The sequence below is a fragment of the Streptomyces sp. NPDC058579 genome (genome assembly GCF_042718575.1).
GTDB lineage: Bacteria > Actinomycetota > Actinomycetes > Streptomycetales > Streptomycetaceae > Streptomyces.
Genome location: NZ_JBHXPI010000018.1, coordinates 1 through 114,114, shown reverse-complemented (window position 1 = coordinate 114,114; position 114,114 = coordinate 1). Strand labels below are relative to the sequence as shown.

Here is a 114,114-nt window from a genome sequence, read left to right as displayed (position 1 = left end):
GGCGAGAACGCGTCGGAGTCGAGCCGCTCGGCGCCCGCCGGATACGTACCGGCGCGGGAGAACAGCATGCGCAGCGAGTTGGAGAGCGTCGTGACCGTGCCGACCGAGGAGCGGGCGCCCGGTGAGGAGCGGCGCTGTTCGAGCGAGACCGCCGGCGGCAGCCCGCTGATCTCGCCGACCTTCGGCGCCCCCACCTGGTGGATGAGCCGCCGGGCGTACGGCGCGACCGACTCGAAGTAGCGGCGCTGCGCCTCCGCGTAGATCGTCCCGAACGCGAGTGAGGACTTGCCGGAGCCCGACACCCCCGTGAAGACGGCGATCGCGTCGCGCGGAATGTCCACGTCGACACCGGCGAGATTGTGCTCGCGCGCGCCGCGCACACGGACGTACGGATCGGAGGTGCCGGGGGAGCTGTGGGGCATGGCTCGATTCTAGGTGTTTGCCCTGGTCAGGCCGGTCCGAGGCCCGCCGTACGGGCGAGTCGGCGATACGAGTCGAGCAGCGCCGCGCGGTCGTACGTACTGGTCGTCACCAGCACCTCCCGCGCCCCGCTCTCCTTCACCACCCGCTCCAGTGCGTCACCGACCTGCTCCTCCGTGCCGTGCAGATGCCCCTGGAGGCCCGAGGCGAAGAACTCGCGCTGCTTGTCGGTCATGGCAAGGCGTCGGATCTCCTCGGCGGGCAGGAGCGGCGGGAAGGCGCCCCGCGTACGGGAGTGCGCGAGCGACCACGCCTCCGGGACCAGCAGCTCCCGCGCCTCCTCCTCGGTCGCGGCGACCGCGATCGTGCCCGCGATCACCACGTACGGCTCCGTGGACCAGGGGGAGGGCCGGAAGGCGGAGCGGTAGTCGTCGATCGCGCGCAGCATCCGCTCACGGCCGCGCAGATCGCCGATCACCAGCGGCAGCCCGGCCCGGGCCGCGATCGACGCGCCCTCGCCGGTCGCCAGGACGTACGGCGGGACCCGCAGGCCCTCCGCCGGGCGGGCGTGCACCTGGGGGTGGGCGGTCTGGGTCCCCGTGAACCAGCCGAGCAGCTCGTCCAGCTGCTCCGCGAACCGGTCGGCGTCGTCCTTGTCCCGGCCGAGCGCCCGCCGGATGCCGTCGGTGAAGCCGACGGAACGGCCGAGGCCCATGTCGATCCGGCCGGGGAACAGCGACTCCAGGACGCCGAACTGCTCCGCGACGACCATCGGCTGGTGGTTCGGGAGCATCACCCCGCCGGTCCCGACCCGGATGGCGGAGGTGGCCGCGGCCACGGCGGCGGCCAGGACGGTCGGCGCGGAGCCGGCCACACCCGGCACGCTGTGGTGCTCCGAGACCCAGAACCGGTGGTAACCGAGCGCCTCCACCTCCCGCGCCAAGTCCACGGTCGCGCGCAGCGCCACGGAGCCGTCCTCGCCCTCCCGGGTCCGGGAGCGGTCGAGGACGGAGAGACGGATGCCGTCGGCAGAAAGGGTCACATGGGGTTCAACGCCCCAGGTCGCCGAGGATTCCCGGCTCTGCCGGACAGGCACGCTCCAGGGCGCCGCGGCCGGACAGGGCATGCTCCGGGGCGCCGCGGCCTGGGCGCGGTACGGAGTTGCCTAGGCTGTCCGGGTGACCCGTACCAGCAGTGCCGACAGGCCTCTCGCCGTCTTCGACCTCGACAACACCCTCGCCTCCACGGCGCACCGGCAGCGCTTCCTGGAGCGCAAGCCGCGCGACTGGGCGGCGTTCTTCGCGGCGGCGCCCCAGGACCCGCCGCTCGCCGAGGGCGTCGCCCTGTGCCGGGAGGCCGCCGAGGAGTGCGAGACCGTGTACCTCACGGGGCGGCCCGAGCGCTGCCGCCGGGACACCGTCGCGTGGCTCGCCGCGCACGGGCTTCCGGAGGGCGCCCTCCACATGCGACGGGACCGGGACTTCCGCCCCGCGCGCGTGACGAAGCTGGAGATCCTGCGCCGACTGGGCCGCGACCGTGAGATCCGGATGCTCGTGGACGACGACGAGCTGGTCTGCGACGCGGCCGAGCAGGCGGGCTTCACGGTCGTACGGGCCCGCTGGGCGACGGCGTCGGAGGCGCTCAGGGACGCCCAGGAGAAGGAGGGCCGGACCTGACCGGCCCGTCCCGACGTCTCAGTCGTCCTCCCTCAGTCGTCCCCCTCCAGGCGGAAGCCGACCTTCAGGCCGACCTGGAAGTGCGCGATCGCGCCGTCGACCAGGTGGCCGCGGACCTGCGTCACCTCGAACCAGTCGAGACCGCGGAGCTTCTGCGAGGCCCGCTCGATGCCGTTGCGAACGGCCTGGTCCACGCTCTCCGTGGACGTGCCGACGATCTCGGTGACGCGGTAGGTGTGGTTCGACATGGGGGCCGGATTCCTCTCCGTGGGGGTCCCTCCACGGTGCCCCACCCCGCCCCGGTCCGCGACACGTCGTCGGCGGCTCGTAGGTGTCGCCCTAGTACGCGTCCCCCTCCGTCGAGGACGTCACGACGCCGTCCTGGGTGAAGTCGAGGCGCGAGACGATCCGGTACCGGTCCCCCCGGTACACCGAGTGGACGTACTCGACGGGCCGGCCCGAGGTGTCCAGGGTGAGGCGCTCGATCAGCAGGGCCGGGGAGAGCACGGGGATGTCGAGCAGCTCCGCCTCGTCCTCGCTGACGACGGTGGGTTCGATGGACTGCGTCGCCTCCCGGACATGGATCCGGTGGTGGTCGCGCAGGTGCTCGTAGAGATCGCCCGCCTCCAGTTCCTCCGTGGTGAGCGTCGACGACAGCAGGTCCGCCGGGATGTGCAGGTGCTCGATGGCCATGGGGGAGCCGTCGACCAGGCGGAGCCGGGCGATGTAGAGCAGCTCGGCGGCCGGGGAGATCCGGAGCTTCCGGCCGATCCGCGCCCCGGCCGTCGTCCTGACGCACTCGAGGACCCGGCTCGACCACGTGCCCGACGCCCGGGGCACCGTGAACGCGCTGTCCAGCGGCATGAGTTGCTGGGTGATCTTGGCCGGGGCGACGAACGTGCCGCGCCCCTGCTCCCGTACGAGCGCACCCGTCGCGACGAGTTCGTCGACCGCGGCGCGCAGCGTGGGGCGCGAGACGCCGAGGTCGGCGCAGAGCGTGCGTTCGGACGGGATCGGAACGCCGGGTCCGCGCGCCTCGATCAGGCCGAGGAGATGCTCCCGTACCCGCTCCCGCTTCAGCACCCCGCCCGAGGGGCTGTCGTTCATGTGCTCTCCCTGGCTCCCCTGACTGGTCAACTGGTAAAGCCCCAATCAACTGGTTAGGTCCCATCCTAGCCACGGTCGGCGTCCGGTGATTCCGTGAACAGCGCATATTTTTCTTGGGGTTGACGGCCCGATTGGTCCATGCCACCTTCTGGGCACGCAGCTGACCACCTGACCAATTGGTCAATCCTTCTTCTCCGAGGTGCCCGTGAAGATCAGCTCCCTGGCCGTCCCCGTCGCCCTCGCGACCACCCTCGCCCTCTCCGTCACCGCCTGCGGCTGGACGGACGACCCGAAGGCCGGCGGATCCGGCAAGGTGACCGTCTGGATCATGAAGGACAGCGTCACCGACGACTTCCTCACCCGCTTCCGCACCGACTTCGAGGCGACGCACCGGGGCACCACGCTCGACATCCAGATCCAGGAGTGGGACGGCATCGGGGAGAAGGTCACGGCGGCCCTGGCCAGCAAGGACGCCCCCGATGTCATCGAGGTCGGCAACACCCAGATCGCCCAGTACGCGGCGAGCGGCGGCGTCCGCGACCTCAGCGACAAGGTCGCCGATCTGAACGGCGCCGACTGGCTGCCCGGACTCGCCGAGCCCGGCAAGGTCGACGGCAAGCAGTACGGCATCCCCTGGTACGCCGCCAACCGGGTTGTGATCTACCACAAGGACCTCTTCGCCCAGGCCGGCGTCACCGCCCCGCCGAAGACCCGCGCCGAGTGGCTCACCGTCACCGCCAAGCTCAACAAGGGCTCGAAGCAAGGCATTTACCTGCCCGGACAGAACTGGTACGCCCTCGCCGGCTTCATCTGGGAGGACGGCGGCGACCTCGCCGTACGCGAAGGCGAGGAGTGGAAGGGCGCGCTCGACACCCCGCAGGCGCTCGCGGGCATGGACTTCTACCGGCAGCTCCAGGCCCTCGGCAAGGGGCCGAAGGACTCCGACGAGGCCAAGCCCCCGCAGGCCGACGTCTTCGCCAAGGGCGACGTCGCCCAGATCATCGCCGTACCCGGCGGCGCGAAGATCGTCGAGGAAGCCAACCCGGCGCTCAAGGGCAAGCTGGGCTTCTTCCCCATCCCCGGCACGACGGCGGACAAGCCGGGCGCCGTCTTCACCGGCGGATCCGACCTCATCGTCCCCGAGGCCTCCGCCCACCCCGAAGCCGCGTACGAGGTCGTCAAGGCCCTCGCGGGCGAGAAGTGGCAGACGGAGATGGCGAAGACGATGAGCTACGTCCCCAACCGCACCTCGCTCGCCCGCGTCATCCAGGACGACGCGGGCACCGCCGCCATGGCCGCGGGGGCGGTGCAGGGCCGCGCGACGCCCAACTCCCCGCAGTGGGCGGCCGTCGAGGCCACCAACCCGATCAAGCAGTACATGACCGCCGTGCTCACCGGCACCGACCCGGCGCGGGCGGCCAAGGACGCGTCGGAGAGCATCACCAAGACCCTCGGCTCGTGAGCGGGCGGCGCCGGGCCGCGCTCTGGCCCTACCTCCTCGTCGCGCCGACCGTCCTCGGCGGCGCCCTGCTCCTTGGCTACCCCCTCGTCCGCAATCTGCTGATCTCCTTCCAGCGCTACGGCATGGGCGAACTCATCAGGGGCGGCGCTCCGTTCGTCGGACTCGCCAACTACCGGACCGTGCTCGCGGACCCGGAGTTCTGGGAGGTCGTCCGGCGCACCTTCTGGTGGACGCTGATCAACGTCGTCCTGATCATGGTGATCGGCACCCTCGTCGCGCTGCTGATGCGCGGGCTCGGCCGGCGGATGCGGATCGTGGTGACGAGCGGGCTAGTCCTCGCCTGGGCCAGCCCGGTCATCGCCACCACCACCGTCTTCCAGTGGCTCTTCGCCTCCCGCCTCGGCGTCGTCAACTGGGTGCTCGTGCGCCTCGGGTTCACCTCCTACGAGGGCTACTCCTGGCTCGCCGACGGCACCGCCGCCTTCACCGTGCTCGTCCTGCTCGTGGTGTGGCAGTCGGTGCCGTTCGCCGCGATCACCCTGCACGCGGCGCTGATGACCGTGCCCGAGGAGATCTACGAGTCGGCCCGGCTCGACGGCGCCGGGGCAGGGCGGATCTTCCGCTCGATCACGCTGCCCCTGCTCCGCCCGATCTTCGGCCTGGTCCTCTGCCTCGAAGTCATCTGGGTCTTCCGCTGCTTCGCCCAGATCTGGGCCGTCACCCGCGGCGGCCCCGGCGACGCGACGACCACGCTCCCCGTCTACGCGTACCGAGTGGCCCAGTCCCTGCACCGCTACGACCTCGGCTCGGCCGTCTCGACCCTGACCGTGCTCCTCCTGGTCGCCGTCCTGATCGCCTACTTCCGTCAGCTGTTCCGTCAGGAGGCCGACCGGTGACACCCCGCGCCCTGCGCCGCGTTCCCCTGAACACGGTCGCGTCGATCGTCTTCGTCCTCGCCGTCTTCCCCGTGTACTGGATGGTCCTGACCGCCTTCAAGCCCACCCCCGACATCCAGGCGGAGACCCCCGTCTTCCTGCCCACCTCGCTCACCCTGGAGCACTTCGCGCACGCCGTCGAGGCGGACGGCTTCTGGCTCTTCTGGCGCAACAGCCTGCTCGTCACCGCCGGTTGCGTCCTGCTCGCGCTTGTCGTGGCGCTCGGCGCGGCCTTCGCGGTCGCCCGGATGCGCTGGCGCGGCCGGCGCGGCTTCGTCCTGATGGTCTTCGTCGCCCAAGTGGCGCCGTGGGAGGCGCTGTTGATCCCGATGTACGTCATCGCCAGGGACGCCGACCTGCTGGACCGCCTTGCCACTCTGACCCTGATCTACTTCATGGTCACCCTGCCCTTCACCATCGTGACCCTGCGCTCCTTCCTCGCCGCCGTCCCCGCCGAACTCGAAGAGGCCGCGCAGGTCGACGGCTGCACACGCGCCGAGGCGTTCCGCCGGGTGACGCTGCCCCTGCTCGCCCCCGGGCTCATGGCCACCTCGCTCTTCGGATTCATCACCGCCTGGAACGAGTTCGCCTTCGCCAACATGCTGATCATCAAGAACCAGGACGACAGGACCCTGCCGGTCTGGCTCTCCTCCTTCTCCAACGTCTTCGGTACCGACTGGGGCGCCACCATGGCCGCCTCCACCCTCTTCGCCCTGCCCGTCCTCGTCCTTTTCCTGGTCCTGCAGGGCCGGGTCGCCGCCGGTATGACCGGCGGAGCCGTGAAGGGATAGCGAGCCCCACCATGCGTACACTCCGCGCCCTCCGCACACCCGCGCTCGTGCCCGAGCCCACCCAACTCACCGCACTGCCCGGCCGATTCACCTTCGACGAGACCACCACGCTCAGGATCGCCCCCGGCGCCCACGGCGCCGCCGAGCTGCTCCGCACTCTCCTCGGCCCGGCCACCGGGCTGCGGCTGCCCGAGCGCCCCGACGGGCCCGTCGTCCTCGCCGTCGACCCCGCCCTCACCGGCCTCGGCGAGGAGGGGTACGGCCTGACCGTCGGCGAGCGCGGGGTGCTCTTACGGGCCGCCACCCCGCGCGGCCTGCTCGCCGGGGTCCAGACGCTCCGTCAACTCCTGCCCGTCGAAGCTCTGTCGGAACACCCGGTCGCCGGGGTCGAGTGGAGCGTGCCCTGCGTCCAGATCACCGACGTCCCCCGCTTCTCCTGGCGCGGCACCATGCTCGACGTCTCCCGCACGTTCCGGTCCGTCGACTTCCTCCGGAGATACGTCGACCTGCTCGCCCTCCACAAGCTCAACGTCCTCCACCTCCACCTCACCGACGACCAGGGCTGGCGCATGCCGGTCGCGGCCCGTCCCCGGCTCACCGAGATCGGCGGCCATCCGCACGGCGGCGCCTACACCCGCGCCGAACTGGCAGCCCTGGTACGGCACGCGGCCGAGCGCGGGATCACCGTCGTTCCCGAGATCGAGATGCCCGGCCATGTCAGGGCCGCGCTCGCCGCCTACCCCTCGCTCGGCAACCGCCCGGACCGCAGGCTCCCCGTCTGGGACCGCTGGGGCGTCTGCGACACCGTCCTCGGTGTCCACGACGAGGCCCTGGACTTCTGCCGGGACGTCCTCGACGAGGTGATGGACGTCTTCCCCTCGCCGTACGTCCACATCGGCGGCGAGGAGTGCCCCACCACCGAGTGGCATGCCTCGCCCGCCGCCCGCCGGCGCGTCGCCGACGAGGGGCTCGACGGGCCGGACGCCCTGCACGGCTGGTTCATGGAGCGGATCGGCCGCCATCTCCTCGACGCCGGACGTCACCCGCTCGGCTGGACCGAGACCGGCACCGACCTCCCTCCGTACTTCACCGTGATGCCCTGGCGGGACTCCGCCCACGGCCGCACCGCCGCCCGCCGGGGCCACGAGGTCGTCATGGCGCCGCACAGGTCCACCTACCTCGACTACCCCCAGTCGGCGAGCCCCGACGAGCCGCCCGGCCAGCCCGGGGCCGTCGTGGACCTGCGCACCGTGCTCCGCACCGACCCCGCGCCCGCGCACTGGAGCCCGGAGGAGAGCGCGCGGGTGCTCGGCACCCAGGCCCAGTTGTGGACGGAGTACGTCCCCACCGGAGCCCACGCCGAGTACCTGGCCTTCCCCCGGCTCTGCGCCCTCGCCGAGACCGCCTGGACCGGGCGCCGGGACTGGCCCGGCTTCCAGGCGCGGCTGCGCCACCACCGGACCCGGCTCGACACCCTCGGGGTGCCGCGCCGCCTTTCCCCCACCTCAGTCCAAGGAGAGGAATCCTCATGAGTGCCCGAACGAGCGCCCGAACAAGTACCCGGCAGACGAAGCTTCGGATACGCGCCGCGCTCGCCGTCGCCGGCGTGACCGGCCTCGGCGCCACCGCCCTGACAGCGCTCCCGGCCGCCGCGGCCGGCGAGGCCGTCACCGTCCAGTACCGGCAGAGCGCCACCGGTAGCGACCAGGTCGAGCCCTGGTTCAAGGTGGTCAACTCCGGTTCGTCGAGCGTCCCGTTGAGCCAGGTGAAGCTGCGGTACTACTTCAAGGCCGACGCGGGAGCCTCGTACACCTACGCCTGCTCCTGGGCCGTGAAGGGCTGCGCGAACCTCACCGGCACCTTCGGCACCCTCGCCAACCCGACCGCGACCGCCGACCGCTATCTGGAGGTCGGCTTCACGGCCGGCGCCGGGAGTCTCGCCCCCGGCGCCGACACGGGCGACATGCAGCTGCGCTTCCACCGCTCAAACTGGCAGCCGCTGAACCAGAGCGACGACTACTCCTTCGGCCCGGCGCAGACGACGTACGCGAACTGGAGCAAGGTCACCGCCACCGTCGGCGGCGTCCCGGTCTGGGGCACGGCGCCCGCGGGCAACGAGCCGACCCCGACGCCCACCGACCCGACCACCCCGCCGCCCACCGGAGGGCCCGCGCTCTTCGACGACTTCGACTACACGGGCCACACCGATCCCGCGATCTCCACCCACGGCTGGAGCGTGCGGTCCAACTCCGGAGGCCCGGGCGTGCCCGGAGCCGGCTGGGCGCCCGAGAACGTGACCTTCGCCAAGGAGGGCACCAACTCGATCATGAACCTGCGGACCTCGACGGCCGGCACCGCCGAGTCGACCCGGCAGACCGAGATCCTCACCCGGTCCACGAAGTTCAAGAACGGCACGTACGCCGCCCGGGTCCGCTTCTCCGACGCGCCGCTCTCCGGACCGGACGGCGACCGGCTCGTCCAGACCTTCTTCACCATCAACGACCTCAAGGCGCCGATGGCGGACGACTACGCCGAGTACGACTTCGAGTACCTGCCCAACGGCGGCTGGGGCGAGCCCGCGAACATCCTCTACACCACCTCGTGGGAGACCTACCGGCCCGACCCGTGGGAGGCGGTCAACCAGCACTCCGAGGTCCGCGCGAGCTACGCCGGCTGGCACGACCTCGTCCTGACCATCGACGACAGCACGATCGTGTACTACGTCGACGGCCAGGAGTTCGGCCGGCACGACGCCCGCTATCTGCCCGAACGCCCGATGTCCATCAACTTCAACCAGTGGCTCATCGACCTCCAGGGCCAGACCTCGACCACCCCGCGGTCCTACGACCAGAAGGTCGACTACGTCCTGCACGTGAAGGACCAGGTCCTGACCCCGGCGCAGGTGGCCGCCAAGGTGGCGGCGTACCGCACGGCGGGCACGGCCTTCGAGGACTCCGTACCGGCCGTCTGACGTCACGGCCCGCTCGACCCTACCCGCGGTAACGGGCGGGCGCGTGTCGCGCGCCCGTCCGGAACCGGAACGTCCGGGGCTTGACCGCTCCGTTGGTCCAGACCAGAATCCAACCCACACACCCGCACGAACACGCCGTTCGGTCCCCCCACGACGGGTCAGCTCCCCAACCGCAGTCCCTTCATGGGACGCAGAAGGTGACCTACGTGAAGAACCGACACCTGGTATGTCCGCTGGCGGCCGCCACCGCCCTCGCCCTCGCTGGCTGCGGACTCCTCCCCGGCTCCGGCGACGCGACCCGCACGGTCAACGTCTGGCTGATGCGCGACAGCGTCAGCGAGGACTTCCTGAAGCGCTTCACCGCCGACTACGAAGCCCAGCACAAGGGCGTCGAGCTGAAGTTCACCTTCCAGGAGTGGACGGGCATCGGCAAGAAGGTCACCGAGGCCATCAGGGGAGAGGGCGGCCCCGACGTCATCGAGGTCGGCAACACCCAGGTCGCCCAGTACGCCGACACCGACAAGCTCTACGACCTGACCCTGGAGTCCCTGCGCGACCTCGGCAGCGCGGACTGGCTGCCCGGCCTCGCCGAGCCCGGCCGCATCGGCGGGTCCCAGTACGGCATCCCCTGGTACGCCGCCAACCGCGTGGTGATCTACCACAAGGACCTCTTCGCGCAGGCCGGCGTCACCAAGCCGCCCGCCACCCGGGCCCAGTGGCTCGACGACACCGAGAAGCTCAACCGCGACGGCTCCCAGGGCATCTACCTCGCCGGCCAGGACTGGTACACGCTCGCCGGGTTCATCTGGGACGAGGGCGGCGAGCTCGCCGAGGACAAGGGCGGCGACTGGACCGGCGCCCTGGACACCCCCGCCGCGCTGCGCGGCATGGACTTCTACAAGGACCTGCAGTCGCTCGGCTCGGGACCCAAGAACGCGGACGAGCAGACACCGCCCCAGGCCGAGATCTTCGCCAAGGGCGACGTCGCCCAGATCATCGCCACCCCGAGCGCCGTCGCCGCGATCACCAAGGCCAACCCGGAGCTCGAGGACAAGCTCGGCTTCTTCCCGATACCCGGCAAGAAGGCCGGGCAGCCCTGCGCGGTCTTCACCGGCGGCTCCGACCTGATCGTCCCGGAGAACGCGCCGGAGCGGAACGCCGCGATCGAGGTCGTCAAGGCCCTGGCCGGCGAGAAGTGGCAGACGGAACTGGCCCGCGCCATGAACTACGTGCCCAACAAGACCTCCCTGGCTTCGGTCGTCGAGGGCCAGGAGGCCACCGCCGTCATGGCCGTCGGCGCCGCCCGCGGCAAGGCCACGCCCAACTCGCCCCAGTGGGCCGACGTCGAGGCGGCCAACCCGATCAAGCCCTACATGACCGCCGTGCTCCAGGGCGAGGACCCGAAGAAGGCCGCCGAGACGGCCTCGACAGAGATCACGGAGGCCCTTGCGGAGTAGCGGGGGAGGGGTCTAAGCGGCAGGCCGCGCGGGGTCCGCAGACCAGCATTCAGCGCCTACACACCCGCGATCCCCCGAACGGTCATGTCGAATCCAATCGGCCACGGAAGAAGTAAGGAGCCGGACCACCGCTCACCCGGTCCGGCCCTCACCGTCCCCCTTCCGTACGCCGGAGGAGCCCGACATGCCCGCACCGTCACCCGCAGCCACTGTCGCACCCGCTGTCCCCGTCCCCGCCGGTCTCCCCCTCATCGCCCCCCTGACGAGCGCCCCGCTCACCGGGGTCCCGGCGCAGCCGCAGCCCCTGGCCGGGGACCGGCCCACCGAGGAGCAGCCCCGCTACATCGTCTGCCTCGCCCGCGACCAGGACGACGTCCGCGCCGCCCAGCGCCTGCGCCACCAGGTCTTCGCCGGAGAGATGGGCGCCCACCTCGACGGACCCGAGCCGGGCCTCGACATCGACGCCTTCGACGCGTACTGCGACCACCTGCTCGTCCGCGAGGAGACCACCGGCGAGGTCGTCGGCACCTACCGCGTGCTGCCGCCCGACCGCGCCCGGATCGCCGGCCGCCTCTACTCCGAGAGCGAGTTCGACCTCGGCCGCCTCGGCCCCATCCGCGACGACCTCGTCGAGGTCGGCCGCTCCTGCGTCCACCCCGCGCACCGCAACGGCGCCGTCATCGCCCTCATCTGGGCCGGGCTCGCCCGCTACATGGCCCGCACCGGCCACAACTGGCTCGCCGGGTGCTGCTCGATACCGCTGAACGACGGGGGCTCGCTCGCCGCCGCCACCTGGGACCGGGTCAAGGCCAAGCACCTCGCCCCCGAGGAGTACTGGGTCACCCCGCACAAGCTCTGGACCCCCGACGGGATCGCCCGCCCCGAGGGCCGCGTGGAGCTCCCGCCGCTGCTGCGCGGCTACATCCGGCTCGGGGCCTGGGTCTGCGGCGCGCCCGCCCACGACGTGGACTTCGGGGTCGCCGACCTCTACGTCCTGCTGTCGCTGCGCAACACCAACCCCCGCTACCTGAACCACTTCCTCTCCCTCGCCCCGGCGCAGTGACCACCGCCGGCCCCGTCTCCCCCTGGCTGCCGACGTCGCCGTGCGCACCCGACCCCTGCGCACGGCACTCCGGCCCGGCCGCCGGGTCCTTCCTGGCGGCGGTCCGGCTGGTCGCGGGCATCGCCGCCGTCCTCGCCGGGGTGCTGCTCGCGCCGCTCACGGCGCTGCTGCCGGCGGCGGACCGGCGGGCGCTCGTCCGGGTGTGGTGCCGGCTGGTCCTGCGGTCCTTCGGCGTCCGGATCGAGGTCACCGGGGTCCCCGCCCCGGCCGACGGGCCGTTCCTGATCGTCGCCAACCACATCTCCTGGCTGGACATCCCGCTCGTCGCCGCCGTCCTCCCCGGGCGCATGCTCGCCAAGCGGGAGGTCCGGCAGTGGCCGGTGCTCGGCCCGCTCGCGGCGCGCGGCGGCACCCTCTTCATCGACCGCGACCGGCTGCGCGCCCTGCCCGGCACCGTCCGCGCGATGGCCGGGGCCATGGCCGGCGGCGGCCGGGTCATCGTCTTCCCCGAGGGCTCGACCTGGTGCGGCCGCGGCGGTGGCGCCTTCCGGCACGCCGCGTTCCAGGCGGCTCTCGACGCCTCCGTACCGGTGCTTCCGGTACGGCTCCAGTACCGGCCGGTCGGGCCCGCGGCCTTCGTGGGGGAGGATCCCCTGGGGGCCTCGCTCTGGCGGGTCGTCGCCGCCCGCGGACTCACCGCCGAAATTCGGATACTGGATCCAATATCCACGATCCAGTATCCGAACCGTCGTGCACTAGCTCAGGCGGCTCAGCGCGCCGTCGCCAGCGACAGCGCGAACCGCCCCTCCTTGTCCGTCCACCAGCGGGTCAGTTCAAGCCCGGCCTCGGCCAGCTCCGCCCGCACACCCGCCTGACGGAACTTCGCCGACACCTCCGTCCGCATCTCCTCGCCCGCCTCGAACGGCACCACGAGATCCAGCTGCGGGATCTTCACGGTCAGCGCGTGCCGCGCCCGCAGCCGCATCTCGATCCACTCCCGCTCCGGGTCCCAGCGCGCGACGTGCTCGAAGTCGTCCGGCTCGACGTCCGCCTCCAGCTCCCGGGCGATCACGGCAAGCACGTTCTTGTTGAAGGCCGCCGTCACCCCGGCCGCGTCGTCGTACGCGGCGACCAGCGTCGCCTCGTCCTTCACCAGGTCCGTGCCGAGCAGCAGCGCGTCGCCCGGCGCCAGCATCGCCCGTACCGAACGCAGGAACGTCTCCCGCTCGGCGGGCAGCAGATTGCCGATCGTGCCGCCGAGGAACGCCACCAGACGCGGCCCCGGCGTCCCGGGCAGGACGAGCCCCCGAGTGAAGTCGGCGACCAGGGCGTGGATGTGCAGCCCGGGCCGGTCCACGAGCAGCGCGTCCGCCGCCCCCTTCAGCGCCGACTCGCTCACGTCCACCGGCACGTAGCTGTCAAGCTCCGGCAGCAGGGCGTCGATCAGGAAACGGCTCTTCTCCGAGGAGCCCGAGCCCAGCTCGACCAGGGTCCGTGCCCTCGTCGCCGCCGCGATCTCCGGCGCCCGGTCGATCAGGATCTCCCGCTCGGCGCGGGTCGGGTAGTACTCGGGCAGCCGGGTGATCTCCTCGAACAGGTCACTGCCGCGCGCGTCGTAGAACCACTTCGGCGGCAGCTCCTTGGGCGTACGGGTCAGTCCGTGGAGCACGTCGGCGCGCAGATCGGCCTCCGTGGCGTCCTCGGGAAGGGTGCGGGTCAGCTGGAACGGACTCACGAGGAGGGCTCCTTGAGCGAGGTGAGGGTGACGTCGGTACGGGTGGCGGTCAGCAGAGTGCGGTCCGGCACCTCGTGCCAGCGCGGATCGTCGTCGTACGGTTCGGAGGCGACGACCACGCGGGCGGCGCCCGGCGGACCGGGCTCCGTCCGGTACCAGAGGGAGTCCCCCCAGGTGGTCGCCGCGATGGTGGCGCCATCGGTGAGCAGCAGGTTCAGGCGCGATCCGGGGGCGGCCTCGGCGACCTCCACCACGGTGTCCGCGAGCGCCCGGTCCAGGCCGTCGCCCGCCCGCAGCCGGTGCAGCACCAGCGCCCACACCAGGGCCGAGTCGGTACGCGACGCCAGGGACAGCAGCTCCTCGGCCGGCAGTGTCGCCGCCACGGGGGCGAGGGAGCCCGGCCAGCCCCGCACCGCCCCGTTGTGGCTGAACAGCCACGGCCCGGACGCGAACGGGGCCGCCGCGGCCTCCCCGTCCGCCCCCGGCACCGTCGCGTCCCGTACGGCCGCGAGGAACGCCCCGGCGCGCACCACGCGCGCGAGGTCCATAAACGGGGCGTCGGCCCAGATCGGCACGGCCCGCCGGTAGCGGGCCGGCACGGGATCGTCCTCGGCGTACCAGCCGACCCCGAAGCCGTCCGCGTTGACCGTGCCGTGCCGCTGGCGGCGCGGCTCCCAGGACTGCCGGTACAGCGCGTGCGGAGGCCGCGTCAGCACCTCGCCGAACGGCACCGGCGGCCCCAGATAAGCCAGGTGACGGCACATCAGGTGAGCTCCGCGTCGCGTGCGGTCCGGAAGCCGGAGAAGATCTGCCGGCGCACCGGCAGGTCCCAGTTGCGGAACGTGCCCCGGCAGGCCACCGCGTCCACAGCGAACGACCCACCGCGCAGCACCTTGTGCGCGGGACCGAAGAACACCTCCGAGTACTCCTTGTACGGGAAGGCCGTGAACCCCGGGTACGGCAGGAAGTCGCTGGCCGTCCACTCCCACACGTCGCCGATCAACTGCCGTACCCCGAGCGGCGAAGCGCCCTCCGGGTAGCTGCCGGCCGGGGCGGGCCGCAGGTGCCGCTGACCGAGATTGGCGTGCTCGGGCGCCGGGTCGGCGTCGCCCCAGGGATAGCGGTACGAACGTCCCGTCGACGGGTCGTGCCGGGCCGCCTTCTCCCACTCGGCCTCCGTCGGCAGCCTGCGCCCGGCCCAGCGGGCGTAGGCGTCCGCCTCGTACCAGCTGACGTGCACCACCGGCTCGTCCTCGGGCACCGGCTCCGTCACACCGAACCGCCGCCGCGTCCACTGCGCGCCGTCCCGCCGCCAGAACAGCGGCGCGCCGATCCCGTGCTTGCGGATCTGCTCCCAGCCCTCCGCCTGCCACCACCGCTCGTCCGCATAGCCCCCGTCGGCCAGGAACGCCATGTAGGCGCCGTTGGTGACCGGCACGGTGTCCATGAAGAACGACGGGACGACCCGGGTGTGCGCCGGACGCTCGTTGTCGAGCGCCCAGGCCTCGTCCGAGGTGCCCATCGTGAACGCGCCGCCGGGGACGAGGACTTCGGAGGGGAGCGTGCCGTTCTCCGCCGCGGGCGGCGGGGGAGCGGTCAGCGCCTGCGGGCCCTTCCGCAGCTGATGGGTGATCAGCATCGTCTCGTCGTGCTGCTGTTCGTGCTGGGCGACCATCCCGAAGGCGAACGCCGCCTCCACCAGCGGCCGGCCCTCCAACGGGGTCCGCTCCAGGACGTCCAGGACCCGGCCGCGTACGTCCGAGGCGTACGCGCGAGCCTCCGCCGGCGGCAGCAGCGGCAGCGTGGGGCGAGCGGCGCGCGGATGCTCGAAGGCGTCGTAGATCGAGTCGATCTCCGGGCGCAGCGCGTCACGTCCCGCGACCGCCCGCCACAGCCACTGCTCCTCCTGGTTGCCGATATGGGCCAGGTCCCACACCAGCGGCGACATCAACGGCGAGTGCTGCGCGGTGAGTTCGTCGTCCTCGACACAGGAGGTGAGCAGCGCGGTACGGGCCCGCGCGGTGGTGAGCGCGTCCAGCGCCCGCGCCCGCAGGGCCGTCGGGTCGTCGGTCACGGTCATGACGTCACCTCCAGGAGTTCGTCGGCGGGACTGCTGCCGGGCAGGACATAGCGCTCGTGGAAGGCGGCGACGGCGGCGACGACGGCCGGGCTCGCGCCGATCCGGGGCAGCGCGTCCAGCGCCGCCGGGAACGCGACGAGAGCAGCGGCGTGCAGTTCGGGATCCGTGAGCCCGTCCCGGGCCGCCGCGAGCCAGAGCGGATTACGGGGAGCGGCGAGCGAACCCGCGCGCTCCGCCAGGGGTTTGACCGTCCGGTAGACCGTCTCGGCCGCCTCCGGGTCCTCGAAGAGCGCCGTGGTCACGGCCACCGGCACGACCCAGCCGTCGGGACCTGGCTGAGCGTCGATCATCCGCAGCTCCAGATGCCCGCGCGGTCGCACCGGCGGGAAGAGAGTGGTCATGTGGTAGTGCAGGTCGTCCACGCCGGCCGGCCGCGGACGCCCGGTGCGCAGCCACTCCCGGAAGGTCAGCCCCTCCGGAACGGCCCACGGCGCGTCCTCGCCCCGTACGCACATCACCGGGGTGTCGAGGACGTGCGCCGCCCAGGCGTCGCGCGGCTCGCGGTCCGGGTCGGGGGCCAGCGCCCGCGCCGGGTCGAGGTCGGTCCACAGGGCCTGCCGGGTTGAGCGCCAGCCGGTCCGGCGGCCGCCGTGGAGAGGAGAATTGGCGAACGCGGCCACGAGCACCGCGCCCAGCAGATGGGCCAGCTGCCAGCGGCGGTGGTAGCCGAGCGGACCGGGTTCCTCGTGCCCGGCGTCCAGGCAGACCTGCACGGACGCCGAGTCGCGCATCATGGCCCGCCCCGCGGGGCCCGTACGGTCCAGGGCGGCCTCCATCGCGTCGTAGCGGGGCTCGCGCAGGAGCCGCTCGCGCGGCGCGTTCCAGGGGTCGACCCCGTAACCGCTGAGGGAGAGTCCGAGAGGGGAGAGCGCGTCACGCACCGTGCGCAGATCGGCCGAGAGAGTGTCGACGCAGCTCATGAGGGAGTCGGCGGGAGGCGAGCTGAGCTCCAGCTGTCCGCCGGGTTCGAGGGTGATCGACGAGGCGAGGGGCAGGGACCGTACGGTGTCCAAGGCCGGAGCCAGCCGTTCGGCCGGGACGGGGAGCCGCGGGTCGCGCAGCTCGTGGACGAGCCATTCCACCTCCACCCCGACGGTGCGGGGTGGGCCCGTCTTGAAGCAGATACATCGCAGCAGGTCCTCGGCCTCGTCCTCGTTGATGGCGGGACCGCTCCGCGGTATACCGCTCGGCGACATGTCGTTCCCTCCTGTTCCTGTTCCTTGTTCCGACAGGTGTTCCTGTGGGCGCCCTCTTGGGCGCTGATTCCACCTAAAGCCACCGCCGACGGGCGTGCAAGAGCGCCTCACCGGCCTCAGGGTGAATAACCCATTGCCCCCGGAGTGCGGAGTCGATCATGCTTCCGGGCATGAGCGCACGACTGCGGGGGATCGCGAAGCAGACCGAGGAGATCGTCGAGGCGGGCCGGTACCGGGCCCCCGGCGGCCGGTCCGTCTCCATCGAGGAGGAGCTGAGCGCCGCGGTGGCCGGTACCAGGCTGTACGGTCCCGATCCCGTGCCCGTGACCCCGGACACCGACCGCACCACCGCGATCGAGGTCACCGACGAGAGCAGCCTGGTCGCCGCCCGCCGGCTGACCCGGGCCGATCCGGCCGGCCCGGTCGCCGTCCTGAACTTCGCCTCCGCCCGCAACCCGGGCGGCGGCTATCTGAACGGCGCCCAGGCCCAGGAAGAGGCGGTCTGCCGGGCCTCCGCCCTCTACACCACCCTCCTGCGCGCCCCCGAGTTCTATGCGCACCACCGGGCCGAGAGGGATGCCTTCTACACGGATCGCGTGATCCTCTCGCCCGGCGTACCGGTCTTCCGTGACGACCGCGGCGGGCTCCTGGACGAGCCGTTCACGGTCGGCTTCCTCACCTCGCCCGCACCCAACGCGGGCGTCGTCCGGCGACAGACGCCGGACCTGGCCGACCGGATTCCGGCCGCCCTCGCCTCCCGTGCCGAGCGGGTCCTGGAGACCGCCGTCGCCGGCGGCTACCGGCGGCTCGTCCTCGGCGCCTGGGGCTGCGGTGTCTTCCAGAACGACCCGGCCGAGGTCGCCGAGGCGTTCCGGGCGCTGCTCACGGACGGTGGCCGGTTCGCCGGCCACTTCGACGGGATCGTCTTCGCGATCCTCGACCGCACGGCCGGTCGGGCGACACTCGGCGCGTTCCAGGACGTACTCGGGGAGTGACCGGCGGGCCCCCTGACCGGGGCCGTCCCTGACGTGCGGTGCTCGTACTCGCGTGCGAGGCTGAAAGCGGCCCCAGAGGCTGGAAACGGCCCAGCGTTCGAGTACCGCTGTCAGGAGGCACGATCGTGGGCAAGAAACAGACCCGGGTGAACAAGGGCGCCCGTACGGGCGGCCACGAACACCGGACCGAAGCGGCGGCGAAGGAATCGACACCGGTCGTGCGGGAGACGCCCCGGCCGATCATCGAGCAGGTCTCCCACAAGAAGGAACGGAAGTTCGGCCACAACTGACCTTCCGCTCACCACGACCGGGGCCCGGCGCCATCACGGCACCGGGCCCGGCCCTTTCCTGCTCCCGTACGTTCGTACCCGTACGCTCCGGTACGGCTACGCCTCGTCGTCGCCGACCGGGATCGCCTCCGCCCGGGGAGCCGGAGGTCCCGGAGGAGTCGACGCAGCCCCGCCGTTCAGCTTCAGCGCGGGCGCTTCCGTCGCTGCCGCCGCCGGGCTCATGTTCGCGAGCAGCTGCCGGGCGACACCCAGACCCGTCCCGCCCATGGTCAGGGCCTTGGCGAACATCTCGGCCATGCCGTCCGCGCCGTTCAGCAGGACCATCTGGTCCACGTTGCCGAAGGCCGACGCCCCGGCCTCGACGATTTCCGGCCACTTCTCGGCCAGTTGCTGAGCGACCACGGCCTCCTGGTTCTCGGCCAGGGCCGCCGCCCGCGCCTTGATCGACTCGGCCTCGGCGAGACCCTTCGCCCGGGCGGACTCGGCCACCGCGAGCCCCCGCGCCTGCTGGGCCGCCGCCTCCGCCTCACCGGTCAGCCGGGTCGCCGTGGCCCGCGCGGCGCTGGCGAGTTCGGTCTCCTTGGCCTCCGCCTGCGCGGCCGAGATCCGGGCGTCGCGCTCGGCATCGGCCCGGGTCCGGGTCTCGTACGCCTGCGCGTCAGCCGGCTTGCGGACGTCCGCCTGGAGCTGCTGCTCCTTGCGGTGCGCCTCCAACTCGGCGACCCGCGTCTCCTGGACGACGACCTCCTGACGCGCCCCCGCCTCGGCCAGCGGCCCGGCCTGCCGGGCCTTCGCGGACGCCTGGTCCCGCTCCGCCTGGTAACCGGCCTGCAGGATCTCGCTGTCCCTCGTGGCCTCCGACATCCGCGCCGCGGCCTGCTGCTCGGCCTCGGTGGCCCGCCGGTTGGCCTCGGCCTGCGCGATCCGGGCGTCCCGCTGGACCGCCGCCGCGTGCGGCGCGGCCAGGTTCTTGATGTACCCCGTCGGGTCCTCGATCTCGTGGATCTGCAGCGAGTCGACGATCAGACCGAGCTTCTCCATCTCCGTGCCACAGGCCGAACGCGCCTGCCCGGTCAGCTTCTCCCGGTCACGGATCATGTCCTCGACCGTCAACCCGCCGACGATGGCGCGGAGATGACCGGCGAAGACGATGTGCACCCGCTCCGACATCAGCTTCTGCTGATCGAGGAAACGGCGGGCCGCGTTGGCGATCGACACGAAGTCGTCACCCACCTTGAAGATCACCACACCACGGACCTTGAGCGGAATGCCCTGGTGGGTCACGCACTCCACCTGCAACTGCGTCTCGTTGAGGTCCAGCGACAGCTTCCGTACCGCCTGGACGCCCGGCATCACGAGCGTGCCGCGCCCGGTGACGATCCGGAAGCCCATGCCCTCGCCGAGCCCCTCCATCCTGTGGTTGGAACCGGAGATGATCAGCGCCTCGTTGGGCTCGGCGACGCGCCACATGAGTTTGAACAGTGCGATGAGGACGAGGACGGCGACGACCACGCCGCCCGCCACGATGCCGATGGCCATGGGCAGCTCCCCCTTCACCGGAGCCGTGCGGATCCGGTGAAGGGAGTGTGCGCCTCGACGGGCGGGCGCTCAACGCTTCGGTCAACTGTCGTACGCGGCTGTGACATACACGGTGCGTGGAGGGAGATGTTCCATGACCATCACGACCGTTCCGGGATGGATCCGCTCCTTGGCGTCGGCCGCGTACGCGAGGAAGTGCTCGGCACCGCCCCGGATCCGGACGATCACCTCGCCGACGAGGCCGGGCCCGACGGTGCCGGTCACCCGGCCGAGCAGGCCCACCATCGACACGTCGTCCATGACCACACGGTACGTCAGATCCAGCCCTCAAGGGCGGCCATGAACCCGTCGAAATCGTCACGGTGGATCGTGTGTCCGGCGCCGACGACCGTACGGACGTCGAAGCCGCGCTCCTCCAGCATCCGCGCGTTCTCCGCCGAGACCAGGAAGCTGGGGTCGGCCAGCGTGACCAGCGAGGGCACGACGGGCTTGGCGGGCCACAGATCACGGCCCACGCACTCCACGAGCCCGTGGGCGGAACGCTCGTCCCAGAGCCGCATGGTGGCCATCTCGATGTCGAGATCCTCCTCCTCCCAGCGGGGGTTGAACATCGCGATGTGCTCCCGCGCGAGCGACTTCGCCGCGGTGAACAGCTCCGCGCGGTAGCCCGTGTCCCCGGCCGGCAGGTGCCAGGCCGGGTCCACGTACACGGCGCGCCGCGGGGCGAGCCGGTCCACGGCCGCGGCCAGGGTCAGCCCGCCGAGCGAGTGTCCGAGGGCCAACTCGGCCCCGGCGGGCAGGGTTTCGACGAGATCGTCGGCGTAGTCCCCGGGACCGTACCCCTGGGGTCCGGCCGCCCGGCCGCTCGCGCCGTGCCCGCGCAGGTCCACCGCGATCACCCGGTAGCCGCGCTCGGCCAGGGCCGGTCCGACCCGGCGCCAGGTGCGGTGGTCGGACATGATCCCGTGGATCAGGAGCGCGATCCGGTCACCGGATCCCCAGGTACGGGTGTTCAGCAGCACGTCGAAGCCTCTCGCGGATCGGGCGTACGGGTCGTACGGGTGGCCCGACGAGCGTACGGGCGGGTGGGCGTACGGAACCGGCCCGACCCGGCCCGGGGCTCAGCGCACGCCGCGGATCGGACGCACGGCGAGTGCCCCGAGGACCGAAAGCACGGCCGCGATCAGGAACAGGGCCGTGTACCCGCCGCTCAGCGAGACGATGAGCGAGGCGATGAACGGCGCGACGATCTGCGGCCCCGCGTTCGCGACGTTGAGCACGCCCATGTCGCGCGCCGCGTCCTCAGCCTTCGGCAGCACCATGGTGACCAGGGCCGTGTCCACCGCCATGTAGCAGCCGAATCCGAGGCCGTTGACGGCGGCGAAGGCGAGCATCGCGGTCCAGCTCGACGAGGCGGCCGGGATGACCAGCGCGACGGCGGCCAGCGCGGCGGAGGCGCCGACGAACAGCTTGCGGCGGTCGTAGCGGTCGGAGAGCCAGCCGCCCAGGACGGTGGAGACCACCATGGCCACGGCGTTGAGCGGCATGAGGATCGCCACCGCCTCCTCGGGGGAGAGCCCGGCCGGGAGGTCGGTGTGGTCCTTGAGGATGTACAGCTGGAAGCCGGTGACCGCGAAGTACCCGAGGATGAGCAGCGCGCGGCCGATGAACGCCCAGCGGAAGTCGTGGTCCTTGAGCGCGCTGCCGAAGGCGGCGAGCTGCTGCTTCACGGGCAGCGGCGCCTTGGCGGGCATCCGCTCCTCACGGGCGAAGGTGGTGAACAGGACGGCGGTGGCCGCCACGATCACGCCGAAGACCAGGTATCCGGTGCGGTAGTTCTCCGAGAACGCGGCGCCGACCAGCGCGCCGATGGTGGAGCCGATCGGCAGACCGAGCCCGACGGCCGCCGAGGCCTTGCCGCGCGCGGCAAGGGGGACCCGGTCGGGCACGACGGAGGTGATCGCGGCCTGGTAGATGTTCATGACGGCCTGACCCAGACACCAGGCGATGAGCACGAGCAGGATCGTGTTCACGCTGCCGAGCAGGAACATCACCGGTATCGCGAGCAGACCGCCCGCCAGGATCCACGGGTTGCGGCGGCCCGAGCGGTCCGAGAGGGCGCCGGCGACCGGGTTGAAGATCGTCGCGAAGATCGCGGAAACGCCGGAGATCAGACCGAAGTTGGCCACCTTGTTCGCCGGGTCGATGTCCTCGATCTGCAGCGCGAGCAGCAGTCCGGGCACGCCGACGTAGAGCGCGTACATCGCCGCGTTCCCGGCGAGGAGCAGGGGCAGCAGGCCGCGGGTGGGTCGGGGGCCCGACGGGGACTCGACTCCGGTGGTGCCGACTCTTCCGGATGCGGAGGAGGAAAGGGCCACGTTGCCCTCCTGGTGAAGATCGCCCGGTGCGGGGGCGAGGAGCGGAAGTTTCGATAGAGTTACACGTGTCACTGACGCGTGTAAGCACTGTGTAGCACTCGAATCCGGCCATCCGCCAGACTCCGGGCCGGATTGTTCTGGAAAGATGCCGGAGCGATGAGCCAGTCACCCAAACAGTCCGCCGAACGTCCCGTCCCGACGAGCGCCGATGTGGCGCGGCTCGCGGGCGTCTCCAGAGCCACCGTCTCGTACGTCCTGAACAACACGGCGGCCGTACGGATCAGCGAGCCGACCAGGCAGCGGGTCCGCGACGCGGCCGAGGAGCTCGGGTACGTCCCGCACGCCGCCGCCCGCAGCCTGCGCGCCGGTCACAGCCGGATGGTCCTGCTGCCCACGGCGCACGTGCCGATCGGCCCGCTGTACAGCCAGTTCTTCAACGAGTTGCAGTGGGCCCTGCGCCGTCTCGACTACACCGTCGTGCAGTACGGCAGCCTCGGGCTCGAAGGGGACGAGGCCGCGCGCGCCTGGGCGGAGCTGCGCCCCGTCGCGGTGGTCTCGCTGGGCGAGGTCCAGCTCTCCCCGGGCGGCGTGGAGATCCTCAAGCGCTCCGGGGCCAAGGCCGTCATCACCGTCGGCCCGCACCGCGTCGAGGGCGCGCACGCCCTGGTCATGGACCAGGGGCGGGTGGGGCGGGTCGCCACCGAGCACCTGGTGGAGCGCGGGCGGCGCCGGATCGGCGTGGTGATCCCCGAGGAGCCCGGCCTGGAGATGTTCTCCGGACCCCGGCTCGACGGCGCCCGCCAGGCGGTGGCCGGGACCGACGCCACCGTCGTACCGCTGCCGCTGCGCTACGAGGAGGAGGCGGCGAACGCGCTCGCCGGGCGCTGGCGCGACCTGGGCCTCGACGCGGTGTTCGCGTACAACGACGAGTACGCGATGCTGCTGATGCGCGCGCTGCAGGACGCGGGGATCGACATCCCGGGGGAGACGGCCGTCGTCGGCTCGGACGATCTGCTGCTCGGGCGGCTCCTGCGGCCCCGGCTGACGACCGTGGAGATCGACATGGTCATCGGCCGGCACCTGGCCGAGCTGGTCGACAGCGCGGTCCGCGACCCGGACGCCACCCCGGGCGCGCAGGAGCTGATGGCCTCGCGGGTGATCCCCCGGGAGTCCAGCTGACGCAGGGCCTTTCGTCCGGATCAGGTGCAAGGCCCCGGTGCCGACGGCTGCCCGCCCTGTCGTGGCGGGCGCCCGGGGGCTAAGCGGCTTAGCGTCGAAGCATGAGCACTCTGCCGCGGCGTTACGAGATCCTGCTCGTTTCCGAGCACGTGGAGAACCGGGGCGGCGCGTCCGTGGAGGACAGCGCGGTCCGTTCGGCGGTCGTGGAGGCCACGGGCCGGACGGGCGCCTCGGGCTACCCGCGCTACGAGGGGCACGGCATCGCCGCCGACATCGACCCCGAGACGCGTACCGTCGAGGCGCTCCTGGTCGACGGCCACGAACTGGACTACGGCCTGACGGCGCTGGTCCGGCCGGCGCCGGCGGCATGACCAGGTTCGTTCAGCCACCACGTATCGCCCCTCCGCACCGTTGACAGGAATCCACACCGGGCGGAGACTCTGCGCGCACGTCAACGAAGGAAAATTCACCAGGCGAACGCACGGGTGGACGGTCGGCCGAGGAAAACCGTCCCAAGGGCACGTGGGAGAGAACCGATGAGCATCCGCGACGTCTACATCGTCGACGCCGTCCGCACCCCGATCGGCAGGTTCGGAGGCGCGCTCTCCGCCGTACGCCCCGACGACCTCGCCGCCCACGTGGTCAGGTCGCTCGTGGACCGCGTACCCGCGCTCGACCCGGCCCGGATCGACGACGTCTACTTCGGCGACGCCAACGGCGCCGGCGAGGACAACCGCGACGTGGCCCGCATGGCCGTCCTGCTCGCGGGCCTGCCCACCTCCGTCCCCGGCGTGACCCTCAACCGCCTGTGCGGCTCCGGCCTGGAGGCGGTGATCCAGGCCGCGCGCGCCATCGCGCTCGGCGACGCGTCCGTGGCGATCGCGGGCGGTGTCGAGTCGATGTCCCGCGCGCCCTGGGTCCTGCAGAAGCCCGAGCGCGCCTTCCCGGCCGGCCACCAGCAGCTGTACTCCACGACCCTGGGCTGGCGCATGACCAACCCGCGCATGCCCGCCGAGTGGACCGTCTCGCTCGGCGAGGGCGCGGAGCTCGTCGCCGACAAGCACACCCTCACCCGCGAGCAGCAGGACGCCTTCGCCCTGGCCAGCCACCGCAAGGCCGCCGAGGCGTGGGGCAAGGGGCTCTACGACGGTGAGGTCGTGCCGTACCCGGGGGTGGAGCTGACCCGCGACGAGTGCATCCGCGACACCACCTCCATGGAGGCCCTCGCCAAGCTGAAGCCCTCCTTCCGGAGCGAGGGAGGCACCGTGACGGCGGGCAACGCCTCGCCCCTCAACGACGGCGCCGCGGCCCTGCTCCTCGTCGACGAGGAGGGCCTGCGCGAGACCGGTCGCGAGCCGCTCGCCCGGATCCGCGCCTCCGCCGTCACCGGTATCGAGCCGCAGCTCTTCGGGCTCGGGCCCGTGGAGGCCGTCCGGCGCGCGCTGGACAAGGCGGGCCGCTCCTTCGCCGATCTGACGACCTTCGAGCTGAACGAGGCGTTCGCCGCCCAGTCCCTCGGCTGCCTCGCCGAGTGGCCGGAACTCGACCCGGAGATCGTCAACCCGCGCGGTGGCGCCATCGCCATCGGGCACCCGCTGGGCGCCTCCGGCGCGCGGCTCGCGGGCGCGGTGGCCCACCAGTTGGCGGCGGCCGGCTCGGGAACGGGACTCGCGGCCCTGTGCATCGGCGTCGGCCAGGGCCTGGCCCTCGTCCTGGAGCGCTGAACCGCCGGGGCGCTGAACGGACGGAGCGCGACGAAGCGGGGGCGGTACGGGAACTCCCGTACCGCCCCCGCCCGGTGCTGCTGCCGCAGCTCCTACTGCTCCTGCTGCTGCTTCGCGTCCTCGATGGACTTGCGCACCTCGTCCATGTCCAGCTTGCGCGCCTGGCCGATCACGTCCTCGAGGGCCGTCTCCGGCAGCGCCCCGGGCTGCGCGAACACGGCCACGTTGTCACGGACGATCATCAGCGTCGGGATCGAGCGGATCTCGAACGCGGCGGCCAGCTCCTGCTGTGCCTCGGTGTCGACCTTGGCGAAGACCAGGTCCTCGTGCCGCTCGGAAGCGGCCTCGAAGACCGGCGCGAACTGGCGGCACGGACCACACCAGGAAGCCCAGAAGTCGATCAGAACGAAGCCGTTCTCGCTCACGATCTGGTCGAAGTTGTCCTTGGTGAGCTCGACAGTGCTCATGTTTTCTACCTCTCCGGGTCTCCTGGCGGGTGTCCTTCACGGTCCCCTGGGGACTCGCCCCGCACAACCGCGTATCGAGCCGCGCTATTCCGCGCCGCCCCGCGCGTGCGTGGCTTCGGTTCCCCGGGTGCACCGTGCGTGTCCCCTGCGTGCACGCCACGCCTTCCCCTGTGGCCACGGCGCACACCTGCCACCAGACTGGGGCGCATGACACACGAGGTGGAGCACGAGTACGACGTGGTGGTCCTGGGCGCGGGACCCGTGGGCGAGAACGTGGTGGACCGGGCCAGGGCGGCGGGCCTGAGCGTGGCCGTGGTGGAGAGCGAACTGGTGGGCGGCGAGTGCTCGTACTGGGCCTGCATGCCCAGCAAGGCGCTGCTCCGTCCTGCCATCGCCCGATCGGACGCCCGCAAGGTCCCCGGGCTGCGACAGCTGGTCCAGGGGCCGCTGGACGCGGCGGCGGTGCTCGCCCACCGCGACTACTACGTCTCCGACTGGAAGGACGACGGCGCCGTCGGCTGGCTCGACTCCACCGGCGCCCGCCTCTACCGGGGCCACGGCCGGCTGGTCGGCGAGCGGAAGGTCGCCGTCGAAGGGCCCGAGGGCGACCGTCACCTCCTCACCGCCCGCCACGCCGTCGCCGTCTGCACCGGCAGCCGCGCCGCCCTGCCCGACCTGCCGGGACTGACCGGGTCCCGGCCGTGGACCAGCCGCGAGGCGACCAGCTCCAAGGAGGTCCCCGGCCGGCTGATCGTGGTCGGCGGGGGAGTGGTCGCGGCGGAGATGGCGACCGCCTGGCAGGCGCTCGGCTCCCAGGTGACGGTCCTGGTGCGCGGCAAGGGCCTGCTGCCCCGCATGGAGCCCTTCGTCGGCGACCACGTCGCCGACGCGCTCACCGAGGCCGGCGCCGACGTCCGTACGGGAGTGTCCGTCGCCGCCGTCGTACGTGACGGGGGCACCGGGCCCGTCACGGTGGTCCTGGAGGGCGGCGACCGGGTCGAGGGCGACGAGGTCCTGTTCGCGACCGGGCGCAGCCCGCGCACCGAGGACATCGGCCTGGAGACCGTGGGCCTGGAGCCCGGCTCCTGGCTCCCGGTGGACGACACCCTCCGGGTCGAGGGCAGCGACTGGCTCTACGCCGTGGGAGACGTCAACCACCGGGCGTTGATGACCCATCAGGGCAAGTACCAGGCGCGGATCGCCGGAGCGGCCATCGTCGCCCGCGCCTCCGGCGCCTCGCTCCCGGAGAACGGGCGCTGGGCCGCGCACACGGCCACGGCCGACCACGCCGCCGTGCCGCAGGTCGTCTTCACCGACCCCGAGGCCGCGGCCGTCGGGCTCTCGCTCGCCGAGGCCGAGCGCGCCGGGCACCGCGTCCGCGCCGTCGACCTGGACCTCACCTCGGTGGCGGGCGCCGGGCTCTACGCCGACGGCTACCGTGGCCGCGCCCGGATGGTCGTCGACCTGGACCGCGAGACCGTCCTCGGCGTCACCTTCGTCGGGCCGGGCATCGGCGAACTCATCCACTCGGCGACCATCGCCGTCGTCGGAGAGGTCCCGATCGACCGGCTCTGGCACGCCGTTCCCTCCTACCCGACGCTGAGCGAGGCCTGGCTGCGGCTCCTCGAGGCGTACCGGGACGGTGCGGGGACCTCATGAGTCCCGGGGCCCCCGACCTCACCAACGAGTACGACGGTCCCTGCGCGGTCTGCGGGGCGGTCGTACCGGCCGGGACGGGGGTCCTCCGGCACGGCCACGGCCCGTCGGACGGCTGGCAGGTCTTCCATCCGGGGCACGTGCCCGAACCGGCGCCGCCGGCCCGGCTGAACCTGCAGGGCTGGCACCACCGTCGTCTCCTGGCGGTGGACATCGTGTCCACCGGTTACCGGACGGCCGTGGATCGGATCCTTTCCGCGTCGGTGCGGGGCTCCGACGGATATATCGGAGATTGGATCATGGATATTGGATCCAATCTCCGAATTCCGGTATCCGAAGAGGGGGCGGCGCTCGGCGCCGCCGTCGAGCGGGCCCGCGCCGAAGGCGCCCCCGCGCCCCAGGCCCTCGACGAACTCGCGAGCGTCCTCACCGACCACCTCGCCGCGCACGAGGTGCTCGTCGTCTGGTTCTCCCCGTACGTCCTGACCACCCTCCACGCCGAACTCCGGCGCCACGGCCTGGCCCCGCTGACCGAGCGGCTCCCGCAGGGGGTCGCCCCCGTCTGCGACCCCCTGGTCCTGGACCGCCACGCCGACCGCTACCGCCCGGGCCGCCGCTCCCTGCGCGCCGTCGCCGAGTGGTACGGCGTCCCGCACGCCCACCCCGGGGACGCCGCCTCGGACGCCGAGGCCGCTCTCGCCCTGGCCCAGGTGATCGCGGACTCGTACCCCGCCCTCGCCAAGCTGTCCCGGCCGGCGCTCCACACCGAGCAGATCCGCTGGTACGCCGACCAGACCCGCCGCCACCCCGACGCCCCGGACTGGCCCTTCACCGACACCGCGCCCGAACCCTGGGAACCCCCGGGGAACGCGCCCGCACGCTGAGCCCGCTCGCTTCGGGCCCGCTCAGCCGCGCGGCACCAGGAGCGCCGCCGCCGACCGGGCGGCGTCGAGCGCCGGGCGTGCGGCCGGGCCGGACTGCTCGCCGAGGACCACACGGGTACTCAGGCCGTCGAGGAGCGCGAGGAGTTCGGAGGCGCGCGCGGCCACCTCGTCCGTGTCCATCGGCGCGAAGCGGGACTGGGCCACACCCTTGGTGAGCAGGGCCTCCAGATCCTCCTGCCAGCCCCGGTCGAGGTCCCGCTGAGCCTCGCGCAGCGCCTCGTTCGCCGGTATGCGCGCCCAGAGCTCGATCCAGAGCATCCACCGGGGATCGCGCGGGCCGTGCGGCAGATAGAGCCGCAGGAACAGGTCGAGCTTGCGCTCGGCGGTCAGCCGGCGGGCAAGCAGCGCCCGGCGCTCGTCGGCGAGGGCGGCCTCGCTCCAGCGCAGTACGGCGAGCAGCAGCAGGTCCTTGCTGCCGAAGTAGTAGAGGATGTGGCCGCCGCTCGTCCCCAGGCGCTCGGCCAGCGCCGACATGGTGAGCGCCGCGAGGCCGTCCTCGGCGATGGCCGCCATGGCCTCCTCGAGCATCCGCTCCTGGGTGATGTGCCCGTCGCGCCGTCGTGCTGCCCCAGCCACCCGCTCCGCCTCCGTCCCCGTCACCTGACAGGTCACGACTTTAACCGCAGGTCCCGGAGGTCTTGACGCGGCCGTCACCTCTCGCACATCTTGAACCCTGTTCTAAGTTCTAGAACGTCATTCAAAGTCTGGGGAGTGGGCATGCTGCACCAGGAGAGAGCACCGGACACCGGTCGTGACGAGACCTTCCGCGACGGGGGCCCGAAGGGCGAGGCCCTGAAGGACGAGGTCTTCCAGGTGGAGGGCCACGGCATCGACCCCATTCCGGACGCCGAGCGCCACGGCGGCGCCAAGGACCTGTTCTGGCTCTGGTTCGGCTCCAACCTCACCTTCACCTACGTCATCAACGGCGCCCTCGCCGTCGCCTTCGGCCTCTCCTTCTGGCAGGCCACCGCCGTCGTCGTGATCGGCGGTCTCTCCTTCTTCGCGATCAGCGCCGCCGGACTCAGCGGCGTCCGCACCGGCACCGCCACCCTCGTCATCTCCCGCGCCGCCTTCGGCGTACGCGGCAACTGGCCCGCCGGACTGCTCAACTGGATCGTCAGCATCGGCTACACCATCGTCAACACGGTCGTCGGCACCCTCGCCCTCGAAGCCTTCTTCGCCGACCTCGGCTGGGCCGGCGGCCACACGGCCCGCGCCCTCGCCCTGCTCGTGACCCTCACGATGACCTTCGCCGTGGCGCTCTGGGGCCATGCCACCGTCCAGTTCGCCGAACGCTGGATGGCCTACGCCCTCGCCCTCGGCTTCGCCGCCCTGCTCGTCTTCGTCCTCCCGGGCGCCGACACGGCCGCCCCCGCCGAGGTCCCCGGCGTCTCCGCCTGGAGCCTCGCCCTCGTCGTCATGTTCGCGGGCCCCTTCTCGTACGTCCCGATGCCCGCCGACTACACGCGCTACCTGCCGCGCACCACCTCGCTCAAGGCCCTCACCTGGAGCGGCGCGCTCGGCGGCTTCCTCTCCTCCGTCGCCCTCGGTGTCGCCGGAGTCGCCGCCGCGACGCAGACCGACATGACCGACGCGGTGGCCGGCGCCGAAGGACTGCTCCCCGGCTGGTTCCAGCCGCTCTTCCTCGCCCTGGTCCTCGGCGGATCCGTGACGAACTCGATCATCACGCTCTACTCCTCCAGCCTGAACCTCCAGGTCCTCGGCATCCCCTGGACCCGCGCCCGAGCCATCGTCATCAGCGCCGCCGTCACCGCGCTCGGCTCGCTCGGCGCGCTGTTCCTCATCGACTTCACCACCTCGCTGCTCGCCTTCCTCAGCCTCCTGATCATCGTCTTCGCCCCCTGGGGCGGTGTCTTCCTCGCCGACATGGTGCTGCGCCGCTGTACGTACGACTCCGCGGCCCTGCACGCCGGCGAGCACGGCGCCTACTGGTACCGCGGCGGCTGGCACCCCGCCGGCCTCACCGCACTCCTCGCGGGCATGGTCTTCGCCGCCCTGACCTGCGACTCCGAGCTCTGGACCGGCCCCCTCGTCGCCCCGCTCGGCGGCGCCGACCTCACCCTGCTCGGCGCCCCCGTCTCCGCGCTCGTGTACGTCGTCCTCGCGCGCCGCGCCGCCACCCCCGTACAGCCGTAACACCCTTGCCAGGCACAGGAGTTCAGCCGCCATGACCAGCACCCCCATCCCCGCCCCCACCGACCTTGTCCTCACCGGGGCCAGGATCCACACCGTCGACCCCCAGCTGCCCGAGGCCGAGGCGCTCGCCGTGCGCGACGGACGCATCGTGTGGCTCGGGTCCGACGCCGACGCCGCGCGCTGGACCGGCCCCGACACCACGGTCGTCAATGCGGGGGGCCGCCTGGTCCTGCCCGGCTTCATCGACGCCCACAACCACGTACGCCTGGGCTCCGACGACGCCTGCGTCCAACTCGCCGGTGCCCGTACCCTCGACGTGATCCACGAGCGGATCCGCGCGTGGCGGGCGGCCCACCCCGACGCCCCGTGGATCGAGGCCGAGGCCTTCGACTACTCCGCGATCCCCGGCGGCCGCATGCCCACCGCCGCCGACCTCGACCCCGTCACCGGCGACACCCCCGCCCTCGTCCTCAGCTACGACGTGCACACCGCCTGGCTCAACACCGCCGCCCTGCGCGCGCTCGACGTCACCCGCGACCGGACCGACCTGCCCTTCGGTACCGCCGTCACCGACCCCGAGACGGGTGAACCCACCGGATTCGTCAAGGACTTCGCCGTCAAGGGCCTCTCCCGCGCCGGTCACCGCGCCCTGCGGGAACTCGGCGTGCCGTGGGCCTCGCCGGACCGCCAGTACGGCAGGCTCGCCACGTCCCTCGACGACGCCATCGCGTTCGGCATCACCACGGTCGTCGAACCGCAGAACTCCCTGGACGACCTCGCCCTGTTCACGCGCGCCCGCGCCGAGGGCCGGCTCCGCTCCCGGATCGTCGCGGCCCTCTTCCACCCGCGCGGCACCACCGACGCCGAACTTGACGAATTCGAGGCGGCGGCAGAGGAGTTCGCCGACGACCGGCTGCGCGTCGGACCGCTCAAGCTGTACATCGACGACGTCGTCGAGCCCCGTACGGCCGCGCTCCTGGAGCCGTACGCCGGCTGCGGCCACCACCGCGGCGACACCTTCTACCCGCCGGAGGAGTTCGCCGACCTGCTCACCGGCCTCGACGCGCGCGGCTTCCAGTGCTTCGTGCACGCCACCGGCGACCGGGGCATCCGTACGGTTCTCGACGCCGTCGCCCACGCCCGTACCGTCAACGGCCCGCGTGACGCCCGCCACCAGGTCGTCCACGTCGAGTGCCTCGACCCGGCCGACACCCCGCGCTTCGCCGAACTCGGCGTCGTCGCCTGCATGCAGCCCCGCCACGCCGCACCCGACATCGCGGGACCCGGACAGGACTGGGCCGAGAACATCGGCCCTGACCGCTGGCACAAGGCCTGGCCCCTGCGCAGCCTGCACGCCGCCGGCGCGGTCCTCGCCCTCTCCAGCGACTGGAACGTCGCCGAGATGGACCCCATGGTCGGCATCTACACCGCCGTCACCCGCCGCGCGCTCAACGGCGGGGGAGAGCCCTGGACGCCGGAGGAGACGATCGACGTCGCGACCGCCGTCGAGGGCTACACCATGGGATCGGCGTACGCCAACTTCCTCGAGGAGGAGCGGGGTTCGCTGACCGTCGGCAAGCTCGCGGACTTCGTCGTCCTCTCCCGCGACATCCTCCGCATCGACCCGGAGGAGATCCCCGGCACGGTGGCCGAGACCGTCGTGGTCGGCGGCGAGGTCGTTCACGCGCGCGTGGGCGCCTGAGCCCACGCCCGTACCGGCGGGCCCCCGGGACGCGGGAGCCCGCCGGTACGGCGCCGGGGTCAGAGCCGGCCGAGGATCTTCTTCAGCTCGGTGATCTCGGCGGACTGGGTGCGTACGACGTCATCGGCGAGCTTCCTGGCCGTGGCGTCGCGACCGTTCTTCCGCTCGGCCTCGGCCATCTCGACCGCGCCCTCGTGGTGGGCGATCATCAGCTCGGCGAACTTCCGGTCGAAGGCCTTGCCGCGCAGGGCCGCGAGCTCCTTCATGTCCTGCTCGGACATCATCCCGGCCATGGAGCCGCCGGCATCGCCGCCACCGCCGTGGCCGCCGCCGTGCCCACCGGAGGCCGCGGAGCCTTCGGGAGCTGCGGGGGCCTCAGGCTTGCCCCAGGCCTTGAGCCAGGACCGCATGGTCCGGATCTCCGGGTCCTGGGCCTTCTCGACGTCGGCGACGATCTTCTTGACGCCGGCGTCCTCGGCCCGGCCATTGGCGAGCCGCGCCATCTCCAGGGCCTGCTGGTGGTGCGGGATCATCGCCTGGGCGAACGTGACGTCCGCGTCGTTGAACGCGCGGTCGGTGCTGGACGCGGGGGTCTTGGCGGCGTCGCCGGACTCCGTCCCGGCACCGCAGCCGGAGAGCAGCAGACCGGCGAAGACGACGGCGGTGACGGCGCCCGCGCCGCGGGACGCGAGCTTTCGGGCGGAGGGGTTGCTGAAGGCGGACATGTCTGTGGACACCTCGTGTGCTGTGTGAGTGTGCTGTCGGAAAGGCTGAAGGTGGCTTCTGCGGGCAGCACGAGGCGGCCCGCGGCGGCGATTCGGCCTATATCCGCAGGACGGACAGCTGAGCGAGGTCGGGAGGTATGGGCGGCGGGGCGTTCGGGCCCAGCGCCGGCCGGAGGCGGTCGAGCAGCCGGACCAGCCAGTCGGGGTGTCGCCCGAGGGCGGCGAGGACGACCCGGGCGAGGGCCCAGACGCCGAGGACGGCCACGCAGAGCGTGGCCATGTCCCCGTGCGCACCGGAGTCGGGGGCGTCGGAGCCGGAGGTCTCGGAGCCGGGGGCTTCGGTCCCGCCGTGGTGCGCGGGAGCGGAGGCATGCGTCATGCGGTCCGCCCCGCTCTCGGAGGCGCCCTCCGGGTGGCCGACCGCGTGCATCACGAAGACGCCGAGGGCCAGCACGACGACGAGCAGCAGGTGCGCGAGGGCACCTGCCACTCTGAGGTCGCTCCGCCCCACCAGTCCCGTACGCACGCCCCGCACCTCCTGCGAGGAGCCTACAGAACGGCCCCCGGGCTCACTCCGGAAGGTCGCCGCTCATCGCGGCGGCGAGCCGCAGGTGCGGGGCGGCCTCGGCGTGGCGGCCCTGGCGCTCCAGGGTGCGGCCGAGCATCAGGCGGGCGTAGTGCTCCACCGGGTCGCGGTCGAGGACGGCGCGCAGTTCGGTCTCGGCGCGGGAGAGCTGGGCGGAGTGGTAGTAGGCGCGGGCGAGCAGCAGGCGCTGGGCCGTCTGCTCCGGGTGCTCGGCGACGAGTCCGCGCAGGATGCGGGCGGCGGTCATGTACTCCTTGGCCTCGAAGAACAGCTGCGCGCGGTCCCAGCGCTCGGCGGCCGTACCGAACTCGTAGTACGTGTCGTTCACTTGCGCTCCCTAGTGGCGTCCCTACCCTGCCACCCGAAGGGGTGGCACTCGCGTCAACGCCTGAGTTTAGTTGAACATTCCACTACTATTTCGGCGTGGAGACACACCCACGTCGTACCCCGACAGGAATAGGTTGAGCGTCATGAGCAATCTTGATCGTCAGGCCGCCCTCACCGTCTGCGGCGGTCGCGGCTTCGTCGTCGCGGAGCCGGTCCGGGAACTCCTCAGCCCACGTCGCGTCCAGCTCGGCGAGTCGACCGAGGTCCGCCGCCTGCTCCCCAACCTGGGCCGCCGCATGGTGGGCGCCTGGGCCTTCGTCGATCACTACGGCCCGGACGACATCGCGGACGAGCCCGGCATGCAGGTCCCGCCGCACCCGCACATGGGGCTGCAGACGGTGAGCTGGCTCCACGAGGGCGAGGTCCTGCACCGTGACAGCACGGGCAGCCTGGAGACGATCCGCTCCCGCGAGCTGGGCCTGATGACCTCGGGCCGGGCGATCTCCCACTCCGAGGAGAGCCCGCAGTCCCACGCCCGCTACCTGCACGGCGCCCAGCTCTGGGTGGCCCTCCCGGACGCCCACCGTCACGTCGAGCCGCACTTCCAGCACCACGCGAACCTCCCGCAGGTCACCGCCGCCGGCCTCACCGCCACGGTCATCCTCGGTGAACTCGACGGCGCCACCTCGCCCGGCACGACGTACAGCCCCCTGATCGGCGCGGATCTCGCCCTGACGGCGGGCACGGAGACGAACCTCCCGCTGGACCCGGACTTCGAGTACGCGGTCCTGTCGATGTCGGGCGAGGCCCACGTCGACGGCGTCCCGGTCCTCCCGGGCTCGATGCTCTACCTCGGCTGCGGCCGCCGCGAACTCCCTCTGCGCGCGGTCTCCGACGCCGGCCTGATGCTCCTGGGCGGCGAGCCGTTCGAGGAGGAGATCGTCATGTTCTGGAACTGGATCGGGCGCTCGCAGCAGGACATCGAAGAGGCTCGCGAAGCGTGGACGAACGGCACGCTCTTCGGCGAGGTGAAGGGCTACGACGGCGCTCCACTTCCGGCCCCGGAACTGCCCGCGACTCCACTGAAGCCGCGGGGGAGGGTGCGCTGACCAGGGCTGACGGGCCCCGCTGACGAAGGTCGGGCTCTTGGGCTTCGCGGATCGCGGTGTCAGCGGCGCGTTTCCGCATGGTTCACGGTGGCAAGGCGGCGGTTGTACTGGATCACGTCGTACTTCTGGTCACCAGTGACCACGACCTCCGGGCGCGTCGGTGTGGCAGGGAAGAAGTCGTCGGCGCCTACAGGTGTGCGAGCGGCCACGTACGCCTGCCCTTGTGGGAACGCGTACATGCCGAACCGCGTCTGGTCTGACGCGGCCACTCCCTGCGGGTACTCGTCGACGCGAGGGTAGGCCGTCGTGTAGACGGAGACAGACTCCGCCCCACTCGAGGGGCGGACGATCCGCGCGTTCGGGGCGGGGAGGGTGTGGATGCCTGCCGGGTTGTGGATCCATCCCTTCTGCCCACCGAACCAGATGGCCGTCCAGTCCCCTCGCACGTCGGCGACGACGAACTCCTGCCCCCACATCGCGGTGGCTCCCCAGTCGTCGATGCGGTTGGTTGCCGCAGCTCCGTCCGGATGGAGTGCGCGATCGGATACGAGCGGGGCATCGTCGCCGGGCGCCGAGCGGACGTAGAGGAAGTTCGAAGGCTGGGTCTGGGTATGGCACTTCGGATCGCACACCGTAACCGTCTGCGAGTTCTTGCCGTATTCCGGGGCGATCATGACCGCCTGTCCGATGCCGATGCTCTCCCCTCCGGCTCCTCCCTCCGCCCGGAGTTTCGGGACGGCATCGCCATCGGCATCAGCACCAGCATCGGCATCGAGGAGAGCCATGAACTTCTCCCAGTCCCAGTAGGGGCCGGGGTCCCAGTGTGCGTCCGGTGCGCGGGCCGGACTCGGTGGGAGGACGTTGTCGTGTCCGATGATGTGCTTGCGGTCCAGTGGGACGTCGAAGCGCCGTGCGAGGTAGACCACCAGCGCGGCAGTCGCCTTGTACTGGGCCGGGGTGAACCAGGTGGGACCCTGGGCGGCGTACCCCTCCAGTTCGATACCGACGCCATGCAGATTGACCCAGTAGTTCCCGGCGTGGAAAGCGATGTCCTTGGTGGCAACCATCTGGGTTGCCTCACTGCCGTCGGCCTTCATCACGTAATGCGCGGAAACCCCGCTGGACGGGTCCTGAAACCAGCTGATTCCCGCATCGTAGGGCCCTTCGATGTCATGGATGACGATGAAGTCGACGTCGATGCCATGGGAGTTCCGTGTAGCCACCTGGTAGTTCGAGGCAGCAGCGGGCACGAACCGGCAGTTCAGCTCGCCGGGGCACTCCGGCACCGCCGCGGCGGGAAGCGTTCGCAACCTCAGGGAGGCGAGTTGTGACTTCGAGGGACGGACCTCCGGCCGCTTCGACAGCGACACCGTCTGGCCGTCCTCGCGCACCCGCTGCTGACCGGTGCGGATCACCGTGAACACGCCATCGGCGAACCGTCCGGCCGTCGCGGTGTCGGCGGCCTGGCTGTACCGTGCCACAGCCCCGTACCAGCTGCCTGGGTCCGGCGAGAACTCACGGGTGATCTGCCGTTGATACGAGGCGAGGAGAGCGGCGCCTCCTCGGAGGTTCTGCAGCTCGTCCCTCTTGAGCGTCTGGGGTGCGACGCCGATCATCGCGGCGGCGGCCTGCAAGGTGTGCTCGGAAGGGTCGTCGGTGCCCGTGGCATCCACCGGCCCTTCGCCCGGGCGGTGGGCGTACGTCTTCCCGGACGTCGTGTCGGTCAGGTGCATCGGGCCGTAGCCGCCCTTGGTGCTCGGGCGGCCATGGTTGCCCTCCCACCAGGAGGACTCGTAGCTGACGCCCAGAAGGACTTCCTTCGGCACTCCGAACTCTGCTGCCGCCTGTTCCGCCGCCCGCTCGAAGCCACCCGGTGTCACTTCGGACGGGCGGGCGTTCCCAGCGGCGGCGCAGCCCCAGATGAGGGCTACCGTCACACCCGCCGCGCTTAGACCCCGTCGTGCCCTTCGTCTTCTGACCACACCATGTCCCGTTTCGCTATGACGGTCGGAGCTTGTCTTCGAGGCCGGTCCTGTGGCCGCCACAATCCCTTGGGCGACAGCTTCCTGGTCCGACCGACACGCCCAACACACGCGGGCCCGTCACCGCACCGGAGCAGTTGACGCAAGGCATGGCGGTGACGTGCCGATCGGGAAATCCACGCCCGTCCCACTCCTGTCCCACGACCGCCCCTCCCGCCATTGACCCGGGCGCTACGCCGATCGGGTGAACACCGAGACGTAGAACTTGTTGCATATGCCAGGATCCTGCGTTACTGGATCTATTCCAACCAATGGGCAGCCCGTACCGCTCGGGAAGCGTGGTGCTGGAGTTTCCTGTCGCTTTCCACACGTGGGGAGAGCGCAGGTACGCCGGGGTCACGATGGGCACCCGAGAGGGGTTGGATCGCCAGTCGGTGCCGCTTGTGCGGTGCCGACTGGTTCTTTTGTGAGCCGATGTGTGCCGACCTGACGGAGGCCGACGGCGTGCGCCGGTGGTACCCAGGCCCTTTGGTTGTCGCATTTACGACTGTCTCAAATGACGCCTTGTCAGAGAGCGCTTGCTGTGGGGTACTTGAGGCAGCGAACCGGTGGGCCGCCCATCCCAGACCGGGGATTTCGATAAAGGGCGGCGCCTGCCGGTTCTTCCTTTGTGTGCCCACGAGGGAACTCCTTTGAGCAGGCGGCACGGTTCAGCCGTCCGTCCTCCCGTGAGGTCTTCCGCTAAAGGCGGCCCGGCCCCCAGGTTTCGCTGCGTCCGCAGTCCCAGTCCTGTGAGCGAGGGAGTCTCTCCATGCCTATTTCTCCGAACCAGGGATCCACCGGCGGTGGCACGCTGGTGACCATCACCGGCACGAACCTGGCCGGCACCACCGCCGTCACCTTCGGCACCAAGCCGGCCACCGCCGTCACCAACGTCTCACCCACCCAGGTCACGGCCGTGTCGCCCTCGGGCGCCGGCAGCGTCGGGGTGACCGTGACCACCGCGGGCGGTACGAGCAACCCGATACCGTTCTTCTACGTCGGGGCCCCGTTCAAGTCCTCGCTCGGGCCGACGTCGTCCGGCCCCCTGGCGGGCGGCAACACGGTCACGATCAACGGTGTCGGGCTGGCGACGGCCACCAGCGTGTCGTTCGGTGCCAACTCCGCCACGCCGACCGTCGTCTCCGACACCCAGCTCACCGTCGTCGTGCCGGCGGGCGCGGCGGCCGGTCCCGTCGGAGTGAGCGTGACCACGGCGGGTGGAACGAACAACGGTCTGTCCTACACCTACGTGGACGTTCCCACCGTCACCGCCGTCACGCCCGCCTCCGGTCCGACGTCCGGCGGTACGGGTGTGACCATCACGGGGACCAACCTCGGCACCACCGGGTCGGTCACCTTCGACGGCGCCCCCGCGCCGTTCACCGTGGTGAACTCCACCACGGTCTCGGCGGTGACCCCGCCCGGCACCGCCGGTGCGGTCGACGTGGTGGTGACCAACCCGGCGGGCTCCGACACGGAGGTCGGCGCGTTCACCTACGTCGCGCCTCCGGGGATCTGACCGTCGTCCCCGCTGCCGCCCGGTCCTCACCGGGCGGCAGTCCGCCTTGGCCACTGCTTTCCGAGCGGTGGTTCTCGCCCTTTCCCCCGGCCGACCGCGTGTTCCTCGGCGAGCGGGCGGCCTTCATCCGCCGACGCCTGGGGCACGGCGGTCTCTCCCGGCCCGGACCGGACATCCGCGTCACCCTGGGCTTCGCCCAGGCTGTCATAGGAGCATGCTCATGCCGCCCACGATCAGCACCATCAATCCTTCGCAAGGGCCCACCACCGGGGGTACCACCGTCACTCTCACCGGCACCGGGATGACAGGGTCCACGGCCGTACGGTTCGGCAGCACCAACGCGACCTCGTTCGTCGTGAACTCGGCCACCCAGATTACGGCTGTCAGCCCGCCCCGCGCCGCGGGCGCGGCCGCGGTGATCGTCGTCCATCCGACCGGCAACAGCAATTCGGTGACGTTCACCTATGTCGTGGCGCCGGTGCCGGTGGTCACGAGTGTGGCGCCCAGCAGCGGTCCGACGTCGGGCGGCACCAGCGTCACCCTCACGGGAACCGGGTTCACCGGGGCCACGGCGGTCACCTTCGCCGGAGTCCCGGCGACGTCCTTCGTGGTGAACTCGGCCACCCAGATCACCGCCGTCACACCGGCGGGAAGTGCCGGTGCCGCGGTGGTGACCGTCACGACACCGGGAGGCAGTAGCGCCCCGGACGCCTTCTTCTTCTATGCCGCGCCTCCCGTCCTCACCGGTGCCGCCCCAGCCCAGGGGCCGGCGGCCGGTGGCGTGATCATCACACTGACCGGGAGCAATCTCCTCAACGCCAGTGCCGTACGGTTCGCGAGCACCAACGCCGCGTCCTTCACCGTGGTGTCGGCGACACAGATCACGGCCACCGCCCCTGCGGGGACCGGGAGTTCACCGATCACGGTGGTCACCCCCGGCGGCACGAGCAACCCCGTCGCCTTCACCTATGTCGCCGCGCCCACCCTGACCTCGCTGGTGCCCAGCAGCGGTCCGACGTCCGCGGGCACCGTGGTCACCCTCATCGGCGCGAATCTGGCCTCGGCCACGGCTGTCTCCTTCGGTGGCACGGCCGTGCCGTTCACCGTCGTGTCGGACACGCAGATCACGGCTGTCGCACCCGCGGGAGCAGGAGGGCCTGTCACCGTGACCGTCACCACGGTGGGTGGCACCGGTCCCGGGCTGACCTACACCAGGGTGGCCGCGCCAGGGATCTGACACGCGGACGGATGGGAAAGGAGCCGCCGGAGATACCTCGTTCGGCCCCGCGGATCGCTTTCGCGCTCGAATTCCGATGACCTTTTCGGCTGCTGATCCAACCAGGCTATTTCGGGCACCGCCTCCCTGGAAGGCGCAGGAGATCCCCATAGCGTGAACCGCCATGGCACCCGCACCCTGCGGGACCTGCGACAGATCAAGGAGCCGAACCGGTGACATTCACACCACGCAGAGGGAGACTCGTCGTCGCCACAGCCATGGCCGCGGTGCTGGGCCTGGCCTCGCCGGCCTGGGCCGTACCGTCGGAAACCACAGTGACGGCCACTCCCCAGACCGCCCAGGTGGGCGCCACGGTGCAGCTGACGGCCACGGTCGACTGCACCGGCGACCCCACCGGCGGAGTCGGCATGACGTTCTTCGCCGGCACCGACGACCTCGACACCGTGCCCGTCAACGCCAACGGCCAGGCGAGCATCACCACCACGTTCAACACGGTCGGCCCGCACACCATCACCGCCTCCTACAACGGCAACTCGGAGTGCGACGCCTCCAACAGCACCACGACCGTCCAGGTGACGGCCGCCCCGACGCCGCCGGACCCGACCCCCGGCCTCTGCCTCCTCGCCTGCGGCGGACTGATCAACTTCTCCACCGGCGACATCAACAACACCGTCAACATCACCAAGTACGAAACCCAGCCCCACCGGCAGTCGCACTAGACCCACCACTGCACATGACGACGACTCAGAATCGCGGGAACGCCCCGTAGTTGAAGGCTTCCGGTGCGGAACTGTCCCAGACCGCGCCGGAGGCCTTCAACCTCGATGCCGCAGCTGCCTCGTGCACGTGTGTGGCTCAGGCCGAGACAGGACCGCGGGACAGTGCTGTGCGCAGGGCGAAGACGCCGAGCAGGCCCCCTGCCGCGAACCGCTGGGCGGTCATCACACGGGGCCGGGCAGCCAGAAACCCCGACACCCGTGCCGCGCCCAGCATGATCAGAGCGTTCACGGAGATCCCCACGATGATCTGCACACTGCCGAGCTGCAGCAGTTGCGCCCAGGCCGGACCCGCCTGCGGATCCATGAACTGGGGCAGAAGGGCGGCGTACATGAGAGCGATCTTGGGGTTGAGCAGGTTGGTCAGGAGCCCCATCGAGAACAGTCGGGCGTCGGAGACGGGAGGCAGGTCTTGGGCGGGGGCGAAGGGTGAGCGGCCACCGGGCTTGAGCATGTCCCAGGCCAGGTAGGCCAGGTAGGCGGCCCCGGCGAGCTTGACCACCGTGAACGCCAGCGGTACGGCGGCGAACAAGGCGGACAGGCCGGCGGCCGCGGCCAGCAGATAGCACAGGAATCCCACGGCGGTCCCGCTCAAACTCACCAGGCCGGCCCTGCGGCCTTGGGTGATCGCGCGGGAGGCGAGGTGGATCATGTTCGGTCCCGGAGTCAGGGCCATGCCCAATTCGACCAGGGCCACTCCACCCACTGCGGCCAGACTGATCACTGTCAACTCCCCATCGTTTGCTGGGTACCCGGTACCCGGCGTGGGCGCGCCCGACGGTGACGGACGGCTGCAACGCATCGGCAGTGCCTGCGTCGTCTGCCTCAGGATACGGCCCTGCCGTTCGGCTTCTCCGAGCACCTCACGCCAGCCGGCAATGGCAGATCCACGGCTGGTACTGAGAACACCAAGCTGACCACCGGCACCGAAGACAAACGGCGGGCCGCCAGGTGAGAGAGGCTTTCAGGCGACTGTCCGAGAAGGGCGAGGCCCCTCGCGGCCCAGGAGCCAGGTCAACAGCGGACCTGCCATGGCGGTCGTCACCAGCGCCATGACGACTATGAGTGAGTACAGTTCCCTGCCGAGGATGCCCAGTTGCAGGCCTACGTTCAGGACGATGAGTTCGGTCAGGCCGCGGGTGTTCATGAGCGTGGCCAGTGCGGCGGACTGGCAGACCGGCATCCGGTTCAGGCGGGCTGCGGCGTACGCGCCGACGAACTTGCCGCCGACGGCCACCAGAAGGATGAGCGCCATATCGCCGAGTCGGACCACGCCGAGACCCGAGAGATCGACCTGTAGGCCGGAGACCAGGAAGAACACCGGCAGCAGCAGCGTGCCGCTCACCTGGCCGAGGCGGTCGTGCACTTCACCGCGCAGCCGCTCGGTATCGGCACGGGGGAGGATGACGCCGAAGAGGAACGCACCGAAGATGTAGTGCAGTCCCAGCCACTCGGTGGCGGCGGCGGACAGCAGCAGACCCGCGAGGATGCAGGCGAGCGTGGTCGGCGTCTGCCCGTGTCTGGTCCGCTGGACCGCGATCCGGCGTAGCAGAGGGCGCAGGGCGAAGAGCATGCCCAGCAAGTAGGGGATGGTGAGCAGGATCCTCCACTGCTCCGGGCCGGCCGACTCGCTGATGGCGACCGTGGCCGCGAGCAGCGCCCAGGCGAGGACGTCATCGATGGCGGCGCAGGCCAGCGCCATCACACCCAGCGGGGTGTGGGCCATGTCCCGGTCGGTGAGGATCCGTGCCAGTACGGGGAACGCAGTGATCGACATGGCGATGCCCATGAAGAGCACGAACGCCACTTTGTTGTCGGTGCCGTGGTCGTGCATCAGGTAGAAGGCCAGGGCTGCGCCGAGTCCGAAGGGCAGCACGATGGAGCTGAGGGAGACGGTTGCGGCGAGCCTTCCGCTGCCTCGGATCAGGGTGGCGTCCCACTCCAGGCCGACGAGGAACATGAAAACGGCGACACCGACTGCGGCCAGGGCGCTGAGCAAGGGCCGGATGGTGTCGGGGAAGAGGGCTTCGCTGACTGCCCCCTGGAAGAAGGTCGGCCCCAGTGCGACGCCGGCGAGCACTTCGCCTATGACCGCCGGCTGGCCCAGGCGTCGGGCCAGCGCACCGAGCAGGCGCGCCAGGAGGACTATGACAGCGAGGCCTGCAAGGAGTGAAGTGGTCTGTTGCGGGTCCATGCGTCCGTCTCCACCCTTGATGTTCGGCTCGTACGGGCGGCAGCGCGGTGAGGGCATGCTGCGTCGGCAAGCGAGCTGAACTGTGGGGCGGAGCCGGTCCTGGCTGTCCACCCTTCCCGCGGAACTGCCAAGAGCGACGCAACGTCAGCTGCTCCACGAAGGGGTTCACGGCTGAAGGCCCCCGGCTCGGGACTTTCAGCCCGGCAAGTCGGATTCTCACTGGCCCAGTGGCGGACCCGGCAAGGAGATACCCCGTTGACCAACTGACGTTCCGTCAAGCACGAAAAGCCCCACATCCACTTATAGGCCCTTCGATTGTGTTGTCAAGTTGCTGCTTCAGCAGGCGAGTTGGCTGTTCTGCCAGCGGCAGAACAGCAGCCGGACCGGGTTCGACGATCACTACAGTTCAGTCTCATGACGACGATTACGACGCGTGCGGTCGAGTATCCGGCCGACGGCTTGACGATGATCGGTCACCTCGCGCTCCCGGCCGGTGTCGACCGGCGGCCCGCGGTGCTGCTCGGACCGGAGGGCATGGGGCTCAGCGACGTCGAGCGCCGCCGGGCCGATGCTCTCGCCGAACTGGGATATGTGGCGCTGGCTTTCGACCTTCACGGCGGGCGCTATTTGGGCGACCCCGAGGAGATGCTGGCCCGATGCCTGCCGCTGCTCGCTGATCCCGACCGGATGCGGGGCATCGGCCATGCGGCGCTCGACGTGTTGCGCACCGAACCGCGGACCGACCCCGGCCGGATCGCCGCCGTCGGCTACGGCACCGGGGGCGCCGTCGGGCTGGAACTCGGGCGCGGCGGCGTCAGCCTGCGCGCGATCGGGACAGTCAACGCACTGACCACGGGCCGACCGGGCGAGGCCGCGCGCATCCGCTGCCCGGTGTGGGCCGGGGTCGGGTCGGAAGACCCGATCATGCCGCCCGCCCAACGGGACGCGTTCGCTGCCGAGATGCAGGCCGCGGGCGTCGACTGGCGCCTCACGGTCTACGGCGGCGCCTTGCACGCCTTCCACCACCCGCCGGTCGACCACCCCGTGGTCCCCGGCGTCGGCTACCACCCACGGCACGCGCAGCGAGCCTGGCACGACGTCGTCGACCTGCTCGCCGAGTGCCTGCCCGTGACGGAGGATCTGGGGGCATGACCCAGGTCAGCATGCCGGCGCCCGGCCTGGTCGGCGCCGGGCACTGACAGTCCCCTCTCCTCAAGTCCACACAGCACAACCGCATTCGGGCGGATACCCGATCGCGGAACCGCGTTCGCAACTGCCGCAGTGAATGCCTGCAGGGGGCCTGTCGTTGGTTTCCGGCGTGCACTGGGCGGGCATCTCCCGCTCTGGAGCACCGCTAGGGACCCTTCCCCTGCGATGGTCGTACCCAGCCGTTCGCTGCGCGTGGATCACCTGTCGCATGGCGGGCGGGACGGGGTCTGTCGTAGCGGCAAGCCCGGGTGGCGAGCCAATGTGCCGGCGGAGAAGTTCCGCGTGTCGCGCCCGTCACGGTCCGGACGGATCTCGAACTCCAGTGGAGGACGGGAAGGGCTCTGTGAAAAACTACAATGATCTCGCCGAAAGGCATCGGGACAGGATTCCAGGAGAATTCAACCGATGGGTCAGGCATTTCGGCATCCAAGAGGAGATCGCGCCGATCCTCTATACAGTTGCCACCTGGGTCAAGCACTGTTCATGGCCTGCCGCGTCAGAGGAGCAACGCGCACTTGCCTGCATGGATCTGGCAGTGTCCTTCTTCTATCTCGATGACTATCAGCACGAGGACTATCCCGAGCTGTTCAGTGAGTTCAGGAGAAATCTGACAGGTGAGCAAGCGCGCTCGACCAGGCCGATTGTGCACGCTCACGCCGACCTGATTCGACGGCTGCGCGAATCCCGTCAATCGATGGAAAAATTCATCGAACTCCGCGGACAACTCCTCGACGAGTATCTGCTGCGAAACTCCGTCATGCGCGGGACGGCCTCTGCTGACTTCGATCGGTACTGGCAATGCCGGCTCGTGACAATTTACGTCCAACAGTGGATGGAGCTTTGGTTCCTCATCTGGGACTTCCCGCTCGCTCCCGAGGAGCACAGCAGTCCGTTGCTTCATAGTGCCATGCAATCAGCGACAGTCTTCTACTTTCTGGGCAACGACCTTTACTCGTACAAGCGAGATGCCGCGAAGGGTGAGCCCAACCTCGTATGCCTGTGGCGGTATCAGCACGCCGTCAGCACAGAGGAAGCCGCGTCGGCTATCGATCGAATGCGCCGCGAGGCGCTGGATCGCTTCAACAAGGCCTTCACGGTCCTGACCGGGGAAAGATCACCGGAAAATCTGAAGCAGTGCGGCCATCTGTTGCAGCATCTCGTGAACCAGGCAACGACAGCTCGTCATGACAACCCTGAACGCTACGTCAAGCCTGATCAGCTGCTGAATTCTGAGGTGCAGCCTCCGTGAACTTCGCTGAATGACTGCTTCGAACACCTTGGGTCAGTGACTCTTCTGGCAGCTCAAGGAGGGCACTCTCGTGATGCCATCTGGAGAAGCGGTGCCCGTTTCCAGGCTGTGCCGTGATGCGGTGGAACGGGGGTGGGAATACTTGCTCGGTGAAGTCCAGGGAACCGGGCTGCCTTCTGCCCTGGTGTCACTGGATCCTGGGTTCAGGGATCCCTTCGCTGGGGAAGAGGCGCGAGACCAGGTGCGCCGATGTATCGGAAGGGACATCGGCTTCGGGCTGCAGAGTGAGGCGTTCACGGCTATGCAGGGGCTCGCCCTTCTGAACGCTTCGGCGGTGCACAGAAATAGCGTTAGTGCATGCCTGGCTCGTGAGGTTCAGGCAAGTCGGCGAGGAAACCGATTCGCCTTCTTTCCAGCCATGACGTCGTTCGCCGCTGACACTGACTGCACCGCCATCGCTGTCTTCGGCCTACAGCGCCATGGCCTGCTGCCCGAACAGGAAGTCCGTGCATGTGTCCGAGAGCTGCTGCAAGCGGCGGCACCCATCCATGCGAATGCACCTGAAACTCGCCCTGACACCTTGATGGTCTACTGGGAAGACGGGAAGGAACCCGACGCCGATCCGCGTGGCTAAAACAGGATGCGGTGGTCTGCGCCAACGCCCTGCACACGATCTTCCTAGTCGGGTCCCAGAGTTCCGATGACGATCGGGTGATTACGGCCACCATGGACTACGTGCGGGACCACCTCAGATCGCGGCAATGCCTGCACGGGACGCGCTACTACCCGACGATCGAGGCATTCCTGCACGCTGCGGCTCGCCTTTACGCCCGGTACCCAGACCACGCTGAATGCCTGGGAGATGCCTTGGGGGCGGCTGTTCGTGAACAACTCACTCAGCACGTTCGGCACCCCCGCAGTCCTCTCGACCTGGCGCTGTGGATCCTCGCTGCCGACTGCATGAGGATCGGGGAGGGCCAAGAGGACCGCAGGGTCTGCCTGGCACGCAGCCAGCAATCCGATGGGTCCTGGCCCCCTGCTGCCTACTTCCGCTTGGGGCGCCTGCCGGTGTACTTCGGTTCGCCCCACCTCACCACCATGTTCGCGCTTGCCGCCCTGACGCAGGAACACTCAGGCGGCGGGGGCGGACAGTTGGTCGAGTAGGTCGCCTACGGCCGGTCGGGTGCGGTGCGGCGCGAAGCGCTGGCCGTACTGGCGGGCCAGGCCTGGGGGCAGTTGCCCGGTCAGGGCCGTGGCGCGGTGGGCGCTGCGCGTGGCCGCGTCGACGTCTCCCAGGGCCAGTTGGACATCGACCACGTAGAGGAGGCGCCGAGCCGTGTAGGGGGAGGCGGGGGCGTGGTGCGGGGTGTGGTCGAAGAGCGAGGCGAAGCAGGGCAGGGCCTTGCGGGGCCGGCCCATATAGAGGAAGGCGTTGCCCTGACCGATGTCGAGGTACGTCTCGTCGACGATGGTGTCGGCGGGGGCCGTGGCGGGCCGCTCATCGGGGGTGTGCCGCTCGAACGCGTCGCGGGCTTGGCCGAGGGCCCGGTCGGTGGCCGTGGGTTCGTTCAGCCGGGCCAGCGCCAGCGCCTCCTTGACGTGGAGGGACACCGCGAACGTGCCGGAGGGGCGCTGGACGACGGCGCGCGCCGCGTGGGCGAGCTGGAGCGCGTCGTGGGCGGCGCCCGCGATGAGGTGCCTGATGGCCAGTTGCGACATGTAGGTCGCCACGTGCCGTCGCGAACCCGCGGCCGTCGCGGCTCGGATCGCGGCGAGGTCGTACCGCTCGGCCCGTGCCTCTTCCCCCAGCGTGCTGCTGAGCCATCCGCAGACGGTGGCGGCGCGTGCCCCGAGGAGGAGGAGCCTGGCACCGGTGGCACCGTCGTACCCGCCGTCGGCCAGGAGGCCGGTCACCTGCTGGTACTCGGTCCTGGCGGCGAGGTAGAGGGCGGGGAGGGAGACCGGCGCCCCGTTCTCGTAGCGTTCGAGCGCCTGTGTGCGGGCTTCGAGCCAGCCGAGCGCCTCGGGGGTCACCCGGTGGCCTTCGCGGGCGGCGGGCGGCCGGGGCGGGGAGGCGAGCGCCGCGAGTGCGTGGCGGATGTGGGAGAGCAGCGTGCCGCCGGTGACCGTGAGGCCGTGGCGCGGGCGCGCGTGTGCGGTCCGGGCTCCGGCCATCCCGCTGAGGTAGTCGGTCCCGACGTCGGCGCCACAGCAGCGGGCCAGTTCGACGGCCAGGTCCGCGGGGCGTTCCGGGTCGGGCTCGTCCAGGAGTTCACGGGCGACGACGAGGGCGTACGCGGTGCCGGCGAGGCCGGTCATGCCGCCGACGGAGACACCCATGGCCGCAAGGTGCCCGCCCCGCAGCTGCTCCTCGACGGGGTCCAGGACCCTGCGGGCCGCGTCGGCGAAGTCGGACCGGCCGGTCGCGCGGGCCAGGCCGGCCAGGACCAGGGCGGGGCCGGGACTGCCTCCGTACAGGTCGAATCCGAGGGTGCCCGGGCTCCACTGGCTCTGCGAGTCGGTGGTGACCTGCGGGGCTATCCAGGTGGCCGGGTGGCGTGGATCCGTACTGGCGACCAGCGTCGTCAGCAGGTCTTCGCCGATGCGTTCGGCTTCCCCCAACAGGCGTGGGCGCCCTACTCGGACGGCGGGCAGGCCGGGCGCCCTCAGCGGTGCGAAGCCCGTCTCCTCCTGGTCCGTGGGGAGTTTGCTGACGAAGGAGTAGTCGATCAGGCGCAGCTCGCGCGCGATGGTCTCGTCGTCCAGGGCGTGGATACGGGCCCGTACCGTCTCCAGCGGGGGTTCGGTGAAGGCGTCGGCGCGCACCACGCGCCCACCGGCGTGCAGGGCCCGGCTCCGGGCCGAGTAGGAGAAGTAGGGGATGTCACCTTCGCCCATCTGTCGGACTTCCTCGTCCGCGAGGGCGAGGTTGTCACCGGTGCGCAGCACGGCGCGGTGCAGGACGGCGGCGCGCACCTGAGGGTCGGCCAGCGCGTCCGGGTGCGTGGCCATGCGCAGCAGCTGGGCGTAGAAGATGGTGGCCTGGTTGACGTGCCGGAACCGGGCGTCGCCGAGGCAGGTCTCGATGGCCGCCATCACTTCGTCACGGTGGGCGGCCGCGAACTCCAGGACACGGCGGAACTCCGCCTTGATGGCGTCGCGTTGGGCCCCCACCGGCAGTTCGGTGGCCCGCCCCACCGACAGGTTGGCGTTGGCCGCGGTGGTGTGGGTGTTCACCATCGTCAGGGACATGTCGTCGCGGCCGGCGTTGTTCAGGCTGAGGGATTTGTACGGGGCGCGCTGGCCGCTGTCGTAGCCGATGGCACCGATGTCCAGGCCGGGGCCGGTCTCCCCGGCCCGTACGACCAGGGGGAGGAGGCCGGAGCCGATGATCGACTCCTGGAGGGCGAGCGCACCGATCTTGGAGGCCGCACCGTCGTCGTACGCCGCGGGGGCGTTCAGACGGGGTGAGAGCAGGGTCTCGGTGTCGATGACCACCGGCCCGGCCGCGCACGACACCACGTTCTCGAAGTGGATGTCGGTGGCCTTCAGAAGGTGGAGGACGCCGGCGATGGTGCCGATGCGGGCGAAGTAGTCCCGCTGCTCCCCGCGGTACGCCTCGGTGGGTACGTAGGACGCGAAGCCCCCCTGCGCGGTCGGCAGGATCCGCACCGTGGGCAGGTCGGTGCCCAGGCAGCCGTTGATCCAGGAGACGAAGTCCTGGTAGCCGGCCTCCGCGTCCATGGGATGCGGCTTGTACAGCACGCGGCCGCCGCCGCTGAAGGCGATCTGCGCGACCGAGGTGCCGCCGTTGTGGGTGTCGCCCTCGCCGAGCGAGATCCGAGTGACCGCGACCGGTCCCAGAGGGGCCGGAAGGAGGTCCGCGACCTGCGCCGCGTGGTCGTCCACCTCGGCGAGCACGCGCAGCACGTAGTGCGCGGACGCCCCGACCCGTCGGTCGACGGTCTGGAACAGACCGGGGTAGGAAGTGTTCAGGCTGCGGTGCCCGGCCTCACTGTTGGTCCACCGGCGGAAGGCCGCGTAGCGCTCCTGCGTCGTGCGGCCGTCGAGGAGGCCTCGGGAACGGCGCTGGTAGAGCTCCTCGACCAGGGTCCGGATCAAGGTCCTGCAGACGAGGTCCCTCTGGTTGGCCATGAAGTCGACGACGATCGTGTTGTCGCCGGCCACCACGGCCGAGGACCGGACGCCCTCGCGGACCAGGTCCGCCCAAGGCTCGACGAAGTGTGCGAAGTAGTCGTGGAAGAGGCCGTCGGTGTCGAGAGCCGGATCGTAGGCGGACGGGGCCGGGACCGCCGGTTCGGCGCTCCGGTCGCCTTCGTCGCGGGGGCCGGGGCCGGTGTCGGTGCCGGCGCCGCGTCCGGGGACGGCCCGCAGTCTCGCTTCGACCTGCTGGACGAGCTCGGGCGAGGACAGCTCGGGAAGGTACGTCCGCAGCAGCTCGGATATGACGTGGTCGTCGTGGCTCTTCATGAATACCGGGTCCAGGGCGAGGGGATGGGGTGGCGCCGGGACGGAAGGTCCCGGCGCCGAGCGGTCACTTGCAGTTGCTCTGGCACTCGGAAGTGGCCGTGCAGAAGTTGCCCTTGTTCCCCAGGACGTAGCTGGCGCCGTAGCAGCCGAGGGTGGACACGACGGTGCCCCAGCCCTGACCGGCGGCGACCGCGTCCAGGTTCTGGTCGTGGATCTCTTCGAGGATTCCGGCGTTCGGGTTCGCCATCAGGCTCACACCCTTTCGAGCAAGCGGACTGCCGGGACCCGTGGGGCCCGACCGCTCCGCAGCGATGTTGACTCCCTGAACACTAGGAACGCGGAGCTCCACGCACCCCCGCCTGCGGGCGGGTTGGCGCCGGGCCCGCACCTCTCCCGCAGACGGGGCGGTGCCACCGGTGCGCGGCTTCGAGGGATCCCGCGCCGCACCGGAAGTAGGCTGACGCTCGCCCTGTCAGCTGCCGTGACCGGCAGGCGGAGGGTGCCGGTGAGGGAGGGGACGGGCATGTCGTCGGGGAACGAAGCATGTGCTTGGCTGCTGCTGTGTCCCGGGCTCAGCCGGGGCGGCGCGGACGGTGGTGCCGGCAGTAGCCCGGGCCCGGTCACGTCGTCGCTCATGGCCGCATTCGCCGAGGAGCTCGGGCACCAGGCCGCGGTTGTCCACAGCCGTCAGTTGGTTCTGGGCGTGGCAGGCGGAAGGCTCACCCTTGCCGACACCAGCGGGCGACCCGTCCCCGCGCCCGCTGTGGCCTACGCCCGCCTGTCGACGCCCCAGCTGTCACCTGACAGAGAAGTCACCCTCCTTCGGCACCTGGCCGCCATGGGTACGCAGCTGATCAACCCCGCCGAGGCGGTCCTGGCGTCGGTGAACAAGTTCTGGCAACTGCAGCAGCTCGCAGCCGCGGGCATCCCCGTCCCCGACACCCGCACCCACACCGACGCCCCCTTGGAGGACCTCCTCGACATCGGTGTGCCGCAGCCGTGCGTGGTCAAGGCCGTGCGCGGCCATCGTGGCCGACGCGTCTTCCTCGCCGCCGACGAAAAGGGGCTGCGAGGTGTGGCCGGCAGTCTGGACGACCGGCACCCCTATCTCCTTCAGCGGTACGTCGCCCACTCCCACGGCAGGGACCTGCGCGTCATCGTGGTCGGCCGCCTGGCCGTGGCCGCCGCCGTGCGCACGGCCGGCGACGACCGCCTGGTCTCCAACCTCGCTCAGGGCGGGACCCACACCGTGTGCACGGGCCAGTATCCGGACGCGGAGGCGCTGGCCGTCGAAGCGGCGGACGCCATCGGGCTCGGCGTCGCCGGCGTCGATCTCCTCTTCGAGGCGGACGGTTCCTTCTCCGTGTGCGAGGTGAACTGCAACCCCACCTGGCGGCCCGACATGCCGGGGATCGCCGAAGCCATCGCCGCCGCCTGCCGCAGCCGCCTGCCCACCTTGTAGCGGGGCGTCTGTTCCTGGTGCGGGTCAGGCGACGGCCAACTCCTGGCGGCGCTCCCGGCGTTCCGCCGCGTGGACCGGGTCGAGCGAGGGAACGGCGGCGAGCAGCTGCCGTGTGTACGGGTGCCGGGGCGCGCCGTACACCTCCTCGACCGTGCCGTGCTCGACGATCCGGCCCGCGCGCATGACGGCGACCCGGTCGCTGACCTGGCGGACCACCGCGAGGTCGTGGGCGATGAAGACGAGCCCGAGGCCGAGTTCGGCCTGGAGTTCGGCGAGCAGGGTGGTCACCTGGGCCTGGGTGGTGACGTCGAGCGCGGAGACGGGTTCGTCGCAGACGATCAGCCGGGGATCGGCGGCGAGCGCGCGGGCGATACCGACGCGTTGGCGCTGCCCGCCGCTGAACTCGTGAGGGTAGGCCTCGTACCGGTCGGGGTCGAGTCCCACCCGGTCGAGCAGCTCCCGCACCCGGCTCCGTATCCACGTCTCGTCGTGCTTCCCCGCCACGCGCAGGGGGTCGGCGATCGACTCCCCGACGGAGCGGCGCGGGTTGAGGGAGGCGACCGGGTCTTGGAAGACCATCTGGAGTTCACGGCGGTACGGCCGCAGCTCCGTCTCCGACAGGTCGCCGATCTTCCTACCCCTGTAACTGAGTTCACCGGCTGTGGGGTCGAGGAGCCGCACCAGCATGCGGCCGAGGGTCGTCTTGCCGCTTCCGGACTCCCCGACGATGCCCAGCGTCTCTCCCGCGTGGACGGTGAGAGAGGCCTCCTCGACAGCGGTCACCGTCTTCTTCCCCCGCCCGAACTCCCGCCGGAGGCCCCGGGCTTCGAGCAGCGGCTCCCCCTTCGCGAGGGGGGTGCGTACCGGCCCGTCGAGCCGGGGCACGGCGGCGAGCAGCCTGCGCGTGTACGGCTCCGAGGGCGCGTCGAGCACCCCACCGACGGGACCGCGTTCGATCTCCCGCCCGCCCTGCATGACGAGCACCTCGTCGACGCTCTCGGCGGCGACGCCCACGTCATGGGTGACGAGGAGCAGCGCCATGCCCGTCTCGCGCCGCAACTCGTGCAGCAGGTCGAGGATCTGGGCCTGGACGGTGACGTCGAGGGCGGTGGTCGGTTCGTCGGCGACCAGGAGCCGGGGTTCGCAGGCCAGCGCCATCGCGAGCAGGGCACGCTGACGCATGCCGCCGCTGAACTCGTGCGGGCGGGACCGGGAGCGACGGACCGCGTCAGGGATGCCGACCCGTTCGAGGACCTCCACGGCACGGGCGCGGGCGGAGCGCCGCGAACCTCCGGCGTGGACGCGGTACACCTCGGCGATCTGGTCACCGACGGCGTAGTAGGGGTCGAGGGCGGACAGCGGGTCCTGGAAGACCATGGCGGCGACTCCGCCGCGCAGCCGCCCCAGTTCGCTCGTCCCGGCGGTGGCGACGTCGATGCCGCCGACCCGGACGGTGCCGCCGACCCTCGCGCCCGTACCCCGGTGGAGGCCGAGGAGGGCGCCGGCGACGGTCGACTTGCCGCTGCCGGACTCGCCGACGAGGGCGAGGGCGCGGCCCTCGTCGAGGGTGAAGGAGAGTCCGTCGACGGCCCGTACGGGATCGTCCGCACGGGCGAACTCGACGGTGAGGTCGCGTACTTCGACGAGCGGGGTCACGTCAGGACCACCCTTCGGTCTGCGGCGGCGTACAGCAGGTCGGCGATGACGTTGGCGAGGACGACGAACGTGCCCGTCACCATGACGACACCCACCACCACGGGCAGGTCGATCGAGCGCACCCCGTCGATGAGGGTCTTGCCGAGCCCGGGGATGCCGAAGAGGGACTCGGTGAGGACGGCCCCGCCGAACATCGACCCGAGGTCGACGGCGCTGACCGCGATCACCGGCGGGACGGCGCCGCGCAGCGCGTGGCGGGCGACGACGGACCGCTCTCCCACCCCGTAGGCGCGGAAGGTGCGGATGTGGTCCTCGGCGAGCGTCTCCAGGGTGGAACTCCTGGTGAGCCGTGCGTACTTGGCGGACTCGAAGAAGCCGAGGGTGAGCCAGGGGAGCAGCATGTTCCAGGCCCATTGCTCGAGGTCCTCGCCGAGCGGTACGTAGCTCGGGAAGGGCAGCCACTGGAGGTAGGCGCAGACGGCCATGAGGAGCAGCAGGCCGAGGATGAAGACGGGGGTGCCGGTCCCGGCGAGGGTGAGCAGGGTCAGGATCCGCTCGGTGGGGCCGCCCCGGCGCAGTGCGGAGAGCAGACCGGTGCCGAGGCCGATGACGAGCCAGATGACCATGGCGCCGAGGGCGAGGGAGGCCGTGGCGGGGAGCCGTTCCAGGACCAGCTGGGTGACCTGCTGGTCGCTCTGGTAGGAGAGGCCGAGGCAGGGTGCGTCGCAGGGGACGAGTGAGGTGCCGGTGGAGTAGTCCCGGCCGACGAAGATGCCCTGGAGGAAGTGCAGGTACTGAGTGAACGTGCTCTCGTCCAGGCCGAGTTGCTCACGGACCTGGGCGATCTGCTGGGGGTTGCAGCGCTCTCCGCAGGCGAGCCGCGCGGGGTCGCCGGGCGCCAGGTAGAAGAGCGAGTACACGAGGACCGAGAGCGCCAGGAGGACGAGCACGGCACCCGCGAGCCGCTTGAGGACGAAGCGGGTCATCGGGAGTTCTCCTTACGGGTACCCACGCGCAGCCGGCTTGCCTCGCGCGGATCGAGGGCCGTGCGGACCGCGTCGCCGAGGACGGTGAACGCGAGCACGGTGACGAAGAGCAGTCCGGCGGGCAACAGGACGTACGCGGGATCGGCCCGGAACCAGGTCTGCGCGGTCGACAGCATCTGCCCCCAGGACGGGGTGGGCGGAGTGACGCCCACCCCGAGGAAGGAGAGGGAGGCCTCGACGACGATGTTGGTGGGGACGAGGATCGCTGCGTACGTGATGACAGGGGCGGCGAGGGAGGGCAGCAGCTCGCGGCGTGCGGTCCGCCACCGCCCGGAGCCGGCGAGACGGGAGGCCGCGACGAAGTCGAGGCTCTTGAGGGTGAGGGTCTGGGCGCGCACGATCCGGGACGTCCCGGCCCAGCCGAGGAAGCCGATGACGAGGATCAGCAGCAGGGGCCGGGGGAAGCCACGCGGGACGACGGCGGTCAGCGCGACGGCGAGGACCAGCATCGGCAGAGCGACCAGGACGTCGGTGACCCGGCCGAGGACGCCGTCGACCCAGCGGCTGCCGAGCCCGGCGGCGAGGCCGACGAGGACACCGATGAGGACCTGGACGGCGGTGGCGCCGACGGCGACCAGGAGCGATATCCGGGCGCCGTAGAGGAGCCGGATGAACAGGTCGCGGCCGGTTCCGGGTTCCACGCCGAGCCAGTGGTCGGCGCTAGCCCCGCCGAAGGCGCCGTACGGGACGCCGCCGCGGGCCGAGTCGATGAGGTCGTCGTGGTACGCGTTCGGATCCTGGCCCCCGAGGGCGGCGATCAGCGGCGCGGCGAGTGCGAGAAGGACGAGCAGGAGAAGGACGGCGGCGGAGACGACGGCAGCGGGGCGGGTGCGCAGCCGTCGCCACACCTGCCGGGCGGCGCCCGTGGCGGGAATCCCCGCCACGGGCGCCGTCGAGTCGGTCAGAGCGGTCACTTGACCGCGACCTGCGAGACGTCGAGGACGCCGGTCCAGTCGCTGATGACGACGTTCTTGACGCTCTTGCCGACGAGCCGCTTGTAGACCGGGTGGAAGAGCGGCACGTCGAGCGCCTGCTCGCCGATCTTCTTGTCGAGGGCGCCCCAGCGGGCGGCGGCGGCCTTGAGGTCGGTCAGCTTGTTGATCTCGTCGATCTCCTTGTTGACCGCCGGGTCGTTGAGCTGCGCGTGGTTGTAGTTCGAGCCGTTGGTGACGATCTGGCGTCCGTCGAAGATCGGCGCGAGGAACGGACCGCCGGCCGGCCAGTCGGCGCCCCAGCGGGAGAGGAAGAAGCCGGGGGCGTCCTTGACGCTCCAGCGCTTCTCGTTGAAGGCGTTGGGCTCCTGGCCGTCGAGCTCGACAGTGATGCCGGCCTTGCCGAGGGCCTCCTGGACGGCGGTGGCGATCTCGGGGCTGGTGGCCCGGTTCTGGGCGGTGGAGTGGAGCAGGGTGATCTTGAGGCCGTTCGGGTGGCCGGCCTCCTTCAGCAGCTGCTTGGCCTTCTCCGGGTCGCCGGTCTTACCGGCGGGGAAGTGGTCGTACGGCGTGAAGCCGAAGGCCTTCTGCTCGGGCAGGAAGGTGGTGGCGGGCTCGGCGAGCGCGGAGCCGCCGGCCGCGTTGACGACGCTGGTGCGGTTGATCGCGTACGAGATGGCTTGGCGGACCTTCGGGTTGTCGAAGGGCTTCACCTTGGGGTTGAAGGCGATGTAGTTGGTGAAGCCGAAGTGCCCGGTGCCGACCCGTGCGGCGAGCGCCTTGTCGGAGCCGACCTGGGCGAGCTCCGCCGGACCGAGATTGGTGTCGGTGGTGACGGCGGCGGAGTCGGCACCGGAGGAGGTGGCGAGGCGCTGGTTGATGACGGCCTCGTCGAGACCGGACCTGACGTCGATCTTGTCCGGGTAGGCCTTGCGCTCCTCGTCGGTCTTCGGGTCCCAGTGCTCGTTGCGCTCCAGGACGAGCCGCTCGCCGTCGTTCTCGTTCTTGACGACCTTGTACGGGCCGGAGGAGACGGGGTGCTCCTCGTACTTCGCGCCGGTGTCCTTGGCCTTCGGCACGGGGGTGAACTGGGTCTGGGTGGCGACGAAGGGGAACTCGCCCTCGGGCTTCTTCAGCTTGAAGACGATGGTCCGGGCGTCGGGGGTGACGATCGACGCGAGGCCCTTCTTGTCCTTGTACGGCCCCTGGTACGTGTCGCCGCCCACCAGCCAGTCACGCAGGTACGGGGCTCCGCCGGAGAGTTCGGCGGCGAAGGAGCGCTCGATGCCGTACTTGATGTCGGCGCTGGTGATGGGCGTGCCGTCCTCGAACTTCAGCCCCTCCTTCAACGTGTACGTCCACTCCGTGGCGTCCTTGTTGGGGCGGCCGATGTCGGTCGCGAGGTCGGGGACGACCTGGGTGCCGGCGGCGCCCGCCTCGCGGTTGCGGGTGGTGAGCGTGCGGAAGACGAGGGAGGGGACGTTACCGCCGCCGGAGGTGTAGAGCCGGGCCGGATCGAAGTCGGTCTGAGCCTCGTTGTTGAGGACGGCGAGCGTGCCGCCCTTCTGCGGGGCGCCCGCAGCCTTGCCGGAGGTGCTGCCACCGGCGCCGGAGTCCTGGGGTCCCGCGCAGGCGGCAACGCCGGAGGCCAGGACGAGACTGACGGCGGCGGCTGCCACGCGGCGCGAAATGACGGACGATTGACGCATCGGAAAGGACCTCTCGAAAGAACTGTGTGAGCGGGAAGAAGACTCCACGCGGGCAGCGGCGAGCGGCCCCGGCCGAAGGAGATGGCCGAGCACGGGGTTCTGAAGAGAAGAGAGCCGCGCCTGCGGGGAGGGAACACCCGGACGCGGAGATCGTCGGCAGTACGGAACGGAACGTTGCGAAGGCCGACGGGCGCTCGGGCGGGCGTCAGCTACAGAGAATGTCGGCGACGGAATGCCCGGACACGCCGATGAGCGCCAGCTCAAGGGCGGCGTGCTCGGAGACGACGTGACGGTGCGACATGCCGAGAAATATGAACGATCACATGAATGATGTCAACGCGGATCGGGGGTCTGGTGAGACGCCCGTCTCGAAATGTGGGCATGTCGCGACTAGAGGGAGTGTCAACTGCCCTGATATGCGGAGGAGTTCGTGCGGTACTGCGTTCACTCGATATCCCGATGCGGGGATCGACCAAGACATGGGCGACCTCGGCGAACCGGCCCACGCCGACCTCGCGGTCGGCGGTGGCGGGGGAGCCCGGGTGCTCCCCGCGCCCGCGTGGTCATCCCACCGGTGCGATGTCCGCCCACAGGGCGGCGGCGTCGGGGGAGTGCGGTGCGACCGCTCCGCCCGGCGTGTTGTCGTCTCCGTCCCACCACAGGCCCTGGCCGGCTGTCAGGACACGCCCGTCAGTGCTCGTCCGCCAGTGGCCGTGCAGCACATAGAGCACCCCGGCGTGCCCGACGGGTGGCGTGACTGGGCGACCGGCGACCTGGTCCACGCGGCTGGTCCAGCGGCCGCGCCGCACCATGATGTTGAGGACCCGGCAGGCGCCGCCGGGCAGTTCGGCGGCCAGCGCGTCGTCGCCGGAGAACGCGAACGGCTCGCCCGCGCGAGCCAGCAGCCGGTCGAACACCCCGGGGCAGGTCAGCCGCACGCCGTCGCCTGTCAGCAGGGTGAGAGTTCGGTCGATGCCCGGGAACGCCGAGAACGGTCCGTCCCGGTCGATATCGGCGACGCTCACGCGCCACCCGAACTCCTCCGTACCTGCCGGCCAAGCGGCGATCTCCCTGGTCGCGCCCCCGCCGTTGCGCCACCGGCTGGCTGTCAGTGTCTCGACATCGAAGTGGTGCATTTGCGGGCTCCCTGGTGGCGTGCGGTACGCGAGTGGATCATATGTGCGTGGCGACCTCGGCCGCCGCGTGTGCGCCGTAGCCGTCGGCCGCGTTCAGGGCCTTGGGGAGCCCGGATTCGACGACCACCGGCCTGGCCTCGACCAGGTCGCCCACGGCGGGGATCTTGTCCGCCTCGCAGACCGAGCTGGCCGCCACTTTGACTTTCCGTCAGTCCCTCGCGAGCGCTTGGCCTATACCAATCGCTCACGTCCCAGTAGTCTCGTCCGTGGCCAGTGGTACTGCCTCCCCCCACTCCGGTTGTGTGCTGGCGCGGGCGACGCCGACTTCTTACCGCCTCGAGCAGCCGGGTGCCCCCGTTCGCCGCCTCCAGGAGGATCACGGTGAAAGTTCGCACGACAAGCTCGGCGATCATCGGCACCGTCTGCCTCGTCGCCTCCCTAGCCCTGACCACGGCGTCCGCGGAAGACCGCGCACCCCGGCACAAGGTCGCCAAGATCGCGCTCACGAACGTGGCCACGGCGAAGAACCCGATCGCCGGGGCCGCCGGTCCCGGCGGCAAGGTCTGGATCGCCGAACGGGCCGGCACCGTACGGGTGTTGGGTGATCAAGGGCTCGGCGAGCCCGTGCTCGACATCTCCGCCGAGACCACCACCGACGGTGAACGCGGCCTCCTCGGCATCGCGTTCGACAACGCACGCGCGCACTTCTACATCTCGTACACGAATCTCGAAGGCACCAGCACCATCGATGAGTTCGCCGTACGCAACGGCAAGCTCCGGCCCGACACCCGGCGCACCGTCCTCACCCAGACGCAGCCGTACTCGAACCACAACGGCGGCGACATCAAGTTCGGGCCCGACGGATACCTGTACATCGCGTTCGGCGACGGCGGCGCGGGCGGCGACCCGCACGGGAACGGGCAGAACCTCGACACGCTGCTCGGCAAGATGCTGCGGATCGACCCGCGCGGTGGCACGCCGTACGCGATCCCGTCGGACAACCCGTTCGTGAACGACCCGAACGCGAAGGACGAGATCTGGGCCTACGGGCTGCGCAACCCCTGGCGGTTCTCCTTCGACTCAAGCACCGGCGACCTGCTCATCGGCGACGTCGGCCAGAACGACTGGGAGGAGATCGACTGGGCGCCGGCGCGCAACAAGGGCGGCGAGAACTACGGCTGGTCCCAGATGGAGGGCAACCATCCGTTCCGGGGCGGCACGGAGCCGGCGAACCATGTGCGCCCGATCCACGAGTACGGCCGCGGCGGCCTCGGGTGCGCGGTGACCGGCGGATTCGTCTATCGAGGGAACGCGATCCCGGCCCTCAAGGGCCAGTACGTGTTCAGCGACTACTGCGACGGCACCATCCGCGCGCTCAAGCTGAAGAACGGCAAGGTGACCGGAGTGAACGACCTCGTAGTCAACGGCGGCGAGGTCGTCTCGTTCGTGCAGGGAGTCCGGGGCGAGTTGTACGTGCTTGCGCAGGGCGGCAACATCGCCCGCATCGACCCGGCGTAGCATCCCGCGCCGTGCCGTGCCGTCCGACTTCAGCCTGGTGGGCGAAGTCGGACGGCACGCGCTCGGTTCGCGGCCCAAGCGGGTACTGACCGCCTGGCAGCGGTCGGGTCAGGGACTGGCCTCCGGCGAGTGCGACGGGCGGACAGCCCTCAGTTGGCGAGCGGCAGGCCGCCGAGCAACTGCGTCAGGTCGCCGGTCCCGTCCGTGGCCTGCTTGACGGTGCCGGCGGATTCCTTCTCCCCGATGTCCAGCGTGCTCGTGCTCACCGGCGTCACGTCCAGGGTCGGCTGACTCAGCAGCGTGTTCAGGCCGCCGTCCACGCTGGTGGGCATCGGGCCATCGGCGTGAGCGGGCGCGGCGGCACCCGCGATCGCCGCGAAACCAGCGAGGACAGCGGCAGCCTTCAGGGACTTCATCATGTTCCTTTCACGGTCACTCTCGTCGCCCTTGGCCGGGCCACCCATGGGCGTCACTGCTCAGGCGACTACGTCTGCCCGGGCCTCTCACCGGTCCTAACGAACGGAGATCGCAGCGGAAACTTCAGTCCGTCCTGAAGCCCGTGAACTCGGTGAGTCCGCGGGTGCCCCGGCCCGCGTTGGCGGCGGTCATGAAGAGGCCGACGTCCTGGGTGATTGCCGCGCCCGGGACCGTCACTGTGGCCACGGGTCGCCAGGTGGCGCCGTCGTCCGTGGAGAATTCGCCGGTGTACGCGGTACCGGTGCGGGTCAGGCGAAGTGTCACCGGAGCGCGTACGCCGGTGACCTGGGCGAACTTCTCCAACTGGCCGTTGCCGTCGGCGTCGTAGGAGAGGACCACGCCGGTGGCTGAGACCGAACTGGCAGGATTCATAGCCGCCGAGCCACGCCGACGCGCGCGTCCTCACCCCTCATCGCCGGCGCCCAGCGGTCATCGAAGACACGCGCCGCTCCCAGGCGGCCGCCACATGCGTTCTCATGCTTCGGCCCCCAAGCGTGGTCGAATGACGGCGAGATGCCGGCTTCCTGGATCCCGCGCAGCGTCCTGTCGGTGCTACCGAAGGCGTGGGGCACGTCGGCGGGGAGGCCGTCCGTCACCGCCAGGTCCCAACGCGCCTTCACGGGCGAGTACGGCGGCCGCACCACCTCGAACCACTCCCCACCCACGTAGGTGGCGGCGTGGCACCAGGAACAGGACCGTACGTGCCCGCACTCCACTCGTACCCCTCCGGCTCCAGGACACGAGCGCGTCGCGATCCCCATGCCGTGTCTTCGGGCTCGATGACGGGGGTCGCGCCGGCGTTGAGGCATCTTGGGAACCACTCGTGCTGACGAGCCACCTCTTCGAATCCGACGGACGACAGCTACACCAGGCCGGCTTCGGCGTCCGTGTAGCTGAGGTAAGGGTGAAGCCGGGGGAGTGACTTTGCCTCGTCCAAGGACATGGCCTTCTCCGACCGGTTGTGTCCATTGGGCAGCTGCCCGATGAGTGCTCTTTGGGCTGTCCCTTTCTCCTACGGTTTCCAGAGGCCTGAGCATGGTGGATGCAGTGCCGAGGCGCGGATGCACGGCAAACGCCTACCGAAGGAAGTGGTGGCAGAGCCAGGGCGCGTGCGGAGGTGCGCGGTCGCAGGGACGGAATGGGCCGGCATGCTCGAACGGGCGGGGTGACTCCTTGTTCCGGCTGGCCTCCGCATAGGCTTGGCGTGTGGGTGATGGAAATGCGGGGTCGGCGGAGATCAAGAGTGCGGGTGTGGACGACCTGCAGAGGTTTGGGGTCGCTCTGCGCCGGATGCTGGGAGAGATGAACCGGCTGGTCCACGGTTTCGCCCTCACGCAGGGACTGCATCCGACCGACGTCCACGCGCTCTCGTTCGTGCTCGACAACTCCGATGCCACTACCCCGGGGCTGCTCAGGGAGCATCTCGGCCTGACGTCGGGCGCGGTGACCGCCTGTCTCGACCGGCTGGAGAAGGCCGGTCACATCCGGCGTAGTAGGGCTGACGACGACCGTCGGGTGGTCCACATCCACTATGTCGAAGGCGCGCGATCCGTAGCGCGGACCTATTTCATGCCGCTCGCCCAGGCGGCGGAGCGAGCACGCGGCCGGTTCTCCGAAGAAGAAATAGCGGTCGTCCTGCGGTATCTCAACGCGCTGAACGATGAACTCGGAGAGTTGCGGGTTCCGCCCCGCTGAAGGTGCACCCAGCGTCTTGACCGGCATCGATGGGCGAGGCGAGCAGGACAAGCCAGGTTCCGCCGGTCCCCGCAGCCACAGGTGCGACAGGGACCGCCCTGGCCCGTCGCCCGCCCCTCGCTTGCCGTCGCCCCTTCGGCCGTACGGGCCGCCTTCTCGCCGAACGGGTCTGCGAGGTCGGCCAGACTCGCACTCTTAGGAGGAGCCCGTTGCGGCCGCTCCCGAGCTGAAGAGCACGGATCGGGAATGACCGCGGGACTGCGCATTCAAGGACGCCGGCCGAGCAATGCGTGACGGGGGCTGTGCTCTGCCCACGCCCGCACTGACAAGCGTGTACGCGACACGCGTTCCCCTCACGTCCGAGCTGCCGGTCGGGTCACTGGCAGGCCCTGTTTCGTCGAGCCTGCATCCGTTCTGTGCCAGGAGGCGGAAGCCACGGTGAGCCACGCGTGGGGCACTGCTGCTCCTTCAGGCCGCCCGGCTGCGGGGCCGGGGCGGGGCGTGATTCAATTTATCTCGATCATTGAGATTGTTTACAGTCGAGAGATGTTCGGAGTGCTTTCATGTCCACACCATTGCGGTGGGCGAGCAGGTTGCTGCCGCTGCTGATGCTCATCGTCTGGCTTGCCATCGGGGGAGGGCTCGGGCCCTACGCGGGCAAGCTCGGCGAAGTGGCGACCAACGACCAGGCCGCCTTCCTGCCCCGCAGCGCCGAGTCCACTCAGGTCCTGCAGGCCCAGGAGGCGTTCCGTCAGGAAGAGACCCTGCCGGCCCTGATCGTGTGGACCGCTGACGGCGGCGGGCGAATCGAACCGTCGGCGCAGGCGGCCGCGACACAGGCTCTCGCCTCCCTGATGGGCGCTGAAGGTGTTGTCGGAGCGCCCTCGCCGGCCATTCCGTCCACGGACGGAGAAGCCCTGCGGGGAATCGTTCAGCTTCGCCCGGACCTCGGCGATGAGCTGCCGGCGGCGCTGGAGAAGGTCGACTCAGCGGTCTCGGCCGTGCCGGGAACGGAAACGTGGCTGGCGGGTCCCGCTGCGACGCAGGCGGACCTCGGTGACGCCTTCGCCGGCATCGACGGCCTGCTCCTGGTCGTCGCCCTGGTGACCGTCCTGGTGATCCTTCTGCTGGTCTACAGGAGCGTCCTGCTACCGCTGATGATCATCCTTGGTGCGGTGTTCGCCCTCGGTCTGGCCTGCGCGATCGTCTACGTCCTGGCCGACAACGACATCGTGCGGGTCGACGGCCAAGTGCAGGGCATCCTGTCCATCCTCGTCATCGGTGCCGCGACGGACTACGCCCTGCTGCTGGCCGCCCGATACCGGGAAGAACTCGGCGCGCGGGACGGGGACCGGATGCCGGCCATGCGCGCCGCACTCCGGCAGTCCTTCGGACCGATCGTGGCCAGCGCCGCCACCGTCGCGCTCGGCCTGCTCGCCCTTCTCCTCAGCGATCTCACCAACAACCGTGCCCTCGGTCCGGTCGGCGCCATCGGCATCGCCTGCGCCGTGCTCAGCGCGGTGACGTTCCTCCCCGCAGTCCTCGTCCTGCTGGGCCGGGCGGCGTACTGGCCCGCCCGGCCCAAGGCAGCGACCGGGGACGACGCGCACCCCGTCTGGCGCAGGGTCGCGGCCCTCGTCGACCGCGCGCCGCGCAAGGTCTGGGCCGGTTCGCTCGTGGGCCTGCTCGCCTGTGCGGCCTTCTCCTTCACGCTCGACTCCAAGGGCGTTCCGCTCGACGAGATCTTCGTCAAGGACGCCCCCTCCGTCGCCGCCCAGGCGCGTCTCAGCGATCACTTCCCCGGTGGCGCCGGCAACCCCGTCGTAGTCATGGCAGACGCCGAGGCTGCCGAGAAGGTGCGCACCACCGCCGAGGCCGTCGACGGAGCCGACTCCGCGAGCGTCCACGCCACACCGGGCACCTCACAGCCGCTCGTCGCGGACGGGCGCGCGCGGATCGACGTCACCCTCGAGGACGCGGCGGACTCCGACGCCGCCAAGGACACCGTCGCCCGCCTGCGCACCGCACTGCACGCCGTACCCGGGGCGGACGCCCTGGTCGGCGGCTACACCGCCCAGCAGTACGACACCCAGCTGACCGCCGAGCGGGATCGAAAGCTCATCGTCCCGGTCGTTCTCGCGATCATCCTGCTGATCCTGGTCGGCCTCCTGCGTTCTTTGCTGCTGCCGCTGCTCCTGGTGGCCACGGTCGCGCTCAATTTCGTGGCGACGCTGGGGGTCTCCGCCCTGGTGTTCGAGCATGTCTTCGGATTCACCGGAACCGACTCCGCCGTACCGCTGTACGGATTCGTGTTCCTCGTCGCCCTCGGTGTCGACTACAACATCTTCCTCATGTCGAGGGTGCGTGAGGAGACGGAGTTGCACGGTACGCGGGAGGGCGTACGCCGTGGACTGGTCGCCACCGGCGGAGTCATCACCTCGGCCGGTGTGGTCCTGGCCGCTACGTTCGCCGCGTTGGGGGTCATCCCGCTGGCGTTCCTGGTGCAGATCGCCTTCATCGTTGCCTTCGGCGTACTGCTCGACACGCTCGTGGTGCGCTCGCTCCTGGTACCGGCGCTCGTCCGGGACATCGGCCCGACGGTCTGGTGGCCGGGCCACCTCCGCCACCGCCCCTGACCCTCCGACCGAACTGCCGTGTGCCGCGGACTCGCGGCCGCTGATCATCAGGAGGGAAGGGCAAGCAGGAGCAAGGGTTGTGTGGTGGGTTGTGGGGATCCGCCGGTGGGTTCGAGGGTGAGGCCCACCGCGGTTGCTTCGGCGGGATCGCCGTCGATGAGCACGGTGCCGTCGTCGTGGAGGAACCCGGCGGGTTGCATCGTCCCCGCATGGTCGAGCCACAGCTGGTAGGTGTGACCGGACGTGGGGGCGGGCAGGCCGCTGGCGGTGAAGACCGCCTTGTTCTGGCGCTCCGAGGTGACCACGGTGGTGAGGGCTCCGTTGGTCGTGCGTCCGTGCGCGGTGCGTGCGTCGGGCGCGGCCAGCACTGTGCTGACCGAGCCGAGTTGCTGTTCGGCTCGCTGTGCCTGGCGCTGGGCGTTCTCGATTTCCTGATGCTGCCAGGCGGCGACGCCGGCAAAGGACACCGCGGCGGCGATGCTGGCGGCCAGGGAGAGGGGGACAGCCTTCCGCTTCAGTCGATGCGCGAAGCTCGTCTTCGGGCCGGCCGCGGAGACCTGTGGCGGGAGTTGGCGTACGCCGTCGATCTCGCTCAAGGTCTGCCGCTTGAGTGACTGCGGTGGGGTCTGAGAGGCGGCAGCGGCGAGGCGCGCGGTGGTCGCCTCGAACTCGGCCACTTCCCGGCGGCAGTCCTCGCAGTGCACGAGGTGGGCAGCGAAGTCTGCCCGCTCGGAGGATTCCAAGGCATGGAGGGCATAGGCGGCCGAGAGGGCGTGAAGGTCGGAGCGGTGCTGTCTCATGCGGTCACCCCCATGCAGTCGCGAAGGCGGATCAGTCCGTCGCGCATGCGCGTCTTGACGGTGGGGAGCGGTGTGCGCAGGGTTTGGGCGACTTCACGGTACGTGAGTCCCCGGTAGTAGGCGAGGGTGACAGCCTGTAGCTGGAGGTCGGTCAGGCCGCGAAGGCAGCGGCGCACCTGCTCGCTCTCCAGCCGGATCTCGACCTGCTCAGCCACTTCGTCGAAGGCAACAGTGTGCTCGCGCGCGGCCTGGGTGTGTTCGCGGTCCGAGGAAGCCTGGGCCGAGCGGACGCGATCCACGGCACGCCGATGCGCGATCGTCGCCGCCCAGGTGGTCACGCTCCCCGCATCAGGCTGGTAGCGGGCGGCCTGCCGCCAGAGGTCGATCATGACCTCCTGCATGACCTCCTCGGACTGGGCGCGGTCGCGCACGACTTTGAGCACGATGCCGAACACCAGGGGAGCGAGAGCGTCATAGAGGGTGGAGAAGGCGTACTTGTCGCCTCGGGCGACCTTCTCCATGACTTCGGCCAGACTGCCGCGCCCGCCACCGCCCGGGGCACCGAAGGGGAGGGCTTGGGTCACCGGCCTGACTCCGACTGTGGCTGCCGGACGAAGCCGCCTGGGGCGGTCGGCTGGGGGCGGGGTGTCCGTCGCATGCTGGTCCTTCTCGGAGAGGGCGGTGGCCGGTCCGTCACAAGGCGGCCGGATAGTGCTGCCGGGACTTGCGTCTCCACAGTGTTCGTAGCGGACGAGCGTGCGGATGGGGGTCGATCCGTCTTTCGCTCGGGATGCTGATCAATCCAGCCGGAGCTGTTCCGGTCGTCCCCAGGACTGAGCACGGCGTACGTGACGTGAGGCCTGATCCGGCCTGCGGCTGGTGCACTCATTCGGCTGATGGGCCAATCCTCCGCGCAGGCGTCGCCGAATAGTCGGACGTGAGCAACTTCCGCAACAGCGCCGGCCGCGCGTCTCGTGGCGCGCTGACCGGCTTGATGGCCGGCTACACGGCGCTGGCGGCGTCCGAGCTGACCGCCGCCCTGGTCAGGCCCGCCGCCGGGCCGGTGACCGTGGTGGGCGGGGCGGCCATCGACCGGACGCCGGCCCCCGTGAAGGACTACGCGATCCGCACGTTCGGCGAGAACGACAAGGTCGTCCTGCAGCTTGGCATCCTTGCCGTCCTCGGCCTGTTCGCGATCATTTTGGGCCTGGTGTCACTGCGATACCGGCGTCTGGGCGCTGGGGGCGTCCTGGTCTTCGGGATCGTCGGCGCGGCCGCCGCGCTGGACCGGCCGGACTCCGCCGGCCTCGGGGACGCCCTCCCGTCTCTGGTGGGCGCGGTGGTGGGTGCTGCTGTGCTCTACTTCCTGGCTGGGAAGGCCACTTCCACCGGCCCGCGGCCTCGTGTCGAGGGAACGAGCGGATGGAGCCGGCGGGGTTTCCTCACCTCTTCCGCCATGACGATGGTCGCCGCCACCGGAGCAGGCGCTATGGCACGGGCGCTGACCGGATGGCGAGGCCAGGGGGCGGCCACCTCGCGCGACGAGCTCGTCCTGCCCGCGCCGGCGTCCCCAGCCCCCGCCGTGCCCGCCGGAGCACAACTCAAGGTGCCCGGCATCAGCGCCTTCTTCACCCCGAACCGTGACTTCTACCGCGTCGACACCGCGCTCGTCGTGCCCAAGGTCGACGCGGACACCTGGCGGTTGCGTGTTCATGGCGTGGGCGTCGCCCGCCCCCGCACCTTCACCCTGGACGACCTCCTGGCTCGACCCCTGATCGAACGGGACATCACGCTGACCTGCGTGTCGAACGAGGTGGGCGGACCGTACATCGGCAACGCCCGCTGGCTTGGAGTGCGTCTGGCCCAGCTGCTGGCCGAATGCGGCGTCGAGCCTCCCTCCCGGGGCGGCAGGGCCGACCAGCTGGTGGCCCGCTCGGTGGACGGCATGACGCTCGGATCGCCGGTGGAGGGAATCATGGACGGCCGGGACGCGATGCTGGCCGTCGGCATGAACGGGGAACCCCTCCCGTTCGACCACGGCTTCCCTGTTCGGATGCTCGTGCCCGGTCTGTACGGATACGTATCGGCCTGTAAGTGGATCCAGGACATCGAGCTCACCACGTTCGACGCCTACGACCCCTACTGGGTCAAGCGGAAGTGGGCCAGGAAAGCCCCTGTGAAGACCCAATCTCGGATCGACACACCCAAGCCTTTCGCGCGCCCCTCCGCCGGAACTGTCACCGTCGCCGGGGTCGCATGGGCCCAGAGCCGCGGCATCACCCGCGTGCAGATCCGCGTCGACGATGGCCCCTGGCAGGAAGCCGACCTCGCCGCACAGGACACCGTGGACACCTGGCGCCAGTGGTCCTACCGCTGGCGAGCGGCGCCTGGCGGACACTCCCTCACCGTTCGCGCGACCGATGCCACGGGCGAGGTCCAGACGGAACGCCGCGCTCCCACGATCCCCGACGGGGCCAGTGGGTGGCACAGCGTCTTCGTCACCGTCACCTAGAACACCGGCAGGCCTCGACTCGGCCGATCCGGAGAGCACCACCCGAACCATCCACACCCGCGAACCATCCACACCCGCGAAAGACCCTCAAGGAGCAAGAGAAATGAACACCATGCGCATGCGCCGCAGTGCCGTCGCCGTGGCAGCCGCAGCCGTCCTCCCGTTCTCGCTCGCGGCCTGCACGGACTCGGACAGCAACACCGACAAGTCGGCTCCCACGGCAGCCGCCGGCGACCAAGCCACCAGCGAAGCCCCGGCCGACGGTGCGACATCCATGGAAACGCCGTTCGGTCCTGGCTGTGCTTCGGTGCCGAAGGAGGGTGCCGGGTCGTTCGACGGCATGGCCAAGGACCCGGTGGCGACGGCCGCTTCGAACAATCCGGCTCTGTCGACTCTGGTCACCGCTGTGCAGAAGGCCGGTCTGGTCGACACGCTGAACAACGCCGAGGGCATCACGGTGTTCGCGCCGACGAACGAGGCGTTCGCCAAGATCCCCAAGGCGGACCTCGACAAGGTGCTCGCCGACAAGGCCACTCTGACCAACATCCTCACCTACCACGTCGTGGGCCAGAAGCTGACCCCGCAGCAGTTGGAGGACGGCTCCTTCGAAACCCTTCAGAAGGGCATGATCACCACCAAGGGCGCGGGGGAGGAGTACACCGTCAACGGCACCTCCAAGGTCGTCTGCGGCAACGTCAGGACCGCGAACGCCAATGTCTACATCGTCGACACCGTCCTCATGCCGAAGTAGAGGCTTCCGGCAGGTTCCCCGTGCCACCACCTCGGTGAAGCCTGCCGAACCACAGTCATGTGAGCGGGGGAGGTGCGGCCGACAAGTCGGCTGCACCTCCTTCGCCCACGCCGCACGCATCCGGCACGCGACAGTTCGGAGAACCGCAGGTGTAGGAGTGCGAAACCAGTACGCCGGCGTTGTTCGCGCGCCAGGCGGCCGAGCAGGGAGGGCGCGATGACCGTCTCCGTCGTTCTGTACACCTCTGACCTTCGAGTCCATGACCACCCACCTCTGAGGGCCGCGCACGAGGGGGCACAGGAGGTGGTGCCGGTGTTCGTCAGGGACCCCGCCGTGGACCGGGCCGGATTCGCAGCCCCCAATCGGCTGGCCTTTCTCGCGGACTGCCTCTCGGACCTCGATCGGGGACTGAAGGACCGGGGCGGCCGTCTCGTGGTGCGCGAAGGTGACACGGTGACCGAGGTGCGAGCACTGGTGCGGCAGACCGAGGCCGATGAGGTGCACATGGCCGCTGGTGTCACGGGATTCGCCAGAGCCAGGGAGGCACGGTTGCGCAAGGTCCTCGAGGATGACGGCTGTCGGCTGTACGTCCACGACGGTGTCGTAACCGTTGTGCCCCCTGGTGACGTCACTCCGGTCGGCTCGGACCATTTCGCGGTGTTCACGCCCTACTACAGGCGCTGGACCGACGTACCTTCGCGGACACCGCTGGCGGCCCCAAGGGCGTTGGTCGTGCCCTCGCGGGTGAGGTCGGAGCGGATGCCACGGCGTTCCGACATCGCCGACGTGTCGCCAGGACTCGCCGCCGGAGGCGAGACCGAGGGGCGCAAGCGGCTGGGTTCCTGGACATCGGACCAAATCGACGCCTACGGGAATCGCCATGACGACCTGGCGGGGGACGCCACGTCCCGACTCTCGCCGTATCTCCACTTCGGTGCCGTCTCCGCCGTGGAGGCTCTGCATCGAGCCCGGAAACGCGGTGGTGCGGGAGCCGAGGCGTTCGTGCGGCAGCTGTGCTGGCGAGACTTCCACCATCAAGTGCTCGCCGCACGGCCGCAGTCGGCAGTCGCGGACTACCGGCCACGCCACGACCGCTGGAGGCGCGGTGCGGACGCCGACGCGGATCTTGCGGCATGGCGCGAGGGGCGAACCGGATACCCCGTGGTCGATGCCGCGATGCGGCAACTCGCCTACGAGGGCTGGATGCACAACCGAGGCCGGTTGCTCGCCGCCTCCTTTCTGACCAAGACGCTGTACATCGACTGGAGGGAGGGAGCACGCCACTTCCTCGATCTGCTGGTGGACGGCGATGTGGCGAACAATCAGCTCAACTGGCAATGGGTGGCCGGCACCGGGACGGACACCAGGCCCAACCGCGTCCTCAACCCAGTTCTGCAGGCAAAGCGGTACGACCCTGATGGCAGCTACGTGAGGCGCTGGGTCCCGGAGCTCGCCGGGCTCGACGGTCCGGCCGTCCACGAACCCTGGCGGGTCACCGGGCTCGACCGGGCCTCCTTCGACTACCCGGATCCGTTGGTCGCACTTCCCGACGGTCTGGCGCGCTTCCGCCACGCGCGGGGCGCCGCCTGACGGGTCTCCGCCATGGACGGCGCGCTCACGGTGCCGCCCGCGACCACCCCCGCACCTGGGGTGACCGGCGCCGCCTACACCAACAACGACCTCGACGTGGCCAACGCCACCAGCCTGTTCGACATCGACACCACCACCGACCGTGTCGTCCTTCAGTCCCCCGCCGTCGCCGGCACCCTTGCCCCCACCGGCAGCCTCGGTGTCGACGCGGGCCCCAGCGCGGGCTTCGACATCTACTTCTCGCCGAAGGACGGCACCAACGAGGGCTTCGCCGCGCTCGCCACAGGCGGCTCCTACCGCTTCTACAAGGTCAACCCGCTGACCGGAGAGGCCGATGACGCGGGCGGCTTCCCCTCCAACCGTCAGGTCTTCGACATCGCCCTCCCCCTGGACCAGAAGAAGTAGGCAAGCCCGACGGTGAGCCGCGACTCGCACATGTGGCGGCTCACCCGACCGGCGCCCCGTCGCCCGCAGTGCTTGGGCCGGACACGGTGGCCGCAGCGAGATCCACGAGGGCGGCCATGTTGAGGTTGACCTCGCCGTGCCGGCGGACGTGGGATGCGAACAGCGGGGTCAGGCCGCGCCGGTCAGCAGGGTAGAGGAGGCGGCTCACTCCGGTTCGCCGAAGACGTCCAGAAGCGTGAAGGTGTTCACGTTGAACAGGGCCGACTGCAAGGCCGCAGGACAGGAGTGGGGCTAGGCGTCCGGAACACCGGCCACCGACCGGTACAGCTAGACCTAGTTGATCCGATTGATGTGCGGCAGCAGGTCGAAGTCCAGCGGTCCCGTTCTGCCGACCCCCGTAGCCTGCCTGCCACTCGGTGACCAGTGGCTTCCCTTTTCCAGGGTGTCGGTGATCTCGCGTTCCCGTTCGTGCACTCGCGGTGACACTGGGGGAGTCCGCAGATAGGAGGGCGACGCCACCGAGGGCCCACGCCTGCCAGCCGACCAGCACCTTCGGCGCCACGTCTCGCCGCCCACTCCACTGGGACCGAACCGATGCACACCTGGGTCAATTCGATGCGGAATCGATGCGAGTTGCGCCGCGAGATCCATCGGCCGGAATGTGAAGGGGCACGGGATTGGTGAGGTCCCGCCGGGTCGCCGCTTTCACCACGGCGACACCAAGCCCCTGTGGAGGCAAGCGCCACCGCCCGGAGGAGTAACCGTCATGACCGCAAACCGGATCACCGACGACACCGCTGCCCCGACCGAGTTCCACTCCCATCACGAGCCCTTCGGTGGCGGAGCGGACGACTGGATCGCCCGCGGGCTCGTCGAGGGCGACGAGTACTGCCTGGGCGAGGCGTATCAGCGCTGGGGCCGGCTGGTCCACACGCTTGCCGCCCGGGCGCTGGGGGATCCCCGGGAGGCGGAGGACGTCACACAGCAGGTTTTCGTGGCCGCGTGGCGCGGACGGGCCAATTTCAGTCCCGAGCGTGGCACCTTGCCTGCCTGGCTCAGGGGCATCACCCGCCGGAAGATCGCCGACGCGCTGACCGCCCGCACGCGCCGTACCGCGCTCGCGGCGGTCCTCGGCGACTCCCTGGAACACGAGGGCGGCCCCGTCGATGAGCCCGAGCGGGTCCTCGACCGGATCGTGGTCATCGAAGAACTGGCCAGGCTTCCCCGCGTTCAGCGCGACATCCTGCGACTCGCCTACTTCGCGGACCTGACACAGGTGCAGATCGCCGACCGCACCGGCATGCCCCTGGGCACCGTCAAGAGCCACGCCCGCCGCGGCCTCCAGCGCATGCGCCACAACCTGTCCCCCGCCGCGACCGCCGGCTGATCCAGCCCATCCGGCCCGGCGAGGGCTACGAAGAACCGATCGAAGCGAACGGGCCGGCCGGTCACGGCCGACCGACGGCCGTCACATGCGAGGTGGGGACCATGAAGGGACGAAGTGTCGCGGTGGTGGGAGCAGGAGTGGCGGGACTCACCGCCGCTCACATCCTCTCCCGCGCGTACGACGTCGTGCTGTACGAGTCGGAGGATCGGCTCGGGGGCCACGCGCACACCCACGAGCTGGCGGCCCCCGAAGGCGGGACGCTTCAAGTGGACACGGGCTTCATCGTTCACAACGAGCGCACGTACCCCCACCTTCTCCGCCTCTTCCGCGAACTCGGCGTCACCACGCAGGACTCGGAGATGAGCATGTCCGTCCGCTGCGACGGATGCGGCCTGGAGTACGCGGGCGCGAGAGGGGCACGTGGCCTCTTCGCCGGGGGCAACGCCCGCCGCGGCCGTCATCTGCTGATGCTCGCCGACGTGCCGCGGTTCCACCGCGCCGCGCGCCGCCTGCTGGCCGCCGAGGACACGACCTCGACACTCGGCGACTTCCTCACGGCACACCGCTTCTCCGCCTACTTCGTAGGCCACTTCGCGATCCCTCTCGTCTCCGCCGTCTGGTCCTGCGCCCCCGACACGGCGGTGCGGTATCCCGCCGCGTACCTGTTCCGTTTCCTCGACCACCACGGGCTCCTGTCGGTCACGGGGTCTCCGAATTGGAGGACCGTCAGCGGCGGTTCCGCGGCGTACGTCGACCGCGTCGCCAAGTCCATCGCCTCGGTCCGGACCGCGACCCCGGTACGCACCGTCGTGCGTGGTGCCGGCCGCGCGACTGTCGTCACCGCCGACGGCGAATCCACGGAGCACGCGGCCGTCGTGATCGCGGTCCACCCCGACCAGGCGCTGCGCCTCTTGGCCGACCCCACCGAGCAGGAGCGGCGGGTCCTCGGTGCCTTCACGTATTCCACCAACCCGACCGTTCTGCACGGCGACACGAGCCTGCTGCCGCGGTCGCCCCATGCCCGGGCCTCCTGGAACTACTGGCTGCCCTCCTGCACCGCCCGACCCGGCTCCGTCCAGATCAGCTACGACATGAACCGGCTCCAGCGGCTTCCCGGCCGCGAGCCCTACATCGTCACCCTCAACCCGGGCGACCGCATCGACGAGTCGACCGTCGTGGCGCGCATGACGTACGAACACCCCGTCTACACCCCGGAGTCCGTCGCCGCGCAGCGATCGCTCCCGACCCTCCGCACCCCGGTGACCGCCTACGCGGGGGCCTACCACGGGTGGGGATTCCACGAGGACGGCTGTCGCTCCGGTGTCGAGGCGGCCCTGCACCTGGGGGTGAACTGGTGATGACCGGCGTCGCCCCGCCCCCCGTCCCCGCCCTCTACGAGACCGAGGTCGCCCACACCCGCGTCACGCCCTTCCACTACGCCCTGCGCCACCGCACGTACCTCTGGCTGGTCGACATCGACGACCTGCCCGTCCTTCCCCGGCCCTTGCGTCCCCTCGCGCGCTTCGATCCCGGCGACCACTTCGACGGGGACGCCCCGACGCTGCGCGCGGGCCTCGACGCGTACCTCGCCGCCCAAGGTGTCCGGGACGCGGACGGGCACGTGCTGATGCTCGCCCACGCGCGCGTCCTCGGACACGTCTTCAACCCGCTCACCCTCTACTGGTGCCACGACCGCGCCGGGAACCTCGCCTGCGTCGTCGCAGAGGTGCACAACACCTACGGCGGGCGCCACTGCTATGTGCTCCGCACCGACGAGCGGAACCGTGCCGAGGTCGCCAAGGAGTTCTATGTATCGCCGTTCCTCGACGTCGAGGGCGCCTACCGCATGCGGTTGCCGCTCCCCGGCGACCGTCTCGACCTCACCGTCCAGCTCCGGCAATCGGACGGCTCCCGCCCCCTGACCGCCACGGTCCGAGGCTCCCGCCGTCCCGCCCGTTGCCGCACGCTGCTCGCGGCCGTGCTGCGGCACCCCTGGTCGACTCTCGGCGTTTCGATCGGCATTCGCCGGCACGGTATCCGCCTCTACCTCAAGGGGCTTCCCGTACGACCACGCCCCCGCACCGCCCCCTCGCTCAAGGAAGGCACTCCGTGAACCTCTCTCGCCCCGCGACCGCATCCACCATCCCGGAGGGCTTTCCACCGGTGGATCCTGAGCGCTGGCCCGACGTGGCTCGGTTGCCTCGAACATCGCCCGCACGCACCGCGGTCGCCCGCCGTCTCGTCGAGCGCGCCTTCGCCCGGCTTCCCCTGCGCGTAGCGACACCGGACGCCACGTTCCGCCTGCCCCGGCCGCGAGGAGGCGGGGCGGGCGAGCCGACACTGACGCTCCACAACCCCGACGCCTTCCACCGCCGGATCGGCGCCGGCGGTCTGATCGGCTTCGGCGAGTCGTACATGGCCGGAGAGTGGGACGCCGACGACCTCGTCGGTGTCCTCACCGTGCTCGCCCGCCATGTCGACGATCTCGTCCCCGCACCCCTGCGCCGACTGCGCGGGGCCTGGGTCAGGCGCAGGCCCGCTGTCGACCGCAACACGCCTGACGGCGCGCGCGAGAACATCCACCGCCACTACGACCTCTCCAACGAGCTCTTCGCTCTCTTCCTCGACCCCGGCCTCACCTACTCGGCCGCGGTCTTCGACCCGCCGCCGACGGCAGGCCCCCGCGGAGACGGGGAGCTGGCCATCGCGCAGCACCGTAAGATCGACCGGCTCCTGGACCTGGCAGAGGTCGGACAGGGCACCGAACTCCTTGAAATCGGAACCGGCTGGGGCGAACTCGCCATCCGCGCCGCCGCACGCGGGGCCCGCGTCCGCACCATCACCCTCTCCGAGGAGCAGCTCGACCTCGCGCGCCGGCGCATCGCGGACGCCGGAGCCGCCGACCGGGTCAGTGTCGAACTCCTCGACTACCGCGCCGTCCGGGGACGGTACGACTGCGTCGTGAGCGTCGAGATGATCGAGGCCGTCGGCGCGGAGTACTGGTCCGAGTACTTCACCGGGCTCCGCCGCCTCCTCGCCCCCGGTGGACGTGTCGCGCTCCAGGCCATCACCATGCCGCACGAACGTATGCTCGTCACCGCCCGCACCCACACCTGGATCAGCAAGTACGTCTTCCCCGGCGGGCTGATCCCCTCCCCGGAGGCCATCGCTCGGGAGAGCGCGGCCGCCGGACTGCGGATCACCCACGACAGCGGCTACGGCGACCACTACGCGGAGACCCTCCGGCAGTGGCGGGAACGCTTCCTGCACGAGGAGACCGCCGTCGCATCGCTGGGTTTCGACCGCGTCTTCCGGCGGACGTGGGAGTTCTACCTCGCCTACTCCGAGGCTGGATTCCGATCCCGGTACCTCGACGTCCGCCAGCTCCGGCTCACCGCCGACGACACGGACGTCACGCCATGAGACCGGCCCGCCACCAGTCAGTGGCCGGCACCACTCCCGGTCGATTGTCGCCCGGCATCGGACGCCGGGTTCCGAGGCGTCCGATGCCCATCACACCCGCTACCCGGTACGAGGAGGCGTCATGACCGCCGTCGACGCGGGAGCCCTCGGTGTGCTCCTGGCCGCTTCGGCGGGCACAGCGCTCGCCGTCATGCTCGTGGCCTTTGTCGTCGGAACCGTCAAGGGCGTGCACCGCGTCGTCGACGTGGCCTGGGGACTTGCCTTCGCGGCCGTGGCCGTCGTGGCCTGGCTCCTCTCCAGCGGCCACGGCGACGACGCCCGCCGCGTCCTCGTCGCGCTCGCGACCGCCGTATGGGGTCTGCGACTCGGGATCCACATCGCCCGGCGCGGACGCGGCCACGGGGAGGATCCCCGGTACGCCAAGATGCTCGCCCGCGCGCGTGGCAACCCCACGCTCTACGCGCTGCGGACCGTCTATCTCCTCCAGGGAGCCCTGGTCTGGCTCGTCTCCCTGCCCGTCCAGGTCGCCGTTCTGCTCCCCGAGTCCTTGGAGGCGGCTGCCTTCCTGGGTCTCGCCGTGTGGGCGGCGGGCCTCACCTTCGAGGCGGTGGGGGACCATCAGCTCGCCCGATTCAAGGCCGATCCGGCGAACCGAGGCCGCGTCATGGACCGCGGACTGTGGAGCTGGACCCGGCATCCCAACTACTTCGGAGACTTCCTCGTCTGGTGGGGCCTCTACCTGATGGCCTGCGCCACCTGGCAGACCGCCCTTCTCACCCTTGTCTCCCCGCTCGTCATGACCGCTCTGCTCGTCTGGGGCAGCGGCAAACGGCTCCTCGAGGCCCATATGTCCGACCGCCCCGGGTACACCGACTATCGCGAGCGCACGAGCGGCTTCCTCCCTCGACCTCCTCGTCCTCGGGGGAACGGGCCGCGAACCGCTCAGAACCGCCGCTGACCGCAGCCCCGAGGCCTTGCCCTCGTACGACGACGGCTCTTCTCAGCCCTCGGAGTGCCCGGACTGCCCTTCGTAGAGCCGGTGGATCACGTCGAGGGCCTCGCGCAGGCCGGTGGGGTGGATCATGCCTTGGCCGGGTGCCCGCCCGAGCCAGCCGGGGCCCGCGAGGAGTACCAGGGGAGCGGTGCGAGCCCCCCTCATCCCGAAGGCCGTTCCCGCGACGTGACGGGCCAGGGCGTGGTCCGCGGTGGATCTGGCCTGTGACCAGAGAGCGACAGCAGCCGGACCCGAGCGCCGTACCGCGGCGTCCAGGGCTTCCGCCGGTACCGCTGCGCCGAACATCCTGGTCGGCAGGCCTCGTTCGGCCAGTCCCGCGGCGAGTGCCTCCAGCGGCAGGGTGTGCTGCTCCGCCGGGACACAGGCCAGGACGACAGGAGCGGCCGGGAATGTTCTCAGCGTGCCGGTGACGGCGGCCCGCCGCAATGCGGTGGAGACGTGCCATGACAGCAGATGCTCCACCTCCACGTAACGATCGTCGGAGGATTCCCACTTGCGGCCCACCGCGTGCAGGGTCGGGGCCATCACCTCTTCCCACGCGATCACCAGCCCGTACCGCGCCAGAACCTCCTGGAGCAGACCTTCCATGGCCGGACCGTCGAGGCGGACGGCGGCGCGGGCCAGCCCGCGGCACTCCTGCCGTACGTCGCCCAGGGGCAGTCCGCTGCCCTGCCCCGGACGGCGAGCCCGCGGCTCCGCACCCACTGGGGCCATGGTCTGTTCCGCCGGCTCGACGGACGGGGTGCGCTGATCGGCAGCGAGCTCGGCGGTCTCCGTCACCGCGCCTGGCCGCACCCGCTTGGCGGCATGTGCCGCCTCGGCCGGCGGCACGCCCGACGCTGTGAGGCGGCACATCTCCTCCAGCATCGCCACGTCCCCCGGGCTCCACCGCCGGTGCCGCCCGTCCGCGCGCACCGCGGGACCGATGCCGTACCGCTGGTCCCAGGAACGCACTGTGGTCGGCGAGACCCCCAGACGCCGTGCCACTGCGCCTGTCGTGATCCCGTGTGTGGATTCGGGCATGTCACCACCGTACGATGCGGAAACGATGCGAACGTGGGGATGAGGCGCGTTTTCAGGTGCGCCCGGCCACTGCGGCGGTCGGCAGGCGTGCGGCCACCTCGTCGGCCAGCCGCTCGAACTCCGTTCGCAAGAACGGTGCTGCCGGCCTCGCGAAGCCCTTGAAGGCCAGCGAGGCCTTGTACGACAGCTGGGTGAGGTCGCCTTCGTCATCGAAGCGGAGGTCGTCGACCGCGGTCACCGTCTTGTTCTCTCCGACGAACACCAGCCGCGTGGGCTCACGCACGTCGAGCCGGTACTCGAGTTCGGTCGTACGGCCCCGGAAGAGTGACGTGTTGCGCCAGAGCGCACCCGTGCGCACAGGCCCGTCGTCCAGCCGTACGCAGGACACCGTCCCAGGATCCCATTCCTCGGTACGGGCGAAGTCCTCCAGATACGTCACGAGCTCGGCCAAGGGAAGGCGCACCACGATATTGCGCTCGACACTGATCACCGCACGGTCCTCCGTCTCCCACACCACGGCCCCCGGCCCCATTCCAGACACTGATGCTTCCGTGTGAGAGGGAGCACCGGATGCATCGGGCCAGGCTTGACGATTCCTGGGACCGCCTGGTCGGTCAGTTCAGGAAGCCAGGTCCTGGAGCACCTCGCGGGCCGCGCGTGCGCCCGAAGCCAGCGCTCCCTGCAGTGAGCTGGTGGCGCGGTGGTCGCCGCACACGTACGTGCCTGGCCCGAAGCGAGTTCTTCTGGACAGTGGTGCCGGACCGGACATGGCCGGCAGGGCGTCGGGGACGGTGACGCGGTGGACGAGTTCCCAGGCGGTCGTGTCCGTGCCGTACACCTCGTCGAGGGCGCGCAGGACGGCTGCCGTCTCGGTCGGCCCGGGGGAGCCGAGCACCGAGGTGGACACCAGTGCCCGGCCGTCGGTCGAGAAGCGGGGATGGACGGCGCTGAGGACACACGTGTTGAGGAACCTGCGCCGCGAGTCGACGACGAGGACGGGCTCGGCCAGCGGAGCCCTGGCAGCCGCGTGGTAGAACGTGGTCACGGTCCGGCCCCCGGGCACGCGGAGTCCCGGGAGCAGTTTCCCCGCCGCCCGCTGGCCGGTCGCGACGACGACCGCGATGGCCCCCACCTCGCCGCCGCTCGCGAGGGTGACCCCCTCCGGCGTCACGGTCCCGACGGGGCTGCCGGTCCGCAGCACGTGTGCGGGCAGCTGGGAGGCGAGCTGCGCGGGAACCGCCCCGATCCCTTCTGCCGGAAGGCAGAGAGTGCCGCGCAGCATGCTCCGCCACACCAGGTGGAAGAAGCGGGCGGACGTCTCCAGCTCGTCCTCCAGGAAGACACCGGAGAGGAAGGGCCGGAAGAAGGTCTCCACCAACTGTGGTGACACGCCGGCCTCGGCCAGGGCGGTGAGTGTGCTGCCGTCGGGGCCACGCCGCAACACGGATGCCGGCGCGAGTGCGTCGCGGGCCGACAGCGCACCGAGGGCGAGCAGATCACGGCCGGACACGAGCCGGCCGGGCAGAAGATCACGGCTCTGTCTGGGCCGTCGGGTCGGGTCGGTGAACCGATAGAACCCGTCATGGGTGTGCACCAGTACCCCCGGGGTGAACGGCCGCAGACGGAGCGCCTTCAAGTCGATACGGCGCTTGACCTGCGGATAGGACGTGTTGAAAACCTGAAAGCCCCGGTCGACCGTGAAGCCCGCCACGTGGTCGGTACGCATCCGCCCGCCCACCGTGTCCTCTGCTTCCAACAGGCGGACCCGCAGGCCCGCCGCGCCCAGGTCGCCCGCGCAGGCGAGCCCCGCTGCCCCTGCGCCGACGACCACTACGTCGTACCGCCCGCTGTCCGTCTTCCTCATGGCGTCCTCATCCATTCCTCGTACGTGGCCTTGACCCGCATGTCACCGCGAACAGCGCAGGACCGCAGTCCCCGGCCGACTCACGGCGGTTCCTCGCCTCGTCCTCGCTCCTGCTCCAGCAGGGCGGCCAGGTCCTTGAGCCGGTCGAGTCCGTGCACCGACCTGGAGATCCGGGCGTTGTGACGCAGGGCCCGCACAGGTCGCTCATGCGGTCGATGTAGGCACCGCCGGACGTGTAACCGCCGCGAGGAAGGCCGGGTCCAGCTGGTCGCCGAAGAGCCAGTGCGTACCTGTCATGCGGGTCTCGATCCGTTTCTGCCTGCGTGGTGCGTCTCGCGCTCACCTCCCTCTTCGACAGGCGGGCGTTCTTCGGATGCGTTCCCCTGACGCCAAGGCTGCGGCACAGGCCCTGGAGAAAAGCGCCGCCAGCCCCATCCGGAGGCCCGCTCGGCGCCGAATACCTCTCTGAGAGGACAACGATCCACGGCCGCAGACGGCTAGGTGCCCGGCCGCTAGGAGGAGCAGATCATGAACACCACGCTCACCCGACGTCGCGTATCGGCCGCCCTGGCCGCCGCGGCCCTCTCGGTCTCGCTCGGAGCGTTGGCGCCTCTGGCGTCGGCTCATGAGGGCGACAGCACATTCGGTCCTGGCTGTGCTTCGGTGCCGAAGGAGGGTGCCGGTTCGTTCGACGGCATGGCCAAGGACCCGGTGGCGACGGCCGCTTCGAACAATCCGGCTCTGTCGACTCTGGTGACCGCTGTGCAGAAGGCCGGTCTGGTCGACACGCTGAACAACGCCGAGGGCATCACGGTGTTCGCGCCGACGAACGAGGCGTTCGCCAAGATCCCCAAGGCGGACCTCGACAAGGTGCTCGCCGACAAGGCCACTCTGACCAACATCCTCACCTACCACGTGGTGGACGAGCCGGTGGAGAAGGCCGACCTCGCGGACGGGTCCTTCAAGACCCTTCAAGGCGGCATGCTGACGACCTCGGGTTCCGGCGACTCGTACAAGGTGAACGACACCGCTGCCATCGTGTGCGGCGACGTGCAGACCGCCAATGGGACTGTGCACATCATCGACACCGTCCTGATGCCGAAGTGAGCGGACACCAACTGTCCGCGCGGAGGGGGTGGCGCGGTCCCCGCTACCCGCTGCTCACCTCAGGGGTCGGCCGTCGTCTCCCGAGCCGGGCACCGTTCCCGTCAACGTCACCGGGCCGTTCGCGGTTGCGCGTACGGGCGGGAGCGGTCCCGGTGCCGTGGCGGAGACGGCCCCGCCGACTGTGACCGAGGTCAGTCGGCGGCTGCCCGCAGCCAGGTAGTAGCGCGCTCCGGACGGCGCCACCCAGTACGTGCCGGCGAGCACGTGCTGGCCGAACCTGCTGCACACGGCGGTGTCCGCCGGCACGGGTGAGGGGCCCGACCCCGCGTGACTCGCTCCCGCCGGCTCCTCCAGAGCCACCGCGACGCGGCCACGGCCTTCCCGGTTCTCCGCTCGGAGACACGTCCAGGTTGCCCGTCCACGCTGCTCGGGAAGGTTCTGCTGGGCGAACTCCCAGCGGTTCACAGCCCGTACCCCGGTTCTGCGCAAGGGCAGGCAGCGAGCATACCGACCGTCTCCAGGCGGCCAGCCCGGCCGGAGAGTTCGCTTCGCGAGGTTGACGCGCCGGAGCTCCGGCGCCCGGAGGAGGAGTCCACGTCAGGTCCACGGGTGTCAGCTCTCCGAGTTCCGTCAGGAGGAGGGAGCGATCCTCGACGATCCGCGCGGAACTGCGCAGCTCAAGAACGGGCGCGCTGCCGCAGTCGCTCGGCATCCGGACCACGGGATCGGTGACGCCGACGTCGGACACGCCCAAGGGCGCCGCGCGCTCCAGATGCCGTGCTTCGGAGGCACGAACGAAGGCCTCAGCGGAAGCCACGATGGGGATGGCGACGACAGGCGGCCGGTGGTCCCACTGGCTGCTGCCCTTCACGACCACGGCCCCGGCGATGGCAAGGAGGGCCAGAACTACTGTGAGCCCGGTGAGCCGTGTCCGTCGCCGACGACGTAGCAGGTCCGTGGGGCGAGCCTGCACCGTGCAGGGGTCGAACTCGACTCACTGAAGGGGCGATTCGGCTTCCCTGCCGACGGAGGCCCGGAGCCGATCGGCGGAGAGAACGGCATTGTCCGGGTCCGCGACACCCGAGCGCGCGAGCAGGCGTGCGGTGGCCTGGGGTGCCAGGCTTTCGACGAGCAGCAGTACGAAGGCAGCCCGTACCGCGGGGGTCACACCGGCCAGCGCACGGTCCAGCGCGGGCTCTCCGTCGCCACCGGCCTTGGGGAACAGCCGCAGCCCAAGGACTGCCGGAAGCGTGGGCCATGCGGGGAACCGTAGGGAGCGCCTGGAGGCGCGGAGCGCGGCGGACACGACGCGCCCCCGCAGCCAGAGGAACGCTTCGCCTGATTCGCCACGCGGGGCCGGAACTGTCGGCCCCGAGCGCGTACGTCCCGCACCTGAGAGGGACTTCTGCACGAGGGAGTGCGCGGCGAGCAGGCGCCGGTGTCTTCCCAGTTCGGGCGTAAGGATCAGATGGGCGAGGCGTACGAGCCGCGGATACTGCTCGACGAGCGCGGCCTCGGCGTCGTCCCGGGGAGGGCGCTTGGGTCCTGTGGTCCCGGCGGTGGATATTCCGATGGCGTGGAAGATGCCAGTCAACATGACTGCCCAACGAGAAGACCCTCGGACGGGTCACCCCGGGCGGGTGGCCTGGATCAGGTCTGGGCGCCGGCTGGTCAGAGGGTACGGACACAGGTATCGAGTCGTTGGCGGGATCGGGGACCGCGGACCGGGGGCCGGGGGGAGGGGCGACCAGGGCGGTGATTGGTTTGCAGGTGGGCGTGGCGATAGGACTGATGCGGCCGTTGGGGGGTTGTCGCGCCGAGCTCGCAATCCGCACTCTGCGGGGCGCCGAAGGATGCGCAGACGTGCCTCACGGTTGAGGCTCGCAAAACCGATCGGAGTCCTCTTGTGCGTACTCGTCGAGTCGCCGCCACCTCTGTCGCCGCTGCCGCGATGGCTGTCTCCCTGCTCTCCCCGGGCCTTGCTGCGGCGACGGCGGACGGCGGCGATCCGTTCGGGCCGGAAGGCCGTGCAGCAGGGCACGGTCTGATCAGTGTGGGGCTGACCACGGACCAGCGCCTGGTCGGTTTCGACGTCGCCGACCCGGCCGATACCTGGTCGCTGGGGAAGGTCTCCGGCCTCCGGGGCGACGGCAAGCTGGTGGGGATCGACTTCCGCGTCCAGAACGGCAAGCTGTACGGCGTCGGCGACAAGGGCGGCGTCTACAGGCTCGACAGCGATGCCAAGGCCGTCAAGGTCTCGCAGCTGACCGTGGTGCTCCAGGGCCGGTACTTCGGCGTCGACTTCAACCCTGCCGCCAACCGCCTGCGCGTGATCAGCGACACCGGGCAGAACCTGCGCCACAACATCGACGATCCCGCCGCCCCGAAGACCACCACCGTCGACGGCACACTCACCAACCCGACGATGCCGCCGTCGACGGCACTCGGCGTCACCGGTGCCGGATACACGAACAACGATCTCGACGCGGCGACCGCGACCACGCTGTTCGACATCGACACCACCAACAACCGCGTCTCGCTGCAGTCCCCGGCCAACGCCGGCACCCTCGCACCCACCGGCAACCTCGGCGTGAACACCGGCCTGTCGGCCGGGTTCGACATCTACTACCAGGCCTCCGACGGCTCGAACCGTGGCTACGCGGCCCTGTCCACCGGCGGCAAGCAGCGCTTCTACAAGGTCAACGTCCTCACCGGCAAGGCCACCCTGGTCGGTGAATTCCCGGCCGGTCGCCAGGTCGTCGACGTCGCCCTCCCCCTCAACCAGCACTGAACAGCACAGACAGTGGAGGCGGGCCCACACAGCCCGCCTCCACCTCACTGCGGGCACGAGTGTCGGATGCCGGCTGGCAGAACACTTGTGTCCCCGGCCTCGAGGTGCGCCTCGAACCGGGAAAGCCGGAGACCCGACTTCTGGGCTGGCAAGGCATGCTGCCGCCATCTCTCATCTGCTGCATTCCTGAGGGGCTGCATACCTAAGGCGCCGAACTCTTCGAGGATGGGGCCGCTCCCTGACCTTGTGTGGGCGATGAACTGGCGGGCTTCCAGCTCTCGGCCGAGCGCGGCCTTCTCCAAGCCGGGGAGGCCGGCCATCAAGACCAGCCGCGTCCTCACCCAGCAGTGACTTCGCGCGACAGTGGATCGCGAGCGGTCTCCAGGCGGCGTTGTGGATCAGCGCACTACGGAACGTGCGATGCGGAATCCGACGTCGTCGACCCGAAACGTGGGGTGACTGCGGCGCCTTACGGACGCCCGGCAGCTCCAGCGCTCGTCGAACCAGCCGCCGCCTCGCAGAACTCGGTAGGTGCCGTAGACCTCGGCGTCGTAGATGTCCCAGCACCACTCCCACACGTTGCCGAGCATGTCGTGAAAGCCCCAGAGGTTCGGGTGCTTGCCTCCCACCTCATGGATGGTCTCGGCCGAGTTGCCGCGATGCCAGGCGATCTCGTCAAGGGGGCCATAGCGCGGCCCCGCCGTACCGGCCCTGCAAGCGTGCTCCCACTCAGCTTCGGTCGGTAGCCGGTACCCGTCGGCCGTCACGTCCCATTCGACGTCTTGGCCGCCAACCTGACGATAGGCGGGCGTGAGCCCCTTGCGATGCGACAAGGCGTTGCAGAATTGGACCGCGTCCCACCAGGAGACGCCTTCGACGGGCAGATGGTCCCCAAGGGCGGTACTTGGATGCTCGCCGGTCACGTGCGTGTACAGCATTTGGGTGATGGGGTACATCGCAAGCTGGTAGGTGTCCAGCTCGACCGCCCAACTGCGCTGCGTCCGCCGGTCCGACAGTGTGACCTGCCCGGCCGGAACTGCGATCATCTCGGGCCCTGCACTCGCATCCATGAGCAGACGATCCTACCGGCCCGGTGACCTTCTCATCATGCGCCGGAGCTGCTGACCGCGGCGGGCGCCGCGCGCGGCGACGCCCCGCGCCGTTTGCCGCGCGGGGCGTCGATCCACCGGCCCTGCCGGGCCGGGTGGGTGGCCGTCAGCGGTGACCACGCAGCTTGGTGAGGAGGCGCTGCACCTGGGTGCGCCTGCGAGGGTCGGCGGCGGCCCGGCGGACGGACGCCGCCGCGCTGCGGCCCTGCGGGCTGTGGGCGAATCGCTTGATACGGGTCAGGAGTGCGCTCATGGGATTCTCCTTGGGTCGCAAGGGCGGGACGTTCCTGCGGGGGCCGTCTATCGGAAGAACGCCAGGTAGTAGTCGACGAGCCCCATCCGGTGCGGCTCGTCGTCGTCCAGGTCGCGGTCGGGTCCGGGTTCGAACGGCGGGGCGTCCGCGATCTGTTGCTTGGTGCAGCCGATGTCGAGCTTCTCCGCGTCGGGGTCGACCGTGGTCACGACCCCGGCCGGAACGATGACGCGTCTGCCGGGGAGCCAGGGATCCGTATCCACCACGACATGGGCGCGGCCGGCCGTGGGCTCGTGCGTGTCGACAGTGCCCGCGAAACCGTCCAAGGCTTCGACCCTGTACCCGGTCAGGTCGAGATGCGCCGCAGGGGCCGCGGTCTCCCTGTAGGTCCAGATGTCGTACGCCATGGGTGTGTTCCTTCCGTCGGGGGCGAGTGGCAACGGGCTTCGTGTTCTGTCACTCCGTGTTGCCCGTCGCAGCCGTCCCACACCATCCGGACCCGCCGGATCGCGAACCTGTCCGTGGCGATGCGGCATGAGCAGCTTCGTTTTGGTGCGGTCAGACCCGTGCTCGGTGCGAGCCGAATGATCCCCGGGGGACCGGGTACGCGGACGCTGTCCAACCCGTTCGGGAAGGATCAACGGAACCGCCGTGTACACGAGCGTCCTTCGCCGCCGGTTGGTTGTTCCGCCCGTGGCGCCCCACGGCGCACCGATGACCGGCGTGACCTGATCTGAGGCGGCCCGCGCGTTCGATGCCGTGACAGACACGACGTAAAGCGACAGAGGAGTGACAGTGATGACCGATCGCACCTGGTCCTACAGCACGGAGTCCGGCCACCTGGCGGGCATCGATCTCATCAGGTGGCGGGTCGAGGCGTCCGACGGGCACATCGGCAAGGTCGACAAACACTCCGACGAGGTGGACGACGCCTATCTGGTCGTCGACACGGGCCCCTGGATCTTCGGCAAGGAGGCGCTGATCCCGGCGAGCGCGGTGACCCGTGTGGACCTGGAGGACCACACGATCCACCTCACCCTGTCCAAGGAACAGGTGAAGGACGCCCCCGAGTTCGTCTCCGACAAGCACCTGGCGGACCGGCAGTACCGCGAGGAGATCGCCCAGCACTACCGCACCGGCGGACCCTTCTCGGGCGGCACCGGTGCCATCTGACAAGCGGTGGCCCGGAGCTGGGGAGTCGGGTCGCGCGCCCAAGGCGATGACGGCTGGTGCCGCTGCAGGTGCGGCGGCCGCGCTCGCCCTCGCGTACACGCTGGCGCGGCGGGCGCGGCGACGCGGCCTCGGGCCGGTGGCCCCGTTCCTCGAACGCCACTTCTGACGGGGCGTGGCTCCCCCTCACGCGTACACCTCGTACCCGTCCATTCGGCTCCTTCACTACCGTCCTTCAGGAGGTAGATACGCATGGTTCCCCTGCTCCTTGTTCTCCTGCTCGTCCTGCTGCTCTTCGGCCTCGGCTTCGCGGCCAAGGCGCTCTGGTGGATCGCCGTCCTCGTCCTCGTCCTGTGGCTGCTGGGCTTCGTGGCCCGGCCCAAGGGCGGCACGGGCCGCTGGTACCGCTGGTAGTCGGCCCCGGTCGTCCACCGGCGGTGTGGACCGATCCCTCCCGCATGAACGAGCTCGGCACTCCCCGTTCGGAGCGTGCCGGGCTCGTCCCCGTGCTCGTGCCGTCGGCGACGACTCGTCCTCGGGTCTCCGTCCTGCGTCCTGGGGTGACACCCGCACGGCTGTGCTATCCGTGGCGGGTGAGCTCGGCATGGAGACGGCCGGCCGACTCGACGACCACATGGCGGAACTGATCGGCCAGGGGCGGCACCATCTCGTCCTCGACCCGTCCGCGCTCGGCTTCATGGACTCGTCGTGCCTGAACGTTCTGATCAGGTCGGTTCACAGGGCGCGGGAAGTCGGCGGAGACCTGTATCTCGCCGCGCCGAACTCCGTGGTGCGACGCATCCTGGAGAGCACCGGGCTGACGACGACGCTCCCGCCGCACGACCGTGTGGCGGAGGCGGAGGCGGAGGCGTTGGCCGCGGCCGGCGGCGGGATCTTACGGCATGCATACGCTCCAGCTCGCGTCCGCGGGGACCGGCTGGATCTCCTCACCGCGGAATTGGCCCCGGGAACCGAGCTCCCACTCCTGCTCCCCGGACCTGTCTAGGTCTGTGCCGTGCTCGGCCACGAGATGCCGGTCGCCGGGCGTGACACGGTTCGAGGACATCGTTTACGTCCCGGTGTGATCCCTTTGAGCGGTGTGGAAACCATGAAGAGGGGAAAAGCGATGTACGAGGTGCCCAGCGCACCCACCGGACGAGGGGAGTACCAGCGCCATGACGGATGCGATGACCGCGGCACGGGACCCCTTGTTGTCCGCGAGTGTCGTCTACGACAACGCCTCTGGCGGCGGTGCGATCGCCTCTGCGCGCGCCTTCACGGCGGACTTCCTCGCGGCGGTCCCGTGCGTGCGGCGTGAACCGGTGGCCGACGAGCGCGTCGAGCTCGCGCAGTTGGTGGTCAGCGAGCTCGTCACGAACGCGGTCCGGCACGCGGTCGGCCCCTGCCGACTGGTCTTGGAGCTGCTCCAGGACACTCTGGAGATCTCGGTGCTCGACCGTGAGGTGGCCGCTCCCGTGCCCCTCGGACACGATCCCGGCCGGATCGGGCAGCACGGCGTCGAGATCGTCGTCGCCGTCTGCGAGAGCCTGAGTGTGGAGCCGCACCCGGAGGGGAAGCGGGTCCGGGCGCGTCTCTCCCTCCTGCGGGAGTACGCCGACACGGCGACCCCGGCGGACCGGCGACCACACTGACGTACCCCGAGCTTTGCGCAGCGGATGGGCACTACGGCTCGCCGGCCCCTGACGGGCTCTGCTCTAGGACGACGCGTCGTGGCGCGGTCACGTGCAGGCACCTCTCGTCCCACGTGACCGATTCGAACGACCGGGTACTGCATCCTCTTTCTGGCTTCCTTCTGCCCAACGACCCTTGCAAGAAGCGGGTCTTCGGTGCCCGATGGCCCCGACAGGCAGCACGGGGAAGGCTTCTGAACACCCCTCGGGAGGGCTCTCGAGAGATTCGGCCCGTGTGCACTGCGCCGCTCCGGGTAGGCGACCTGACACGGAGCCACGACTTTCGGCTCGGGACACACGTGAAAGGGGAATGGCGTGACGCTCACCACGATGTCGGCCAAGGGAATTGAGGCCGGAACGGGAACGCTGCCGGTGATCCCGGACGCGTTGGCGGTCGCGCCGAAGGACGCGCGAGCTCTGTCGAAGGTCTTCTTCCAGGAACTCACGGTGCTGGAGGAGGGGACGCACGAGTACCAGTACGCGCGCAACACCCTCATCGAGATGAACATGAGTCTGGTCCGCTACGCGGCCGGGCGGTTCCGTCATCGCGGCGACGAGATGGAGGACATCGTCCAGGTCGGCATGATCGGACTGATCAAGGCGATCGACCGCTTCGAGCTCTCGCGGGAGGTCGAGTTCACCACGTTCGCCGTGCCCTACATCGTCGGGGAGATCAAGAGGTTCTTCCGAGACACCTCCTGGGCGGTGCACGTACCCCGCCGCCTGCAGGAGGCCCGGGTGGAACTGGCGAAGGCGACCGAGGAGCTGAGTACGCGCCTGGGCCGGACACCGACGGCTTCGGAACTCGCCGAGCTGATGAGCCTCACCGAGGAAGAGGTCACCGAGGCCCGGCTGGCCTCCAACGGCTACAACTCCTCCTCGCTCGACGCCGCGCTGAGCGGCGATAACGAGGACAGCGAGGCCTGCCTGGCCGACTTCATCGGCAGCGAGGACCCCGCCATGGAGCTGGTGGAGGACTTCCACGCCCTGGCCCCGCTGATCGCCGACCTCGACGAGCGTGACCGGCAGATCCTCCACCTGAGGTTCGTCGAAGAACTCACCCAGGCCCAGATCGGGGAACACCTGGGCTGCTCCCAGATGCACGTCTCCCGCCTCCTCTCGCGCACCGTGAAGCGCCTGCGCGAGGGCCTGCTCGCAACCGGCTGATACGGACGGCAGCCAGTGCTCTTTCGTGCCCCGCGGACCGTACCGGGGCGGTCACGCCCTCTTCGGCCGCCTACCGCACGCACCTGGGCCGCGGTTCGTGCGGGGTGCCTCTCGTCCCTGTCGTCGCCGCCCTGCGGGCCTCTCCCCGACGTTAGGTCGCCTCACGCCGCCTGGAACTTCTGGCAGACCCACGGCTGGTACTGAGAACACCATCGGCACGCGAAGACATGCAGGTTCCCCCGGGAAGCAAGCGCCGCTGAGCCGCCTGGCTCAGGCCGCCGGCTTCCCGAGGCGACGCCTTCGAGGCTGCATGCTCACTGCAGCCGGAATCCGGTGAACTCGGTGAGGCCGCGTGTGCCCCGGCCCGCGTTGGCGGCGGTCATGAAGAGGCCGACGTCCTGGGTGATTGCCGCGCCCGGGACCGTCACTGTGGCCACGGGTCGCCAGGTGGCGCCCGTCGTCCGTGGAGAATTCGCCGGTGTACGCGGTACCGGTGTGGGTCAGGCGCAGGGTCACTGGAGCGCGTACGCCGGTGACCTGGGCGTACTTCTCGAGCCGGCCGTTGCCGTTGCCGTCGGCGTCGTAGGAGAGGACTACGCCGTTGGCGGGGGTGACGGCGAGGTTGAGGAAGCCGAGCGAGCCGGGTGCTGCCAGGTTGTTGCTGACGATGATCCCGGCGCGGGCCCAGTTCCCGGTGTTGGCCTGGCTGTCCCGCGTGTGGTGACGGCGGCGTTCTCGCCCATCGCACCGGGTCGGCGGATCGCGCCGAACTGGGCGGTGGCGCCCCACAGGTCGTTGCCCGCGCCCTCGATGGCGTACCGGTCGCCGAGCTGCCCGAATGCCGCGGTGTTGCCGTTCACGGTCGTGAGGCCGTCGTCGAGCGGTCCGGCGACGTACACGGACCCCTGGTGGACGACCTTGGCCGGGGCGACCGCGCGTTGCGGCTCGTACCGCGCGGTCGTCGTGAGCCGGACCGCGGCGAGCGGGTCCGTCAGCTGGCCCTCCGGGACGGTCGCGGTCCAGCGGGCCGTGAATCCGCCGCCCGCGTGGCGCCCTGGGGCTCCGCCAGGACGGCGCCCGTGAGCGCGATGTCGACGCGGCCGGTTGCGGCGAAGCCGTTGCGGTTGGCGAAGGTGGCCGTGATGGTCGTCGAGGCGTCGGGGGTGAGGGTGCGCGGCTCGGCGGTGACGGCGAGGGTCGCCTGGAAGGGGGTGGCGGCGAGTTCGTCGCGGACGCGCCGGGCGGTGCGGTGCGGGTCGCCGCTGGGGCGCAGGGGATATGCTGAGCGGCCCCGGCCGGGGCTTGGTGCGCCCTTCTCTCTCCAGTGTTCCGGCCCTGGCACCGCGGATTCCGGGACTTGTTTCCAGGGTTCGAGTGGCGAAAGTTGCATCTGCCGCACGGCAGCGAGCTGTGGAAGGTACGCGCGGTGCGGCCCCGGGCCCGTAGAGGAGGTAGGCGACGGGGTCGCGGTCGGATCCGTAGGCGGGGGTGTGTGTTCGCCGACGTGCCCGTGGTTCGCGCGGAGGCGAACCCGTTCTTGGTGTTCGCGAGGAGGTGCGGATGTCCTCGGTCGGGACGTTGCCTATGCCGCTGTGTGCAAGCAGGTCAGCCCGTCGCTTCGCGGACGTCCATTCCCTGCTCGGCGAACGCCTTGAAGTCCTCCATGTGCTGTAGCGACTGCTTGCGGAAGGTGCCGGGCATGAGGAGCCCCACCAGGCGCATCAGCACGCCGCTGAACCGGTACTCGTTCTCGCTCATCCAGAGCGTCTTCTCCGGACCGGCCTCGGTCAGCCGGTCGCGCACGGCGCTCCACATCCCCTTGCCTACGATCTCGCGGTCGAAGTGAACGACGCTCCCTTTCGGGATCCCGTGCAGGTCCGCCGGTTCCCTGCGGGTGATGGTCTCGGTGCCCTCGAACTTCTGCTGCCCCATCTGCATCACGACCCGCGACCTGGTCCCGACCTGCCCGTGCACCCCATTCAGCGGCTCGTGCAGCACCAGGCCCCGCAGCCACTTCGGCAGGTGTGCCGGGTCGGCGAGCAGCTGGACCACCCTCTCCCGCGGCAGGGCGATCTCGATCGAGACGGTGTACTTCACAGCGGAGCCCTCCAGGTTCCTGAGCGAACGGGCGTCATGAGCTGATGGGGATGATGCCGAGGGGCTCGGTCGTGGGTTGGGTGGAGCCGCCTGCGGGTTCGACCGTGATGCCGACGGCGACCGCGTTGCCCAGTGGGCCGTCGAGGACCCGGGTCGCTCGGTCGCCGGTGTTGTCCAGGAGGCCCGCGGGGCGCAGGTCGCCCGCCTCGGCGGCGTACCAGAGTTCGTACACCTTGTCGCTCGGCAGCGCCGGGAGGTCGCGGGCGGTGAACGCGGCCTGAGCCTGTTGGCGGGAGACGACGACCGCCGCATCGGCTCCGTCGGCCAACGTACCGGTGTGGACGGTGGCGTCCGGGGCGGTGAGGACTTCCGCGAAGGCAGCGCTCGCCGTGCGGGCCTGCTGCTGGGCTCGGTCCGCGCGGGCGCGCGCGTCCTCGGCCTCCGAGTGCTGCCAGACGGCGACCGAGCCGAGCGCCGCCGCCGCCGCGAGGCTCGCGGCGAGCGCGAGGCGCAGTGCGCGTTGGCCGCGGGCCTTGGCATGGGGCCGGGCGATGTGATGCGGCCGGTCCTGTGGGGTGCGGGAGACCAACTCCATCACGCGTGCGCGCAGCTCCTCGGGTACCGGGGCGGTGTCGGAGGCGACGAGACGGGCGGCGGTCTCCTCGAACTCGGCGACGTCCCGGCGGCAGGCCTCGCAGCCGGCGAGGTGGTTCTCGAAGGCGGCTTCCTCCACGGGCGGGAGAGCGTGGAGGACATACGCCGCGGCGTTGAGGTGCGGATCCTCCGGCGTTGTCATGAGCCGGCCTCCAAACAGGCGCGCAGCTGCTTGAGGCCGTTGCGCATGCGGGACTTCACCGTTCCCTCGGGGGTGGACAGGGAGCGGGCGACCTCGAGGTAGGTCATGCCCTGGTAGTAGGCGAGGACCAGCGGCACCCGCTGGAGGCGGGTCAGGGCCGCCACGCAGCGGTGGACCCGGCGCCGTTCGTCATGGCCCTCGACGGTCTCGGCGACGTGGTCGAACTCCCTGTCCGCCGACAGGATTCCGGCCAGCCTTTCCCGGTCTGTGCTGGCCCGGACGCTCCGCACCCGGTCCACGGCCCGCCGATGAGCGAGGGTGAGCACCCACGCCTTCGCCGTTCCGCGGTCGGGATCGAATCGCTCGGCCGTACGCCACACCTCGATCATGACGTCCTGCGTCACCTCTTCGGCCTGGGCCGCGTCCCGCAGGATCCGGCATGCGAGCCCCATCACCGACCGGGCGAGTGCGTCGTACACGCCGGCGAACGCGTCCCGGTCACCGTCGGCCGCTCGGAGCAGGAGCGTGTCGACGTCGGCGTCCGGTTCGGATGCGTGCGGCAATGGTCGCTCCCCATCATGCCTCTGGTGGTCGGTCGCCGGGGTGACGCGGGCCGAGCCGACCTGCCCGGGGTGGCTCGCCCCGACCGACTCTGCCGTCTGCGACGGGGTCGTGTCGCGTGGCCGCGCCGCTCGGGTGAGGTCGGCGTGCGGCGGACGAGGCTTCACGGTGGTCCCCGCCGGTCGTGTGCCGACGCATGCACCTGGAGTGCGACATGCACGGTCTTGCCGCCGAGTCGGGGGACCACCCTGATGGATCCCCCCAGGCGGCGCACGATCTCCAGGCCGAAGCCGCCTCGCCCGTCGCCGCCCGCATGCCGGTGGAGATCGGGGATCTCCTCGCTGTGGTCGGTGACCGCGATGTCCAGGGAGCTGTCGTGCGAGGCCAGGGTCAGCTCGCATGGGCCGCGGGTGTGGCGGACGGCGTTGGTGACGAGTTCGGAGACGATCAGGACGGCGTCGGCCGTACGGGCGTATTCGGCCGCCTCCAGCCATCGGGCCGCGATGCGACGGGCGACGGCCGGGCTGCGCAGGCCGGAGGGCAGGGCCACGACGTGGCGAGTCATGGTGGGTGCTGAGGGGGGTGCGGGTGCTGAGGGTGGTGCGGTGGTGGTCATGACCGCTCCCTGGAGGCGAATCCTGCTGTGTGAGGGATTCGTAGCCGTACGGAGCACGGATGAGTGATCGGCGATGACAGCCCGCTCATCGAACCTGTCGGCTGATCATCAGGATTCCCGCCGTTTGCTCATCCGGCGGTGGCCCGGTTCCGAATCCCTGATGACCCCGCACGGCGAGTCGGCCGTCGTATCCGCCCTGCCGACCGGTTTCCGGTCGTCCTGGCGGCCGCACGACCCATCTCGACGTGCTCAACGATGTCGATCAAGCGAGGGAGGTGCGTCCGATGACCGCGTCCATGCGTGCCCGTCGTCTTGTGGCAAGCGCCGCGGCGGCGGGACTGCTGGCTGGCGGTGCCGCGCTCGGCATGTCCGGGACGGCCACCGCGGCACCTGCGCCCACGTCCGTCTCGACCGTCGTGGCCGGTGACCATCACGACCGGTGCGAGTGGAAGAAGGGGCACTGGGAGAAGAAGTGGGTGAAGGGCCACTGGGAGAAGAAGTGGACCCACCACAAGACGTGGCACAAGGGCCATCACGACAAGCACGGCGACTGGCACAAGGGCTACTGGAGCATCGAGCACCAGTACAAGTGGGTCTACATCCCGGCCCACTGGGATCACCACTGGGTGAAGGGCCACTGGGACTGCCACCACCGCTGACCCGAACTCCTGCTGCTGAGGACCAGGCCCCGGGCCTGGTCCTCACTGATGTGTCACGTGAGTGGACGGTCCGTGGCCCGGATGGGGGTCGGCAGCTCGGTGACGCCACGGAGGTAGCGGTCCGCCGCCGCCGCGGCCGCTCTGCCCTCCGCGATGGCCCATACGACGAGGGACGGACCGCGCCCGGCGTCGCCGGCGACGAAGACGCCGGCGGTTTCCTCCGCTTCCGGTGTCGTGGCCGATGACGAGAGCGCGGTGAAATCCGGGGTGCGTGCGAAGGTTCCCCCGGGGTCGGGCGCGAGACCCAGGGGGCCGGTCAGGCCCGGATGGTGGCGAGGGCCGCGGAATCCGAGCGCGAGCAGCACGAGCTGGGCCGGAAGGACGCGGGCCGTGCCGGGCCGAGGGCGTCTGGCCCTGGGTTCGACCTCGTTCAGCACCACGGTCACGACCTGTCCCGACATGTCACCGTCGAAGTGAACGGTGACGGAGGAGAAGGACCTGGGGTCGGTGCCGTCGCGAGTGCACGCCTCCTCGTGGGCGTGGGACATCCGGTAGATCTTCGGATGGACGAGCGGCCATGGTTCGTCGGCCGTACGGCCCTTGTCCGGCAGGGGGTTGATGTCCACCTGGACGACGGACGACGCGTCCTGTCGCAGCGCGGTGCCGAGACAGTCGGAGCCCGTGTCGCCTCCGCCGACGATCACGACATCCTTGCCTCGTGCGGAGAGCGTCGCGGGTACGGGTACGGGGGAGGGCCCGGCGGAGCGGTTGGCGGCCACGAGGTACTCCATGGCGTGGTGGATGCCTCCCAACTCCCGCCCAGGGCAGTCGATGTCACGCGGTTCCGTCGCTCCGGTGGCGACGATCACAGCGCCGTACGCAGACCTCAAGCCAGCCGCGTCGACGTCATGGCCGACGTCGACCCCGGGGCGGAATCGCGTGCCTTCGTCCTCCAACTGGGCGATCCTGGCGTCCAGTCGGTCCTTGGACATCTTGAAGTCGGGGATGCCGTAACGGAGAAGTCCGCCGACACGGTCGGCTCGTTCGTACACCGTGACCGCGTGCCCCGCGCGGGTGAGTTGCTGAGCCGCCGCGAGTCCCGCCGGCCCGGACCCCACGACGGCGACCGAGTAGCCGGAGGCCCGGGGCGGCCGCAGAGGACGCACATGGCCGCGCGCCCACGCCTCATCGGCGATCGCCTGCTCGACGTTCTTGATCGTCACCGGTTCGCCGGCGAGGGCGAGCACACAGGCGTCCTCGCACGGAGCGGGACAGAGCCGGCCGGTGAACTCGGGGAAGTTGTTGGTGGCGTGGAGCCGTTCGGAGGCGGTGGCCCAGTCGCCGTGGGCGGCGTACACGTTCCACTCCGGTATGAGGTTGCCGAGCGGGCAGCCACCGTGGCAGAAGGGCACGCCGCAGTCCATGCACCGCCGGGCCTGGGCGGAGACCACCGGCAACAGCTGCTGGCCCGTGTACACCTCGTGCCAGTCTCCGACGCGCTCGTCGGGGGGCCTGGAGGGGGCCGGTCGCCGGGGTATGTGGAGGAAGGCGGAGGGGTCGGTCATGGTGCCCTCGACACGGCTGTTCGGGAATGCCGGTGTCCGTGGCCTTCATCGTACGTCCGGGGGGCCGACCCGGTCCGCGGAGCGGAACGGACGGCCGGATGCCGAGAAGTCTCCGCATCGGTACATACCTTCCGGCGTCGGCAACGAATCACCTGTATGACACCGGACACCGTCCAGGGAGACCTCATGAGAGGCAAGCCGCTCGACATGACGGCGACAGCCCCCGTCGCTGTGGCCCCGGCGCGCACCGATCAGGTGGACACAGACCAGGTGGACACCACCGCCGTGGAGGAGCTCCTCACCCGCCTGTTCTCGGAGGTCGCACGGTTGGAATCCGTACCCCCGGACAGTGACTTCTTCCATGATCTGGGAGCGGACTCGCTGCTCATGGCCCACTTCTGCGCGCGAGTTCGGAAGCAGCCAGGACTGCGGCCGGTGTCCATGAAGGAGGTCTACCAGCATCCGACGATCCGCGGACTCAGCGCCGCCCTGGCGGAATCAGCCGCCACGCGGCCCTCCGCCCGTCCGGGGGCGACGAGCGAGGCGCCCTCCGACGTGCCCGAGATACCAGGCATGGCCATCGCGCCCACCGGCGGGCTCGGCCGACCGCGGCCGGTTCTGTGCGGTCTGCTGCAACTGCTGAGCTACCTCGGCTATGCCCTTCTGATCGCTGTCGTCGTCACGCGTGGATACGAGTGGATATCGGAGGGCAGCGGTCTGTTCGACGACTACCTGAGGTCCGTGGTGTTCGGTGCGGCCGTGCTCCTGATCCTGTGCACCCTGCCCATCGCGGCGAAGTGGCTGCTCATCGGGCGATGGCAGCCGCGGCGGATCCGTGTCTGGAGCCTCGGCTACCTGCGCTTCTGGCTGGTCAAGACACTGGTGCGGGCGAATCCGTTGGTGCTGTCGGTGGGGTCACCGCTGTACTCGCTCTACCTGCGGGCGCTCGGCGCGCATCTGGGCCGGAGCGTCACCGTCCTGTCGCGCAGCGTGCCCGTCTGCACGGACCTGCTGTCCATCGGTGACCACACGATCGTCCGCAAGGACACACTGATCAACTGTTACCGCGCCCGCGACGCCGTGATCGAGACCGGCCCCGTCTCCCTCGGCCGGCGCGTGCTCGTCAGCGAGTCGACGGTTCTGGACATCCGGACGTCGATGGGCGACGGCGCCCAGCTCGGCCATGCGTCGTCGCTCCACGCCGGCCAGTGCGTTCCCGACGGCGAGCGCTGGCACGGGTCGCCCGCCCAGCCCGCCGACACCGACTTCCGAGGGGTCGAGGCCACGCGCTGCGGCCGCGTACGGCGTGCCTCCCATGCCGTCGGTCAGGTCCTGTTCGCCGTGTTGTTCGTCGCACCGCTGGCTGTCGGCGGGGTGGACGTCCTGCTCTCCAAGGTCCCGCAGCTGGCGGTGGTCCTGGAAGCCGGTCCTGCGGCTCTCACCGACGGGGCCTTCTACACGGACCTGCTCGCGGTGACAGCCCTCGTGTTCTTCGGCGCGATACCGCTCACCCTGCTGCTCCTGGCCACCGTGTCCCGCCTGGTCGGCCGGATCGTGGTCCCGGGCCGGGTTTACCCGCTCTTCGGCCTCCACCACACGCTGCACCGCCTGGCGACGGTGCTCACCAACCGGAAGAGCCTGACACGGCTCTTCGGCGACAGCACGGCCATCGTGCACTACCTGCGCTGGGTTGGATACGACCTGTCCCACGTGGAGCAGACCGGGTCGAACTTCGGCACGGTCGTGAAGCACGAAAGCCCGATGATGAGCCATGTGGGCAGGGGCACCATGGTCGCCGACGGCCTCTCGCTCATGAACGCGGACTACTCCAGCACCTCGTTCCGCGTATCGCCCACCCGGATCGGTGCCCGCAACTTCCTCGGCAACAAGATCGCCTATCCCGCGCGTGGCAGGACCGGCGACAACTGCCTCCTGGCCACCAAGGTCATGGTTCCGGTGGACGGGGAGATCCGGGAGAACGTCGGTCTCCTGGGTTCCCCCAGCTTCGAGATCCCGCGTTCGGTGCTCCGCGACAGTTCGTTCGACGACATCCGCGACGGGGAGGAGCTGCGTCGCCGTCTCGCGGCGAAGAACCGGCACAACGCCATGACCATGGTCTGGTATCTGGCCACCGCGTGGCTCTACCTCTTCTTCGTCACCGTGCTCTTCGCCGGCGCGGCGGATCTGTACGGGGACATGGGTGTGTGGGCGCTCGCCTTGGCCAATGGCGTTCTGCTCCCGTTCACGATCTTCTACTACGTGCTGGTCGAGCGGATCGTCACCTTCTTCGCCCCGCTCGGGCCGCTGTTCTGCTCGATCTACGACGTTCGGTTCTGGCGGCGCGAACGGTACTGGAAGGTCCCCTCGGAGGCGTATCTGCAGGTGCTGAACGGCACGCCGTTCAAGAGCGCCGTCTGGCGGATGCTGCGGGTCCGGATCGGCAGGAACGTCTTCGACGACGGCTGCAGCCTGCCCGAGCGGTCCATGGTGACGATCGGCGACGGCTGCACGCTCAACGCGGGGAGCGTCGTCCAGTGCCACTCGCAGGAGGACGGCGCCTTCAAGTCCGAACCGAGCAGGCTCGGCCCGGGCAGCACGCTGGGCGTCGGTGCCTTCGTCCACTACGGAGTGGAGGTCGGCGCGCGTGCCGTGCTGGAGACCGACTGCTTCCTGATGAAGGGCGAGACGGTTCCCGACGACAGCCGGTGGACGGGAAACCCCGCCCGACCCGTGGAACCCCATGACGACGGCGCCGACGGAGGCGGATTCCGATGACGGTCACACGCGACACGCTGCCCGACGGCACGCGGTCCACGACAGGATGGACCGAGGTTCCCCGTTGGACCACGGCTCCGGTGCCGGGCTCGGCCGATCACACGATCGCCCTCCCGGACGGCATGACGACCGACCTGCGGGCGTGTGCCTGGGAGCTGGGCGTGCGGCCCTCGGCGCTCCACCTGGCGGCGCACGCCAAGGTTCTCGCCGCGCTCTCCGGGGATCCGGTCGTGATCACCGCCCGCCTTGTGGAGCCGGGACGGTATGTGTCCTGCCGGATGTCCGTCGCACCGGGCACGTGGCGCGACCTCGTCAGGGACGCCGTGCGTGCGGAGGAACTGCTCGGCGACGGGGAGGGGGAAGCGGCTTGCGACAGGGAAGGGGAAGCGGCTTGCGACGGGGGAGGGGCTTGGCGCCCCGAAGCGTCCGACACCGGCCGAGCGGGCCGCCCCGAGGCCGTGTTCGACCCGGACGGGCACGGGCCGGTCCTGCCCGACGACGCGGTCCTCTGCGTCACGGTGCGCGAGGACGCCGACGGACAGGCGTTGAGCCTGCGCTTCCGTATGGACGCGCTCGACGGCGACGCCGCGGCGCGCATCGCGGGCTACCACCTCATGGCGCTCCGAGGCCTCCTGGCCGACCCGGACTCCCGCCACGACCGCCACTGCCTGCTGTCCTCCGAGGAGATCCGGTTCCAGGTAGACGGACTCGCCGGACCCGCAAGGCCCCTGCCGGACAAGAGGTTCCACGAGTTGTTCGAGGAACGGGCGCGCCGGCACCCGGACGTCGTCGTCGCGGTGCATCGCGGACGCCGGTGGACCTACCGAGACCTGAACCTCCGCGCCAATCGCCTCGCACGGGCCCTGCTGGCCCAGGGGCTGCGGCCCGAGGACCCGGTGGGAGTGGTGCTCCCGCGGGGCCTGTACTGGATGGCCTGCGTCCTGGCGACCTTCAAGGCGGGCGGTGCCTATCTGCCCGTGGACCCGGACTACCCGTCCGAACGCATCGGCACGATGCTGGGACGTGCCGAGTGCCGCTTCGTCCTCACCGAGCCGGGCAGTACCAGCCACCTCGAGCGGGCACTCGCGTCGTCGGCCGCCCCTCGCGTCGTCGACGCGCCCTCCGTCGCGGAGCGCGAGAGCGACGGCCGTGACCTCGGCATCCCCGTTCCGGCCGACGCTCTCGCGTACATCTTCTTCACGTCGGGATCGACCGGCGAGCCCAAAGGAGCGATGGTCGAGCACGCGGGCCTGCTCAACCACCTTCTGGCGAAGGCCGGGGACCTTCGCGTCGGGCCGGGATCCGCCGTGGCGCAGACGGCGTCGCAGTGCTTCGACATCTCGCTGTGGCAGCTGTTCGCCGGGCCCCTGGTGGGCGGACGGACGCTCCTGGTGGAGCAGGAGGCGGTCCTGGACGTCCACCGATTCCTCGACCTGATGGCGGAGGAGCGGGTGAACGTGCTCCAGGTCGTCCCGTCGTACCTCGATGTACTGGTCTCGGCACTGGAACGCACGCCACGAGGGCTGCCAGACCTTGAATGCGTCTCGGTGACCGGCGAGGCCCTCCGCGCGGAGCTGGTGAGGCGGTGGTTCCGCGTCAAGCCCCGGAGCCACTTGGTCAACGCCTACGGGCTGACCGAGACGTCCGACGACACCCATCACGAGGTGCTGGAGGACGCGCCACCGGGGGAACGGATCTCCCTGGGGCGGCCGATCCCCAACGTGCGCGTCTATGTGATGGACGACCGTCTGATGCCCGTCCCGCTCGGCGCCCCCGGCTCGATCGCCTTCTCCGGCGTCTGCGTGGGCCGGGGTTACATCAACGACGCCGACCGCACAGCCGAGTGCTACCGGGCCGATCCGCTGCGCCCCGGGGAGCGCCTCTACCGGGGAGGGGACTTCGGCCGCCTGCTGCCCGACGGGAAGCTCGAGTTCCTGGGCCGACGGGACGAGCAGGTCAAGATCCGAGGCTTCCGGGTCGAGATCGGCGATGTCGAGAGCGCTCTGTTGCGCGTTCCGAATGTACGCGACGGAGCCGTCGTGGTCACCGGGGCGGAGGGACACGGGCGGCAACTGGTCGCCTTCCACACCGGTGACCCGGCGCTCGGCTCCGATCACCTGCGCCACCTTCTCGGGGAGTTGCTACCCGCCTACATGGTGCCGGCCTCGTGCCACTGGCTGGACGCGCTCCCGCTGACGCCCAACGGGAAGGTCGACCGCAAGGCGCTCGGCTTGCTCGCCGAGGCGTCCAGCCACAAAGACGGCCATGGGGAGGGCTCTGGGGACGGCTCCGGGGACGCTCCCTTCACCGCGACCGAGGAGCGACTCGCCGACGTGTGGGCCGCGGTGCTCGACGTACCGGCTTCCGAGATCGGGCGGAGGGACGGCTTCTTCGACCTCGGCGGAACCTCCCTGACCGCCGTGCGCCTCGCCGTCGTGCTTGACCGGGTGGTGTCGCTCAGCGACCTGACGGCATCTCCGGTACTGGCGGAGCTGGCCGCGCTGATCGACGCACGCACCGGGGCGACCGCCCCGACAGGAGAGAGGAATTCGCCATGAGGTCCGCACTCTTCCACCGACAGCACGTATCGGCGCCGACGCTCCTGCCCGAGATCGAGAGCTCGACCGGCGGCGCGGGAGCGGCGGCCTGGATGGCCGCGCACCGTGGAGAGGTGCTCGCCGTCGTCGCCGAGCACGGCGCCGCCGTCGTGACCGGCCTCGGTCTGCACAGCGTCTCCGACGTCGAAGCGGTGCTCGGGCAACTGGGTGTGAGTCCGGTCCGGGAGGCCGAGGGCTTCGCCGCTCGCACGGAGCACGCGTACGGCGTCTACTCCTCGGCGGCCTGGCCGCCCCGGCAGCCGATGTGCATGCACCACGAGCTGAGCTACGCGGGACAGTTCCCGGGTCTTCTGCTCTTCGCGTGCCTGCGGGCTCCCGCCACGGGCGGAACGACCGCGCTCGCGGATGCCGCCGCGGTACTGGACGCTCTGCCCTCCGAGATCGTGGAACGTTTCGAGCGGGAGGGCTGGCTGCTCACCCGTGCCTACCACGAGGAGATCGGCACCAGCCTCACCCAGGCCTTCGGCACCACCGACACCCACGCCATCGACCGCCACTGCCGGGACATGGACATCGTGGCCGAATGGCAGCCGGACGGGTCGCTGCGCACCCGGCAGCACCGCCGGGCCGTCGTGCGGTATCCGGGTACCGGAAGGCGCTGTTGGTTCAACCAGATCGCGTTTCTGAACCAGTGGACGATGGACCTGGAGGTACGTGAGTTCCTGATCGACGAGTACGGCCTGGACGGGCTGCCGTTCAACACGTACTACGGCAACGGCGACAGCGTCGCCGCCGACACGGTGGAGCAGATCAACAAGGTCTACGAGGCCCATGCCGTCCGCAGACCGTGGCAGGCCGGCGACCTGATGCTCGTCGACAACATCCGCACCGCCCACAGCAGGGAACCCTACGAGGGGCCCCGGCAGGTGGTGGTGGCGATGGCCGACCCCAAGCGGCAGGCGTCGCCCGCCGCGCAGACGAGGAGTGCAGCGACATGACCGTGACCCAACCCCTGTCCGACCCCGCCCGGTCCACCGAGGACACCGCCCGGTCCGCGGAGGACCTCGCGGTTCCCCCCTTCGCGGTCGTCCCGGGGCGCCAGGTCAAGCAGGTCCTCGACGGCAGGGAGGCGACGGTGAAGGACGTGGTGGAGTCGGCCTATCACCTGCACGCCGCAGGCCTGACGGTCAACCCCGCCTCGACCTTCCTGCGCTTCCCCGACCGCCCGGCCTCGCGCATCATCGCCCTGCCCGCCTCCTTGTCCGGCGAGGCGCAGGTCGACGGGCTCAAGTGGATCTCCAGCTTCCCGGCGAACGTCAGGTCGGGGATTCCACGGGCGTCGGCGGTCCTCATCCTCAACGATCCCGTGACCGGCTACCCCTTCGCCTGCATGGAGAGCTCGGTCATCAGCGCCGCGAGGACGGCGGCGTCCGCCGCCTCCGCCGCGAGCTGGCTCAGCCGAGGGCGCCCCCGGGCTTCCCGCGTCGGATTCATCGGGACGGGTCTGATCGCCCGCTACATCCACACCTACCTGCGAAGGACCGGTTGGTCCTTCGACGACATCGGTGTCCACGACCGCTCAGCGGACAGCGCCGCAGGCTTCCGCCTCTACCTGGAGCAGTCCGGCATGGACGGCCGGGTCACCGTGCACAGAGACCCCGAACAACTCGTGCGCAACAGCGATCTGGTGGTCATCGCCACGGTCGCGAGCACACCGCACATCACCGCGCCCTCATGGTTCGACCACCACCCGGTGGTCCTCCACGTCTCCCTGCGCGACCTCGATCCGCAGATCCTGCTGTCCGCCACGAACATCGTCGACGACACCGACCACTGCCTGCGCGCCCAGACGTCACCCCACCTCACCGAACAGCTGACGGGGAACAGGGACTTCGTGCACGGCACTCTCGCCGACGTCATGTCCGGCCGCGTGTCCGTGCCGACGGACCGTACCGCGATCTTCTCGCCGTTCGGGCTCGGGGTCCTCGACCTGATGGTCGGCAAGTACGTCTACGACCAGCTGGTGCGCTCCGGCGAACTGACCATCGTCGAGGACTTCTTCGACGAGCTGAGCCGGTACGGATGAGACGGGCCCGACGAGTCAGAACACCAGTCAGAACCGACCGGCCGAAGCGTCGCCCGAGGAGGAGAGCACCGTGCCCGTCATCACCGCCCCCCACGCCTTCAACCAGGACGACCTCTACGTCGACCTGATGCCGACGCTCGGCCTGCCCCTCTTTCTCAAGTGCGAGGGCTTCAACTTCGCGGGCTCCATCAAGCTCAAGGCCGCTGCGGAGATGGTCGAGTCCGCCGAGCGGCGGGGCGTTCTCACCCCCGAGTCCATCCTGGTGGAATCCTCCTCCGGCAACCTCGGCGTGGCACTCAGCGTCATCGCGGCGAGCAAGGGATACAAGTTCGTCTGCGTCACCGACTCGCGATGCAACCTCACGACCCGGTTGATGATGGAGGCGCTCGGAGCCCACGTGCACATCGTGTCCGAGGAGAAGGACGGCAGTCTGCTGGGGGGCCGGCTCGAGGCCGTCCGGCGCCTGTGCGCGTCCGACCCCCGTTGCGTGTGGCTCAGCCAGTACTCCAATCCCGACAACTGGAAGGCCCACTACCGCCGGACGGCACCCGCGATCGCCCGTGCCTTTCCCCAGATCGACGTCCTGTTCATCGGCGTCGGGACCACCGGCACCCTGATGGGCTGCGCGCGCTGGTTCCGCACCTGGAACCGACCCGTGCGCATCGTCGCGGTGGACACCATCGGGTCGGCGATCTTCGGAGACCGGCCAGGACGCCGGGTGATCCCCGGCCTCGGCATGAGCATGCGGCCGCCTCTGCTCGACCAGCGGTACGTGGACGAGGTGGTCCGGGTCGAGGAGTCGGACACGATCCGCACCTGCCGTGCCATGGCCGCGCGTGGATTCGTCTTCGGTGGATCCACCGGGACGGTCGTCAGCGGTGCGACCGGCTGGCTCGACGACCATCACGCGGAACACCTCACGTGCGTGGCGATCTCGCCTGACCTCGGCGAGCGCTATCTCGACACGATCTACCAGCCGAACTGGGTGCAGGCTCTCTTCGGCGACGAGGCTCTGGACGTAGCTGCTCGATGACCTCAGCTGTACTGCTGAAGGGAAGTGGTGGAACCCTCCAAGCCCGGCTGGTCATCGTTGTGCCGACCAAGATCACTCTGTTCATCCGAACGGTCACAGACTTGCAGGAGGCGGCGGCCGAGCGCGGCCGCCGTGTCCTTGTCCGTGACGACACCTGGGATCCACACCGTGAGCGAACGCGTCATCGCACCCAAGAGCCGGGGCTTCCTGTTCCTCGATTCCCATCCCGGTGGCTGCCGGCAGCTGGTGGACGAGATGTGGCAGGCCGTGCCCGGCACGGCCCCCGCCCTCGCCGGGAGCGAAGGGCCGGTGGCCGTGGTGATCGGCTCGTCCGCCGGGTACGGACTGGCCGCCACGATCGCGGGCCTCGCCCGTGTCGGTATCCGTGGCATCGGTGTGTGCTTCGAGAAGGCGCCCGCGCGGCGCACCGGAACGGCCGGCTGGTACCGCACCGACGCCACCGCACGCCTCGCCCGACAGCACGGGCGGGACATCGTCTTCCTCAACGGCGACGCGTTCAGCGACACGGTCAAGGAGCAGGTCGCCGACCTCCTCGTCGAGCGGTTCGGGGGACGACTCGACTACCTGATCTACTCGGTGGCCGCGCCTCGCCGCACCGATCCGGACACCGGCACCGTGTACGCCTCGGTCCTCAAGCCGGTCGGCTCGGCACACACCACCAAGACCCTCGTCTTCGACGATCAGGGCGCCCCGGAGGTGAAGGAGGTCACCACCGCGCCGGCCGAGGGCGACGACATCGAGCAGACCGTGGCGGTGATGGGCGGCACCGACTGGGAGCGGTGGATCACCTTCCTCGCCGACCGCTCCCTGCTCGCCGACGGCTTCACCACCGCGGCCCTGTCCTACATCGGCTCGCCGATCACCGCGGCCGTCTACCGGCAGGGCACCATCGGCGCCGCGAAGGCCCATCTCGAAGCCACCGCACGCACGTTGGACGAGCGCCTCGGCAAGACCGTGGGCGGCCGGGCCGTGACCTCGGTCAACGCCGCCGCGGTCACCCAGTCCTCCACCGCCATCCCCGGCATCGCCCTGTACGTCGGGTTGCTGCGCGGTGTCCTCGGCGACGCCATGGTGGCCCCGATCGGTCAGCTCGTGGAGCTGTGGGACCAGTTGACCGGTGCCCGCCCGCTCGATCTCGACGACGAGGGCCGGGTCCGCCTCGACACCTGGGAACTCGACCCCGCCGTGCAGGACGCCGTCGCCGAACGCTGGAGCACGGCGACCAACGACACCATCACCGAACTCGCCGATCTGGACTGGTTCAGCGACGAGGTCCGCCGCCTCTACGGCTTCTCCGTTCCCGGTGTCGACTACACCGCCGCCGTCGAAACCGACGTCCCCTGGCCCACCCTCTGACCGCACCTCGTCGGCCGGCTCCGTGCGCGATGTGGGGCCGGCCGGGTCACGAGCATGGGGGTGGGAGGGAGTGCGGGGCCCGCCCCTTCCGGCGGCCGCGCTCAGCCGCCCTCGCGGAAGGTCAGCCGGAACAGCGCGCCCCCGCCCGGCGCCGTCTCCGCGACCAGTTCGGCGGCGTGCGCACGCGCGATCTGCCGGGCCATCGCAAGCCCCAGGCCCGACCCCGGCAGGGAGCGGGCCGCCCCCGCCCGGTAGAAGCGGTCGAAGACGTACGGCAGGTCCTCCGCCGCGATCCCCGGACCGTGGTCCCGTACGGTCAGCTCCGCGCCCGTGCCGAGGGCCACCAGCTCCACCTCCACAGGCAGCCCCTCCCCGCTGAACTTCGCCGCGTTGTCGAGCAGGTTCCCCAGCAGCCGGCTGAGCCGCGCCGGTACCCCCGGCAGGACCACCGGCTCCGTACGCACCCCGAACGGCACCCCCGGCCAGTGCGCCCGCGCCGCTTCCACGCAGTGCTCGACGAGTGCTTCCAGCCGCACCGGCTCCACCAGTGGGGTCGGCTCCTCGTCCCGTGCCAGCTCGATCAGATCGTTCACCAGGCCGGTCACCTCCCGCAGCTGCCGGCCGAGCGCGGCCGACGCGCGCGCCCGCTGCTCCGGAGTGAGCCGGTCCACCCGCGCCAACAGCTCCGCGTTGGTCCGCAGCGCTGTCAGCGGCGTCCGCAGCTCGTGCGAGGCGTCCGCGACCAGCCGCCGCTGCGCGGTGACGGACTGCTCCAGCTCCCCGAGCATGGTGTTGAAGGTCCCGGCAAGCCGCGTGATCTCGTCCTCCCGCCCGGCGGCCCCCCGCGCGGGGAGCTCGATCCGGTGCCGGGGATCACGGGTCGCCGCGATCCGCTCCGCCGCCGCCGTGAGCCGGGTCACCGGCGCGAGCCCGGTCCGGGACACCCAGTACCCCAGTACGGCGGCCAGCAGCACCCCGGCCGCCGCCGTAAGGAGGAGCCACCACGAGGCCTCCTCGATGCCCGCCTCGACCGTGTCGGCCCGCAGCGCCACCTGGAGCGCCCGCCCCTTCGCGTAGTCGGTCGTGAGCATCCGAGCGGGGTGCCCGGCCACCGTGATGTTCGTGTAGTACGGGGCCCGCTCCCCGGCGGCGACCTCCCGCGCGGCCGGCGCCACCGGCAGCTGCCCCGGCGTACGGGGGTCGTCGGCCGGGTCGGCCGGCACCACCTCCGCGCAGGCCGGGGCGGCCAGGAAGCGGCACTCACCGGCCAGCGTGCCCGGCGGGTGCCCCCGATCGCGTTGCGCCGCGAGCCGCGCGGACTGGGTCAGGCTCAGGTCGAGCTGGTCGTACAGCGCGGACCGTACGACGACGTACGCGGCCGCGCACACCCCGACCGCCACCAGGGCCACCGCCGCCGTGACGGCCAGCGCGAGCCGGGTCCGCAGCGGCCGCCGCCTGCGCCACACGCCCCCGAGCCGCCGCCGGCCGCCCCCGCTCACAGCGTGTCCAGCCGGTAGCCGACCCCGTGCACGGTGTGGACAAGCCGAGGCTCGCCCTCGGCCTCCAGCTTCCGGCGCAGGTAGCCGACGTACACGGCGAGCGAGTTGGAGTCAGGACCGAAGTCGCGCCCCCACACCAGCTCCAGGATCAGCTCGCGCGGCAGCACCTGGCCGGGGTGGCGCAGCAGCAGTTCAAGCAGCGCGGCCTCGGTACGGCTGAACTCCATCGGCCGCCCGCCGCGCCGCCCGGTGCGCGTGGCGGGGTCCAGTACGAGGTCGGCGAAGCCCAGGGGGCCGCTGCCCGGCTGCTCGGGCGCGGCCCGTCGCAGCAGGGCCCGGACCCGGGCGACCAGTTCGTCCAGCGCGAAGGGCTTGACCAGGTAGTCGTCGGCCCCGGCCTCAAGGCCGTCGACGCGCTCGCTGACGGAGTCGAGCGCCGTCAGGACCAGTACGGGCGTACGGTCGCCCATCGCGCGCAGCTGACGGCACACCCCGAGCCCGTCGAGGACCGGCATCATCACGTCCAGGACGAGCGCGTCCGGCTCCCAGCGCGCCACCTCGCTCAGCGCGGCAAGGCCGTCCGCCGCTCCCCGGACCTCGTACCCCTCGACGGCCAGGCCGTCCTGCACGGCGGCCCTGACCTCGGGCTCGTCGTCGACCACCAGAATCCGTTGCATGGAGCAAAGCCTGCCAAAGCCGTCGGCGCGATCCTCTTAGAACGTTCTTAAGGCGCACCGGGAGTGTGCGGCCCATGACCACTCGAACCCCTCGACACACACCCGCGGCACTGTCCGTCGTGATCGGTGCGGGCGGCACCGGCGGGCACATCTACCCGGGCCTCGCCCTCGCCGAGGCGCTGCGCGCGGCCGTCCCGGACGCCGTGATCTCGTTCATCGGGACCGAACGGGGCCTGGAGACCGAGCTGATCCCCGGTGCCGGCTACCGCCTGCACACCGTCGGCATGATCCCCTTCGACCCGGCGCTCGGCGCGAAGAGGTACCTGCTGCCCGCGGCCCTGCTGCGCTCGGCGCACCAGGCCCGTTCCGTGATCCGGGCGCAGGGCGCGCAGGTCGTCGTCGGCATGGGCGGCTATCCGAGCGCGCCCGCCGTGCTCGGCGCCCGGCTGGCGGGGGTGCCCGCCGTGATCCACGAGTCCAACGCGGTACCGGGCCGGGCCAACCAGTTCGCGGCCCGTCTCACCGAGCACGTCGCGGTGGCCTTCGACCGCAGCCGCCCCCATCTGGCGGGCGGGGCGCGGGCGCTGACCACGGGGATGCCGATCTCCGCCGCGCTCTCCGGGCTCGCGGACCTGCCGCGGCCGGAGCGGGCGGCGCTGCGCACCGAGGCCAGGGGGGAGCTGGGGATCCCCGACGGGAAGCGCCTCGTCGTCTTCAACGGCGGCAGCCTGGGGGCGGTCCGGCTCACCGGGGCCGCGGTCGCCCTGGCCGGGCTCTGGCAGCACCGAAACGACGTACAGCTGCTGGTCAAGACGGGCCCCGCGGCGCTGCCGGACGCGGAGCGGGACCTCGCGGCGTCCGGCGGGCACCGGATCGCGCGGGCCGTGGCGTACCTGGACCGGATGGACCTGGTGTACGCCGCCGCCGACCTGGTGGTGTGCCGGGCGGGCTCGGCGACGGTCGCGGAGCTGGCGGCGACCGGGGTCCCGGCCGTGCTCGTCCCCTATCCGTACGCCCCGGGCGACCACCAGACCCACAACGCCCGCGTGCTGTCCGACGCGGGAGCCGGGCTGCTGCTGCCCGACTCCGAGACCACCGCCGGACGGCTCGCCGGTCTCGTCGGCCCGCTGCTGGCCGACCCGGACCGGCTGGCGTCGATGGCCGGCGCCGCCGACCCCGGCCCGCACGCGCGGGCCGCCGAACTGCTGGCCGCGGAGGTCCTCCGCGTGGCCGGCGTCCGCCTTCCCACCTTGGAGCACGCATGACCACGAACATGACCACGGCCACGGCCACGAACTGGACCGGTCGCACCGTCCTCGTCACCGGGGCCGAGGGCTTCATCGGCTCGACCCTGGTGGACCTGTTGGTGGCGCGGGGCGCGCGGGTGCGCGCCTTCGTGCACTACAAGCCGTACGCGGAGAAGGGGCACCTGGCCCGCTACCTGGCCGACGCGGGCGGCCCGGGCAGCCCGGTGGAGATGTGGGCGGGCGACATCCGCGACGCGGGCCGGGTCAGCGACGCGGTCGCCGGCTGCGACACCGTCTTCCACCTGGCGGCCCTGATCGGGATCCCGTACAGCTACGCCTCGCCGGGCGCGTACGTGCAGACGAACGTCACCGGTACGGAGAACATCGCGGAGGCCTGCCGCCGTCACGATGTACGCCGCCTCGTGCACACCTCCACCAGCGAGGTCTACGGCACGGCCCTGACGGCACCCATCGCGGAGGACCACCCGCTCCAGCCGCAGTCCCCGTACTCCGCGTCGAAGATCGGCGCGGACATGATGGCGCTCTCCTTCCACCACGCCTTCGAGCTGCCGGTGACGGTGGTGCGGCCGTTCAACACGTACGGCCCCCGCCAGTCGGCGCGCGCGGTGATCCCCACGATCCTGGCCCAACTCCACTCGGGCTCCCGGGAGATCCGCCTTGGCTCGACCACGCCCACCCGGGACTTCACGTACGTGACGGACACGGCCGAGGGCTTCCTCGCGGCGGCGGAGTGCGACCGGGCGCTGGGCGAGGTGGTCAACCTCGGCTCCGGTCAGGAGATATCCATCGGCGACCTGGCGAAGGCCCTGATCACGGCCTCGGGCCGGGAGGCGGACGTGGTGGTGGACCCGTCCCGGCTGCGCCCCTCGGGCAGCGAGGTCCACCGACTCCTTTCGGACAACTCCCGCGCCCGCGAGTGGGCGGGCTGGAAGCCGGACGTCTCCCTCTCCGAAGGCCTGGCCCGCACGTCGGACTGGGTCGCGGCCAACCTCAACCTCTTCGCCCCGGATCGCTACCAGGTGTAGGGCAGACCGACGGCTCGCCGCCGGGCAAGGCACGTGCGCCTTCCTGGCGGCGGGCTGGACCTGCCTACTCGTAGGAGTTCCACTTACGGGGTGCGCCCTTCTCGTAGTGCTGGCCGGCGTGGCCGCGCGGCAGCTCGCAGAAGAAGTTGCCCTGCAGGAAGAGGTCCCAGCTGTCCGGTCCACCCATCTTGCAGCGAGGCGCGGGCTCGGCAGCGACGTCTTCCGTGGAGTCGTTCATCCCAGCAGGGTTCTGATCGATGGTCATACATGCATCCTCTCCTATCAGAAGGTCGTCGATGCGAGCCGCGCTCCTGGCTTCCCCGGAGCGTGCTGTGTGCTCAGCAGGCTCTGGGCGCCCGGCTCTCAGGTCCACTCCAGGACGAGGTATCCGCGGTGGGGCACCTCGTCCTCGACCGTGATGACGTGGTCCTCCCGCACCGCCTGGACCGGCCTGGGGTCGGACAGCGGGGCCAGGAGTGTCGCTGTGACGTCGCCGGTCACGCCCTCGACCGTCACGCGTGGGCGGGCGGGGTCGGCGGAGCCGTTCGCGACGGCCAGACGGTGGCGGGTGCCGAGGCGGGCGTACTGCGGGATCAGGTGGGGGCCGCCGGTCACGAAGGGCATGCGGGCGCCCAGGAAGCGCAGGGACTCGTGGGCGAGGCGCCGGCCGTCGTCGCAGCGGCCGAGGGCCTCGGGGCGGCAGGCCGCCATCGTGACCACCCTGCCCCCTATGGAGTTCACGTGGGCGACCCGGCCCGCTCCCCAGTGCTCCCCGCGCGGGGTGAGGATCTCCGTCCATGTCTCCGCACCGGGCAGCGCGGTCATCCGGACCATCGACGGCTGCACGTTCACGCTCAGGAGCGCTCCGCCGTCCAGGATCCGTTCCATGCTGTACGGAGCCGCCGACGGCGTCTCCCGGTCCACCTCCTCGTGGAGGGCGACGCCCAGCAGCTCGCCGAAGCCGCGCCGGTCCAGGATCGCCGCGGCCGTGCCGTCCAGCAGGAGACCGCCGAGCAGCAACTGCTCCACCGAGGCATCGGGGACGCCCCACGCGACCGTGCCGAAGAGCGCGTTCACCCCCGCGACGCCCGCCTGGATGGGCACGCCGTACGGGAGGAGGAACGCGGAGGCCCGTAGGGGGTCGGCGTCCAGTCCCTGCATCGTGCCGTCACCGTGTACAAAAGCGGCTGTGTCTTGCTGCCAGGGGATGCCTACGCCGACCGATCGCGTGCGATCGGTGGCACAGAAGTCCAGCGCCGCCCGGGAGTTCGCGAGCATCCGCCCGATCCGGGGATAGCGCGCCGGGTCACCCGTGACGAACGGGAACACGTCGAGAAGCAGGGCGTCCGACCCGGACAGGGCCGCCGTGACCATCTCCGACCAGGTCTGTGTGTCGGACTTCGTCCACTCGGTGTGGGGCCAGTTCTCGATCTCGGGCGCCACTTCCACCGACGGGGGCCGCAGCCCGTTCTGCAGCTCCAGCATGGCCACCGAACGGGCAAGGTCGCCGGCGGGGCTGTCGCCGTACGGGGCGAAGTGCGGGCGGTGGGCGCCGACGCTCGCGAACAGGCGGTTCCAGTCGCGGCCTTCGACCGAGGCGATGCCGAGCCCTGAGCTCATCAGCCCGAGGGTCGACCGTCCGGCGACCGCCTCGCGTACGAGATCGACGACTTCGAGCTGAGCCGTCCGCCAGGTCCGCTGGAGCAACGCCCGCCACGGGTGCGGCTCGCCGGGCGCGGTGACGGCGGCGACCAGTTCCTCCCGCGTCACGTCCAGACCGAGCCGGGCCAGCATCTCCGGCTCGAACCCGCCGCCCCAGGTCAAGGGCGTGTGATTGTGGAAGCGGAAGTCGTCCTCCAGCCACATCACCCGGAACCCGAGCTCGGCGAAGCGTCCGTAGTGGGCGGCGATCCAGGCGCGCCAGACCGGGCAGGCGAAGGAGGCCGCCGCCGTCGAGACCTCGCCGGTGGGGGAGACGAGCGGCGCGAACCCCAGGTCCTGTACGCGGCCCCGATCGGCGTGCCCGGACGTGACCCAAGGGTTCAGACTGACCCCGATGCCCCGGTCGGCCAGGACCTCCCGTGCCGAGCGGGTGGCGGAGTACCAGAGGTCCTCGTCCGCGCCCGCCAGGTGTCCGGCGTACAGCTCCTCCGACCCGATGATCAGTACGACCTCGTCGACGGAGTGCCTCACGCAGAAGTCCGCCAGTGCGGTGGGGTCCTGATCGGGCATCACCTGGTAGCGCAGGTGGTATCGGCTCATGGCGCGGCTCTCCGGTAGCGGTGGGGGAGTCGTGTCGGTCCAGGCCCGCGTGGGCGTGGTCTCGACGAGCCGGCCCGAGACCCCCGACATGCCGATCACGAGTCCGCTGTAGCGGTTGACCAGGCGGAACGTACCGGTGGACGCCCCGTCGACGCTCTTGCCGGGGATGACGAACCACTGCTGGCCGACGGTGGGCCCGCCAGGGCGTGCCGCGGCCACGGTCGGCAGCGCGCCCCAGGCGCGGCCGCTGTCGCGGGTGGAGTCCACACCGAGGAGCTCCCGGCTGCCGGCGTTGGCGATGCGGTACGAACCGTCGCCGTTGGAGGTGAAGATCCACTTGCCGCGGTTGGACCCGTCGCCCGTGGGCAACGAAGTGGTCGCCCGACTGCCGGTGGCCTGCGCGAGGACGCGCCCGTTGCCGCTGCGGATCGTGTAGGCCGACCCCGAGACGACGGGGGCGGCGGGGGCGCTGGTCTCGACGGTGGTGTTGTAGTACTCGCCGTCCGCGCCGTCGGAGCAGAAGAACGAGCAGTAGCTGCGGAAGGTCTTGCCGACGATGGTGGAGCCGGTCTTGTTCACGGAGTCCAGCATCCAGCGGTACCAGGAGCCCGACCGGTAGTCGCCGGAGTCGCCGATCAGCCGCCACTTCTGGGTGGAGAGGTCGTCGGTGACGTAGAAGCGCTGGGCCTCCGAGCCGTCCTGGTGCACGGCCTCCGGCTCACCGAAGTACAGGCCGAGATGGGCGTTGTAGACGACGCTCATGGTCAACAGATCGGACTTGGCGGGCAGTTCACCGGCGGCCTGCTGCTCGGCGACGCTTCCGGGGGTGGCCGGGTCGTAGTCGTTCTCGACGGGGGTGTAGCCCGTGGTGTTGTCGGCGTCGACCGGCTCCATGTTGCTCTCCAGGCCGCCGACTCCCGGCTGGGACCAGGCGCCGTCGTACCACTTGCGCCAGGAACTCGGCGTCATCTTCGCGGACATGGGGGCACGGGCCACGTGTCCTCGGCTGCCGTCCGTCCACCCGCCCGGGACGCCGCCCTTCGGGATGGCGCGCGAGTTGTAGTAGACGTAGAAGTAGCCGGAGGCGGTGTCCACGAACAGCCGGGCGTCCCCGTTGCCGTAGTGGTAAGTGTCGTGGGGGAACGCCTCGTTGTCCCCTCGCTCGGTGCTGTACGGCGAGGTGAGGACGTGGTCCTTGATGTCCCAGGTCTTCCCCTGGTCCTTGGAGACGGCGTAGTCGATCGCGTCGTAGTGCAGGTTGTCCCCAAAGGGGTCCGGGGTGAACTCGTTGTGGACCAGGCCGTACCAGTCGCCCGAGTCCGGGTCCACCCACACACCCATCAGGTCGCAGTAGTTCCGCTGCGAGTAGTGCGAGCCGGCGGCCGCGTACGTGGACTCCCGGCCGGTGGGGCTGTTGTTGCACCGCCACGTGGTGTCGTCGTTGCGGTCCAGGGAGTTGGCCGGGTTGACCGCCTCGCTCAGCGCGGCGTCGCGCGTGGCGCCGTCGAAGTCCTTGCCCCGGTAGAAGGTCCAGGTGCGGGGGTCGTTCTGGGCGTACAGGGCGTGCGCGGACTGGTAGTAGAACGAGCCGTCCTTGTCGATGTACGTGGCGGCGGGTGTGTCGTCAGGGTGGGTCCACGAGCCCTTGGACCCGATGGTGACCGAGTACGTGGGGTCGGCGGCGGAGGCCGGCATGGCCGCCGCCGAGCCGGTCAGCGCCACGGCCGTCGCGACGAGAACACCGACGATTCTGATCCTGGAACGAGCCGACAACAGAGACTCCTCTCCGGCTGGACCGCCCGAGAGAGCGGGCCCGCGAGTCCTCGAATTAGTTTGAATAAAATCCGAACTAATAGGGGGGTGTCAAGGGTCAAGGCTCACGGGAGACCGATGCCGGAGACTTGCCATCATGAGAGCCGTCCGGTCCGGCGAGAGACGTGGAACGAGGAACGAGTGAAGGCTGACCCGCGAACGGCGGCGCCTGCGAACGCCGCCCCGTCCGGGCCCGCGCAGCCGCGCGACCGGCGGTCCATCCGGCGCACCAACCTCGGTGTGGTGCTGCGGATCCTGCGCGACGCGGGGCCGCGTTCACGCGCCCAACTCGCCGGCGACACGGGGCTGCCGAAGCCGACCATCACCAGCCTGGTCGCCGAACTCGTCTCCCTGGGCCTGGTCAGCGAGGGGCCCGCGCAGCGGGAAGGCGCCGTCGGCCGTCCCGGCACCCTGGTCCACCTCGACGGCCGGGACATCTGCGGTATCGGCGTGGAGATCAGTACGAGTTACGTGTACGTACTCGCCCTCGGCCTGACCGGCGACATCGCGTACGAGCAGCGCAGCGCGATCGACGTCGCAAGTGCCGGAAGCGACGCGGTGCTCGACCACACGGCCCGGTCCGTCCAGGCCTGCGTTGCCGCCCTGGAACAGGACGGCAAGCGGCCGATCGGCCTCACCCTGGCCGTACCCGGAGTGGTGGACCGGAGTCTGGGCGCCGTCGAGTACGCCCCCGCCCTCGGCTGGCGGAACGTCCCGGTCGCCGAGGAACTGCTCGCCCGCCTGGCACCGGCCCCGCCCCGCCTCACCGTCGAGAACGACGCGAAGGCCGGCGCGATGGCGGAGTACCTACGGGTCCAGGACATGGCCGGGCAGGACACGGGTGTGGGTGTGCACGACATGGGCGTCCACGACATGGTCTGCATCACCGGCGAACGCGGCATCGGCGCCGGCATCATCAGCGACGGCCGTCTGCTGCGCGGCCGCAGCGGCTTCGCCGGCGAGGTCGGCCACATGCCGCTCGGCCCTCGCGGCTCCGAGCGCCGCGTCTGCGTGTGCGGACGGCACGGGTGCTGGGAGACGATGGTCGGACTCGACGCCATCCTCCGCCTCGCCGCCGACGAAGGCGACGAAATCCACGACGCGACAGTCGAGTTGGAGACCCGGCTCGCCGAACTCCACCGCCGCGCCGAGGACGGCGACCCGCGCACCCTGGAGGCGCTCGACCGCGTCGCGGACGATCTGGGCCTGGGCATCGCGGTCCTTGCCGACGTGCTCAACCCCGGCGTGGTGGTACTCGGCGGCTACTTCACGCACATCGGCGACCTCATGCTCGACCGCGTCCGGCACGTGGTCCGCGACCGGGTGATGGCGCCGGACGCCGGCGGCTGCGAGGTCCTGCTCTCCACGCTGGGATTCACGGCGGCGGCCCGAGGGGGCGCGCATCTGGCCCTCGACGCGGTGTACCAGGACCCGAGCGCGGTGTGACGGACCGGGGCCGACGAGGGTCCCTCCGGGGTGAGGCGGCCCACAGGACCTAGGTCACGTACGACGTGGAATAGGAGAGGGTCAAGACCCACCCAAATCCCCCCATACGCCCACGCGACCTGCGAAAACACCCCCTCGCCCACCCCCGGGACGTTCGGCGCGGGTCCGACTCCGCTTCGTACCGGGGGTCGTTGCGTCGCCCGTTCAGCCCTGCTTGTCTGGTGGACGTCGCCAGGCAGCAGCGCTC

104 protein-coding genes and 2 pseudogenes (1 of these 106 only partly in view) are annotated in these 114,114 nt (G+C 70.6%); 54 read left to right on the top strand and 52 right to left on the bottom strand.

Going from position 1 to position 114,114, the window contains the following annotated elements; genetic code table 11:
* Positions 1-422, bottom strand: the beginning of a protein-coding gene (locus ACFWRO_RS21290; protein WP_384512465.1) for an ATP-binding cassette domain-containing protein. 1,945 nt of this gene lie to the left of the window's left edge; only the first 422 of its 2,367 coding nucleotides appear in the window; it begins with the start codon at positions 420-422; its stop codon lies off the left edge, out of view.
* Positions 423-448: 26 nt separating this feature from the next.
* Positions 449-1,462: an LLM class flavin-dependent oxidoreductase gene (locus tag ACFWRO_RS21285; RefSeq protein WP_384512463.1), complete on the bottom strand. Its 1,014-nt coding sequence runs from the start codon at positions 1,460-1,462 to the stop codon at positions 449-451.
* 136 nt (positions 1,463-1,598) lie between these two features.
* Between ACFWRO_RS21285 and ACFWRO_RS21280 the strand changes: the two genes are divergently transcribed.
* The gene (locus ACFWRO_RS21280) at positions 1,599-2,096 is read left to right on the top strand and encodes a hypothetical protein (protein ID WP_384512461.1); all 498 of its coding nucleotides are present in this window, start codon (positions 1,599-1,601) and stop codon (positions 2,094-2,096) included.
* 32 nt (positions 2,097-2,128) lie between these two features.
* On the opposite strand, the gene ACFWRO_RS21275 is transcribed toward ACFWRO_RS21280, so the two are convergent.
* Both ACFWRO_RS21275 and ACFWRO_RS21270 read right to left on the bottom strand, forming a co-directional pair.
* Positions 2,129-2,344 (bottom strand): dodecin, encoded by a 216-nt coding sequence (locus tag ACFWRO_RS21275; protein WP_384512459.1) that lies wholly within the window; start codon positions 2,342-2,344, stop codon positions 2,129-2,131.
* Positions 2,345-2,435: 91 nt separating this feature from the next.
* Positions 2,436-3,203 (bottom strand): GntR family transcriptional regulator, encoded by a 768-nt coding sequence (locus ACFWRO_RS21270; protein ID WP_384512457.1) that lies wholly within the window; start codon positions 3,201-3,203, stop codon positions 2,436-2,438.
* A 205-nt stretch (positions 3,204-3,408) separates the two neighbouring features.
* Between ACFWRO_RS21270 and ACFWRO_RS21265 the strand changes: the two genes are divergently transcribed.
* The 8 genes from ACFWRO_RS21265 (at position 3,409) to ACFWRO_RS21230 (ending at position 12,757) form a co-directional block, all read left to right on the top strand.
* Complete coding sequence (locus ACFWRO_RS21265; protein WP_384512455.1) at positions 3,409-4,665, top strand: extracellular solute-binding protein; 1,257 nt, start codon at positions 3,409-3,411, stop codon at positions 4,663-4,665.
* Positions 4,662-5,561 (top strand): carbohydrate ABC transporter permease, encoded by a 900-nt coding sequence (locus ACFWRO_RS21260; RefSeq protein ID WP_384512453.1) that lies wholly within the window; start codon positions 4,662-4,664, stop codon positions 5,559-5,561. The genes ACFWRO_RS21265 and ACFWRO_RS21260 overlap by 4 nt, the downstream gene beginning before the upstream one ends.
* Complete coding sequence (locus ACFWRO_RS21255; RefSeq protein ID WP_384512451.1) at positions 5,558-6,391, top strand: carbohydrate ABC transporter permease; 834 nt, start codon at positions 5,558-5,560, stop codon at positions 6,389-6,391. Before ACFWRO_RS21260 ends, ACFWRO_RS21255 begins: the two co-directional genes overlap by 4 nt.
* 11 nt (positions 6,392-6,402) lie before the next feature.
* Positions 6,403-7,923, top strand: coding sequence for a beta-N-acetylhexosaminidase (locus ACFWRO_RS21250; RefSeq protein WP_384512449.1), 1,521 nt, complete (start codon positions 6,403-6,405; stop codon positions 7,921-7,923).
* Positions 7,920-9,362, top strand: a complete 1,443-nt coding sequence (locus ACFWRO_RS21245) for a cellulose binding domain-containing protein (RefSeq protein ID WP_384512447.1) — start codon at positions 7,920-7,922, stop codon at positions 9,360-9,362. Before ACFWRO_RS21250 ends, ACFWRO_RS21245 begins: the two co-directional genes overlap by 4 nt.
* Positions 9,363-9,568: 206 nt before the next feature.
* Positions 9,569-10,819, top strand: a complete 1,251-nt coding sequence (locus ACFWRO_RS21240; protein ID WP_384512445.1) for an extracellular solute-binding protein — start codon at positions 9,569-9,571, stop codon at positions 10,817-10,819.
* 184 nt (positions 10,820-11,003) lie between these two features.
* Positions 11,004-11,882, top strand: coding sequence for a GNAT family N-acetyltransferase (locus tag ACFWRO_RS21235; RefSeq protein ID WP_384512443.1), 879 nt, complete (start codon positions 11,004-11,006; stop codon positions 11,880-11,882).
* Entirely contained in the window at positions 11,879-12,757 is an 879-nt protein-coding gene (locus tag ACFWRO_RS21230) for a lysophospholipid acyltransferase family protein (protein ID WP_384512441.1), read from the top strand. The genes ACFWRO_RS21235 and ACFWRO_RS21230 overlap by 4 nt, the downstream gene beginning before the upstream one ends.
* Here ACFWRO_RS21230 and egtD read toward each other — a convergent pair.
* Genes egtD through egtA form a run of 4 tightly spaced genes read right to left on the bottom strand, consistent with a single transcriptional unit; the run spans position 12,652 to position 16,953 of the window.
* The gene (egtD, locus tag ACFWRO_RS21225; RefSeq protein WP_384512439.1) at positions 12,652-13,617 is read right to left on the bottom strand and encodes an L-histidine N(alpha)-methyltransferase; all 966 of its coding nucleotides are present in this window, start codon (positions 13,615-13,617) and stop codon (positions 12,652-12,654) included. The two genes, ACFWRO_RS21230 and egtD, sit on opposite strands and share 106 nt — an antisense overlap.
* Positions 13,614-14,381, bottom strand: coding sequence for an ergothioneine biosynthesis protein EgtC (egtC, locus tag ACFWRO_RS21220; protein ID WP_384512437.1), 768 nt, complete (start codon positions 14,379-14,381; stop codon positions 13,614-13,616). Before egtC ends, egtD begins: the two co-directional genes overlap by 4 nt.
* Positions 14,381-15,697, bottom strand: coding sequence for an ergothioneine biosynthesis protein EgtB (egtB, locus tag ACFWRO_RS21215; RefSeq protein ID WP_384512435.1), 1,317 nt, complete (start codon positions 15,695-15,697; stop codon positions 14,381-14,383). The genes egtC and egtB overlap by 1 nt, the downstream gene beginning before the upstream one ends.
* On the bottom strand, positions 15,694-16,953 hold the full coding sequence (gene egtA / locus ACFWRO_RS21210; RefSeq protein ID WP_384512433.1) for an ergothioneine biosynthesis glutamate--cysteine ligase EgtA: 1,260 nt from the start codon (positions 16,951-16,953) through the stop codon (positions 15,694-15,696). Before egtA ends, egtB begins: the two co-directional genes overlap by 4 nt.
* Before the next feature lie 170 nt (positions 16,954-17,123).
* Here egtA and ACFWRO_RS21205 point away from each other — a divergent pair, with 170 nt between their 5' ends.
* Positions 17,124-17,948 carry a TIGR02452 family protein gene (locus ACFWRO_RS21205; protein WP_384512431.1) on the top strand — a complete coding sequence of 275 codons (825 nt, stop codon included), beginning with the start codon at positions 17,124-17,126 and terminating at the stop codon, positions 17,946-17,948.
* A 125-nt stretch (positions 17,949-18,073) separates the two neighbouring features.
* Positions 18,074-18,238 carry a hypothetical protein gene (locus ACFWRO_RS21200; RefSeq protein ID WP_362003070.1) on the top strand — a complete coding sequence of 55 codons (165 nt, stop codon included), beginning with the start codon at positions 18,074-18,076 and terminating at the stop codon, positions 18,236-18,238.
* A gap of 96 nt (positions 18,239-18,334) precedes the next feature.
* On the opposite strand, the gene ACFWRO_RS21195 is transcribed toward ACFWRO_RS21200, so the two are convergent.
* The 4 genes from ACFWRO_RS21195 to ACFWRO_RS21180 all read right to left on the bottom strand — a co-directional run bounded on the left by ACFWRO_RS21195 (position 18,335) and on the right by ACFWRO_RS21180 (position 22,155).
* A complete protein-coding gene (locus ACFWRO_RS21195) occupies positions 18,335-19,777 on the bottom strand; it encodes a flotillin family protein (RefSeq protein ID WP_384512429.1) in 1,443 nt (480 codons plus the stop codon).
* An 81-nt stretch (positions 19,778-19,858) separates the two neighbouring features.
* Positions 19,859-20,083, bottom strand: a complete 225-nt coding sequence (locus ACFWRO_RS21190; protein WP_384512427.1) for a hypothetical protein — start codon at positions 20,081-20,083, stop codon at positions 19,859-19,861.
* 8 nt (positions 20,084-20,091) lie between these two features.
* On the bottom strand, positions 20,092-20,799 hold the full coding sequence (locus tag ACFWRO_RS21185; protein WP_384512425.1) for an alpha/beta fold hydrolase: 708 nt from the start codon (positions 20,797-20,799) through the stop codon (positions 20,092-20,094).
* Between the two features lie 99 nt (positions 20,800-20,898).
* Entirely contained in the window at positions 20,899-22,155 is a 1,257-nt protein-coding gene (locus tag ACFWRO_RS21180; protein WP_384512423.1) for an MFS transporter, read from the bottom strand.
* A gap of 156 nt (positions 22,156-22,311) precedes the next feature.
* On the opposite strand from ACFWRO_RS21180, the gene ACFWRO_RS21175 reads away from it, so the two are divergent.
* From ACFWRO_RS21175 to ACFWRO_RS21165, 3 genes are all read left to right on the top strand, one after another.
* Complete coding sequence (locus ACFWRO_RS21175; protein WP_384512421.1) at positions 22,312-23,334, top strand: LacI family DNA-binding transcriptional regulator; 1,023 nt, start codon at positions 22,312-22,314, stop codon at positions 23,332-23,334.
* A gap of 101 nt (positions 23,335-23,435) precedes the next feature.
* On the top strand, positions 23,436-23,705 hold the full coding sequence (locus tag ACFWRO_RS21170; RefSeq protein WP_384512419.1) for a hypothetical protein: 270 nt from the start codon (positions 23,436-23,438) through the stop codon (positions 23,703-23,705).
* Positions 23,706-23,870: 165 nt separating this feature from the next.
* On the top strand, positions 23,871-25,058 hold the full coding sequence (locus ACFWRO_RS21165; RefSeq protein ID WP_384512417.1) for a thiolase family protein: 1,188 nt from the start codon (positions 23,871-23,873) through the stop codon (positions 25,056-25,058).
* A gap of 92 nt (positions 25,059-25,150) precedes the next feature.
* Here the strand turns inward: ACFWRO_RS21165 and trxA are convergent, their stop codons facing one another.
* Positions 25,151-25,525: a thioredoxin gene (trxA, locus tag ACFWRO_RS21160; RefSeq protein ID WP_384512415.1), complete on the bottom strand. Its 375-nt coding sequence runs from the start codon at positions 25,523-25,525 to the stop codon at positions 25,151-25,153.
* Between the two features lie 207 nt (positions 25,526-25,732).
* Here trxA and ACFWRO_RS21155 point away from each other — a divergent pair, with 207 nt between their 5' ends.
* Positions 25,733-27,184 carry a dihydrolipoyl dehydrogenase family protein gene (locus ACFWRO_RS21155; RefSeq protein WP_384512413.1) on the top strand — a complete coding sequence of 484 codons (1,452 nt, stop codon included), beginning with the start codon at positions 25,733-25,735 and terminating at the stop codon, positions 27,182-27,184.
* Complete coding sequence (locus ACFWRO_RS21150; protein ID WP_384512411.1) at positions 27,181-28,065, top strand: 3'-5' exonuclease; 885 nt, start codon at positions 27,181-27,183, stop codon at positions 28,063-28,065. Before ACFWRO_RS21155 ends, ACFWRO_RS21150 begins: the two co-directional genes overlap by 4 nt.
* A 21-nt stretch (positions 28,066-28,086) precedes the next feature.
* On the opposite strand, the gene ACFWRO_RS21145 is transcribed toward ACFWRO_RS21150, so the two are convergent.
* Positions 28,087-28,701, bottom strand: coding sequence for a TetR/AcrR family transcriptional regulator (locus tag ACFWRO_RS21145; RefSeq protein ID WP_384512409.1), 615 nt, complete (start codon positions 28,699-28,701; stop codon positions 28,087-28,089).
* A 141-nt stretch (positions 28,702-28,842) separates the two neighbouring features.
* On the opposite strand from ACFWRO_RS21145, the gene ACFWRO_RS21140 reads away from it, so the two are divergent.
* Entirely contained in the window at positions 28,843-30,282 is a 1,440-nt protein-coding gene (locus tag ACFWRO_RS21140) for a purine-cytosine permease family protein (RefSeq protein WP_384512407.1), read from the top strand.
* A gap of 31 nt (positions 30,283-30,313) precedes the next feature.
* Entirely contained in the window at positions 30,314-31,984 is a 1,671-nt protein-coding gene (locus ACFWRO_RS21135; protein ID WP_384512405.1) for an amidohydrolase, read from the top strand.
* 59 nt (positions 31,985-32,043) lie between these two features.
* Here ACFWRO_RS21135 and ACFWRO_RS21130 read toward each other — a convergent pair whose 3' ends face one another.
* The 3 genes from ACFWRO_RS21130 to ACFWRO_RS21120 form a co-directional block, all read right to left on the bottom strand.
* Positions 32,044-32,709 carry a DUF305 domain-containing protein gene (locus ACFWRO_RS21130; RefSeq protein ID WP_384512403.1) on the bottom strand — a complete coding sequence of 222 codons (666 nt, stop codon included), beginning with the start codon at positions 32,707-32,709 and terminating at the stop codon, positions 32,044-32,046.
* 97 nt (positions 32,710-32,806) lie between these two features.
* Positions 32,807-33,235 (bottom strand): DUF6153 family protein, encoded by a 429-nt coding sequence (locus tag ACFWRO_RS21125; RefSeq protein ID WP_384512401.1) that lies wholly within the window; start codon positions 33,233-33,235, stop codon positions 32,807-32,809.
* Between the two features lie 43 nt (positions 33,236-33,278).
* The gene (locus tag ACFWRO_RS21120) at positions 33,279-33,623 is read right to left on the bottom strand and encodes a tetratricopeptide repeat protein (protein ID WP_384512399.1); all 345 of its coding nucleotides are present in this window, start codon (positions 33,621-33,623) and stop codon (positions 33,279-33,281) included.
* A gap of 142 nt (positions 33,624-33,765) precedes the next feature.
* Between ACFWRO_RS21120 and ACFWRO_RS21115 the strand changes: the two genes are divergently transcribed.
* Complete coding sequence (locus tag ACFWRO_RS21115; RefSeq protein WP_384512397.1) at positions 33,766-34,731, top strand: pirin family protein; 966 nt, start codon at positions 33,766-33,768, stop codon at positions 34,729-34,731.
* A gap of 59 nt (positions 34,732-34,790) precedes the next feature.
* On the opposite strand, the gene ACFWRO_RS21110 is transcribed toward ACFWRO_RS21115, so the two are convergent.
* Positions 34,791-36,668, bottom strand: coding sequence for an N-acetylmuramoyl-L-alanine amidase (locus ACFWRO_RS21110; protein ID WP_384512395.1), 1,878 nt, complete (start codon positions 36,666-36,668; stop codon positions 34,791-34,793).
* An 856-nt stretch (positions 36,669-37,524) separates the two neighbouring features.
* On the opposite strand from ACFWRO_RS21110, the gene ACFWRO_RS21105 reads away from it, so the two are divergent.
* The 3 genes from ACFWRO_RS21105 to ACFWRO_RS21095 all read left to right on the top strand — a co-directional run bounded on the left by ACFWRO_RS21105 (position 37,525) and on the right by ACFWRO_RS21095 (position 40,230).
* A complete protein-coding gene (locus ACFWRO_RS21105) occupies positions 37,525-38,274 on the top strand; it encodes an IPT/TIG domain-containing protein (RefSeq protein WP_384512393.1) in 750 nt (249 codons plus the stop codon).
* A 214-nt stretch (positions 38,275-38,488) separates the two neighbouring features.
* Positions 38,489-39,511, top strand: a complete 1,023-nt coding sequence (locus tag ACFWRO_RS21100) for an IPT/TIG domain-containing protein (protein WP_384512391.1) — start codon at positions 38,489-38,491, stop codon at positions 39,509-39,511.
* Between the two features lie 212 nt (positions 39,512-39,723).
* The gene (locus ACFWRO_RS21095; protein ID WP_384512389.1) at positions 39,724-40,230 is read left to right on the top strand and encodes an Ig-like domain-containing protein; all 507 of its coding nucleotides are present in this window, start codon (positions 39,724-39,726) and stop codon (positions 40,228-40,230) included.
* A 136-nt stretch (positions 40,231-40,366) separates the two neighbouring features.
* Here the strand turns inward: ACFWRO_RS21095 and ACFWRO_RS21090 are convergent, their stop codons facing one another.
* On the bottom strand, positions 40,367-41,011 hold the full coding sequence (locus tag ACFWRO_RS21090) for a LysE family translocator (protein WP_384512503.1): 645 nt from the start codon (positions 41,009-41,011) through the stop codon (positions 40,367-40,369).
* 240 nt (positions 41,012-41,251) lie between these two features.
* Positions 41,252-42,481 carry a cation:proton antiporter gene (locus ACFWRO_RS21085; protein WP_384512501.1) on the bottom strand — a complete coding sequence of 410 codons (1,230 nt, stop codon included), beginning with the start codon at positions 42,479-42,481 and terminating at the stop codon, positions 41,252-41,254.
* Between the two features lie 414 nt (positions 42,482-42,895).
* Between ACFWRO_RS21085 and ACFWRO_RS21080 the strand changes: the two genes are divergently transcribed.
* Together ACFWRO_RS21080 and ACFWRO_RS21075 are read left to right on the top strand one after the other, a co-directional pair.
* Positions 42,896-43,633: a dienelactone hydrolase family protein gene (locus tag ACFWRO_RS21080; RefSeq protein ID WP_384512387.1), complete on the top strand. Its 738-nt coding sequence runs from the start codon at positions 42,896-42,898 to the stop codon at positions 43,631-43,633.
* 400 nt (positions 43,634-44,033) lie between these two features.
* Positions 44,034-44,939, top strand: a complete 906-nt coding sequence (locus ACFWRO_RS21075) for a terpene synthase family protein (protein ID WP_384512385.1) — start codon at positions 44,034-44,036, stop codon at positions 44,937-44,939.
* Positions 44,940-46,070: 1,131 nt separating this feature from the next.
* On the opposite strand, the gene lanM is transcribed toward ACFWRO_RS21075, so the two are convergent.
* Positions 46,071-49,430 (bottom strand): type 2 lanthipeptide synthetase LanM, encoded by a 3,360-nt coding sequence (gene lanM, locus ACFWRO_RS21070; RefSeq protein ID WP_384512383.1) that lies wholly within the window; start codon positions 49,428-49,430, stop codon positions 46,071-46,073.
* Positions 49,431-49,494: 64 nt separating this feature from the next.
* Entirely contained in the window at positions 49,495-49,779 is a 285-nt protein-coding gene (locus ACFWRO_RS21065) for a plantaricin C family lantibiotic (protein ID WP_384512381.1), read from the bottom strand.
* A 285-nt stretch (positions 49,780-50,064) separates the two neighbouring features.
* On the opposite strand from ACFWRO_RS21065, the gene ACFWRO_RS21060 reads away from it, so the two are divergent.
* Positions 50,065-50,892 carry a RimK family alpha-L-glutamate ligase gene (locus ACFWRO_RS21060; protein ID WP_384512379.1) on the top strand — a complete coding sequence of 276 codons (828 nt, stop codon included), beginning with the start codon at positions 50,065-50,067 and terminating at the stop codon, positions 50,890-50,892.
* 24 nt (positions 50,893-50,916) lie between these two features.
* Here the strand turns inward: ACFWRO_RS21060 and ACFWRO_RS21055 are convergent, their stop codons facing one another.
* The 7 genes from ACFWRO_RS21055 to ACFWRO_RS21025 all read right to left on the bottom strand — a co-directional run bounded on the left by ACFWRO_RS21055 (position 50,917) and on the right by ACFWRO_RS21025 (position 57,567).
* Positions 50,917-52,548, bottom strand: a complete 1,632-nt coding sequence (locus ACFWRO_RS21055; protein ID WP_384512377.1) for a dipeptide ABC transporter ATP-binding protein — start codon at positions 52,546-52,548, stop codon at positions 50,917-50,919.
* Positions 52,545-53,534 (bottom strand): ABC transporter permease, encoded by a 990-nt coding sequence (locus ACFWRO_RS21050; protein ID WP_384512375.1) that lies wholly within the window; start codon positions 53,532-53,534, stop codon positions 52,545-52,547. The genes ACFWRO_RS21055 and ACFWRO_RS21050 overlap by 4 nt, the downstream gene beginning before the upstream one ends.
* Entirely contained in the window at positions 53,531-54,508 is a 978-nt protein-coding gene (locus ACFWRO_RS21045; protein ID WP_384512373.1) for an ABC transporter permease, read from the bottom strand. Before ACFWRO_RS21045 ends, ACFWRO_RS21050 begins: the two co-directional genes overlap by 4 nt.
* Positions 54,505-56,235 carry an ABC transporter substrate-binding protein gene (locus ACFWRO_RS21040; protein ID WP_384512371.1) on the bottom strand — a complete coding sequence of 577 codons (1,731 nt, stop codon included), beginning with the start codon at positions 56,233-56,235 and terminating at the stop codon, positions 54,505-54,507. Before ACFWRO_RS21040 ends, ACFWRO_RS21045 begins: the two co-directional genes overlap by 4 nt.
* A gap of 205 nt (positions 56,236-56,440) precedes the next feature.
* On the bottom strand, positions 56,441-56,536 hold the full coding sequence (locus tag ACFWRO_RS21035) for an Ms4533A family Cys-rich leader peptide (RefSeq protein ID WP_361955802.1): 96 nt from the start codon (positions 56,534-56,536) through the stop codon (positions 56,441-56,443).
* Between the two features lie 262 nt (positions 56,537-56,798).
* Entirely contained in the window at positions 56,799-57,371 is a 573-nt protein-coding gene (locus tag ACFWRO_RS21030; RefSeq protein WP_384512369.1) for a HutD family protein, read from the bottom strand.
* A gap of 37 nt (positions 57,372-57,408) precedes the next feature.
* Positions 57,409-57,567, bottom strand: a complete 159-nt coding sequence (locus ACFWRO_RS21025; protein ID WP_384512367.1) for a hypothetical protein — start codon at positions 57,565-57,567, stop codon at positions 57,409-57,411.
* A 185-nt stretch (positions 57,568-57,752) separates the two neighbouring features.
* Between ACFWRO_RS21025 and ACFWRO_RS21020 the strand changes: the two genes are divergently transcribed.
* Entirely contained in the window at positions 57,753-58,889 is a 1,137-nt protein-coding gene (locus ACFWRO_RS21020; protein ID WP_384512365.1) for a PQQ-dependent sugar dehydrogenase, read from the top strand.
* A gap of 149 nt (positions 58,890-59,038) precedes the next feature.
* On the opposite strand, the gene ACFWRO_RS21015 is transcribed toward ACFWRO_RS21020, so the two are convergent.
* Together ACFWRO_RS21015 and ACFWRO_RS21010 are read right to left on the bottom strand one after the other, a co-directional pair.
* Positions 59,039-59,308 carry a hypothetical protein gene (locus ACFWRO_RS21015; protein ID WP_384512363.1) on the bottom strand — a complete coding sequence of 90 codons (270 nt, stop codon included), beginning with the start codon at positions 59,306-59,308 and terminating at the stop codon, positions 59,039-59,041.
* 121 nt (positions 59,309-59,429) lie between these two features.
* Complete coding sequence (locus ACFWRO_RS21010) at positions 59,430-59,738, bottom strand: hypothetical protein (protein WP_384512361.1); 309 nt, start codon at positions 59,736-59,738, stop codon at positions 59,430-59,432.
* Between the two features lie 918 nt (positions 59,739-60,656).
* On the opposite strand from ACFWRO_RS21010, the gene ACFWRO_RS21005 reads away from it, so the two are divergent.
* The gene (locus ACFWRO_RS21005; RefSeq protein ID WP_384512499.1) at positions 60,657-61,061 is read left to right on the top strand and encodes a MarR family winged helix-turn-helix transcriptional regulator; all 405 of its coding nucleotides are present in this window, start codon (positions 60,657-60,659) and stop codon (positions 61,059-61,061) included.
* Between the two features lie 563 nt (positions 61,062-61,624).
* A complete protein-coding gene (locus ACFWRO_RS21000) occupies positions 61,625-63,697 on the top strand; it encodes an MMPL family transporter (RefSeq protein WP_384512359.1) in 2,073 nt (690 codons plus the stop codon).
* Between the two features lie 47 nt (positions 63,698-63,744).
* On the opposite strand, the gene ACFWRO_RS20995 is transcribed toward ACFWRO_RS21000, so the two are convergent.
* Together ACFWRO_RS20995 and sigK (ACFWRO_RS20990) are read right to left on the bottom strand one after the other, a co-directional pair.
* Positions 63,745-64,497: an anti-sigma factor domain-containing protein gene (locus ACFWRO_RS20995; RefSeq protein ID WP_384512357.1), complete on the bottom strand. Its 753-nt coding sequence runs from the start codon at positions 64,495-64,497 to the stop codon at positions 63,745-63,747.
* Positions 64,494-65,081 (bottom strand): ECF RNA polymerase sigma factor SigK, encoded by a 588-nt coding sequence (sigK, locus tag ACFWRO_RS20990; protein WP_384512355.1) that lies wholly within the window; start codon positions 65,079-65,081, stop codon positions 64,494-64,496. Before sigK (ACFWRO_RS20990) ends, ACFWRO_RS20995 begins: the two co-directional genes overlap by 4 nt.
* Positions 65,082-65,491: 410 nt before the next feature.
* On the opposite strand from sigK (ACFWRO_RS20990), the gene ACFWRO_RS20985 reads away from it, so the two are divergent.
* The 9 genes and pseudogenes from ACFWRO_RS20985 (at position 65,492) to ACFWRO_RS20945 (ending at position 75,523) form a co-directional block, all read left to right on the top strand.
* Positions 65,492-67,009: a molybdopterin-dependent oxidoreductase gene (locus ACFWRO_RS20985; protein ID WP_384512497.1), complete on the top strand. Its 1,518-nt coding sequence runs from the start codon at positions 65,492-65,494 to the stop codon at positions 67,007-67,009.
* Between the two features lie 103 nt (positions 67,010-67,112).
* A complete protein-coding gene (locus ACFWRO_RS20980; RefSeq protein WP_384512353.1) occupies positions 67,113-67,760 on the top strand; it encodes a fasciclin domain-containing protein in 648 nt (215 codons plus the stop codon).
* 216 nt (positions 67,761-67,976) lie between these two features.
* Positions 67,977-69,350 (top strand): cryptochrome/photolyase family protein, encoded by a 1,374-nt coding sequence (locus tag ACFWRO_RS20975; protein ID WP_384512351.1) that lies wholly within the window; start codon positions 67,977-67,979, stop codon positions 69,348-69,350.
* 15 nt (positions 69,351-69,365) lie between these two features.
* Positions 69,366-69,755, top strand: a pseudogene (locus ACFWRO_RS20970) (DUF4394 domain-containing protein); the annotation flags it as partial.
* A 766-nt stretch (positions 69,756-70,521) separates the two neighbouring features.
* A complete protein-coding gene (locus tag ACFWRO_RS20965) occupies positions 70,522-71,142 on the top strand; it encodes a sigma-70 family RNA polymerase sigma factor (RefSeq protein WP_384512349.1) in 621 nt (206 codons plus the stop codon).
* Positions 71,143-71,243: 101 nt separating this feature from the next.
* Positions 71,244-72,500, top strand: coding sequence for an NAD(P)/FAD-dependent oxidoreductase (locus tag ACFWRO_RS20960; RefSeq protein ID WP_384512347.1), 1,257 nt, complete (start codon positions 71,244-71,246; stop codon positions 72,498-72,500).
* Complete coding sequence (locus tag ACFWRO_RS20955) at positions 72,500-73,255, top strand: DUF1365 domain-containing protein (protein WP_384512345.1); 756 nt, start codon at positions 72,500-72,502, stop codon at positions 73,253-73,255. The genes ACFWRO_RS20960 and ACFWRO_RS20955 overlap by 1 nt, the downstream gene beginning before the upstream one ends.
* The gene (locus ACFWRO_RS20950) at positions 73,252-74,565 is read left to right on the top strand and encodes a class I SAM-dependent methyltransferase (RefSeq protein ID WP_384512343.1); all 1,314 of its coding nucleotides are present in this window, start codon (positions 73,252-73,254) and stop codon (positions 74,563-74,565) included. Before ACFWRO_RS20955 ends, ACFWRO_RS20950 begins: the two co-directional genes overlap by 4 nt.
* 121 nt (positions 74,566-74,686) lie before the next feature.
* On the top strand, positions 74,687-75,523 hold the full coding sequence (locus tag ACFWRO_RS20945; RefSeq protein WP_384512341.1) for a DUF1295 domain-containing protein: 837 nt from the start codon (positions 74,687-74,689) through the stop codon (positions 75,521-75,523).
* Positions 75,524-75,565: 42 nt separating this feature from the next.
* Here ACFWRO_RS20945 and ACFWRO_RS20940 read toward each other — a convergent pair whose 3' ends face one another.
* The 4 genes and pseudogenes from ACFWRO_RS20940 to ACFWRO_RS20925 all read right to left on the bottom strand — a co-directional run.
* On the bottom strand, positions 75,566-76,603 hold the full coding sequence (locus ACFWRO_RS20940) for a MerR family transcriptional regulator (RefSeq protein WP_384512339.1): 1,038 nt from the start codon (positions 76,601-76,603) through the stop codon (positions 75,566-75,568).
* 52 nt (positions 76,604-76,655) lie between these two features.
* On the bottom strand, positions 76,656-77,093 hold the full coding sequence (locus ACFWRO_RS20935; protein WP_384512337.1) for an SRPBCC family protein: 438 nt from the start codon (positions 77,091-77,093) through the stop codon (positions 76,656-76,658).
* 129 nt (positions 77,094-77,222) lie between these two features.
* A complete protein-coding gene (locus ACFWRO_RS20930) occupies positions 77,223-78,467 on the bottom strand; it encodes an NAD(P)/FAD-dependent oxidoreductase (protein WP_384512335.1) in 1,245 nt (414 codons plus the stop codon).
* Between the two features lie 80 nt (positions 78,468-78,547).
* A pseudogene (locus ACFWRO_RS20925) lies at positions 78,548-78,705 on the bottom strand (cryptochrome/photolyase family protein); the annotation flags it as partial.
* Between the two features lie 290 nt (positions 78,706-78,995).
* Between ACFWRO_RS20925 and ACFWRO_RS20920 the strand changes: the two are divergent.
* A complete protein-coding gene (locus ACFWRO_RS20920; RefSeq protein ID WP_384512333.1) occupies positions 78,996-79,574 on the top strand; it encodes a fasciclin domain-containing protein in 579 nt (192 codons plus the stop codon).
* 994 nt (positions 79,575-80,568) lie between these two features.
* Here ACFWRO_RS20920 and ACFWRO_RS20915 read toward each other — a convergent pair.
* The gene (locus ACFWRO_RS20915) at positions 80,569-81,171 is read right to left on the bottom strand and encodes a hypothetical protein (RefSeq protein WP_384512331.1); all 603 of its coding nucleotides are present in this window, start codon (positions 81,169-81,171) and stop codon (positions 80,569-80,571) included.
* Positions 81,172-81,525: 354 nt separating this feature from the next.
* On the opposite strand from ACFWRO_RS20915, the gene ACFWRO_RS20910 reads away from it, so the two are divergent.
* Positions 81,526-82,365, top strand: a complete 840-nt coding sequence (locus ACFWRO_RS20910; RefSeq protein WP_384512329.1) for a DUF4394 domain-containing protein — start codon at positions 81,526-81,528, stop codon at positions 82,363-82,365.
* Positions 82,366-82,763: 398 nt separating this feature from the next.
* On the opposite strand, the gene ACFWRO_RS20905 is transcribed toward ACFWRO_RS20910, so the two are convergent.
* The 3 genes from ACFWRO_RS20905 to ACFWRO_RS20895 all read right to left on the bottom strand — a co-directional run bounded on the left by ACFWRO_RS20905 (position 82,764) and on the right by ACFWRO_RS20895 (position 84,134).
* Entirely contained in the window at positions 82,764-83,435 is a 672-nt protein-coding gene (locus ACFWRO_RS20905) for a formylglycine-generating enzyme family protein (protein ID WP_384512327.1), read from the bottom strand.
* 145 nt (positions 83,436-83,580) lie between these two features.
* Positions 83,581-83,727 carry a hypothetical protein gene (locus ACFWRO_RS20900; RefSeq protein ID WP_266975921.1) on the bottom strand — a complete coding sequence of 49 codons (147 nt, stop codon included), beginning with the start codon at positions 83,725-83,727 and terminating at the stop codon, positions 83,581-83,583.
* A gap of 47 nt (positions 83,728-83,774) precedes the next feature.
* On the bottom strand, positions 83,775-84,134 hold the full coding sequence (locus ACFWRO_RS20895; RefSeq protein ID WP_384512325.1) for a PRC-barrel domain containing protein: 360 nt from the start codon (positions 84,132-84,134) through the stop codon (positions 83,775-83,777).
* 391 nt (positions 84,135-84,525) lie between these two features.
* Between ACFWRO_RS20895 and ACFWRO_RS20890 the strand changes: the two genes are divergently transcribed.
* The 5 genes from ACFWRO_RS20890 to ACFWRO_RS20870 all read left to right on the top strand — a co-directional run bounded on the left by ACFWRO_RS20890 (position 84,526) and on the right by ACFWRO_RS20870 (position 87,755).
* Positions 84,526-84,900, top strand: a complete 375-nt coding sequence (locus ACFWRO_RS20890; protein WP_384512323.1) for a PRC-barrel domain-containing protein — start codon at positions 84,526-84,528, stop codon at positions 84,898-84,900.
* 249 nt (positions 84,901-85,149) lie between these two features.
* Positions 85,150-85,311, top strand: coding sequence for a hydrophobic protein (locus ACFWRO_RS20885; RefSeq protein WP_384512321.1), 162 nt, complete (start codon positions 85,150-85,152; stop codon positions 85,309-85,311).
* 25 nt (positions 85,312-85,336) lie between these two features.
* Positions 85,337-85,903, top strand: coding sequence for an STAS domain-containing protein (locus tag ACFWRO_RS20880; protein ID WP_384512319.1), 567 nt, complete (start codon positions 85,337-85,339; stop codon positions 85,901-85,903).
* A gap of 169 nt (positions 85,904-86,072) precedes the next feature.
* Complete coding sequence (locus ACFWRO_RS20875) at positions 86,073-86,549, top strand: ATP-binding protein (RefSeq protein WP_384512317.1); 477 nt, start codon at positions 86,073-86,075, stop codon at positions 86,547-86,549.
* Between the two features lie 369 nt (positions 86,550-86,918).
* Positions 86,919-87,755: an RNA polymerase sigma factor SigF gene (locus ACFWRO_RS20870; protein ID WP_384512495.1), complete on the top strand. Its 837-nt coding sequence runs from the start codon at positions 86,919-86,921 to the stop codon at positions 87,753-87,755.
* A 314-nt stretch (positions 87,756-88,069) separates the two neighbouring features.
* Here the strand turns inward: ACFWRO_RS20870 and ACFWRO_RS20865 are convergent, their stop codons facing one another.
* The 6 genes from ACFWRO_RS20865 to ACFWRO_RS20840 all read right to left on the bottom strand — a co-directional run bounded on the left by ACFWRO_RS20865 (position 88,070) and on the right by ACFWRO_RS20840 (position 91,774).
* Complete coding sequence (locus ACFWRO_RS20865) at positions 88,070-88,192, bottom strand: hypothetical protein (RefSeq protein WP_384512315.1); 123 nt, start codon at positions 88,190-88,192, stop codon at positions 88,070-88,072.
* Between the two features lie 554 nt (positions 88,193-88,746).
* Positions 88,747-89,097 (bottom strand): hypothetical protein, encoded by a 351-nt coding sequence (locus ACFWRO_RS20860; protein WP_384512313.1) that lies wholly within the window; start codon positions 89,095-89,097, stop codon positions 88,747-88,749.
* A 263-nt stretch (positions 89,098-89,360) separates the two neighbouring features.
* Positions 89,361-89,852 carry an SRPBCC family protein gene (locus ACFWRO_RS20855; RefSeq protein WP_384512311.1) on the bottom strand — a complete coding sequence of 164 codons (492 nt, stop codon included), beginning with the start codon at positions 89,850-89,852 and terminating at the stop codon, positions 89,361-89,363.
* 34 nt (positions 89,853-89,886) lie between these two features.
* Entirely contained in the window at positions 89,887-90,648 is a 762-nt protein-coding gene (locus ACFWRO_RS20850; RefSeq protein ID WP_384512309.1) for an anti-sigma factor domain-containing protein, read from the bottom strand.
* The gene (sigK, locus tag ACFWRO_RS20845) at positions 90,645-91,211 is read right to left on the bottom strand and encodes an ECF RNA polymerase sigma factor SigK (protein ID WP_384512307.1); all 567 of its coding nucleotides are present in this window, start codon (positions 91,209-91,211) and stop codon (positions 90,645-90,647) included. The genes ACFWRO_RS20850 and sigK (ACFWRO_RS20845) overlap by 4 nt, the downstream gene beginning before the upstream one ends.
* A gap of 161 nt (positions 91,212-91,372) precedes the next feature.
* Positions 91,373-91,774 (bottom strand): ATP-binding protein, encoded by a 402-nt coding sequence (locus ACFWRO_RS20840; RefSeq protein ID WP_384512305.1) that lies wholly within the window; start codon positions 91,772-91,774, stop codon positions 91,373-91,375.
* A gap of 335 nt (positions 91,775-92,109) precedes the next feature.
* Here ACFWRO_RS20840 and ACFWRO_RS20835 point away from each other — a divergent pair, with 335 nt between their 5' ends.
* Complete coding sequence (locus tag ACFWRO_RS20835) at positions 92,110-92,484, top strand: hypothetical protein (protein WP_384512303.1); 375 nt, start codon at positions 92,110-92,112, stop codon at positions 92,482-92,484.
* Between the two features lie 53 nt (positions 92,485-92,537).
* On the opposite strand, the gene ACFWRO_RS20830 is transcribed toward ACFWRO_RS20835, so the two are convergent.
* Complete coding sequence (locus ACFWRO_RS20830; protein WP_384512301.1) at positions 92,538-94,049, bottom strand: glutamate synthase subunit beta; 1,512 nt, start codon at positions 94,047-94,049, stop codon at positions 92,538-92,540.
* Positions 94,050-94,235: 186 nt separating this feature from the next.
* Between ACFWRO_RS20830 and ACFWRO_RS20825 the strand changes: the two genes are divergently transcribed.
* From ACFWRO_RS20825 to fabV, 6 genes are all read left to right on the top strand, one after another.
* Entirely contained in the window at positions 94,236-96,824 is a 2,589-nt protein-coding gene (locus tag ACFWRO_RS20825; RefSeq protein WP_384512299.1) for a Pls/PosA family non-ribosomal peptide synthetase, read from the top strand.
* Positions 96,821-99,382, top strand: a complete 2,562-nt coding sequence (locus ACFWRO_RS20820) for an amino acid adenylation domain-containing protein (RefSeq protein WP_384512297.1) — start codon at positions 96,821-96,823, stop codon at positions 99,380-99,382. The genes ACFWRO_RS20825 and ACFWRO_RS20820 overlap by 4 nt, the downstream gene beginning before the upstream one ends.
* A complete protein-coding gene (locus ACFWRO_RS20815) occupies positions 99,379-100,380 on the top strand; it encodes a TauD/TfdA family dioxygenase (RefSeq protein ID WP_384512295.1) in 1,002 nt (333 codons plus the stop codon). Before ACFWRO_RS20820 ends, ACFWRO_RS20815 begins: the two co-directional genes overlap by 4 nt.
* Positions 100,377-101,468: a 2,3-diaminopropionate biosynthesis protein SbnB gene (gene sbnB / locus ACFWRO_RS20810; protein ID WP_384512293.1), complete on the top strand. Its 1,092-nt coding sequence runs from the start codon at positions 100,377-100,379 to the stop codon at positions 101,466-101,468. Before ACFWRO_RS20815 ends, sbnB begins: the two co-directional genes overlap by 4 nt.
* Positions 101,469-101,538: 70 nt before the next feature.
* On the top strand, positions 101,539-102,501 hold the full coding sequence (gene sbnA / locus ACFWRO_RS20805; protein WP_384512291.1) for a 2,3-diaminopropionate biosynthesis protein SbnA: 963 nt from the start codon (positions 101,539-101,541) through the stop codon (positions 102,499-102,501).
* A 168-nt stretch (positions 102,502-102,669) separates the two neighbouring features.
* Entirely contained in the window at positions 102,670-103,878 is a 1,209-nt protein-coding gene (gene fabV / locus ACFWRO_RS20800) for an enoyl-[acyl-carrier-protein] reductase FabV (RefSeq protein ID WP_384512289.1), read from the top strand.
* Between the two features lie 101 nt (positions 103,879-103,979).
* Here the strand turns inward: fabV and ACFWRO_RS20795 are convergent, their stop codons facing one another.
* Both ACFWRO_RS20795 and ACFWRO_RS20790 read right to left on the bottom strand, forming a co-directional pair.
* On the bottom strand, positions 103,980-105,377 hold the full coding sequence (locus ACFWRO_RS20795) for a sensor histidine kinase (protein WP_384512287.1): 1,398 nt from the start codon (positions 105,375-105,377) through the stop codon (positions 103,980-103,982).
* On the bottom strand, positions 105,374-106,054 hold the full coding sequence (locus ACFWRO_RS20790) for a response regulator transcription factor (protein WP_384512285.1): 681 nt from the start codon (positions 106,052-106,054) through the stop codon (positions 105,374-105,376). The genes ACFWRO_RS20795 and ACFWRO_RS20790 overlap by 4 nt, the downstream gene beginning before the upstream one ends.
* 74 nt (positions 106,055-106,128) lie before the next feature.
* Here ACFWRO_RS20790 and ACFWRO_RS20785 point away from each other — a divergent pair, with 74 nt between their 5' ends.
* Both ACFWRO_RS20785 and ACFWRO_RS20780 read left to right on the top strand, forming a co-directional pair.
* On the top strand, positions 106,129-107,319 hold the full coding sequence (locus ACFWRO_RS20785; RefSeq protein WP_384512283.1) for a glycosyltransferase: 1,191 nt from the start codon (positions 106,129-106,131) through the stop codon (positions 107,317-107,319).
* On the top strand, positions 107,316-108,347 hold the full coding sequence (locus ACFWRO_RS20780) for an SDR family NAD(P)-dependent oxidoreductase (RefSeq protein ID WP_384512281.1): 1,032 nt from the start codon (positions 107,316-107,318) through the stop codon (positions 108,345-108,347). The genes ACFWRO_RS20785 and ACFWRO_RS20780 overlap by 4 nt, the downstream gene beginning before the upstream one ends.
* 64 nt (positions 108,348-108,411) lie before the next feature.
* Here ACFWRO_RS20780 and ACFWRO_RS20775 read toward each other — a convergent pair whose 3' ends face one another.
* Together ACFWRO_RS20775 and ACFWRO_RS20770 are read right to left on the bottom strand one after the other, a co-directional pair.
* A complete protein-coding gene (locus ACFWRO_RS20775; RefSeq protein ID WP_384512279.1) occupies positions 108,412-108,612 on the bottom strand; it encodes a hypothetical protein in 201 nt (66 codons plus the stop codon).
* 98 nt (positions 108,613-108,710) lie between these two features.
* Entirely contained in the window at positions 108,711-112,382 is a 3,672-nt protein-coding gene (locus tag ACFWRO_RS20770; protein WP_384512277.1) for a hypothetical protein, read from the bottom strand.
* 180 nt (positions 112,383-112,562) lie between these two features.
* On the opposite strand from ACFWRO_RS20770, the gene ACFWRO_RS20765 reads away from it, so the two are divergent.
* Positions 112,563-113,867: an ROK family protein gene (locus tag ACFWRO_RS20765; RefSeq protein WP_384512275.1), complete on the top strand. Its 1,305-nt coding sequence runs from the start codon at positions 112,563-112,565 to the stop codon at positions 113,865-113,867.
* Positions 113,868-114,114 lie beyond the last annotated feature (247 nt).

Coding starts and splice junctions, on each gene's coding strand:
- ACFWRO_RS21275 (WP_384512459.1), bottom strand. CDS start 2,344: ATGTCGAACCACACCTACCGCGTCACCGAGATCGTCGGCACGTCCACG.
- ACFWRO_RS21270 (WP_384512457.1), bottom strand. CDS start 3,203: ATGAACGACAGCCCCTCGGGCGGGGTGCTGAAGCGGGAGCGGGTACGG.
- ACFWRO_RS21250 (WP_384512449.1), top strand. CDS start 6,403: ATGCGTACACTCCGCGCCCTCCGCACACCCGCGCTCGTGCCCGAGCCC.
- ACFWRO_RS21245 (WP_384512447.1), top strand. CDS start 7,920: ATGAGTGCCCGAACGAGCGCCCGAACAAGTACCCGGCAGACGAAGCTT.
- ACFWRO_RS21235 (WP_384512443.1), top strand. CDS start 11,004: ATGCCCGCACCGTCACCCGCAGCCACTGTCGCACCCGCTGTCCCCGTC.
- egtC (WP_384512437.1), bottom strand. CDS start 14,381: ATGTGCCGTCACCTGGCTTATCTGGGGCCGCCGGTGCCGTTCGGCGAG.
- egtB (WP_384512435.1), bottom strand. CDS start 15,697: ATGACCGTGACCGACGACCCGACGGCCCTGCGGGCGCGGGCGCTGGAC.
- egtA (WP_384512433.1), bottom strand. CDS start 16,953: ATGTCGCCGAGCGGTATACCGCGGAGCGGTCCCGCCATCAACGAGGAC.
- ACFWRO_RS21205 (WP_384512431.1), top strand. CDS start 17,124: ATGAGCGCACGACTGCGGGGGATCGCGAAGCAGACCGAGGAGATCGTC.
- ACFWRO_RS21195 (WP_384512429.1), bottom strand. CDS start 19,777: ATGGCCATCGGCATCGTGGCGGGCGGCGTGGTCGTCGCCGTCCTCGTC.
- ACFWRO_RS21175 (WP_384512421.1), top strand. CDS start 22,312: ATGAGCCAGTCACCCAAACAGTCCGCCGAACGTCCCGTCCCGACGAGC.
- ACFWRO_RS21170 (WP_384512419.1), top strand. CDS start 23,436: ATGAGCACTCTGCCGCGGCGTTACGAGATCCTGCTCGTTTCCGAGCAC.
- ACFWRO_RS21165 (WP_384512417.1), top strand. CDS start 23,871: ATGAGCATCCGCGACGTCTACATCGTCGACGCCGTCCGCACCCCGATC.
- trxA (WP_384512415.1), bottom strand. CDS start 25,525: ATGAGCACTGTCGAGCTCACCAAGGACAACTTCGACCAGATCGTGAGC.
- ACFWRO_RS21155 (WP_384512413.1), top strand. CDS start 25,733: ATGACACACGAGGTGGAGCACGAGTACGACGTGGTGGTCCTGGGCGCG.
- ACFWRO_RS21150 (WP_384512411.1), top strand. CDS start 27,181: ATGAGTCCCGGGGCCCCCGACCTCACCAACGAGTACGACGGTCCCTGC.
- ACFWRO_RS21140 (WP_384512407.1), top strand. CDS start 28,843: ATGCTGCACCAGGAGAGAGCACCGGACACCGGTCGTGACGAGACCTTC.
- ACFWRO_RS21135 (WP_384512405.1), top strand. CDS start 30,314: ATGACCAGCACCCCCATCCCCGCCCCCACCGACCTTGTCCTCACCGGG.
- ACFWRO_RS21130 (WP_384512403.1), bottom strand. CDS start 32,709: ATGTCCGCCTTCAGCAACCCCTCCGCCCGAAAGCTCGCGTCCCGCGGC.
- ACFWRO_RS21115 (WP_384512397.1), top strand. CDS start 33,766: ATGAGCAATCTTGATCGTCAGGCCGCCCTCACCGTCTGCGGCGGTCGC.
- ACFWRO_RS21105 (WP_384512393.1), top strand. CDS start 37,525: ATGCCTATTTCTCCGAACCAGGGATCCACCGGCGGTGGCACGCTGGTG.
- ACFWRO_RS21100 (WP_384512391.1), top strand. CDS start 38,489: ATGCTCATGCCGCCCACGATCAGCACCATCAATCCTTCGCAAGGGCCC.
- ACFWRO_RS21085 (WP_384512501.1), bottom strand. CDS start 42,481: ATGGACCCGCAACAGACCACTTCACTCCTTGCAGGCCTCGCTGTCATA.
- ACFWRO_RS21080 (WP_384512387.1), top strand. CDS start 42,896: ATGACGACGATTACGACGCGTGCGGTCGAGTATCCGGCCGACGGCTTG.
- lanM (WP_384512383.1), bottom strand. CDS start 49,430: ATGAAGAGCCACGACGACCACGTCATATCCGAGCTGCTGCGGACGTAC.
- ACFWRO_RS21060 (WP_384512379.1), top strand. CDS start 50,065: ATGGCCGCATTCGCCGAGGAGCTCGGGCACCAGGCCGCGGTTGTCCAC.
- ACFWRO_RS21050 (WP_384512375.1), bottom strand. CDS start 53,534: ATGACCCGCTTCGTCCTCAAGCGGCTCGCGGGTGCCGTGCTCGTCCTC.
- ACFWRO_RS21040 (WP_384512371.1), bottom strand. CDS start 56,235: ATGCGTCAATCGTCCGTCATTTCGCGCCGCGTGGCAGCCGCCGCCGTC.
- ACFWRO_RS21035 (WP_361955802.1), bottom strand. CDS start 56,536: ATGTCGCACCGTCACGTCGTCTCCGAGCACGCCGCCCTTGAGCTGGCG.
- ACFWRO_RS21030 (WP_384512369.1), bottom strand. CDS start 57,371: ATGCACCACTTCGATGTCGAGACACTGACAGCCAGCCGGTGGCGCAAC.
- ACFWRO_RS21015 (WP_384512363.1), bottom strand. CDS start 59,308: ATGATGAAGTCCCTGAAGGCTGCCGCTGTCCTCGCTGGTTTCGCGGCG.
- ACFWRO_RS21010 (WP_384512361.1), bottom strand. CDS start 59,738: ATGAATCCTGCCAGTTCGGTCTCAGCCACCGGCGTGGTCCTCTCCTAC.
- ACFWRO_RS21005 (WP_384512499.1), top strand. CDS start 60,657: ATGCTGGGAGAGATGAACCGGCTGGTCCACGGTTTCGCCCTCACGCAG.
- ACFWRO_RS21000 (WP_384512359.1), top strand. CDS start 61,625: ATGTCCACACCATTGCGGTGGGCGAGCAGGTTGCTGCCGCTGCTGATG.
- ACFWRO_RS20995 (WP_384512357.1), bottom strand. CDS start 64,497: ATGAGACAGCACCGCTCCGACCTTCACGCCCTCTCGGCCGCCTATGCC.
- ACFWRO_RS20985 (WP_384512497.1), top strand. CDS start 65,492: ATGGCCGGCTACACGGCGCTGGCGGCGTCCGAGCTGACCGCCGCCCTG.
- ACFWRO_RS20980 (WP_384512353.1), top strand. CDS start 67,113: ATGAACACCATGCGCATGCGCCGCAGTGCCGTCGCCGTGGCAGCCGCA.
- ACFWRO_RS20975 (WP_384512351.1), top strand. CDS start 67,977: ATGACCGTCTCCGTCGTTCTGTACACCTCTGACCTTCGAGTCCATGAC.
- ACFWRO_RS20965 (WP_384512349.1), top strand. CDS start 70,522: ATGACCGCAAACCGGATCACCGACGACACCGCTGCCCCGACCGAGTTC.
- ACFWRO_RS20960 (WP_384512347.1), top strand. CDS start 71,244: ATGAAGGGACGAAGTGTCGCGGTGGTGGGAGCAGGAGTGGCGGGACTC.
- ACFWRO_RS20955 (WP_384512345.1), top strand. CDS start 72,500: ATGACCGGCGTCGCCCCGCCCCCCGTCCCCGCCCTCTACGAGACCGAG.
- ACFWRO_RS20945 (WP_384512341.1), top strand. CDS start 74,687: ATGACCGCCGTCGACGCGGGAGCCCTCGGTGTGCTCCTGGCCGCTTCG.
- ACFWRO_RS20940 (WP_384512339.1), bottom strand. CDS start 76,603: ATGCCCGAATCCACACACGGGATCACGACAGGCGCAGTGGCACGGCGT.
- ACFWRO_RS20930 (WP_384512335.1), bottom strand. CDS start 78,467: ATGAGGAAGACGGACAGCGGGCGGTACGACGTAGTGGTCGTCGGCGCA.
- ACFWRO_RS20920 (WP_384512333.1), top strand. CDS start 78,996: ATGAACACCACGCTCACCCGACGTCGCGTATCGGCCGCCCTGGCCGCC.
- ACFWRO_RS20915 (WP_384512331.1), bottom strand. CDS start 81,171: ATGTTGACTGGCATCTTCCACGCCATCGGAATATCCACCGCCGGGACC.
- ACFWRO_RS20910 (WP_384512329.1), top strand. CDS start 81,526: ATGGCTGTCTCCCTGCTCTCCCCGGGCCTTGCTGCGGCGACGGCGGAC.
- ACFWRO_RS20905 (WP_384512327.1), bottom strand. CDS start 83,435: ATGGATGCGAGTGCAGGGCCCGAGATGATCGCAGTTCCGGCCGGGCAG.
- ACFWRO_RS20900 (WP_266975921.1), bottom strand. CDS start 83,727: ATGAGCGCACTCCTGACCCGTATCAAGCGATTCGCCCACAGCCCGCAG.
- ACFWRO_RS20895 (WP_384512325.1), bottom strand. CDS start 84,134: ATGGCGTACGACATCTGGACCTACAGGGAGACCGCGGCCCCTGCGGCG.
- ACFWRO_RS20890 (WP_384512323.1), top strand. CDS start 84,526: ATGACCGATCGCACCTGGTCCTACAGCACGGAGTCCGGCCACCTGGCG.
- ACFWRO_RS20885 (WP_384512321.1), top strand. CDS start 85,150: ATGGTTCCCCTGCTCCTTGTTCTCCTGCTCGTCCTGCTGCTCTTCGGC.
- ACFWRO_RS20875 (WP_384512317.1), top strand. CDS start 86,073: ATGACGGATGCGATGACCGCGGCACGGGACCCCTTGTTGTCCGCGAGT.
- ACFWRO_RS20870 (WP_384512495.1), top strand. CDS start 86,919: ATGTCGGCCAAGGGAATTGAGGCCGGAACGGGAACGCTGCCGGTGATC.
- ACFWRO_RS20850 (WP_384512309.1), bottom strand. CDS start 90,648: ATGACAACGCCGGAGGATCCGCACCTCAACGCCGCGGCGTATGTCCTC.
- ACFWRO_RS20840 (WP_384512305.1), bottom strand. CDS start 91,774: ATGACTCGCCACGTCGTGGCCCTGCCCTCCGGCCTGCGCAGCCCGGCC.
- ACFWRO_RS20835 (WP_384512303.1), top strand. CDS start 92,110: ATGACCGCGTCCATGCGTGCCCGTCGTCTTGTGGCAAGCGCCGCGGCG.
- ACFWRO_RS20830 (WP_384512301.1), bottom strand. CDS start 94,049: ATGACCGACCCCTCCGCCTTCCTCCACATACCCCGGCGACCGGCCCCC.
- ACFWRO_RS20825 (WP_384512299.1), top strand. CDS start 94,236: ATGAGAGGCAAGCCGCTCGACATGACGGCGACAGCCCCCGTCGCTGTG.
- ACFWRO_RS20820 (WP_384512297.1), top strand. CDS start 96,821: ATGACGGTCACACGCGACACGCTGCCCGACGGCACGCGGTCCACGACA.
- ACFWRO_RS20815 (WP_384512295.1), top strand. CDS start 99,379: ATGAGGTCCGCACTCTTCCACCGACAGCACGTATCGGCGCCGACGCTC.
- sbnB (WP_384512293.1), top strand. CDS start 100,377: ATGACCGTGACCCAACCCCTGTCCGACCCCGCCCGGTCCACCGAGGAC.
- ACFWRO_RS20790 (WP_384512285.1), bottom strand. CDS start 106,054: ATGCAACGGATTCTGGTGGTCGACGACGAGCCCGAGGTCAGGGCCGCC.
- ACFWRO_RS20785 (WP_384512283.1), top strand. CDS start 106,129: ATGACCACTCGAACCCCTCGACACACACCCGCGGCACTGTCCGTCGTG.
- ACFWRO_RS20780 (WP_384512281.1), top strand. CDS start 107,316: ATGACCACGAACATGACCACGGCCACGGCCACGAACTGGACCGGTCGC.
- ACFWRO_RS20775 (WP_384512279.1), bottom strand. CDS start 108,612: ATGACCATCGATCAGAACCCTGCTGGGATGAACGACTCCACGGAAGAC.